At 43.1% G+C, this 113,574-nt stretch carries 121 protein-coding genes, 1 tRNA gene, 1 other RNA gene and 4 pseudogenes (1 of these 127 only partly in view); 75 read left to right on the top strand and 52 right to left on the bottom strand.

Going from position 1 to position 113,574, the window contains the following annotated elements; translation table 11 throughout:
• The 7 genes from otnK to V2H77_RS21960 all read right to left on the bottom strand — a co-directional run.
• Window positions 1–392, bottom strand: the beginning of a protein-coding gene (gene otnK, locus V2H77_RS21990) for a 3-oxo-tetronate kinase (protein ID WP_341500474.1). Its footprint begins 886 nt before the window's first position; only the first 392 of its 1,278 coding nucleotides appear in the window; the start codon lies at window positions 390–392; its stop codon lies off the left edge, out of view.
• A complete protein-coding gene (ltnD, locus tag V2H77_RS21985) occupies window positions 392–1,297 on the bottom strand; it encodes an L-threonate dehydrogenase (RefSeq protein WP_341500473.1) in 906 nt (301 codons plus the stop codon). The genes otnK and ltnD overlap by 1 nt, the downstream gene beginning before the upstream one ends.
• A 619-nt stretch (window positions 1,298–1,916) precedes the next feature.
• A non-coding RNA gene (locus V2H77_RS21980) (RtT sRNA) lies at window positions 1,917–2,064 on the bottom strand.
• A gap of 166 nt (window positions 2,065–2,230) precedes the next feature.
• Window positions 2,231–2,315: transfer RNA gene (locus V2H77_RS21975), tRNA-Tyr, on the bottom strand.
• A gap of 253 nt (window positions 2,316–2,568) precedes the next feature.
• The gene (locus V2H77_RS21970; protein ID WP_341500472.1) at window positions 2,569–3,012 is read right to left on the bottom strand and encodes a cupin domain-containing protein; all 444 of its coding nucleotides are present in this window, start codon (window positions 3,010–3,012) and stop codon (window positions 2,569–2,571) included.
• Between the two features lie 273 nt (window positions 3,013–3,285).
• A complete protein-coding gene (gene purU, locus V2H77_RS21965; RefSeq protein WP_105397377.1) occupies window positions 3,286–4,134 on the bottom strand; it encodes a formyltetrahydrofolate deformylase in 849 nt (282 codons plus the stop codon).
• 45 nt (window positions 4,135–4,179) lie between these two features.
• Window positions 4,180–4,659 carry a YchJ family protein gene (locus tag V2H77_RS21960; RefSeq protein WP_341500471.1) on the bottom strand — a complete coding sequence of 160 codons (480 nt, stop codon included), beginning with the start codon at window positions 4,657–4,659 and terminating at the stop codon, window positions 4,180–4,182.
• A 163-nt stretch (window positions 4,660–4,822) separates the two neighbouring features.
• Here V2H77_RS21960 and rssB point away from each other — a divergent pair, with 163 nt between their 5' ends.
• The 4 genes from rssB to V2H77_RS21940 all read left to right on the top strand — a co-directional run bounded on the left by rssB (window position 4,823) and on the right by V2H77_RS21940 (window position 9,578).
• Window positions 4,823–5,848, top strand: a complete 1,026-nt coding sequence (gene rssB / locus V2H77_RS21955) for a two-component system response regulator RssB (protein ID WP_341500470.1) — start codon at window positions 4,823–4,825, stop codon at window positions 5,846–5,848.
• Between the two features lie 393 nt (window positions 5,849–6,241).
• The gene (galU, locus tag V2H77_RS21950) at window positions 6,242–7,189 is read left to right on the top strand and encodes a UTP--glucose-1-phosphate uridylyltransferase GalU (protein ID WP_341500469.1); all 948 of its coding nucleotides are present in this window, start codon (window positions 6,242–6,244) and stop codon (window positions 7,187–7,189) included.
• Window positions 7,190–7,212: 23 nt separating this feature from the next.
• A complete protein-coding gene (locus tag V2H77_RS21945; protein WP_341500468.1) occupies window positions 7,213–8,556 on the top strand; it encodes a UDP-glucose dehydrogenase family protein in 1,344 nt (447 codons plus the stop codon).
• An 8-nt stretch (window positions 8,557–8,564) separates the two neighbouring features.
• Window positions 8,565–9,578: an NAD-dependent epimerase gene (locus V2H77_RS21940; RefSeq protein ID WP_341500467.1), complete on the top strand. Its 1,014-nt coding sequence runs from the start codon at window positions 8,565–8,567 to the stop codon at window positions 9,576–9,578.
• Window positions 9,579–9,875: 297 nt separating this feature from the next.
• On the opposite strand, the gene hns is transcribed toward V2H77_RS21940, so the two are convergent.
• A complete protein-coding gene (hns, locus tag V2H77_RS21935; RefSeq protein WP_046397237.1) occupies window positions 9,876–10,280 on the bottom strand; it encodes a histone-like nucleoid-structuring protein H-NS in 405 nt (134 codons plus the stop codon).
• A gap of 643 nt (window positions 10,281–10,923) precedes the next feature.
• Here hns and V2H77_RS21930 point away from each other — a divergent pair.
• Complete coding sequence (locus V2H77_RS21930) at window positions 10,924–11,523, top strand: thymidine kinase (protein ID WP_341500466.1); 600 nt, start codon at window positions 10,924–10,926, stop codon at window positions 11,521–11,523.
• Window positions 11,524–11,636: 113 nt separating this feature from the next.
• Here the strand turns inward: V2H77_RS21930 and adhE are convergent, their stop codons facing one another.
• Entirely contained in the window at window positions 11,637–14,270 is a 2,634-nt protein-coding gene (gene adhE, locus V2H77_RS21925) for a bifunctional acetaldehyde-CoA/alcohol dehydrogenase (protein WP_341500465.1), read from the bottom strand.
• Between the two features lie 408 nt (window positions 14,271–14,678).
• On the opposite strand from adhE, the gene V2H77_RS21920 reads away from it, so the two are divergent.
• The 7 genes from V2H77_RS21920 to oppF all read left to right on the top strand — a co-directional run bounded on the left by V2H77_RS21920 (window position 14,679) and on the right by oppF (window position 23,229).
• Window positions 14,679–15,323, top strand: a complete 645-nt coding sequence (locus V2H77_RS21920; RefSeq protein WP_341500464.1) for a YchE family NAAT transporter — start codon at window positions 14,679–14,681, stop codon at window positions 15,321–15,323.
• Between the two features lie 554 nt (window positions 15,324–15,877).
• Window positions 15,878–17,515, top strand: coding sequence for an ABC transporter substrate-binding protein (locus V2H77_RS21915; protein ID WP_341500463.1), 1,638 nt, complete (start codon window positions 15,878–15,880; stop codon window positions 17,513–17,515).
• 138 nt (window positions 17,516–17,653) lie between these two features.
• On the top strand, window positions 17,654–19,294 hold the full coding sequence (gene oppA, locus V2H77_RS21910; RefSeq protein ID WP_341500462.1) for an oligopeptide ABC transporter substrate-binding protein OppA: 1,641 nt from the start codon (window positions 17,654–17,656) through the stop codon (window positions 19,292–19,294).
• A gap of 85 nt (window positions 19,295–19,379) precedes the next feature.
• Window positions 19,380–20,300, top strand: coding sequence for an oligopeptide ABC transporter permease OppB (gene oppB, locus V2H77_RS21905; protein WP_341500461.1), 921 nt, complete (start codon window positions 19,380–19,382; stop codon window positions 20,298–20,300).
• A gap of 14 nt (window positions 20,301–20,314) precedes the next feature.
• Window positions 20,315–21,223 carry an oligopeptide ABC transporter permease OppC gene (gene oppC, locus V2H77_RS21900; protein ID WP_139656039.1) on the top strand — a complete coding sequence of 303 codons (909 nt, stop codon included), beginning with the start codon at window positions 20,315–20,317 and terminating at the stop codon, window positions 21,221–21,223.
• 9 nt (window positions 21,224–21,232) lie between these two features.
• The gene (locus V2H77_RS21895) at window positions 21,233–22,231 is read left to right on the top strand and encodes an ABC transporter ATP-binding protein (protein ID WP_341500460.1); all 999 of its coding nucleotides are present in this window, start codon (window positions 21,233–21,235) and stop codon (window positions 22,229–22,231) included.
• Complete coding sequence (gene oppF / locus V2H77_RS21890) at window positions 22,228–23,229, top strand: murein tripeptide/oligopeptide ABC transporter ATP binding protein OppF (protein ID WP_088374229.1); 1,002 nt, start codon at window positions 22,228–22,230, stop codon at window positions 23,227–23,229. Before V2H77_RS21895 ends, oppF begins: the two co-directional genes overlap by 4 nt.
• A gap of 166 nt (window positions 23,230–23,395) precedes the next feature.
• On the opposite strand, the gene V2H77_RS21885 is transcribed toward oppF, so the two are convergent.
• Window positions 23,396–23,725, bottom strand: coding sequence for an HI1450 family dsDNA-mimic protein (locus V2H77_RS21885; protein ID WP_341500504.1), 330 nt, complete (start codon window positions 23,723–23,725; stop codon window positions 23,396–23,398).
• Between the two features lie 112 nt (window positions 23,726–23,837).
• Entirely contained in the window at window positions 23,838–25,298 is a 1,461-nt protein-coding gene (gene cls / locus V2H77_RS21880) for a cardiolipin synthase (protein WP_341500459.1), read from the bottom strand.
• A 247-nt stretch (window positions 25,299–25,545) separates the two neighbouring features.
• Between cls and V2H77_RS21875 the strand changes: the two genes are divergently transcribed.
• Both V2H77_RS21875 and tonB read left to right on the top strand, forming a co-directional pair.
• Window positions 25,546–25,728 carry a YciY family protein gene (locus V2H77_RS21875; RefSeq protein ID WP_036805691.1) on the top strand — a complete coding sequence of 61 codons (183 nt, stop codon included), beginning with the start codon at window positions 25,546–25,548 and terminating at the stop codon, window positions 25,726–25,728.
• Window positions 25,729–25,829: 101 nt separating this feature from the next.
• Window positions 25,830–26,510, top strand: coding sequence for a TonB system transport protein TonB (gene tonB / locus V2H77_RS21870; RefSeq protein WP_341500458.1), 681 nt, complete (start codon window positions 25,830–25,832; stop codon window positions 26,508–26,510).
• Window positions 26,511–26,706: 196 nt separating this feature from the next.
• Here tonB and yciA read toward each other — a convergent pair whose 3' ends face one another.
• Complete coding sequence (gene yciA, locus V2H77_RS21865; RefSeq protein ID WP_341500457.1) at window positions 26,707–27,138, bottom strand: acyl-CoA thioester hydrolase YciA; 432 nt, start codon at window positions 27,136–27,138, stop codon at window positions 26,707–26,709.
• Between the two features lie 77 nt (window positions 27,139–27,215).
• Window positions 27,216–27,752, bottom strand: a complete 537-nt coding sequence (locus V2H77_RS21860) for a septation protein A (RefSeq protein WP_265377595.1) — start codon at window positions 27,750–27,752, stop codon at window positions 27,216–27,218.
• Between the two features lie 224 nt (window positions 27,753–27,976).
• On the opposite strand from V2H77_RS21860, the gene V2H77_RS21855 reads away from it, so the two are divergent.
• From V2H77_RS21855 to V2H77_RS21840, 4 genes are all read left to right on the top strand, one after another.
• Window positions 27,977–29,707: a SulP family inorganic anion transporter gene (locus V2H77_RS21855; RefSeq protein WP_341500456.1), complete on the top strand. Its 1,731-nt coding sequence runs from the start codon at window positions 27,977–27,979 to the stop codon at window positions 29,705–29,707.
• Between the two features lie 81 nt (window positions 29,708–29,788).
• Window positions 29,789–30,154: a DUF6516 family protein gene (locus V2H77_RS21850; RefSeq protein ID WP_341500455.1), complete on the top strand. Its 366-nt coding sequence runs from the start codon at window positions 29,789–29,791 to the stop codon at window positions 30,152–30,154.
• Between the two features lie 4 nt (window positions 30,155–30,158).
• Window positions 30,159–30,560, top strand: coding sequence for an HVO_A0114 family putative DNA-binding protein (locus V2H77_RS21845; protein ID WP_265377598.1), 402 nt, complete (start codon window positions 30,159–30,161; stop codon window positions 30,558–30,560).
• A gap of 410 nt (window positions 30,561–30,970) precedes the next feature.
• Window positions 30,971–31,528 (top strand): Ail/Lom family outer membrane beta-barrel protein, encoded by a 558-nt coding sequence (locus V2H77_RS21840; RefSeq protein ID WP_341500454.1) that lies wholly within the window; start codon window positions 30,971–30,973, stop codon window positions 31,526–31,528.
• Window positions 31,529–31,795: 267 nt separating this feature from the next.
• Here the strand turns inward: V2H77_RS21840 and V2H77_RS21835 are convergent, their stop codons facing one another.
• From V2H77_RS21835 to cpxR, 16 genes are all read right to left on the bottom strand, one after another.
• Window positions 31,796–33,670 (bottom strand): polysaccharide biosynthesis protein, encoded by a 1,875-nt coding sequence (locus V2H77_RS21835; protein WP_341500453.1) that lies wholly within the window; start codon window positions 33,668–33,670, stop codon window positions 31,796–31,798.
• 9 nt (window positions 33,671–33,679) lie between these two features.
• Window positions 33,680–34,288, bottom strand: coding sequence for a sugar transferase (locus tag V2H77_RS21830; protein WP_341500503.1), 609 nt, complete (start codon window positions 34,286–34,288; stop codon window positions 33,680–33,682).
• A 3-nt stretch (window positions 34,289–34,291) separates the two neighbouring features.
• Window positions 34,292–35,449: a DegT/DnrJ/EryC1/StrS family aminotransferase gene (locus V2H77_RS21825; protein ID WP_112877785.1), complete on the bottom strand. Its 1,158-nt coding sequence runs from the start codon at window positions 35,447–35,449 to the stop codon at window positions 34,292–34,294.
• 10 nt (window positions 35,450–35,459) lie between these two features.
• Complete coding sequence (locus V2H77_RS21820; RefSeq protein ID WP_341500452.1) at window positions 35,460–36,470, bottom strand: glycosyltransferase family 2 protein; 1,011 nt, start codon at window positions 36,468–36,470, stop codon at window positions 35,460–35,462.
• Between the two features lie 175 nt (window positions 36,471–36,645).
• Window positions 36,646–37,836 (bottom strand): glycosyltransferase family 4 protein, encoded by a 1,191-nt coding sequence (locus V2H77_RS21815; RefSeq protein WP_341500451.1) that lies wholly within the window; start codon window positions 37,834–37,836, stop codon window positions 36,646–36,648.
• Between the two features lie 44 nt (window positions 37,837–37,880).
• The gene (gene wecB, locus V2H77_RS21810) at window positions 37,881–38,951 is read right to left on the bottom strand and encodes a non-hydrolyzing UDP-N-acetylglucosamine 2-epimerase (RefSeq protein ID WP_341500450.1); all 1,071 of its coding nucleotides are present in this window, start codon (window positions 38,949–38,951) and stop codon (window positions 37,881–37,883) included.
• A 5-nt stretch (window positions 38,952–38,956) separates the two neighbouring features.
• Window positions 38,957–40,045 (bottom strand): glycosyltransferase family 4 protein, encoded by a 1,089-nt coding sequence (locus V2H77_RS21805; RefSeq protein WP_341500449.1) that lies wholly within the window; start codon window positions 40,043–40,045, stop codon window positions 38,957–38,959.
• Between the two features lie 11 nt (window positions 40,046–40,056).
• Window positions 40,057–40,851 carry a hypothetical protein gene (locus tag V2H77_RS21800; RefSeq protein ID WP_265513512.1) on the bottom strand — a complete coding sequence of 265 codons (795 nt, stop codon included), beginning with the start codon at window positions 40,849–40,851 and terminating at the stop codon, window positions 40,057–40,059.
• A 424-nt stretch (window positions 40,852–41,275) separates the two neighbouring features.
• Window positions 41,276–42,388 (bottom strand): D-glucuronyl C5-epimerase family protein, encoded by a 1,113-nt coding sequence (locus V2H77_RS21795; RefSeq protein WP_341500448.1) that lies wholly within the window; start codon window positions 42,386–42,388, stop codon window positions 41,276–41,278.
• 1 nt (window position 42,389) lies between these two features.
• Window positions 42,390–43,613 (bottom strand): lipopolysaccharide biosynthesis protein, encoded by a 1,224-nt coding sequence (locus tag V2H77_RS21790; RefSeq protein ID WP_341500447.1) that lies wholly within the window; start codon window positions 43,611–43,613, stop codon window positions 42,390–42,392.
• A 5-nt stretch (window positions 43,614–43,618) separates the two neighbouring features.
• The gene (locus V2H77_RS21785) at window positions 43,619–44,689 is read right to left on the bottom strand and encodes a DegT/DnrJ/EryC1/StrS family aminotransferase (protein ID WP_341500446.1); all 1,071 of its coding nucleotides are present in this window, start codon (window positions 44,687–44,689) and stop codon (window positions 43,619–43,621) included.
• A 14-nt stretch (window positions 44,690–44,703) separates the two neighbouring features.
• Window positions 44,704–45,291, bottom strand: a complete 588-nt coding sequence (locus tag V2H77_RS21780) for an acyltransferase (protein ID WP_341500445.1) — start codon at window positions 45,289–45,291, stop codon at window positions 44,704–44,706.
• Between the two features lie 18 nt (window positions 45,292–45,309).
• Complete coding sequence (locus tag V2H77_RS21775) at window positions 45,310–46,359, bottom strand: Gfo/Idh/MocA family protein (protein WP_341500444.1); 1,050 nt, start codon at window positions 46,357–46,359, stop codon at window positions 45,310–45,312.
• A 13-nt stretch (window positions 46,360–46,372) separates the two neighbouring features.
• Window positions 46,373–47,683 (bottom strand): nucleotide sugar dehydrogenase, encoded by a 1,311-nt coding sequence (locus V2H77_RS21770; protein ID WP_341500443.1) that lies wholly within the window; start codon window positions 47,681–47,683, stop codon window positions 46,373–46,375.
• A 402-nt stretch (window positions 47,684–48,085) separates the two neighbouring features.
• Entirely contained in the window at window positions 48,086–49,456 is a 1,371-nt protein-coding gene (gene cpxA / locus V2H77_RS21765) for an envelope stress sensor histidine kinase CpxA (RefSeq protein ID WP_265380075.1), read from the bottom strand.
• Window positions 49,453–50,148, bottom strand: a complete 696-nt coding sequence (gene cpxR / locus V2H77_RS21760) for an envelope stress response regulator transcription factor CpxR (protein ID WP_088372631.1) — start codon at window positions 50,146–50,148, stop codon at window positions 49,453–49,455. The genes cpxA and cpxR overlap by 4 nt, the downstream gene beginning before the upstream one ends.
• 157 nt (window positions 50,149–50,305) lie before the next feature.
• Between cpxR and cpxP the strand changes: the two genes are divergently transcribed.
• Window positions 50,306–50,800 carry a cell-envelope stress modulator CpxP gene (cpxP, locus tag V2H77_RS21755; RefSeq protein WP_341500442.1) on the top strand — a complete coding sequence of 165 codons (495 nt, stop codon included), beginning with the start codon at window positions 50,306–50,308 and terminating at the stop codon, window positions 50,798–50,800.
• Between the two features lie 219 nt (window positions 50,801–51,019).
• On the opposite strand, the gene V2H77_RS21750 is transcribed toward cpxP, so the two are convergent.
• Window positions 51,020–52,003, bottom strand: a complete 984-nt coding sequence (locus tag V2H77_RS21750) for a phage integrase (RefSeq protein WP_341500441.1) — start codon at window positions 52,001–52,003, stop codon at window positions 51,020–51,022.
• 66 nt (window positions 52,004–52,069) lie between these two features.
• A complete protein-coding gene (locus V2H77_RS21745; RefSeq protein ID WP_341500440.1) occupies window positions 52,070–52,363 on the bottom strand; it encodes a helix-turn-helix domain-containing protein in 294 nt (97 codons plus the stop codon).
• Between the two features lie 131 nt (window positions 52,364–52,494).
• Here V2H77_RS21745 and V2H77_RS21740 point away from each other — a divergent pair, with 131 nt between their 5' ends.
• The 9 genes from V2H77_RS21740 to V2H77_RS21700 all read left to right on the top strand — a co-directional run bounded on the left by V2H77_RS21740 (window position 52,495) and on the right by V2H77_RS21700 (window position 59,228).
• Window positions 52,495–52,767: a Cox family DNA-binding protein gene (locus V2H77_RS21740; protein WP_023043965.1), complete on the top strand. Its 273-nt coding sequence runs from the start codon at window positions 52,495–52,497 to the stop codon at window positions 52,765–52,767.
• 10 nt (window positions 52,768–52,777) lie between these two features.
• Entirely contained in the window at window positions 52,778–53,005 is a 228-nt protein-coding gene (locus tag V2H77_RS21735; protein WP_132345215.1) for a hypothetical protein, read from the top strand.
• Window positions 53,006–53,127: 122 nt separating this feature from the next.
• The gene (locus V2H77_RS21730) at window positions 53,128–53,487 is read left to right on the top strand and encodes a DUF5347 family protein (protein WP_341500439.1); all 360 of its coding nucleotides are present in this window, start codon (window positions 53,128–53,130) and stop codon (window positions 53,485–53,487) included.
• Between the two features lie 73 nt (window positions 53,488–53,560).
• Entirely contained in the window at window positions 53,561–53,755 is a 195-nt protein-coding gene (locus tag V2H77_RS21725; protein WP_225814221.1) for a DUF2732 family protein, read from the top strand.
• Complete coding sequence (locus V2H77_RS21720; protein ID WP_341500438.1) at window positions 53,748–53,969, top strand: TraR/DksA C4-type zinc finger protein; 222 nt, start codon at window positions 53,748–53,750, stop codon at window positions 53,967–53,969. The genes V2H77_RS21725 and V2H77_RS21720 overlap by 8 nt, the downstream gene beginning before the upstream one ends.
• Window positions 53,970–53,973: 4 nt before the next feature.
• The gene (locus V2H77_RS21715) at window positions 53,974–54,789 is read left to right on the top strand and encodes a DNA adenine methylase (protein ID WP_341500437.1); all 816 of its coding nucleotides are present in this window, start codon (window positions 53,974–53,976) and stop codon (window positions 54,787–54,789) included.
• Window positions 54,786–56,915, top strand: coding sequence for a replication endonuclease (locus V2H77_RS21710; RefSeq protein ID WP_445935639.1), 2,130 nt, complete (start codon window positions 54,786–54,788; stop codon window positions 56,913–56,915). The genes V2H77_RS21715 and V2H77_RS21710 overlap by 4 nt, the downstream gene beginning before the upstream one ends.
• A 2-nt stretch (window positions 56,916–56,917) precedes the next feature.
• Window positions 56,918–58,042 carry a DNA cytosine methyltransferase gene (locus tag V2H77_RS21705; protein WP_341500501.1) on the top strand — a complete coding sequence of 375 codons (1,125 nt, stop codon included), beginning with the start codon at window positions 56,918–56,920 and terminating at the stop codon, window positions 58,040–58,042.
• 91 nt (window positions 58,043–58,133) lie between these two features.
• Complete coding sequence (locus V2H77_RS21700) at window positions 58,134–59,228, top strand: DUF3800 domain-containing protein (protein ID WP_341500436.1); 1,095 nt, start codon at window positions 58,134–58,136, stop codon at window positions 59,226–59,228.
• A gap of 308 nt (window positions 59,229–59,536) precedes the next feature.
• Here V2H77_RS21700 and V2H77_RS21695 read toward each other — a convergent pair whose 3' ends face one another.
• Both V2H77_RS21695 and V2H77_RS21690 read right to left on the bottom strand, forming a co-directional pair.
• Window positions 59,537–60,583, bottom strand: coding sequence for a phage portal protein (locus tag V2H77_RS21695; protein ID WP_341500435.1), 1,047 nt, complete (start codon window positions 60,581–60,583; stop codon window positions 59,537–59,539).
• Entirely contained in the window at window positions 60,583–62,340 is a 1,758-nt protein-coding gene (locus V2H77_RS21690) for a terminase ATPase subunit family protein (protein WP_341500434.1), read from the bottom strand. The genes V2H77_RS21695 and V2H77_RS21690 overlap by 1 nt, the downstream gene beginning before the upstream one ends.
• Before the next feature lie 142 nt (window positions 62,341–62,482).
• On the opposite strand from V2H77_RS21690, the gene V2H77_RS21685 reads away from it, so the two are divergent.
• The 25 genes from V2H77_RS21685 to V2H77_RS21565 all read left to right on the top strand — a co-directional run bounded on the left by V2H77_RS21685 (window position 62,483) and on the right by V2H77_RS21565 (window position 79,656).
• A complete protein-coding gene (locus V2H77_RS21685; RefSeq protein WP_015836360.1) occupies window positions 62,483–63,319 on the top strand; it encodes a GPO family capsid scaffolding protein in 837 nt (278 codons plus the stop codon).
• A 14-nt stretch (window positions 63,320–63,333) separates the two neighbouring features.
• Window positions 63,334–64,449 (top strand): phage major capsid protein, P2 family, encoded by a 1,116-nt coding sequence (locus tag V2H77_RS21680; RefSeq protein ID WP_015836359.1) that lies wholly within the window; start codon window positions 63,334–63,336, stop codon window positions 64,447–64,449.
• Window positions 64,442–65,107 (top strand): phage terminase small subunit, encoded by a 666-nt coding sequence (gene gpM / locus V2H77_RS21675; RefSeq protein WP_341500433.1) that lies wholly within the window; start codon window positions 64,442–64,444, stop codon window positions 65,105–65,107. The genes V2H77_RS21680 and gpM overlap by 8 nt, the downstream gene beginning before the upstream one ends.
• 84 nt (window positions 65,108–65,191) lie before the next feature.
• Window positions 65,192–65,656, top strand: a complete 465-nt coding sequence (locus V2H77_RS21670) for a head completion/stabilization protein (protein WP_341500432.1) — start codon at window positions 65,192–65,194, stop codon at window positions 65,654–65,656.
• Window positions 65,656–65,859 carry a tail protein X gene (locus V2H77_RS21665; protein WP_132345239.1) on the top strand — a complete coding sequence of 68 codons (204 nt, stop codon included), beginning with the start codon at window positions 65,656–65,658 and terminating at the stop codon, window positions 65,857–65,859. Before V2H77_RS21670 ends, V2H77_RS21665 begins: the two co-directional genes overlap by 1 nt.
• Window positions 65,860–65,862: 3 nt before the next feature.
• Window positions 65,863–66,186, top strand: coding sequence for a phage holin, lambda family (locus V2H77_RS21660; RefSeq protein ID WP_341500431.1), 324 nt, complete (start codon window positions 65,863–65,865; stop codon window positions 66,184–66,186).
• Window positions 66,179–66,574: a structural protein gene (locus V2H77_RS21655; RefSeq protein WP_341500430.1), complete on the top strand. Its 396-nt coding sequence runs from the start codon at window positions 66,179–66,181 to the stop codon at window positions 66,572–66,574. The genes V2H77_RS21660 and V2H77_RS21655 overlap by 8 nt, the downstream gene beginning before the upstream one ends.
• A complete protein-coding gene (locus V2H77_RS21650; RefSeq protein ID WP_015836353.1) occupies window positions 66,571–66,957 on the top strand; it encodes a hypothetical protein in 387 nt (128 codons plus the stop codon). The genes V2H77_RS21655 and V2H77_RS21650 overlap by 4 nt, the downstream gene beginning before the upstream one ends.
• Window positions 66,929–67,105: an Rz1-like lysis system protein LysC gene (gene lysC / locus V2H77_RS21645; RefSeq protein WP_331430136.1), complete on the top strand. Its 177-nt coding sequence runs from the start codon at window positions 66,929–66,931 to the stop codon at window positions 67,103–67,105. The genes V2H77_RS21650 and lysC overlap by 29 nt, the downstream gene beginning before the upstream one ends.
• On the top strand, window positions 67,098–67,514 hold the full coding sequence (locus tag V2H77_RS21640; RefSeq protein ID WP_015836352.1) for a phage tail protein: 417 nt from the start codon (window positions 67,098–67,100) through the stop codon (window positions 67,512–67,514). The genes lysC and V2H77_RS21640 overlap by 8 nt, the downstream gene beginning before the upstream one ends.
• Before the next feature lies 1 nt (window position 67,515).
• Window positions 67,516–68,181, top strand: coding sequence for a phage virion morphogenesis protein (locus tag V2H77_RS21635; protein WP_341500429.1), 666 nt, complete (start codon window positions 67,516–67,518; stop codon window positions 68,179–68,181).
• Window positions 68,182–68,218: 37 nt separating this feature from the next.
• On the top strand, window positions 68,219–68,857 hold the full coding sequence (locus V2H77_RS21630; protein WP_341500428.1) for a phage baseplate assembly protein V: 639 nt from the start codon (window positions 68,219–68,221) through the stop codon (window positions 68,855–68,857).
• Window positions 68,854–69,195: a GPW/gp25 family protein gene (locus tag V2H77_RS21625; RefSeq protein ID WP_341500427.1), complete on the top strand. Its 342-nt coding sequence runs from the start codon at window positions 68,854–68,856 to the stop codon at window positions 69,193–69,195. Before V2H77_RS21630 ends, V2H77_RS21625 begins: the two co-directional genes overlap by 4 nt.
• A gap of 2 nt (window positions 69,196–69,197) precedes the next feature.
• On the top strand, window positions 69,198–70,106 hold the full coding sequence (locus tag V2H77_RS21620) for a baseplate J/gp47 family protein (protein ID WP_341500426.1): 909 nt from the start codon (window positions 69,198–69,200) through the stop codon (window positions 70,104–70,106).
• Complete coding sequence (locus tag V2H77_RS21615) at window positions 70,099–70,707, top strand: phage tail protein I (RefSeq protein ID WP_225814241.1); 609 nt, start codon at window positions 70,099–70,101, stop codon at window positions 70,705–70,707. Before V2H77_RS21620 ends, V2H77_RS21615 begins: the two co-directional genes overlap by 8 nt.
• Window positions 70,704–72,227 carry a phage tail protein gene (locus V2H77_RS21610; protein WP_341500425.1) on the top strand — a complete coding sequence of 508 codons (1,524 nt, stop codon included), beginning with the start codon at window positions 70,704–70,706 and terminating at the stop codon, window positions 72,225–72,227. The genes V2H77_RS21615 and V2H77_RS21610 overlap by 4 nt, the downstream gene beginning before the upstream one ends.
• Complete coding sequence (locus tag V2H77_RS21605; RefSeq protein WP_341500424.1) at window positions 72,228–72,674, top strand: tail fiber assembly protein; 447 nt, start codon at window positions 72,228–72,230, stop codon at window positions 72,672–72,674.
• Between the two features lie 313 nt (window positions 72,675–72,987).
• Window positions 72,988–74,160 carry a phage tail sheath protein gene (locus V2H77_RS21600; RefSeq protein WP_341500423.1) on the top strand — a complete coding sequence of 391 codons (1,173 nt, stop codon included), beginning with the start codon at window positions 72,988–72,990 and terminating at the stop codon, window positions 74,158–74,160.
• Between the two features lie 10 nt (window positions 74,161–74,170).
• On the top strand, window positions 74,171–74,686 hold the full coding sequence (locus V2H77_RS21595; protein WP_341500422.1) for a phage major tail tube protein: 516 nt from the start codon (window positions 74,171–74,173) through the stop codon (window positions 74,684–74,686).
• Between the two features lie 43 nt (window positions 74,687–74,729).
• Window positions 74,730–75,047 (top strand): phage tail assembly protein, encoded by a 318-nt coding sequence (locus V2H77_RS21590; RefSeq protein ID WP_341500421.1) that lies wholly within the window; start codon window positions 74,730–74,732, stop codon window positions 75,045–75,047.
• Between the two features lie 14 nt (window positions 75,048–75,061).
• On the top strand, window positions 75,062–75,181 hold the full coding sequence (locus V2H77_RS21585) for a GpE family phage tail protein (RefSeq protein ID WP_036773160.1): 120 nt from the start codon (window positions 75,062–75,064) through the stop codon (window positions 75,179–75,181).
• Entirely contained in the window at window positions 75,174–77,816 is a 2,643-nt protein-coding gene (locus V2H77_RS21580) for a phage tail tape measure protein (protein ID WP_341500420.1), read from the top strand. The genes V2H77_RS21585 and V2H77_RS21580 overlap by 8 nt, the downstream gene beginning before the upstream one ends.
• A complete protein-coding gene (locus V2H77_RS21575) occupies window positions 77,813–78,277 on the top strand; it encodes a phage tail protein (RefSeq protein ID WP_341500419.1) in 465 nt (154 codons plus the stop codon). Before V2H77_RS21580 ends, V2H77_RS21575 begins: the two co-directional genes overlap by 4 nt.
• The gene (locus V2H77_RS21570; protein ID WP_445935635.1) at window positions 78,274–79,383 is read left to right on the top strand and encodes a phage late control D family protein; all 1,110 of its coding nucleotides are present in this window, start codon (window positions 78,274–78,276) and stop codon (window positions 79,381–79,383) included. The genes V2H77_RS21575 and V2H77_RS21570 overlap by 4 nt, the downstream gene beginning before the upstream one ends.
• Window positions 79,384–79,437: 54 nt before the next feature.
• Entirely contained in the window at window positions 79,438–79,656 is a 219-nt protein-coding gene (locus tag V2H77_RS21565; protein ID WP_341500418.1) for an ogr/Delta-like zinc finger family protein, read from the top strand.
• Between the two features lie 140 nt (window positions 79,657–79,796).
• Here the strand turns inward: V2H77_RS21565 and V2H77_RS21560 are convergent, their stop codons facing one another.
• Entirely contained in the window at window positions 79,797–80,072 is a 276-nt protein-coding gene (locus tag V2H77_RS21560; protein WP_341500417.1) for a helix-turn-helix domain-containing protein, read from the bottom strand.
• Window positions 80,073–80,477: 405 nt separating this feature from the next.
• Here V2H77_RS21560 and V2H77_RS21555 point away from each other — a divergent pair, with 405 nt between their 5' ends.
• On the top strand, window positions 80,478–80,693 hold the full coding sequence (locus V2H77_RS21555) for a helix-turn-helix domain-containing protein (protein ID WP_341500416.1): 216 nt from the start codon (window positions 80,478–80,480) through the stop codon (window positions 80,691–80,693).
• A 77-nt stretch (window positions 80,694–80,770) separates the two neighbouring features.
• Here V2H77_RS21555 and V2H77_RS21550 read toward each other — a convergent pair whose 3' ends face one another.
• Entirely contained in the window at window positions 80,771–81,046 is a 276-nt protein-coding gene (locus V2H77_RS21550) for a helix-turn-helix domain-containing protein (RefSeq protein ID WP_341500415.1), read from the bottom strand.
• A 672-nt stretch (window positions 81,047–81,718) separates the two neighbouring features.
• Window positions 81,719–81,904 (bottom strand): annotated as a pseudogene (locus tag V2H77_RS21545) (helix-turn-helix domain-containing protein); the annotation flags it as partial.
• A 1-nt stretch (window position 81,905) separates the two neighbouring features.
• Between V2H77_RS21545 and V2H77_RS21540 the strand changes: the two are divergent.
• The 3 genes and pseudogenes from V2H77_RS21540 to V2H77_RS21530 all read left to right on the top strand — a co-directional run.
• Window positions 81,906–82,245, top strand: a pseudogene (locus V2H77_RS21540) (group II intron reverse transcriptase/maturase); the annotation flags it as partial.
• A gap of 209 nt (window positions 82,246–82,454) precedes the next feature.
• Complete coding sequence (locus tag V2H77_RS21535; RefSeq protein WP_023045644.1) at window positions 82,455–82,733, top strand: type II toxin-antitoxin system HicA family toxin; 279 nt, start codon at window positions 82,455–82,457, stop codon at window positions 82,731–82,733.
• Window positions 82,726–83,073, top strand: coding sequence for a type II toxin-antitoxin system HicB family antitoxin (locus V2H77_RS21530; protein ID WP_132345290.1), 348 nt, complete (start codon window positions 82,726–82,728; stop codon window positions 83,071–83,073). The genes V2H77_RS21535 and V2H77_RS21530 overlap by 8 nt, the downstream gene beginning before the upstream one ends.
• Before the next feature lie 487 nt (window positions 83,074–83,560).
• Here V2H77_RS21530 and V2H77_RS21525 read toward each other — a convergent pair.
• Window positions 83,561–84,375, bottom strand: a pseudogene (locus tag V2H77_RS21525) (phage integrase); the annotation flags it as partial.
• 6 nt (window positions 84,376–84,381) lie between these two features.
• Here V2H77_RS21525 and V2H77_RS21520 point away from each other — a divergent pair.
• From V2H77_RS21520 to V2H77_RS21495, 6 genes and pseudogenes are all read left to right on the top strand, one after another.
• Window positions 84,382–84,465, top strand: a pseudogene (locus V2H77_RS21520) (Cox family DNA-binding protein); the annotation flags it as partial.
• Between the two features lie 10 nt (window positions 84,466–84,475).
• Window positions 84,476–84,703, top strand: a complete 228-nt coding sequence (locus V2H77_RS21515; RefSeq protein WP_341500414.1) for a hypothetical protein — start codon at window positions 84,476–84,478, stop codon at window positions 84,701–84,703.
• Window positions 84,704–84,825: 122 nt separating this feature from the next.
• The gene (locus V2H77_RS21510; protein WP_341500413.1) at window positions 84,826–85,185 is read left to right on the top strand and encodes a DUF5347 family protein; all 360 of its coding nucleotides are present in this window, start codon (window positions 84,826–84,828) and stop codon (window positions 85,183–85,185) included.
• A 73-nt stretch (window positions 85,186–85,258) separates the two neighbouring features.
• Window positions 85,259–85,453: a DUF2732 family protein gene (locus tag V2H77_RS21505; protein WP_225814221.1), complete on the top strand. Its 195-nt coding sequence runs from the start codon at window positions 85,259–85,261 to the stop codon at window positions 85,451–85,453.
• A complete protein-coding gene (locus V2H77_RS21500) occupies window positions 85,446–85,667 on the top strand; it encodes a TraR/DksA C4-type zinc finger protein (protein WP_341500412.1) in 222 nt (73 codons plus the stop codon). The genes V2H77_RS21505 and V2H77_RS21500 overlap by 8 nt, the downstream gene beginning before the upstream one ends.
• A 4-nt stretch (window positions 85,668–85,671) precedes the next feature.
• Complete coding sequence (locus V2H77_RS21495) at window positions 85,672–85,974, top strand: DNA adenine methylase (protein WP_341500411.1); 303 nt, start codon at window positions 85,672–85,674, stop codon at window positions 85,972–85,974.
• Window positions 85,975–86,105: 131 nt separating this feature from the next.
• Here V2H77_RS21495 and V2H77_RS21490 read toward each other — a convergent pair whose 3' ends face one another.
• Together V2H77_RS21490 and V2H77_RS21485 are read right to left on the bottom strand one after the other, a co-directional pair.
• Complete coding sequence (locus V2H77_RS21490) at window positions 86,106–86,378, bottom strand: type II toxin-antitoxin system RelE/ParE family toxin (RefSeq protein WP_341500410.1); 273 nt, start codon at window positions 86,376–86,378, stop codon at window positions 86,106–86,108.
• On the bottom strand, window positions 86,371–86,613 hold the full coding sequence (locus tag V2H77_RS21485; protein WP_341500409.1) for a type II toxin-antitoxin system ParD family antitoxin: 243 nt from the start codon (window positions 86,611–86,613) through the stop codon (window positions 86,371–86,373). Before V2H77_RS21485 ends, V2H77_RS21490 begins: the two co-directional genes overlap by 8 nt.
• Window positions 86,614–86,912: 299 nt before the next feature.
• Here V2H77_RS21485 and V2H77_RS21480 point away from each other — a divergent pair, with 299 nt between their 5' ends.
• From V2H77_RS21480 to V2H77_RS21460, 5 genes are all read left to right on the top strand, one after another.
• Window positions 86,913–87,587: a CDP-alcohol phosphatidyltransferase family protein gene (locus V2H77_RS21480; protein WP_341500408.1), complete on the top strand. Its 675-nt coding sequence runs from the start codon at window positions 86,913–86,915 to the stop codon at window positions 87,585–87,587.
• Window positions 87,580–88,221, top strand: coding sequence for a lysophospholipid acyltransferase family protein (locus V2H77_RS21475; protein WP_265380065.1), 642 nt, complete (start codon window positions 87,580–87,582; stop codon window positions 88,219–88,221). The genes V2H77_RS21480 and V2H77_RS21475 overlap by 8 nt, the downstream gene beginning before the upstream one ends.
• Window positions 88,218–89,162: a phosphatidate cytidylyltransferase gene (locus tag V2H77_RS21470; protein WP_341500407.1), complete on the top strand. Its 945-nt coding sequence runs from the start codon at window positions 88,218–88,220 to the stop codon at window positions 89,160–89,162. The genes V2H77_RS21475 and V2H77_RS21470 overlap by 4 nt, the downstream gene beginning before the upstream one ends.
• A 498-nt stretch (window positions 89,163–89,660) precedes the next feature.
• Window positions 89,661–90,632, top strand: a complete 972-nt coding sequence (gene pfkA / locus V2H77_RS21465; RefSeq protein ID WP_341500406.1) for a 6-phosphofructokinase — start codon at window positions 89,661–89,663, stop codon at window positions 90,630–90,632.
• A 173-nt stretch (window positions 90,633–90,805) separates the two neighbouring features.
• Window positions 90,806–91,801: a sulfate ABC transporter substrate-binding protein gene (locus tag V2H77_RS21460; RefSeq protein ID WP_341500405.1), complete on the top strand. Its 996-nt coding sequence runs from the start codon at window positions 90,806–90,808 to the stop codon at window positions 91,799–91,801.
• A 50-nt stretch (window positions 91,802–91,851) separates the two neighbouring features.
• Here V2H77_RS21460 and tpiA read toward each other — a convergent pair whose 3' ends face one another.
• Both tpiA and V2H77_RS21450 read right to left on the bottom strand, forming a co-directional pair.
• Window positions 91,852–92,619 (bottom strand): triose-phosphate isomerase, encoded by a 768-nt coding sequence (gene tpiA, locus V2H77_RS21455; protein WP_341500404.1) that lies wholly within the window; start codon window positions 92,617–92,619, stop codon window positions 91,852–91,854.
• A gap of 123 nt (window positions 92,620–92,742) precedes the next feature.
• Window positions 92,743–93,345 carry a YiiQ family protein gene (locus V2H77_RS21450; RefSeq protein WP_445935632.1) on the bottom strand — a complete coding sequence of 201 codons (603 nt, stop codon included), beginning with the start codon at window positions 93,343–93,345 and terminating at the stop codon, window positions 92,743–92,745.
• Window positions 93,346–93,412: 67 nt separating this feature from the next.
• On the opposite strand from V2H77_RS21450, the gene V2H77_RS21445 reads away from it, so the two are divergent.
• The gene (locus V2H77_RS21445; RefSeq protein ID WP_341500402.1) at window positions 93,413–93,847 is read left to right on the top strand and encodes a DUF805 domain-containing protein; all 435 of its coding nucleotides are present in this window, start codon (window positions 93,413–93,415) and stop codon (window positions 93,845–93,847) included.
• A 2-nt stretch (window positions 93,848–93,849) separates the two neighbouring features.
• On the opposite strand, the gene fpr is transcribed toward V2H77_RS21445, so the two are convergent.
• A complete protein-coding gene (gene fpr / locus V2H77_RS21440; RefSeq protein ID WP_049584898.1) occupies window positions 93,850–94,596 on the bottom strand; it encodes a ferredoxin--NADP(+) reductase in 747 nt (248 codons plus the stop codon).
• 331 nt (window positions 94,597–94,927) lie between these two features.
• Between fpr and emrD the strand changes: the two genes are divergently transcribed.
• Window positions 94,928–96,112: a multidrug efflux MFS transporter EmrD gene (emrD, locus tag V2H77_RS21435; RefSeq protein ID WP_341500401.1), complete on the top strand. Its 1,185-nt coding sequence runs from the start codon at window positions 94,928–94,930 to the stop codon at window positions 96,110–96,112.
• A 67-nt stretch (window positions 96,113–96,179) separates the two neighbouring features.
• On the opposite strand, the gene glpK is transcribed toward emrD, so the two are convergent.
• A complete protein-coding gene (gene glpK / locus V2H77_RS21430) occupies window positions 96,180–97,703 on the bottom strand; it encodes a glycerol kinase GlpK (RefSeq protein ID WP_049584896.1) in 1,524 nt (507 codons plus the stop codon).
• Window positions 97,704–97,728: 25 nt separating this feature from the next.
• Window positions 97,729–98,559, bottom strand: coding sequence for an MIP/aquaporin family protein (locus V2H77_RS21425; protein WP_341500400.1), 831 nt, complete (start codon window positions 98,557–98,559; stop codon window positions 97,729–97,731).
• Window positions 98,560–98,863: 304 nt separating this feature from the next.
• On the opposite strand from V2H77_RS21425, the gene zapB reads away from it, so the two are divergent.
• Window positions 98,864–99,106, top strand: coding sequence for a cell division protein ZapB (zapB, locus tag V2H77_RS21420; protein ID WP_214089456.1), 243 nt, complete (start codon window positions 98,864–98,866; stop codon window positions 99,104–99,106).
• A gap of 70 nt (window positions 99,107–99,176) precedes the next feature.
• Here zapB and rraA read toward each other — a convergent pair whose 3' ends face one another.
• The 7 genes from rraA to priA all read right to left on the bottom strand — a co-directional run bounded on the left by rraA (window position 99,177) and on the right by priA (window position 107,376).
• The gene (rraA, locus tag V2H77_RS21415; protein ID WP_341500399.1) at window positions 99,177–99,686 is read right to left on the bottom strand and encodes a ribonuclease E activity regulator RraA; all 510 of its coding nucleotides are present in this window, start codon (window positions 99,684–99,686) and stop codon (window positions 99,177–99,179) included.
• Window positions 99,687–99,794: 108 nt separating this feature from the next.
• Entirely contained in the window at window positions 99,795–100,709 is a 915-nt protein-coding gene (locus V2H77_RS21410) for a 1,4-dihydroxy-2-naphthoate polyprenyltransferase (RefSeq protein ID WP_341500499.1), read from the bottom strand.
• Between the two features lie 95 nt (window positions 100,710–100,804).
• On the bottom strand, window positions 100,805–102,136 hold the full coding sequence (hslU, locus tag V2H77_RS21405) for an HslU--HslV peptidase ATPase subunit (protein WP_088372618.1): 1,332 nt from the start codon (window positions 102,134–102,136) through the stop codon (window positions 100,805–100,807).
• Between the two features lie 11 nt (window positions 102,137–102,147).
• On the bottom strand, window positions 102,148–102,678 hold the full coding sequence (gene hslV / locus V2H77_RS21400; RefSeq protein ID WP_049584891.1) for an ATP-dependent protease subunit HslV: 531 nt from the start codon (window positions 102,676–102,678) through the stop codon (window positions 102,148–102,150).
• Between the two features lie 249 nt (window positions 102,679–102,927).
• A complete protein-coding gene (ftsN, locus tag V2H77_RS21395; protein ID WP_341500398.1) occupies window positions 102,928–103,755 on the bottom strand; it encodes a cell division protein FtsN in 828 nt (275 codons plus the stop codon).
• A 67-nt stretch (window positions 103,756–103,822) separates the two neighbouring features.
• Window positions 103,823–104,851 carry a DNA-binding transcriptional regulator CytR gene (gene cytR / locus V2H77_RS21390; protein ID WP_265380049.1) on the bottom strand — a complete coding sequence of 343 codons (1,029 nt, stop codon included), beginning with the start codon at window positions 104,849–104,851 and terminating at the stop codon, window positions 103,823–103,825.
• A gap of 326 nt (window positions 104,852–105,177) precedes the next feature.
• Window positions 105,178–107,376: a primosomal protein N' gene (gene priA / locus V2H77_RS21385; RefSeq protein ID WP_341500397.1), complete on the bottom strand. Its 2,199-nt coding sequence runs from the start codon at window positions 107,374–107,376 to the stop codon at window positions 105,178–105,180.
• Window positions 107,377–107,585: 209 nt separating this feature from the next.
• Between priA and rpmE the strand changes: the two genes are divergently transcribed.
• Window positions 107,586–107,801 (top strand): 50S ribosomal protein L31, encoded by a 216-nt coding sequence (rpmE, locus tag V2H77_RS21380; protein ID WP_214052729.1) that lies wholly within the window; start codon window positions 107,586–107,588, stop codon window positions 107,799–107,801.
• Window positions 107,802–107,930: 129 nt separating this feature from the next.
• Here the strand turns inward: rpmE and metJ are convergent, their stop codons facing one another.
• Window positions 107,931–108,248, bottom strand: a complete 318-nt coding sequence (gene metJ, locus V2H77_RS21375) for a met regulon transcriptional regulator MetJ (RefSeq protein ID WP_341500396.1) — start codon at window positions 108,246–108,248, stop codon at window positions 107,931–107,933.
• 287 nt (window positions 108,249–108,535) lie between these two features.
• Here metJ and metB point away from each other — a divergent pair, with 287 nt between their 5' ends.
• The 3 genes from metB (at window position 108,536) to metF (ending at window position 113,360) form a co-directional block, all read left to right on the top strand.
• Window positions 108,536–109,696, top strand: coding sequence for a cystathionine gamma-synthase (gene metB, locus V2H77_RS21370; protein WP_341500395.1), 1,161 nt, complete (start codon window positions 108,536–108,538; stop codon window positions 109,694–109,696).
• Window positions 109,697–109,698: 2 nt separating this feature from the next.
• Complete coding sequence (locus V2H77_RS21365) at window positions 109,699–112,134, top strand: bifunctional aspartate kinase/homoserine dehydrogenase II (RefSeq protein ID WP_341500394.1); 2,436 nt, start codon at window positions 109,699–109,701, stop codon at window positions 112,132–112,134.
• Between the two features lie 341 nt (window positions 112,135–112,475).
• A complete protein-coding gene (gene metF / locus V2H77_RS21360) occupies window positions 112,476–113,360 on the top strand; it encodes a methylenetetrahydrofolate reductase (RefSeq protein ID WP_049584885.1) in 885 nt (294 codons plus the stop codon).
• The last annotated feature ends 214 nt before the right edge of the window (window positions 113,361–113,574 follow it).

The following is a 113,574-nucleotide window of genomic DNA, read 5'->3' as shown; positions in this document are numbered from 1 at the left end:
CCATGTACAACGGTTCGCCCGTTAACTGGGAGGGCAGGAGAGATCAGCGTGATGTCTGTTTGTAGTTCATCCATCAGGGCATCAGTGACCGGGCCAATATTGCCTTTGCTGGTAGAGTCAAAAGTTGAGCAGTATTTGAAGAATATTTGTTGACAATCGGCTTTCTGACGTAACCAGCGGCAGGATTTCACCGCGTTATTCACGGCTTCGTCTATCGGGCAGGAGCGGCTTTTCAGGCTGATAACAATAGCATCAATATCCGGTGGAATGGCGGTATTCTCATCAGGTGTATCCAGTAGCTGGACGACTCGCCAGCCGCTTTGCGCCATAAAACCAGCGATATCGGTTGCGCCGGTAAAGTCATCAGCGATAACGCCCAATTTAATGGTCATTATTTTTTCTCCGGTAAAGTGATACCTTTGAATGTTTTGATAACCGCGCTGTCATCCCATTGGCCGAAACCTTCGTTGCTGGCAGCTAGGAACATTTGATGTGCCGTGGCTGATAATGGTAGTGGGAATTTCAGATCCTTACCTGTTTCTAATGCCAATCCCAGATCTTTGACAAAGATATCTACAGAGGATTTGGCGGTGTAATCCCCTGCCAGAATATGGGGAACGCGGTTTTCAAACATCCAAGAGTTACCCGCTGCGTGGGTGACAATATCGTACATCAACTCCAAGGAAATGCCGGCTTTGGCTGCTAATGCCATACTTTCTGCGGCCGCCGCAATATGTATACCGGCAAGTAATTGATGGATTGTTTTGACAGTAGATCCTTGACCAATCTCGTTTCCAACATGGTAAAGTCGTTCGGTGGCGGCATCAAATACAGACTTTAGTTTTTCAAATAATGCTGGTTCGCCAGAAGCCATAACAGTGAGTTGGCCTTGTTCAGCTTTTAGTGCGCCGCCTGAAATAGGCGCATCCAACATGTTGAGGTTGTATTGGCTAAGACGATGGGAAAAATCTTTAGCTTGTTCTGCGGCAACGGTACTGTGAAGCACAATGATCGTACCGGCTTTTAGTCGGCTAACCAGCGGTGTTTCGCCCCCGAACAGTATGCTTTCTATTTGAGCGCCATTGACGACTACGAGCAAAATGGCATCTAGCTCTGATGCCCATTCTGCTGCGTTGGTTGTTGCCGCTTTAGCGCCCGCTTGCAGAAGCTGGTCACAGGCTTTTGGATTTAAATCAAATCCATATGTGGGAATGCCTGCGCGTATTAACGAACAGGCAATTCCCATACCCATAGCCCCCAATCCTATAATCCCTATTTTTTGTGTTGATTGGTTCATGATGGTTCCCTGGTGTTGTTGTTATAATTTGTTATTTTTTATCATTATTTCACACGTAATTTCACAAATACAGGACAGTTATCACATTTGAAAATCCTCTGATTGGCGATGGCTATTCTTGTAATTATTTGATTTATATTGTTTATAATTGATTGTTGTGAAATGTTAAATTTCACGTAAAGGTGTGATAGGGAATATGATTGTGGGGACGTTAAGGTTGGTAAGCGCTTTTTGCTGAATTCTTTTGAAGATGTTAGTTAGTCTCTGGATCTGTTTAAGAATAGGTAATTTAGAGGCATGTGATAGAGGTAGGTTGTTTTCGGAGGAATAAGGATGACTCGTCACTGCGTTCCTCGCCCTACGGGCCAACGCGTCGCAAGCGTCGCATTGTTGTTTCTCGAACCTTCGAAGTCTGTAACGGTAGATTTACAGTCTGCTCCCTTTGGCCGTTTGGGAACTTTACCCGATTTTGAAATGTATCACTGTTGATTACAGCGGGCGGAATCACATCAAATGAGCCGCTGCTGTAAAGCTCGAACTTTGGCGAAGGTTTTCGACCTTCCTCCAAATGAGGAATATGTTTTTATTGAGTTTGTTTGTAAGGCTTGAAGGCAATTTTTGGTGGTGGGGGAAGGATGACTCGTCACTGCGTTCCTCGCCCTACGGGCCAACGCGTCGCAAGCGCCGCATTGTTGTTTCGCTGCGCTCAGCTCGAACCTTCGAAGTCTGTGACGGCAGATTTACAGTCTGCTCCCTTTGGCCGTTTGGGAACTTTACCCGATTTTGAAAAGTATCACTGTTGATTACAGCGGGCGGAATCACATCAAATGAGCCGCTGCTGTAAAGCTCGAACTTTGGCGAAGGTTTTCGACCTTTCTCCAAACGAGGAATATGTTTTTATTGAGTTTGTTTGTAAGGCTCGAAGGCAATTTTTGGTGGTGGGGGAAGGATTCGAACCTTCGAAGTCTGTGACGGCAGATTTACAGTCTGCTCCCTTTGGCCGCTCGGGAACCCCACCAGATTTTGAAATGTATCACTGTTGCTTACAGCGGGCGGAATCATATCAAATGAGGCGCTGCTGTAAAGTATATATTTACAAATACGTTACCGTGTGCTGTTTTTTTATCCTTGTTGATCCTGTTGTGAACAAATAAGTCGTCTGTTTATGACGACTTATTTACCGTCTGCTCCCTTCGGCCGTTCGGAAACTTCACCCGATTTTGAAATGTATCACTGTTGGTTGCAGTGGGCACTTCCCCCTTGAGCGGTTTTTACTTAACAGGTTTAGAAAGAGGGATTCCTTTTTGCCCTGCGTAGAAGACCAGGAGGGTAACACCTTCTTTGCCTGTGTAACCGCGATGAGCGCTGTCAACCATCTCGGATACCGCCTCTCCCGCCTTTAAAAGACGTTTTTCGCCACTGGATTTTTTCTCTGCCGTTAACTCCCCGTCCAGCACATAAGCTGCATTAGGTATCGGGTGTTCATGCCAGTCAAGGCTGGTATTTGGAGCAATAGTAATTTTGAGAACTGAAAGCTGAGGAGTGCCTTTGGGATATTCTTGATAAAACACGCCATCCCAAGACTTTTCAGTCTCAAGCAATTTTTCAACTTTAATACCAGCAGCAGTGTTGCTGTCATGTGCTTGAGTGAAAAATGGAGCAATGAGCAAAGCAAAAGAGGTAAAGACGGATAAAGATTGAATAGATAGCCGCATGCGAGATCCTTGTAATAAATTGAGTAAGTGACCTGTGGCGAACCATATCATCCCCACTATGATCAGGGAAGACCCACACTTAAATACAGTAAGAATTAAAAGATCTTGGTTACTTCAGTTCGTGTTGAGTAACGAGGGGAAAGAAAACGACATTTTTCCTAGCATCACTATTGCTTACAGCGGCCAGAATCACATTAAATGAGTCGCCGCTGTAAAGCGTATGCTTGAAAATAAGTTACCGTGTGCTGTTTTTTGGCCCCAGGTAATTCAGCTTTAAAGGATGACAGTACGGTTGCCGTAAACAAAAACTCGTTGAGCAAGAACCCAATATAAAGCATGACTCAGCGCGTTTTTTTCAACATCCCGGCCCGCTCTCATCATGTCTTCAGCAGTGTATGTATGGTCTATGTTAATGACCTTCTGAGTAATAATTGGACCTTCATCCAGATTGTTATTCACATAATGCGCTGTTGCTCCGATGATTTTTACCCCTCTCTCATAAGCCTGATGATAAGGACGCGCCCCGATAAATGCAGGTAAAAAGGAGTGGTGAATGTTAATAATCTGATTTGGATAATGCTGGACAAATTCCGGTGTCAGTACTCGCATGTATTTAGCTAATACCACGTAGTCAGGTTTGTATTGGTCAATCTGGGCAATCAGTTTTTCATCATGTTGTTCACGGGTTAAACCCTCGTGACTGATTAAATGGAAAGGAATGCCAAATTGCTCAACTAACGATTGTAATGTTGCATGGTTGCCGATAACCGCAGCAATTTCAACATCAAGCCCGTCATAAGCGCTTTTCATGAGCAAATCCCCAAGGCAATGCGCTTCTTTTGTCACCATAATAACAATACGCCGACGACCCGCGCTATTTAATTCCCGTTGCGAACCCACCGGAAGTGCGTCATCTAAATCAGCAAGAAGTGTCTCATCATTGAAAATTCCTTCAAGCTCAGTACGCATGAAAAAGCGGCCTGTGCGATGATCGACGAATTCATTATTCTGAACTATATTCAGTTGGTGTTTGTAGCAAATATTAGTAATTTTGGCGATCAGTCCTTTGGCATCAGGGCAAATAGTGCGTAGAATTTTCTTTTGTATATGTTGATGTTGCATGAATGGGATTATCCTTAAATATTTTGCGTTTTCTGTTTGTGGGCCTTAACCACAACATTTTTTGTATTTTTTACCTGAACCGCATGGGCAGGGGCTATTACGGCCAATTTGAGGTTTTATGCCGTCGATAGGTTTTATACCGTCAATATAGTACCAACGCTGGTCTATACGAAGAAAACGTGAACGCTCATGAATAAGTTGCTTATCTTGGGATTTCTGATCAAGAAAGCAAGCTGAAAATTCAACATAGGCTTCGTTATCATTTTTGCCTTTTGCCGTCGTAATGACATTTAGTCCGAGCCACTGGGTAACAATAAAACTCTGTTCTATATCTAAACGCCATTTTTCAGCCTGGCAGTCAGGATGCCAGCTGGTAATAAGATAATCGGCGTTGTGCTTTACATAGGCGCTGTATCGGGAACGCATCAGTGATTCGGCAGTCGGGGCAATTTTTATGTTTTGAAGATAAGGGGAACAGCAATCCGCAAAATCTATTCCACTACCACAAGGACATAGCTCTGTCAAAATAACTCCAATTGTAAAGGGTGAAATACCATTTTTATGGGTTTTTTATTGCAAAGAAACGTAAGAGAACAAATGATAGTCACTTAATTGAACTAATATGAGTGATAGTACCTAAGAAAAGGTGAAGGTCGCAATATTAAGATTAGGATAAGGGAGCGCATTTATGGAAAAGGCATTGGCAGGCAAAAAAATTCTGATTGTAGAGGACGAACCTGTTTTTTGTTCTTTGCTGGCAGGGTACTTGCGAACATTGGGCGCTAAGGTATTAGTTGCATCTAATGGGGCTGTTGCGCTACAGGTGCTAGGACGCGAAGCTCATATTGAACTTATTTTATGTGATTTAGATATGCCGGTTATGAATGGCATTGAATTTATTGCGAAATTGACGAATGAAGGGATTAGTATTCCAGTTATTATTATTTCAGCGACTAACAAGATGGCCGAAGTTGATGAAGTGCTTCGTTTGGGAGCAAAAGATGTTTTATTAAAACCTGTTTCAGATCTTAATGAGATAAAAAAATCGGTGTTGGCCTATTTACATCCTACGGTCTTTATGTCTGGTGCGATTGAACAGAATAACTTGAATAAAGATTGGTTAACTCTAAAGCATAATTCAGATGAAGCATTAAATATGCTTAAGCAGTTACAACCTCCGGTTTCTCAAGTGATCGCTCACTGTAAAGTTAATTACCGAAAATTAAATATGATTGATAAACCAGGATTGATTCTCGATATGGCGGCGTTATCTGACAATGAATTAGCTTTTTATTGTCTGGATATTAGCCGTTCAAAAGAGTATGGTGTGATTTCAGCATTATTACTTAGAGTCGTATTTAACAGTTTGTTACAGGAGCATATCGTACACCATTCCCGGCGTTTACCCAGTATGGCAGGTATTCTAAATAGAATTAATAACTTGTTGGAAGGTGCAGGGTTACAAGGGCAATTTCCATTGCTGCTTGGGTATTATCATACAATCAATAAAACGGTTCTGCTCACCTCCGCAGGGTTACATGCCAGTATTAAGTCGGGTAATCGCCAAATCCAATTAGATAGTGGTGTTCCTCTTGGGACGTTGAAAACGATTTGTTCGAATCAAGTTTGTTCTCATAGTGCTGAATGGCAATGTCGGATCTGGAATACAAATAGTCAAATAAATCTGATGCTTTCTTCAATGTATTCTGGGTGAATATTACCAAGGTGGAATTTTGTTTAAAATGGATTTTAAACATTAGGTCACGATAATGTAATTAAACAGAATGGTGCTGTTTATCGGAGAGAATTAGCTGATATACTCCGCCTATTATGCTTGAAATCTATCTAATCAGGCTATTTTATTTGCCGCTCTTTACTACAAAGAGCGGATTTAGCGCTGCTCAGGTAAAAGTATAACTTTTTGAGTAGCCAGATAGGTAAACGAAGCAGTGAACTCTGTGTATGCATCGGTTTCTGTGAGCTGTTCGGGCTTGCGGTTTATTGACAAGAAATAGTCAGTAATAATGACGTCTTATTAAAAGAGTTGGCACTGATTTTGAGTTGAAGACGAATTTATTTCAGTCAAAAAACATCGGGAGAAAGATTAATGACAGCAGTAAAAAAATCATCAGTAGAAAAACCATCAGTAGAAAAAATGGTAAAGAAAGCTGTTATTCCGGTAGCGGGCTTGGGAACGAGGATGTTACCTGCTACGAAAGCCATTCCTAAAGAGATGTTGCCCTTAGTGGATAAGCCTCTTATTCAGTATGTCGTTAATGAATGTATTGCCGCTGGCATTAATGAAATTATCTTGGTGACTCATTCATCAAAAAATTCAATTGAAAACCATTTCGATACCAGTTTTGAGTTAGAGGCTATCCTTGAGCAAAGGGTGAAGCGTCAGTTATTGGACGAGGTTCAATCTATTTGTCCAAGTCATGTCACTATTATGCAAACTCGTCAAGGAATTGCTAAAGGATTAGGACATGCGGTGTTATGCGCCAAGCCTTTAATTGGCGATGAGCCTTTTGCTGTGATACTCCCGGATGTTATTCTTGATGAATACAGCACGGATCTGACTAAATATAATCTGAGCGAGATGTTGGTTCGCTATAATGAAACGGGTGCGAGTCAAATATTAGTAGAACCTGTACCTCATGAAGAAGTTTCGAGTTATGGTATTGTCGATTGCCAAGGAGAAAATCTTCAACCCGGTGACAGCAAACCAATTAAGCGAGTGGTTGAAAAACCTAAACCGGAAGAAGCGCCATCAAATCTTTCTATTGTTGGACGTTATGTGTTGTCCGAGAAAATTTGGCCATTATTAGCAAAAACAGCGCCAGGCGCCGGTGATGAAATTCAACTTACTGATGCAATTGCCATGTTAATAGAACAGGAGTCTGTGGAAGCCTATCACTTGCAGGGTGTAAGCCATGATTGCGGTAATAAGCTTGGTTATATGCAGGCATTTGTCCGGTATGGCATGAAACATCATGCTTTGGGCAAAGAGTTTACTGATTGGTTAGTGACTTTGCAGGATCAGGTTAAAGAATAATTTTACGGAAATTTAGGTATTATATGAAAGTTACGGTATTTGGTATTGGTTATGTTGGCTTGGTTCAGGCAGCGGTTTTAGCTGAAGTCGGTCATAATGTTCTTTGCATTGATATAGATGCCAATAAAGTTGAAAATCTGAAAAATGGTCAAATTCCCATTTTTGAACCTGGCTTAGCTCCACTGGTTAAAAAAAATTATGAAGAAGGCCGCCTGAATTTTAGTACGGATGCAAAGGCCGGTGTTGCGCACGGTAAATTACAATTTATTGCTGTCGGCACTCCTCCTGATGAAGATGGTTCAGCAGATTTAAAGTATGTGACAGCGGTTGCCCGTACTATTGCGGAACATATGGATAGCTATAAGGTGATTATCGATAAATCTACGGTTCCTGTTGGTACCGCAGATAAAGTTAATGCCGTTGTTAATGAAACTCTGTGTCAACGTAATGTTGATATTCCATTTGATGTGGTTTCTAATCCTGAATTCCTTAAAGAAGGCGCGGCGGTTGCAGATTGTATGCGTCCTGAGCGGATTATTATTGGGTGTGACAATGAAAGAGTCATTAACCTGATGCATGAATTGTACGAACCATTTAACCGTAATCATGATCGTATGATTGTGATGGATATTCGTAGTGCAGAACTGACGAAGTATGCTGCTAACTGTATGCTGGCAACGAAAATCAGTTTTATGAATGAGATATCGAATTTAGCTGAAATGCTTGGCGCTGATATTGAGCATGTTCGTCAAGGAATTGGTTCTGACTCCCGTATTGGCTATCATTTTATTTATCCAGGCTGTGGCTATGGTGGTTCATGTTTCCCGAAAGATGTGCAAGCATTGATTCGTACCGCAGAGCAAATTGGTTATCAACCTAAAATTCTGCGTGCTGTAGAGCAAGTGAACGAACTGCAAAAGCATAAATTGCCTTCTTTTGTCATGCGCCATTTTGGTGAAGATTTATCCGGTAAGACATTTTCTGTCTGGGGATTATCGTTCAAACCGAATACCGATGATATGCGTGAAGCGTCAAGTCGTGTTTTGATGGAAGCATTATGGCAGGCGGGAGCCAAAATACAGGCTTACGATCCCGAGGCGATGCAGGAAGCTCAGCGTATTTATGGTCAGCGCGATGATTTATTATTGATGGGGACCAAGGAAGCGGCGCTTAAGGGGGCCGATGCTTTGATTATTTGTACTGAATGGCAAAGTTTTCGTGCGCCAGATTTTGATGTCATCAAAGAATCTCTCAAAACGCCGGTTATTTTTGATGGCCGGAATCTCTATGATCCTGAACGCCTGCAATCCCGAGGTTTTACTTATTATGGGATTGGTCGTGGCGCATCCATTAATCCAGTTATCTGAGTAATACAATGAAATTCTTAGTCACAGGCGCTGCTGGTTTTATTGGCTTTCATGTGAGCCAGAGATTATTGCAAATGGGGCATGAGGTTGTGGGTATTGACAACCTTAATGACTATTATGATGTGAGTCTCAAACAAGCGCGGTTAGATCTATTATTTGATAAGTCGGGTTTTAAATTTGAAAAGCTGGATTTGGCCGACAGAATAGCCATTCCCGATCTTTTTTCTCGACACCAATTTCAGCGGGTTATCCACCTGGGGGCTCAGGCGGGTGTTCGCTATTCGTTGCAAAACCCGATGGCTTACATTGATTCGAATATAATAGGGCATATCAATATTCTGGAAGGTTGCCGTCACAATAATGTTGAGCATTTATTATATTCTTCTTCTAGTTCTGTTTATGGATTAAATAGGAAGCAACCGTTTTCTACAAACGATTCAGTTGATCATCCAGTTTCACTATATGCAGCAACAAAAAAATCAGATGAATTAATGTCTCACAGTTACTCTCATCTTTATCAGTTGCCAACGACAGGCTTGCGCTTTTTTACCGTATATGGCCCGTGGGGACGTCCTGATATGGCTTTATTTAAGTTCACCAAGGCTATGTTATCAGGGCAGCCGATTGATGTTTATAACCACGGTAATATGGTTAGAGATTTCACTTATATAGATGATATCGTTGAATCAATAATCAGATTGCAAGACATCATTCCGGTGCCAAATGAGAGCTGGACGGTTGAAGATGGACAAATATCTGCCAGCTCTGCCCCTTACTGTATTTATAATATTGGTAATGGTCAACCAACTAGACTAGGTGATTTTATTGAAGCAATAGAAGAATCATTAGGCATTCAGGCTAAGAAAAATTTGATGCCCATGCAAGATGGTGATGTTCTGTCGACCTGTGCTGATTCAAGTGACATTTTCCAAAAAATAGGGTTTGCCCCAAATACACCTGTGAAGCAGGGTGTGAAGCAGTTTGTAGAGTGGTATTTGAGTTTTTATCATAAGTCTAAATAAGATGAGGAGCCATTGGCTCCTTTTCTATTGAATCAACGATAGTGATCAGAGAGAAGTAAATAGTTGCGTCTGTTTGACTATTAATTTACCTAGGCATTGGCTAAGCGAGTAACTCGCCTGCTTTATCGTAAAGAAGTGATAGAAAAACGGGCAATCCGACTAAATCCTTCCCAAGGCTACTTATACACGCTCATTCGATAGACATTAATTCTTTTGTTATCTAAGCTGCTTAATAATAAAAACACCCTTCTATTTTAAAAGGGTGTTTTTAATTAAATTAACTTCAAAAACAATGAATTAGAGTAAGAAGCTTTCCAGCGTTCTTCCTTCATCTTCAATTGCTTTTTTGATAACAGCAGGTGTACGCCCTTGGCCAGTCCAAGTTTTAGTTTCACCGTTTGTATCAACGTATTGGTATTTAGCTGGACGAGCAGGACGTTTTGTTTTACCAGCAGATTTGCCGGCGCTCATTGTCTGAAGTAATTCGCTTGGATCAATTCCTTGGTCAAGAATCATTTTACGAACTTCTTCCAATTTACGTGTACGTTCTTCTAATTCAGCTTGTACCTGACTTTCTTCTTCACGACGTTCTTCAACAACGACGGTCAGTTTTTCAAGTATTTCATCCAAGAACTCAAGTTGGCATTCTCTTGCTTGAGCTCGTAAAGTACGGATGTTATTTAGGGTTTTTAAATCGCTCATTGTCCTGGTCTCAAATTATTAATGATGATGGCTGATGTGGATATAATAATAGAATGCTATTTTATTTTCTGCAATAGTCAATTTATCATATTCGGATAAAATGGCTCTTTTTTTTAAACGTAATTTCTTTACAAAAGTTATATAGCGCTTTTTATACAGCTATTTCGATTGTCATTCCCCAATAACATGTTCAGGGTACCTTTAACAAAGGGGAACATGATAATCTCTCTAATTTATAAACCAGGTATATACTAAATCGGTAAGTAATTTTAACTGTTTCTTATCATACCTGCTAAAGCAGAATAATACTAAGTTAAAAAAAACTTATGACTAATCCATGAGTTATCGCTGATTTACTGTTACCGTTTTCTGGAAGTAAATCACGCACATTATTAATTTGCATACGATATGCAACAAATCAGTCTGGCTTTCGCTTCTTAATTTAAACATGAACATTTGTCATTCAAATGCGCTTTATTACTCGGTTGGTGTGATGATGATCATGAATCATTAAGACATCACTAAGCTAAATATTTCGGTATATCAACCGGTACAGCTTACTGGGATGGATAATCACGGCTAAAGTTTATGGTAAACTCATCTGACTATATGGCTTTATAAATTTTGTTAAGGGGTAGGGCTAATGGCTCAACTTTATTTTTATTACTCCGCAATGAATGCTGGAAAATCAACATCCCTGTTGCAATCTTCTTATAACTATAATGAAAGAGGGATGAGAACGCTGGTGTTTACCGCAGAAATTGACACCCGGTTTGAAAAGGGAAAAGTCAATTCTCGGATTGGATTATCTTCGGATGCGCTTCTGTTTAGTCAACAGACAGATATTGGCGAGTTGATTAGAGATGAAAATAAGCAGGCAAAAGTGCATTGCGTGCTGATTGATGAGTGCCATTTTCTCACGAAAGCACAGATTGAACAGCTATGTAAGGTGACTGACTATGATGATATTCCGGTGCTTTGTTATGGGTTGAGAACCGATTTCAGAGGCGAGCTTTTCAGCGGTAGCCAGTATCTTCTGGCGTGGGCTGATAAGTTAGTTGAGTTGAAAACTGTCTGCCACTGTGGACGCAAGGCAAACCGTACATTACGTTTGGATAGCGAAGGTGTGGTCATTTATGATGGTGAACAAGTTGATATCGGCGGTAATGAAAAATATGTGTCTGTTTGCCGTAAGCACTATCTGGATGCTGTCAGTGAGGTGAAGAAAATAAGCAATATGTAATGGATAGTCTTTCTGTGAAGCGGTTAGGTGCTCTGTTAATAGGGCGGAGGTGAGTTAAAGGGCGCTGATATTAGCACCCTTAAGTAGTATTTAATCAGTTAATAAATTTGTTCTTACCGGCTTTCTGCTGTTGTAACAGTTTCTGTGAATTCTCGTCCATAGTATGAATCCAACAACAATTGTTTCAGCTCAGAAATCAGCGGGTAGCGAGGGTTAGCGCCGGTACATTGGTCGTCGAAAGCATCTTCAGATAGTTTATTAATTTTTGCCAGGAAGTCAGCCTCTTGAACGCCTGCTTCACGGATAGATGTTGGAATACCTAGCTCAGACTTGAGCTTTTCTAGCCAAGTTAACAGTTTTTCGATTTTTGTGACAGTACGGTCGCCAGTAACGGATAAACCGAGGTGATCGGCAATTTCAGCGTAACGGCGGCGGGCTTGTGGGCGGTCATATTGGCTAAATGCAGTCTGTTTGGTTGGGTTATCGTTAGCGTTATAGCGAATAACATTACAAATTAGCAGTGCGTTAGCTAAACCATGCGGGATATGGAACTCAGAACCTAGTTTATGAGCCATTGAGTGGCATACGCCCAAGAAAGCGTTAGCAAATGCAATCCCTGCGATAGTCGCTGCATTATGAACCCGTTCACGGGCAACTGGATTAGTGGCGCCTTCATGATAGCTGGCAGGAAGGAACTCTTTTAGTAGTTTTAACGCTTGTAGTGCTTGTCCGTCAGAGTATTCGTTTGCTAAGACCGATACGTAAGCTTCCAGAGCGTGGGTGATGGCGTCCAGTCCACCAAAAGCACAGAGTGATTTCGGCATATCCATGACTAGATTGGCATCAACGATAGCTATATTCGGCGTCAATTCATAATCAGCCAGTGGATATTTCTGACCGGTTGCATCATCAGTGACAACCGCAAATGGCGTTACTTCAGAACCTGTACCGGAAGTTGTGGTAATGGCTACCATTTTCGCTTTAACCCCCATTTTCGGGAATCTATAGATGCGTTTACGGATATCCATAAATCGTAGAGCCAGTTCTTCGAAATGCGTTTCTGGGTGTTCATACATCACCCACATAATTTTGGCCGCATCTATTGGGGAACCTCCCCCCAGGGCAATAATGATGTCCGGTTTGAATGAGTGCATTTGTTCCGCACCTTTACGAACTGTGCTTAGGGTAGGATCTGCTTCAACTTCAAAGAAAACTTCCGTTTCTATCCCGTGAGATTTCAGCACATCAGTGACTTGATCAGTATAACCATGATTGAATAAGAAACGGTCTGTTACGATAAAGGCGCGTTTTGCACCGTCAGTGGCGACTTCTTCTAATGCCACAGGCAGGGAACCGCGACGGAAGTAAATTGATTTCGGAAGTTTATGCCACAGCATATTTTCTGCTCTTTTTGCTACGGTTTTGGTATTGATGAGGTGTTTGGGCCCCACATTTTCAGAGATGGAATTTCCTCCCCAAGAACCGCAACCTAGTGTCAGAGATGGAGCAAGTTTGAAGTTGTAGAGATCACCGATACCTCCCTGAGAAGCAGGTGTATTTACTAAAATACGCGCTGTTTTCATTTTATCGCCGAAATATTTGATTCGGGCCGCCTGATTGTCCTGATCGGTATACAAGCAGGCAGTGTGACCAATTCCACCCATTTCAACCAATTTTTCTGCCTTTTCTACAGCATCTTCAAAACTATTACTGCGGTACATAGCGAGCAATGGAGACAGTTTTTCATGAGCAAAAGGCTCTGCTTCGTCAATCAAACTCACTTCTCCAATTAAGATTTTGGTCCTTTCAGGAACATTAATTCCTGCCATTTCGGCAATTTTTGTTGCAGGTTGACCCACAATCTCCGCATTTAGAGAACCGTTTTTTAGAATGATATCTTGAACAGCTTTCAGTTCCTCGCCTTGTAACAGATAACCGCCATGTGTAAAAAACCGTTTACGGACCTGTTCATAAACAGTATCCACCACGATAACGGATTGTTCTGAAGCACAGATGACGCCATTGTCAAAGGTTTTGGACATCAGAATAGACGCAATGGCACGTTTAATATCAGCCGATTCATCAATAACAACTGGGGTGTTACCAGCACCGACGCCGATTGCCGGCTTACCCGAGCTGTACGCCGCTTTTACCATACCTGGCCCGCCGGTCGCCAGGATGAGATTGATGTCCTGGTGGTGCATCAATGCATTGGAAAGTTCAACGGAGGGTTCATCAATCCAGCCAATAATATCTTTTGGCGCACCAGCCGCGACCGCAGCGGATAAAACCAATTCTGCTGCTTTGGTTGTTGCTTTTTTGGCGCGTGGGTGAGGGGAGAGAATAATGCCGTTGCGGGTTTTTAGGCTGATGAGGGCCTTAAAAATAGCGGTAGATGTTGGGTTAGTGGTTGGCACGATGCCGCAAATTAAGCCAATAGGCTCAGCGATAGTGATGGTGCCGAATGTTTTGTTTTCAGACAGAATGCCGCAGGTTTTATCATCTTTATAAGCGTTATAGATATATTCGGAGGCAAAGTGGTTTTTGATTACTTTGTCTTCGACAATTCCCATACCGGATTCTGCTACGGCTAATTTTGCTAAAGGAATGCGTGCATCTGCTGCTGCGAGGGCCGCAGCGCGGAAGATTTTGTCAACTTGCTCCTGAGAAAAGTTAGCAAATTCACGTTGTGCTTTTTTTACCCTGGCAACCAGTTCGTCTAGTTCAGTAACATGAGTTACAGTCATAAAGAAGTACTCCTGGAAAATATTAAAAATCTTTTAATATCAATGAATAAGTATTTTTTAGACTATTTAGCTTGGTGATTTTTTGGTAGCTACAGGTTACCATTTGGTATTAAATATATATTGATCTTAATCACATAAATTCCAAGCTGACTCCTTTCAGCTTAGGTCGGTGATAATTATTGTTGGTTGGGTGTAAATAGGGTTGAAAGGTTGAATTTTTCATCTAATGAAAATATTGAGTTAACAACTTGTTATATAAGATATTTTAAATTGGAAAATGCGTTGTGATCGATGGAAAATGGAGCTTTACCAGTATAAAGTGAAGAAAAAATTAAGTTTTATAGATTTTTTGGTGAGCGATCATGAGAATATTTTTAATAACACAGTGTAACTTTATAGAGGTTATTTGTGGGTGACTTACTGCTGGATCTTTCTGGTTACATTAAGTTTTTTGTTGGACTGTTTGCACTGGTCAATCCTGTTGGTATTTTGCCGGTTTTTATCAGTATGACTCACTATCAACCCCGGCCGGCTCGTAATAGAACCAATTTGGTTGCTAATACTTCTGTCGCCATCATTTTATGGACAGCTTTGCTGTTAGGTGACTCGATCCTGCGTATGTTTGGCATTTCCATTGACTCTTTTCGTATTGCTGGTGGGATTTTGGTTGTGACCATCGCGATGTCGATGATTAACGGTAAGCTTGGAGAGGACAAACAGAATAAGCAGGAAAAGTCAGAAACTGCTGTTAGAGAAAGTGTTGGTGTTGTGCCGCTGGCATTGCCGTTAATGGCAGGTCCCGGCGCAATCAGTTCTTGTATTGTTTGGAGCTCTCGTTATCAAGGATGGCAGAATTTTATTGGGTTGGCGCTTACCAGCGCGTTGTTTGCTTTTTGCTGCTGGTTATTATTTCGATCTGCACCTTTAGTCGTCAAATATCTTGGGCAAACGGGCATTAACGTTATCACCCGGATTATGGGACTGCTATTGATGTCTTTAGGGATTGAACTGATTGTGACAGGGATAAAAGCGCTATTCCCAGGGTTACTTTGATACGATTGACGATAAAAGGCGTCAATTTTCTTTCTATTGAAATTACAAATTATAATATTCTTATCATTTTTATTATAAAGCCTATATCATAGGCTTTTCGCACTTCTTTTACCGGTACTCTCTGAATTTTATACAAATAACCCAATATTTTTCTAAATTATTCTTTCCTGTGAGTTCAATGTGTAACTGGTTGCTTCCACCACTGTTTTGTGATGAATGTAGGTTTTTAATTTGCATTGATTGCAATTTGTTAAAATTATGTTTATTTTCATCTTTGGTCTAGCTTTGTTTGCTATTTTAGTTAAGTTTAAAATTAATAATTGTATATATATCAATTGGTTGTAATGGTTGTTGGCATATTTTATCAATTAATGTAATAGGTCGCACTAAGTTGTTTGTAAGGATGGCTTTTGCAATATAAGAGCGATATTTTAACAGTTGATATGATAAGTCCGCTTTAATATTTAATCCGTTACTTTGGGCTAAATAATGTGAAGATACCGGCCTTGATGTGATATGTGGAATGAACAAGTCCATCAAACTGGAGGTAAAAAATGAAGATCAAACAATTAAAATTATATAAGTTTATTTCCTGTATATTTTTATTATCAGCATTTCCTGTTACAGCTGTGTCTGCCGCTGAACTTCCAGATGGTGTGAAACTTGCGGATAAACAGCAAATTATTATTAATAATGGCACAGAAGTTGCCTCGCTTGATCCACATAAAGTCGAAGGTGTACCGGAAACCAACGTTATTCTTAATTTATTGGAAGGATTGGTGAGTACAGGCCCCGAAGGAGAAACTGTGCCGGGCGTGGCAACTCATTGGGAAAATCAGGATTACAAGGTATGGACCTTTTATCTGCGTGATAATGCTAAATGGAGTGATGGAACGCCTGTCACTGCCCACGATTTTGTCTATAGCTGGCAACGATTAGCTGATCCCAAAGTGGGTTCACCTTATGCCAGCTACCTTCAATATGCTTACGTTGAAAATGTTAGTGATGTTTTGAAAGGTAAAAAATCGCCTGATCAGTTAGGCGTAAAAGCGTTGGATGATCATCGTTTACAGGTGATTCTGACGCATCCTGTACCTTATTTCGTCAGTATGCTCAGCCATACAGCAATGAAACCGGTGAAAAAGGATGTGGTTGAAAAATGGGGCAATAAATGGACGCTGCCAGAAAATTATGTCGGTAATGGGGCGTATTCGTTGAAAGAGTGGGTGGTCAATGAGCGGATAGTGCTCGAACGCAACCCTCGATATTGGAACAATACAAAAACAGTTATTGATCAAGCGACCCTCTTACCTCTTCAATCTGAAACCAGTGATATTAACCGCTATCGTAGTGGAGAGATAAATATCACCCACAGCGCCATTCCGCCGACTCTGTATCAGAAAATGAAAAAAGATATCCCCGATCAGGTTCGCGTCAGCCCTTACCTTTGTACGTTTTATTACGAAATTAACAATAAAAAACCGCCGTTTACTGATGTCAGAGTCCGTGAAGCAGTCAAGTTAGGTCTCGACAGGGATATTATTGCGGGGAAAATTATGGGGCAGGGGCAAATACCGGCTTATAGTTTTACGCCAACATTTATCGGGGGCGGCGATTTTGCTAAACCAGAATGGGCTGGCTGGACACAGGAGCAGCGTAATAAACGCGCCAGAGAATTGTTGGCTCAGGCCGGTTTCAATCAGGCGAATCCATTGAAGTTCACCTTGTTGTACAACACGTCAGAGCAAAATAAACAGCAGGCTATTGCCGCCGCTTCCATGTGGAAAAAGAATCTGGGAGCGGATGTGATTTTGCAGAATCAGGAATGGAAAACTTCTCTTGAAAGCCGCCATCAGGGGAATTATGAGGTGACCAGAGCAACCTGGTGTGCTGATTACAATGAACCTACCGCGTTTTTAAACATGTTGCTGTCAGACAGCAGTAATAACACGGCTTTCTACCAGAATAAAAATTTTGATAGCTATCTAGAACAGGCATTAATAGCTAAGGACGCTATTGAGCGTAAGAAATCATATCAACAAGCCGAGTTTCAACTGGATAAAGACTCGGTGCTGATTCCCGTTTATTACCGGGTGAGTGTACGGCTTATTAGCCCATCAGTGGGAGGGTTTTCAGGGAAAGACCCATTGGATTATATGGATGTTAAGCGACTGTATATGATAAAAAATTAGACAGTAGCTTGGTTCAAAAGAGTTACTGAGACCCTGCAAACAAAATCGTTCCTTTTGTATGCAGGTGGTAATTCATCCCTTATTTCTGGGCCGTCGGCTGATAACAAATCTGACGGTATAAAATTGGAGTAGAAGAAGATGATAAACACAACGAAAAAGAGACTACTTACTGTCAGCATCAGCGCTGCACTGAGTATGATAATCGCAAGTCAGGTCTTTGCTGCAAAAGTGCCTGATGGCGTTCAATTAGCGGATAAACAGGTTTTAGTCCGTAATAACGGCTCTGAACCGCAATCGTTAGATCCGCATAAGATTGAAGGGGTGCCAGAAGCACATTTGGCGCGTGATTTGTTTGAGGGTGTCGTCATCGTTGGTCCGAATGGCGAAATTTTGCCAGGTTCTGCGACCAGTTGGGAAAATAAAGATTTTACCGTCTGGACATTCCATATGCGTAAAGATTCCAAGTGGTCTAATGGTGATCCTGTCACGGCTCATGATTTTGTTTACAGTTGGCAACGTCTGGCCGATCCTAATACTGCTTCTCCCTATGAAAGTTATCTCCAGTATGCCCATATCACCAATATTGATGACATCATCGGTGGTAAAAAGAAACCAGATACGCTGGGAGTAAAGGCGCTGGATGACTATACATTGCAGCTTACATTGAGCGAAGCGGTTCCTTATCTGCCAAGACTTTTAGCTCACTCTTCAATGTCACCGGTTCATAAAGCTACGGTAGAAAAATATGGCGAAAAATGGACTCAGCCACAGAATTTTGTCGGCAATGGTGCCTATAAACTGAAAAACTGGGTGGTTAACGAACGTATTGTGATGGAACGTAGCCCGACATACTGGGATAACAAAAATACCGTTATTGATCAGGTTACTTTCCTGCCAATTTCGTCAGAGGTCACGGATGTAAACCGTTATCGCAGTGGCGAAATTGATATGACTTATACCAATTTGCCGATTGAACTATTCCAGAAACTGAAAAAAGAGATCCCGAACGAGCTGCATATTAACCCGCATTTATGTACTTATTACTACGAAATTAATAACGAAAAACCCCCATTTAATGATCCCCGCGTCCGTACTGCACTGAAATTGTCTATGGATCGCGATATTGTGACCAATAAAGTCAAAGCACAGGGTGATATTCCTGCTTCCGGTTATACACCGCCGTTTACTGATGGCTTTAAAGAAATAAAACCAGTGTGGTTTGCTGGTTGGAGTCAGGAACAACGCAACCAAGAAGCCAAAAAATTACTGGCCGAAGCAGGTTATAATAAAGATAATCCATTGAAATTTAACTTGCTTTATAACACCTCTGATCTGCATAAAAAAATTGCAATCGCTGTATCTTCTGTTTGGAAGAAAAATTTAGGTGCTGATGTTCGTTTGGAAAACCAAGAGTGGAAAACTTTCCTCGATACTCGACATCAGGGTAATTATGACGTGGCCCGTGCTGGCTGGTGTGCCGATTACAACGAACCTTCTTCATTCCTGAATGCAATGCTTTCTTATAGTAGTAATAACACGGCTCATTATAAGAGTGATGAGTTTGATAAGCTGATGAAGGAATCTCTGAAAGTGGCGACAGATGATGAACGTGCTGTTGTTTACCAGAAAGCAGAAGCGCAGTTAGATAAAGATTCGGCTATTGTCCCCCTTTATTACTATGTGAATACCCGGTTAGTGAAGCCCTATGTTGGTGGCTATACAGGGAAAGATCCTTTGGATAATTTACACACCAAAGATTTTTATATTATCAAACACTAATCGTTGTAAAGCAGCCCAGAAAGGGCTGCTTTAGTGTCAAATTATTTTAAGGCCAGGGTTAAGGGCCAACACATAGGAACGGGCGATGCTTAAGTTTATTTTACGCCGTTGTTTAGAGGCGATCCCGACACTTTTTATTCTTATCACTATTTCGTTTTTCATGATGCGGTTGGCGCCAGGCAGCCCATTTACCGGCGAGCGGAAATTGCCGCCAGAAGTGATGGCGAACATTGAAGCGAAATATCATTTGAATGACCCAATTTATAAACAATATTTTGATTACTTAATTCAACTCACTAAAGGAGATTTTGGGCCTTCTTTCAAATATAAGGACTACTCGGTTAACGATCTGGTAGCAACAGCATTCCCAGTGTCGGCTAAATTAGGGGCTTCGGCATTTATCATGGCGGTTGTCTTGGGGGTCAGCGCCGGGGTTATTGCTGCACTTAACCAAAATACCAAATGGGATTATACGGTTATGGGGTTTGCCATGACGGGGGTTGTTATCCCGGGTTTTGTCGTGGCGCCGTTACTGGTGTTGGGGTTCGCTATTCATCTTAAATGGCTGCCGGGAGGAGGCTGGAATGGCGGTGCGCCTAAATATATGATTTTGCCGATGGTAGCGTTGTCTTTGGCCTATATCGCCAGTATTTCCCGTATTACTCGTAGTTCGATGATAGAAGTGCTGCACTCTAATTTTATTCGTACTGCGCGGGCTAAGGGGTTGCCGTTGCGTATCATTATTTTCCGCCATGCTTTAAAGCCCGCATTGTTACCGGTTATCTCTTATATGGGGCCGGCTTTTGTCGGCATCATTACCGGCTCGATGGTGATTGAAACGATCTTCGGGTTGCCGGGAATAGGGCAGTTGTTTGTTAATGGCGCATTGAACCGTGACTATTCGTTAGTGTTAAGTCTGACTATTTTGGTTGGTGGCCTGACTATTCTGTTCAATGCGATTGTTGATGTGTTGTACGCTGTTATCGATCCGAAGATTCGTTATTAAGACTGGAGCGCGCAATGATAGTGAATAAACAAAACAGCGAAGCTCTGGAAAATTTCTCTGAGCAACTGGAAATTGAAGGCCGCAGTTTGTGGCAGGATGCACGACGTCGTTTTATTCACAACCGGGCAGCGATTGCCAGTTTGTGTCTGCTATCTTTGATTACTTTGTTTGTGATCCTGGCACCGATGTTAGCCCAATTTACTTATGATGATACTGACTGGGCCATGATGTCGATGCCGCCCGATTTTGAATCGGGTCACTATTTTGGTACAGATTCTTCCGGTCGTGATTTGTTGGTGCGTGTTGCTATTGGGGGGCGCATTTCATTGATGGTTGGGGTGGCAGCCGCTTTGGTGGCGGTAGTCGTCGGAACCTTATATGGATCATTATCCGGCTATATAGGCGGAAAAATAGATTCAGTTATGATGCGTCTGTTGGAAATTCTAAACTCATTTCCATTCATGTTCTTCGTGATCCTACTGGTGACCTTCTTCGGACAGAATATTTTTCTGATATTTGTCGCCATCGGTATGGTGTCATGGCTGGATATGGCGCGTATTGTCCGTGGCCAGACATTGAGCCTAAAACGTAAGGAGTTTATTGAGGCGGCGTTGGTGTGTGGTGTATCAACCCGTCATATTGTGCTGCGTCATATTGTCCCTAATGTATTGGGAGTGGTGGTGGTTTATGCATCTTTATTGGTGCCAAGCATGATTCTGTTTGAATCATTTCTTAGCTTTCTGGGATTGGGAACTCAAGAGCCATTAAGCAGTTGGGGCGCATTGTTAAGTGATGGTGCGAATTCGATGGAAGTTTCCCCGTGGTTGCTGTTGTTTCCTGCCGGTTTTCTGGTGGTGACACTGTTTTGTTTTAACTTTATCGGCGACGGCTTGCGTGATGCCCTCGATCCGAAAGATCGTTAAGGAGGTAACATGGACAGCGTTAAAAACCAGAAAAGTTCTGAGCCGTTGTTAATTGTTAAAGAATTGGACGTGACTTTTAGCACCCCTGACGGGGATGTTACCGCGGTGAATAAGCTGAATTTTGATTTACGGGCGGGGGAAACTCTGGGAATTGTAGGGGAGTCTGGTTCTGGCAAATCACAAACCGCTTTCGCTTTGATGGGGCTGCTTGCCAGAAACGGCACAATCGGCGGTTCCGCTATTTTTAATGGCAGGGAAATTCTTAACCTTAAAGAGAAAGAGCTTAACCGCATGAGAGCGGAAGAGATATCGATGATATTTCAGGACCCAATGACATCTCTCAATCCCTATATGCGTATTGGCGATCAACTTACAGAAGTATTGATGTTGCATAAGCATATGAGTAAAAATGAAGCACACTTCGAATCGATTCGAATGTTGGATGCGGTCAAAATGCCGGAAGCGCGTAAGCGTATGGGGATGTATCCTCATGAATTTTCTGGTGGCATGCGTCAGCGTGTGATGATCGCTATGGCGTTGTTATGTCGGCCGAAATTGTTGATTGCTGATGAACCGACAACCGCACTTGATGTCACGGTTCAGGCTCAAATTATGACGCTACTGAATGAGCTGAAACGAGAGTTTAACACTGCGATTATTATGATTACTCACGACTTGGGTGTAGTTGCAGGTATTTGTGACAAAGTGTTGGTGATGTACGCGGGGAGAACGATGGAATATGGCTCGGCCCGTGAAGTGTTTTATCAACCAACCCATCCTTACTCTATTGGCTTACTTAATGCTGTTCCGCGTCTTGATGGTGATGAAGAGTCACTGACGACCATTCCCGGAAATCCGCCCAACTTATTACGGTTGCCGAAAGGATGTCCGTTCCAGCCACGCTGCCAGTTTTCAGTAGATCGTTGTGTAAATTGTGAGCCAGGATTGGAGATATTTGGCAACGGACGTTTGCGAGCTTGTTTTAAAGCGCCGGGGGAATTGGTATGAGTCCGATTGAAGAAAGACGTGTGCTGCTAGAAGTAGCAGATTTGAAAGTTCACTTTGATATCAAAGATGGCAAACAGTGGTTTTGGCAACCAACAAAGACCTTGAAAGCGGTTGATGGCGTCACATTAAGGTTATACGAAGGGGAAACGCTTGGTGTGGTTGGCGAATCCGGTTGCGGTAAATCGACTTTTGCTCGTGCAATTATCGGATTGGTCAAATCTTCCGGGGGTTCGGTAACGTGGTTGGGAAAAAGCCTGCTGGATATGAATGATAAGCAGTGGCAGGATATTCGTAGTGATATCCAGATGATATTCCAAGATCCATTAGCATCCTTAAACCCGCGAATGACGATTGGCGATATTATCGCTGAGCCATTGCGCACCTATCATCCAAAGATGAAAGGGCCAGAAATTAAAGAGCGGGTAAAAACCATGATGATGAAGGTTGGATTACTGCCGAATCTGATTAACCGCTACCCGCATGAATTCTCCGGTGGTCAGTGCCAACGTATCGGGATTGCCCGGGCGCTTATTCTTGAACCTAAGTTGGTGATTTGTGATGAACCGGTATCTGCACTTGATGTATCTATTCAGGCTCAGGTAGTGAACCTGTTGCAGGAATTACAGCGGGAAATGGGGCTGTCGCTAATTTTTATCGCCCATGATTTGGCGGTGGTTAAGCACATATCTGACCGTGTATTGGTGATGTATCTCGGGCATGCGGTGGAATTGGGCACTTATGATGAGGTTTATCATAATCCACAACACCCTTATACCAAGGCGTTGATGTCAGCAGTGCCGGTGCCTGATCCAGATAAAGAACAAAATAAACACATTGAATTATTGGAAGGCGAATTACCGTCACCGATCAATCCGCCATCAGGGTGCGTTTTTCGTACACGTTGCCCAATGGCAGATCCTGAATGCGCTAAAACACGACCATTGATGGAAGGAAGTTTTCGCCATGCTGTGTCTTGTTTGAAGGTTGATCCATTGTAGTTAAGGTTATTATAGTTAAGGTTGTAGTTATTGCGGAGTTTTATAAGACATTAAATGTGAGAGTTACTTTTTGGGTTTTGTATCAGGATTCAGACCTGAATCAAAACGGGTAGCTCTCACTCTTTGAAGAGGAAAAGAGCAGATTAAAATCACTGACTTTAATTTTTCAATCTTTCCACAAAATATGGTAAATCGGGTGAGATTTTTCCCGGCAAATAAGAATGCGAGCAAAAACATCGTTGATCTCAGCATCCTCAGCTTCTGCTAGCCCGATAATGACTTCGGCAAAAAAATCGGGGTCTGGATTGAAATCCACGTGTTCAAGCCACTCATCAGAAGGGGGCAGTAATTCTGCGCCGCCACGTATTTCGAATTGTAAGCTAAATAGCAGAATATCAGCGGGATCAAGGTTGGACGAAGCCAGTTCGAGAAAGATGTCATAGGCTTTCTCAAGGGTTTCGTCTTCTGTCATTCGGTTATTGAGGTCTAAATCCATAGCTGGTGAGGATCTGTTGTCCATATTGATTTATTCGTGGGTCATGATGAAGGAATTAAAGCATGTTGAAGCGTTGATTGGTACCCCCGTCTTTACAAGACGAGGGTATTGGTCACAATAGCGGGCTAAAGAAGTAACAAATACGCTCAATAATCCGATGCCACAAAGGGCGTTGTTCCCATTCATTGCTCTCCAGCAATGTGGAATGGGCTATATAATCATATTGCACCAGCGTCAGATCATTACCAAAGTTTTCATCATCAATAACCACGGTAATTTCAAAATTTAGCCACAGGCTACGCATATCGAGATTAACTGAACCCACCATGCTGAGTTGACCATCAACTAAAACGCTTTTGGTATGTAGCAAGCCATCTTCAAACTGATAAATCTTAACACCGGCATTTAACAGTTCAGCAAAAAATGCCCGGCTTGCCCAACGAACTAAGAAGAAATTATTTCTGCGTGGAACGATAATAATAACTTCAACTCCTCGTAGGGCTGCGGTGCAAATAGCATTTATCAGGTCATCACTGGGAACAAAATAAGGGGTAGTTAAAATCAGTTGCTTACGGGCAGAGAAAATAGCCGTCATTAAAGATTGTTGAATCAATTCTTCAGGGAATCCGGGACCAGATGCAATAACCTGAGTTGTGTGCCCACTGGCCTGTTCAAACGGCATGATATTGGTATCTGGCGATGGCGGAAAGATGCGTTGACCTGTTTCCATTTCCCAGTCACAAGCGTAAATAACCCCCATAGTCGTGGTAACCGGCCCTTCCATTCTCACCATGATATCGATCCATTGCCCAACGCCGGCATCTTGTTTAAAGAAGCGTGGATCTACCATGTTCATACTGCCGGCATAAGAAATATAATCATCTATCAAGATAATTTTACGATGTTGCCGCAGATCCATTCGGCGTAGAAATAGACGGAATATATTGACTTGCAAAGCTTCAACAAATTCAATTCCCGCCTGGCGCATGATATCTGGGTATTGGCTACGGCAATATAACCAGCTACCGGCTGAATCCACCATAATACGGCATCTGACTCCTCGGTGCGCTGCGGCCATAAGAGCATCGGTCACTTGCTCAACCAAGCCGCCGGCTTGCCAGATGTAAAACACCATATCAATGCTGTGCTTAGCATTCTCAATATCTTTGATGATGGTTTTTAGTGAATGGTCGTAGGTTGTCAGTAATTGGATCTTGTTACCCTTAACGCCTGCAAGCCCTTGCCGTCGTTCGCAAAGCTGGAATAGAGGTGTTGCGACTTCGCTATTTTCCGTGGCGAAGATATGACGAGATTTACGCAATTCTTCAAGCCATATGGTTGTTGAAGGCCACATGGCTTTTGCTTGTTCAACTCTGCGTTTTCCCAAATGTAGCTCACCAAATGACAGGTAAGCGATGATTCCAACTAAGGGAAGGATATAAATAATCAACAGCCAGGTCATAGCAGAGGTGACAGGCCGGCGTTTTATCAGAATGCGTAAGGTGATACTGGCAACAATCAGCCAATAAAAGAAAATAGCAAGCCAACTTAGGACGGAATAAAAGGTTGTCATATTCGGCAATCAATCCTGTTTTGTTCAGACATCTTTGGTGGCGTTTAACATGGTTTCCTCAAGACACGAGATATAAACGATCTAATTAACCCGATGAATTTACCAAAAAATTAGCAAATATACTGCAAGCATCATACTTGATATTGGTCATTTCGCATTATTGATATAAAAAGTACTATCCAGATACGCCTTGGATATCTTTTTTAAAGGCTTATAATGAGCGTGATGTTTTTATAGGTAGGGTTTTATGAAACGTAGCCGGAACGAAGTAGGACGGTGGCGTATGTTACGCCAGAATTTTAATCGCCGCCGCCGTTGGCTGGAAGGGCAATCAAGACGTAATTTGCGTATCTATTCACTACGTAAATTAAATGGTTATAAACAGCGTCGAGCTTTATTGTTTGTCCAGCATGGCGAATGGATACATTGAAGAAATAATATTTTTGGCCTTATATTCACGCTCACCTACAATCTTTATTGAATATGATTGCTATTTGCATTTAAACTAGCAGTCATTCGAGGATTGATATTATGCTGCTAATCAAGAATTCCCTTATGCGATGGATACATTGGCCAATATTGTTGTCAGTTTGTTTACACATTTCTGTTGCTGCCGCCCTTTTTTGTTCTTCAATATCGGAAAAACAGCCTGATGCTGCGCTTATGTCTGTCGCTATGATTCAATTAGCTGCCGAAGAAGCCCCAGTTTCGGAACCGGCAGCGCCTGAACCTGAGTCAGAGCCAGAAGAGCCGGAACCTGTTCCGGAGCCGGTAATTCCAAAACCAGAGGTGAAGAAGCTGAAACCAGAAGTGAAGAAGAAGGTTGTTAAAAAGCAATCTGAACCCGTTGAAAAGAGAGCTGAACAACCGGAAAAACCGCAGTTTAATCAGAATGCGCTGGCTAACCGTACTGATAATAATCAGAATAAACCGGTGGTTAAACCGCAGAATGGGCCAAGGGCATTAAGTAAAGCGTTACCTATCTACCCATCCAGAGCTTCAGCATTGGGTACCGAGGGCTATGTGAAAGTCAAATATGATATTGATGAAGATGGACGGGTAAAAAATATAGAAGTCGTTGGCGCTAATCCCCCCAATGTTTTTGAAAGGGAGGTGAAAAAAGCGATGAGAAAATGGCGCTTTGAAAAAATACCTGCGGTTGGTTATATCACAACCGTCGAATTCAAAATTACGGGTATATCTCAATCCTGATTGTCGGGGAAATGCAAATAAAAAAGGAGCGTTATTGACATACCCGCTCCTTTTTCCATTAATAATTATACCCGTTATCTTTCAAGTTGCCTCTTTGTTGGCTGCACTCGCTCACCCCGGTCACATAGTTCGCTATGCTCCCGGGGATTCTCTCCCTTGCCGTCGCGATGCATCTTGAAATCCATAGGGTATAGCCTTATTCGCGAGTACTGCTAGCGAGTTGAAACTGAGTTTTGCCTTCTGGCAATCGACGGGAGGTATTATCTTCATTAACGGCAACATAAGTGAATACCGCTTCGGTTGCGCGATAGCGTTGACCGACAGGTTCAGAGGCGACTTTCTTCACCCAGACTTCGATGTTGATGGTAATTGAACTGTTACCAGTTTTGAGACAATGTGCATAGCAGCATACGACATCACCAACGGCGACAGGTTTCAGGAAAGTAATGCCATCTACTCTGACAGTGACAACACGGCCTTCCGCAATTTCTTTTGCCAGAATTGCCCCGCCAATATCCATTTGTGACATTAACCATCCACCAAAAATATCTCCATTGGCGTTGGTATCAGCGGGCATAGCCAGTGTGCGGAGGACTAACTCTCCGTTAGGTAATTGTTGTTGTGTCATTGAAAACTTTACTTTATTTGATGAAAAAACAATACCTGCCTACAGGCGATAGCAGGCAGGTATCCATTTGAATGGGGTTACTTCTGTTCGCGTGGCAGGTGACGGTAAATATATACTACACTGAGCACGGTGAAAACCAGAGTCAGGGCTGTCAGACCAAATACTTTAAAATTAACCCAGACATCTTGTGGTAACCAAAACGCGACATAAATATTAGCCAATGCACAGGCGATAAAAAACAGAGCCCACGCCATATTGAGTTTGTTCCAGACAAAATCGGGTAAAACTAACTCTTTTCCTAGCATTTTCTGAATCAGTGGTTTTTTCATAAACCATTGGCTGCCTAGCAAGGCTAATGCGAATAACCCATAGATTACTGTCACTTTCCATTTGATAAATAGATCACTGTGGAAAGCTAAAGTTAGAGTACCGAAAACAGCCACCATGATAAAAGTAATCAGCGAGGATTTCTCTACTTTCCGGTAAATGAAATAAGTAATAGCGACAGCTAAACCGGTAGCGGCGATCAGCGCTCCAGAAGCGTAGAAAATATCATACATTTTGTATACGACAAAAAAGACGACTAAAGGTAGAAAGTCTAAAAGTTGTTTCATATTTGAACCTATCGTAATTCCGGCATTTGATTATCATCCGATTTTAGTAATTGAACGGACTGGCAGCAACGGCATAGCTTTATCTCTCAATAAAAAAGGTTTTTATCGATCGGTTTCGCATAATTCTATCATAAAGAGCGGCGTAATTAACTTCCGGTTGTCAGTGGACATATAACGCAGCATTATAGCTAAAACCCGTTGAAAAATAAGAGGGCATAAACCAAATGCAGTGGAAAAAACTACAGCGTTGGATGCCAGGGTTAGGCAATTTCTCTCATTATCGCAAAGAGTGGTTGAGTCATGATTTAAGGGCCGGGCTTTCTGTCGCCGCAGTTGCTCTGCCGGTTGCTATTGCTTACGCCGAATTGATGGGAATAAGTGCGATTATCGGTCTTTATGCATGTATTTTACCCATGTTCGCTTATGCATTATTTGGTACCTCAAGGCAGTTGATTGTCGGGCCAGATGCAGCAACGTGTGCCGTTATTGCAGCGGCTGTCGCGCCATTGGTGTTTGATAATGAAGATGTACGCTGGCAGCTTACGATTGTAATGACTTTAATGACCGGGATATGGTGTGTTCTCGCCAGCCACTTCCGATTAGGCGCATTTGCTGATTTTCTTTCCAAACCGATCTTAAAAGGATTAATGAACGGCGTTGCGTTGACAATCATTGTCGATCAGTTGGCTAAAGTCTTTGGCTTTGCTGGTGTCCCAGAGGGATTGATTGAACGAGTGATCGCATTACCTGCCAAACTTATGGATACGCATTTACCGACGTTAGCAATGTCTGTTGCTACGGTGTTGATTTTGCTCGCTGTGCGTTTCTTGCGTCCGACTTGGCCGGGGCCTTTGTTGGCAATGGTATTAGCGACTTACGTAAGCTGGCAATTTGGTCTGGAAAAATATGGCATTCAGATTGTTGGTAGTGTCAGCGGCGGGGGATTGCCTATTGTGCCAATGCCCGATTTCCAGCCAGGCATTATGCGTGAGCTTGTTATCCCATCTCTGAACCTTGCTGTTATCAGTTTTGTCAGTTTTATGATGACGGCCCGTAGCTTTGCCAGTAAAAACGGTTATCAGGTTGATGCAGATTGTGAACTTAGAGCCTTAGGCATTGCGAACATCGCTTCTGCTTTATCCCAAGGATTTGCTGTTAGTGCTGCCAGCAGTCGCACTGCGGTTAATGATGCGATTGGTGGGAAAACGCAATTGGTCTCTGTTATCGCAGCGACCATTATTTTATTGGTTTTGTTATTTATGACCAGTTTCCTGGCCTATATCCCGTTGTCATCACTTGGTGTGGTGTTGATTTATTCGGCATCGTCACTGTTGGATTTACGGCGGATCTGGTCGCTGAGGAAAAGAAATCATCAGGCATTTACTTTATCGCTATTTACATTTATTGCCGTGCTGGTAGTTGGTTTGATTAACGGTGTTGGTCTCGCCGTTCTGCTTGGTTTATTGCAGTTTTTGCGAATTATATTTCGCCCGACAGACCAGTTCTTAGGGGTGAATGACCAAGGAATGATTCATTCAATTAATCATGGCAATGATATTAAACCAATAGATGGTGTGATGATGTATCGATTTAATTCACCATTGACTTATTTCAATGTCAGCTATTTTAAAAAACGGGTGTTACAGCATGTTGACAGAATTCAAAAACTTAACAAAACGCAAAAACGTCCGGGTTGGCTGGTTGTCGATGCGGCTGTGAGCTTTACCCATGATGATGTTAGTGTATTTGCCGCTATTGATGAGTTGATTAGAGAATTAAAAGTAAGAGATGTCACATTGGTGCTTGCCGGTCGCCGGACGGAGCTTACCCGTTGGATAAAACAGAATAAACTACAAAGTAGCGATGACGATCTGATTGTGGCGCCCGATCTCTATTTTGCAGTACGAATGATCCAAAGTAAGCCTGAATGGTACTCTAATTACATTAAAAGATAATAATTTACAGTTGGTTGTTAGCTTGAAGTTCGTTGAATAAAAACATATGATTAGATCATAACAAACAAGGAGGTTTTAGTCATGCAATCTGATTCAGGTTTGGACGTCTTACTTGGGTTGCATGGTCAGAGGGTCTATCGGGATGATGGTTATTGGTGGAAAATTGAAGTATGGACAGTTAAGCCAACGAATTTCATTCCACATGGTATTCGTTATAACTTAACGCTACATGACAAATACAACACGCGAGTATTTGGCATGGATAATGCACACGCAATTACTCCACCAAAGAGAAGTCAGTATCGAGGACGATTGGTGTATGACCATGTTCACAGAAACTCTATAGATAAGGGTGTTCCGTATGAATTTACTTCTGCATATCAGTTAATTGAGGATTTCTTTACTAAAATTGATGAAATTATCGCTGAACGCGAAAAAAGAGGGTAATACGATGAAAGCACTCATTGGCGTGATGAATGAAGAACTTATACGCAAGCGCACATTGGCTATCATTAAAGGTGAGTATGTTGTTCAACCTGATGAGCCTAAAATTTGGTTTACTTCCATGATTGCTCTTGCTCAAGTACTTAGCAGTGATAATATTGCGCTTCTGCGTCTTATAAATGAGCACAAACCAGAGACAATTGCGGAGCTGGCTAATTTATCAGGAAGGAAACCAAGTAACCTGTCAGTCACATTAAAGACGCTTAGCCGCCACGGTTTTGTAACGCTTGAAAAAAGTAATAGAAGTGTAAAACCAAAGGCGCTGTTTACTGATTTTGAAATAAAAATTGAGCAAGAAATCAGTGAAAGGGTTATGTCATCTTGTGGGGCTAAAAATATAGCAGCTTGAAATAGCAAATTTAATACGATGTAAGTTAATACAACGCAAACTTATTTATGACTTTCAGCCTCATAGTTTTATCGCTGTGAGGTCTGATTGGACGATTATTAAGCTATGATTCATTTGTAAGAGAATTATTGGGATTAGCAGATGAATACGATAAATAAAGTAATCATATATGAAATTATATTTGGAAAAATAGTTCTTAATTTTCGTTTGTGTGATTATTGACCGTTACTTTTCTATTAATTTGAGATATCAGATCCTAAATACCTGCTTTATTTTAAGATTTCCTGTTAAAAAACAATGTGATTGAGGCATTAAGTATTTAATACCACGTTACATTTTGTTTTTTGATAAGTATATTTTAACAAAGCAAAATCATTATTACTTGTACAATAACTATTTAGGACGTTCCAATGAAAAAGGCATTGATAGCCTCAGCAGTGGCAGTTGGTTTATCTGTATTCGCATTTGCAGCAAATGCTGGAGAAAGTTCGATTTCGGGTGGTTATGCTCAGAGTCATGTGAAGGCCGATGGTGAAAAGCTTGATGAAAACCCAAAAGGCTTTAACCTGAAATATCGCTATGAGCTGGATAATAATTTTGGTGTTATTGGCTCATTCACCCTGACACATCAGGGTTATGATCTCTACGATTATGGCGGAAAAGTTGGTACTAGTGATTTAGATTATTATTCTCTGATGGTTGGCCCTACATACCGCTTTAATGAGTACGTGAGTGTATACGGTCTGGTTGGTGCTGCACATGGGAAGGTAAAGGGTAAAACTTCTGCGTTTGGCGTTGCCTATGACTATGATTATGATTATAAATGGAGTAAGACATCTGTTGCTTATGGTCTAGGATTGCAGTTTAACCCTATGCCAAATTGGGTTATTGATGCATCGTATGAATATTCAAAACTGGATGATGTCAAAGTAGGCACTTGGGTAATTGGTGCTGGCTATCGATTCTAAATAGTGTTTCCAATGTAGTCGTTCCTTTAAAGGGAATTCAGTCCAACTTTTGTGATTTGAGAAATCCCATTAAATGACTGAAAATAATAAATTAATGTTAGCACCAACTCTCTGTTAGCTTGTTAGATGGTTGATTTATACCCAATAGATTTCGAGTTGCAGCGCGGCGGCAAGTGAACGAATCCCCAGGAGCATAGATAACTATGTGACTGGGGTGAGTGAAAGCAGCCAACAAAGCAGCAGCTTGAAAGATGAAGGGTATAGATATTATTTTAGAAGATCGTAGATGTAATCTTTAGGATGAAAATCAATAGGAGCATTGATGAGGATCTTCCTAATATTCTCAAAATCGTAGTTTTCACAAGATGTTTTTAGATCATTTAATAACGGATTTAATTTATCCCAAGTCAGAAAAACTTCATTAGCTGTCATTATTCTTGGGTGATTGGTGCCAGAAACGTTATCACCAATTAATAACTCTTCATAAAGTTTTTCACCGGGCCTTAATCCGGTAATTTTAATTTCGATATCGCCATGAGGATTGGTTTCATCTTTCGCTGTCAGTCCGGAAAGGTGGATCATTTTTCGGGCAAGATCATAAATTTTTACTGATTCTCCCATATCCAGAACAAAAACATCGCCATTATTGCCCAGTGCTCCTGCCTGGATGACTAATTGGGCGGCTTCTGGGATCGTCATGAAGTAACGGGTAATTTCTTTGTGGGTGAGGGTTATCGGTCCACCACTTTTTATCTGTTTTTCGAACAGGGGAACAACGGAACCGGATGAACCAAGGACGTTGCCAAAGCGAACCATTGAGAATTTTGTGTGGCTGTTCTCTTTAGCAAAGGCTTGTAATATCAGTTCAGCAAATCTTTTTGTCGCGCCCATTGTATTTGTCGGGCGGACGGCTTTGTCGGTAGAGATTAATACAAATTTTTCAACTTTTTGGTTAATTGCTGCTTTGGCAAGTGAGAGGGTGCCAAAGATATTGTTATTAATGCCCTCTATGGTATTCATTTCTACCAATGGAACGTGTTTATATGCCGCCGCGTGGTATATGGTATTAATGTTAAATTTATGGATTATTCTATTTATTTTGTCTGAATCTTTTATGTCGCCTAAAATTGCAGTAATGGTTATATTCAGATCTCTATCTGAATTTATCTTTTGTAACTCTTTTTCTATTGAATAAAGGCAATATTCGGTTAATTCAAATAGGATTATCTGAGAGGGAGATTGAGTGATGATTTGTCGGCATAACTCTGATCCGATTGAACCGCCGGCACCGGTAATAAGAACATTTTTGTTTTTGATGTTTTTATTGAGTAGGCTTTGTAATGGATCAACTTGTTCTCTTCCTAATAGATCATTAATGGAAACGCGTTTCAGTGAGTTTATTTGCGCTTTGCCTTCAACCAGATCATTGAAGCTTGGAATGGTGAGGATTTCACAATGTTCTTTTTGCAGTTTTTCTAGTATTTTTTTTCTATTAGATATTGATGCACTGGGTATGGCTAATAATATTTTCTTTATATGATATTTTTCTACTAAAATCGTTATCTTCTCTGGCGGGAAGACATAAACCCCATGAATCGATAAATGATGTAATTTATGATTATCATCAACAAAAGCAATTGGGTTGAATTCTCTATGTTCTCTTAATATAGGTAAGAGTTGCCGGCCAGATTCTCCTGCTCCATATATGATAACCGGAGCGCCTTTATATTTTATTAAATTACGTAGCGTTCTATAGACAAATCTTGTGCCGCAGAGTGAGATCACTAAGAAAGAAAAATAGATAATGGGTACGGTTCTAGGCAAAAATGCTTGTTGATATAAGGAAATTGCGGTTAATAGTAGAGTAGATAGAAATGAACCAATAATGGCCCATTTCAATATACTCATGTTGACATATTTTAATATCGATCGATAAAAGCCAATTCTTAAGAAAATGAATAGCGTGAACGGTATGGTGAATATAATCGTTAACCAATGTTGTAAGCTGAAAATGGGCACTTCTCTATCAAGGCGTAACCACATGCTTAGCCAGTATGAAATAATGATAATAAATATATCGACAATCAGAAGAACGATGGTCTTTATTAGTCTATCTTGGTAGAAAAATATTCTCTTGTTCATAATAGTTAATTACCTAAAAACTACTTTGTAAATGGTTTTAAAAATAATCTTCAGGTCATAGAAAAATGACTTTTTATCAATATATTCCAGGTAATACTTGGCTTTTATTGGCATAATAATGTCGATATAAGCTTGATGAGGGTCTTTATATTGGCTTAATATCTGGTTTTCATCGATCATTTCAATGGAAGCCAAATCTGTTATGCCGGGTTTTACCGATAATATTTTGTTTCTGATATCATCTGGATATTTGTCCATAAATTGTGGCACTTCAGGTCTTGGCCCGACTAAGCTCATTTTTCCTCGAATAACATCAATTAGTTGAGCTAATTCATCAATTTTATATTTGCGTATAAATTTTCCAGAGTTGGTAATACGGAGATCATGACCAATAGTAAGTTGTCCTTTTTGCTCTGATCCCGTGGTCATGCTCCTAAATTTGTGAATATAAAAATCTTGATTATATTGGCCCACTCGTTTTTGTCGGAAAAAAATGGGTCCTTTCGAATCCATTTTTATCCAGATAGCAATAGTGATTAAAATAGGGAGTAATAGGATGAGTCCAATGAGAGACGAAATAAAATCAAAAAGCCTTTTTATCGCTAAATAATATGTCATCATTTATGCCAAGATCTCTTTAATTGTTTTGATAACGTAGATTTGGTCTTCTTTTGTCATTTTTGTGTATAAAGGAATGGATACAATTCTTTTAAAATTTTCTTCTGCAACTGGGAAGTTGTTTTCATTAAGAGAATAGGTATTTTTCCATATAGGCTGTTTATGTAGTGGAATAAAATGGACAGAGCAGCCGATGTTTTTTTCTGCCATTTTTATAATAAAGTCATCTCTGGATATGTTGACTTCATCATTTAATCTAATGGTATATAAGTGCCACGCGTGTTGGCTATTAGGTTCTTTAGGTTTCGTGGGTAAGGTAATGGGCAGATCTTTTAATTCATTATCATAGAGTTTAGCCATTTCCTCTCTTTTCTTATGAAAAGTATCTATTTTCTGTAGTTGGTGGATGCCAATGGATGCGCAAATATCTGGCATGTTATATTTATAGCCTGGCTCAATCACTTCGTAATACCAGGCAGGTATTTTGGATTGATATCTATCAAAGGCGTCTTTGCTAATGCCGTGGAGACGCATTGTTTTTGCTCTTTTTATGATATTTGGATTTCTGGAGACTAGCATGCCACCTTCCGCTGTCGTCATGGTTTTATTCGCGTAAAAGCTGAATACAGTGACATCAGTGTCTAGCGTGCCAATTTTCTTTCCCTTGTATAAAGTCGGAAATGAGTGGGCGGCATCCTCAACTATTCGTAGATTAAATTTTTTAGCGATTGCAATGATGGCATCCATATCACAGGATAAACCTGCAAAGTGTACTGGTATAATCGCTTTAGTTTTGGTAGTTATTGCTTTTTCTATTGCTGTTGGATCAATATTCAGGCTGTCAGGTAAGGAATCAACAAAAATGGGATGAGCCCCCAGATAACGGACAACTTCTGCGGTAGCCGTAAAGGTATAGGTAGGCACGATAACTTCATCACCCGGCTTAATACCTATGGCTTCCAGCGCTAAATGCAATCCCGCCGTTGCTGAATTTACCGCAATGGCCTCAACATCAGAATCTAAATATTGGGCAAAATCTTGTTCAAATCTTTTGGTTTTAGGTCCGGTGGTTATCCAACCCGTTTTAAGTGAATCAATAACTTCATTAATTTCTTCTTGACCAATTTCTGGGAGTGCGAAAGGGAGAAAAAAAGAGTTCATGTAATAATCCTTATCTTTTGTTTTTTACGTGGAATTTCTTATTGAATATAATTTTCATTATTCCAATGAGATACCCTGATCCATAAGATAAATGTATGCACAGAAATATTAATGGTAAGAAAATATAGTTTTTTTTATTTTTAAAATGGGCTTTTATTGTTACCAATAAAGTTAATAAGAAATAAATAAAAATACAACCTATATATGGATATAAAAATATTGAACTAATGAATGAGAGGATTAATCCTAGGATTAACCCTAAGACAAAAATTGGTGGTATTAATTGCCGAAATGATGTTATTTTTTTCAATTTGAAATTGACTAGTGGTTTAAATAAACCGTATTGGTAAAACATAGAACAGATTTTTTTAATTGAGTCTCTGGGGTAATAATCAATAATAATATCTGGGGAAAGATATATATTACCTCCATGCTTTATAATTCTATTGTTAAATTCATCATCTTGGTTTCTGATTAAATCCTCATCAAATAACCCTATTTTATCGAATATTGTTCTTTTGAAAAACCCAAAAGGTACCGTATCAACTTTTTTTATATTATTAATGCTAATTCGAAAATAGGAGTTACCCATTCCAAAGCGACTACTTAAGGAATATGCAATATTATCGGCAATGGTTGTAGAATTACATGGTTTTGTATTGAAAATTCCACCTATATTATCAGCATCAAGTTTTTTTGATAAACTATATAGTTTGGATAAATAGTTACTGGGATAGCTGGAATGAGCATCGATTCTGGCTATATATTCCCCTGATGAATTTTTTATACCAATATTCAGAGCAGCAGGGACATGTTTCGCAGGGTTGTATAGTAATTTTATGAAGCCATACTTTTTAGTGTAACTCTGAATTATCTTTAAAGTATTATCTGAGCTATAACCATCTATAAAAATAATTTCTAATTGCCCGATAGGGTAATCTTGTTTTAGAAGTGATTCAATACACCCCTTTATATATTTTTCTTCATTTAATATAGGGCAAATAACTGATATGTTTATCATGGTTGAATAATCACTCTATTTGGATAGTAATGATAGCTATTTAAATGTAATTCCTATATTTTGTTCAAATCCTCCGGTTTTAGGTCCGGTGGTTATCTATCCTGTTTTAAGTGAGTCAATGACTTCATCAATTTCAGATTGCCCAATTTCAGGTAATGCAAAAAGGAGGAATTTATTATTCATGATTGATTATGGCCTTTAGGAAATTATCTGCCAGTATGGAATAGGTGTGATTTTCTAAAGCGTAAATTTTGCCTTTTTGCCCCATTTGGTTTAATTTGTCAGTTGATAGCTTACTGAGTTTTAATAAGGCCTGAGCAATGTCTTCTGGCTTGCCTGATTTAACGCTGATACCGCAATTCACGTCAGAAACGGGATCGTTACCGGCATCAATTGCACATAAAATGGGTTTGCCTGCCATCATATAATCAATAAGTTTATTCGGGCTGATGCCAAATCTGAATAATGATTGCTTTTGTAGCCCTATATAAGCAATGTCAATTTTATTGAGTAAGGCGGGTATTTGAGTTTTGGGGATTGGATCAAAGAATATAATGTTATTTGTTCCTAGTGATTGAGATTTCTTTATTAAGTTAGCCTTTTCGAGGCCAGTACCGACTAATAAGAATGTCATCGGTTTATCATGAAGCAATGACGCCGTTTTGAGTAATTTTTCCAGCGCATTTGGGCGTCCGTGAGCTCCGCTATAGCATACAATTTTATGGCCTTTATTTTTTTCAGTTATAATAAGTTCTTCTAGTGAATTGTCTAATGGAGTAAATTCACTTGCCCAATCCTCTACAACCACGCCATTAGGAATAATATGTAATTTGCTGAGGTCTAATCCATGTGCTTTCGTGTGTTCCTGTACATTTGGAAGCATGGAGATAACCACATCAGCATATTTATAAGCCGAGTTTTCAGCGAATTGACATAATTGAATAAATGGATTTTTAGGTGACATTCCACCTAATTCTATGGGTGAAAGAGGCCATAAATCATGAATTTCAAAGACCAGTTTTGCATTAGCTTTCTTAGCAAGACGCTTGGCAATCCATATATCCATCGGATATGTACTTGAAGCAATGACAACATCAGGTCGATATTTTTTGACTAAGTTATGACTATCAATCCAAATTTGTCGCAAAAAAGAGAAAATATTTTTGATTCTGGATAATCCATTTCCGCTATAGCTCGGGGTGGGATACCAGACATATTCTAATCCGTTAATATTTTCGGTGGTTTTTTTATTGTCTATCAGTGTAGGTTGTTTGGTCCGCACATGAGAATAAGAGGCTGCGAGTAGGGTAATATTATGTCCCGATTTAACCCATTCTTGCCCTAAATGATATGGACGAAATTCCATACCCAGGTCCGGCGAACCGGCATAATGGTTTATATAGACAATGTTCATAGTAATCTTTCTAATTCGTCAGCAATGCGTGTCGCGGCGATACCGCCACCATACATGGATTGAACCGAGCCCATATCAATACCCATCATGTCATGAACGGATTGGGTTATTTTGTGACTGTCAGCCTCTGAGAGTTTGTTGACCCCTGCGGTAATTAATTCTATCCATTCAGTTTGATCCCTCACGGTGATACAAGGTTTGCGGAAGAAGAAAGCTTCTTTTTGCAGTCCGCCGCTATCGGTAATAATCAGGGCGGTGTTTTTGAGTAACCAGATCATCTCTAAATATCCCACTGGCTCAATTAAATGGACATCTAAATGCAAGCCGTATTGTGCTAACATTTTTTTAGTTCTTGGGTGAATTGGTATTACAACAGTAGCAATTCTTCTGTGTATATCATTCAATGCGTTCACTATTTCAGTTAAACGTGCCTGATTATCGGTATTTTCAGCACGGTGGAGCGTGGTTAATATGAAGTTTTGTATCGAATCCAGCCCATCCGGTTTTTTGGCTGTTTGGCTGAAATATAAAGCCGCATCTTCCATTACATCACCGACTTTTCTGATATGAACCGGCTTTGAATTGAAGCCTTCTTCTTGTAGATTATTGACGGCGGCGTCTGTTGGGCAGAAGAGAATTGAGCTGACATTATCGGTTAATATTCTATTGATCTCTTCGGGCATCTGCATATTAAAACTGCGTAGACCGGCTTCAACATGGATAATGGGAATATGTAATTTAGATGCGGCTAATGCGCCAGCTAAAGTTGAGTTTGTATCACCATATACCATAACGGCATCCGGCTTTTCTGTGATAAGTACTTTTTCAACTTCGATTAGCATCTTGCCGGTCATTTCACCGTGCGAGCCGCCATGAATATTGAGTGTGTAATCAGGTTTGGGAATGGCTAATTCATTAAAAAATATATCAGACATATTAGTATCAAAATGTTGTCCGGTATGAATGATAATCTCTTTAAATTTATTATGATTTTTTAAAGCGCGAGACACTGGGCTGGCTTTAATGAATTGTGGTCTGGCGCCTAATACGGTAATAATTTTTTTCATATCGATTAACGTCCAATTTGTTGGTAAAAGTTGTTAAGTTTATTTTGTTCAATATCCCAATTGTATTTTTCATTGACTGCGATAAGCCCATTACTACCCATTTCTTCTGCTATATCAGGATTATTTGATAGGTAGTCTATCGCATTTGCTATTTCCTTAGGGTTTAATGGATCGATACAAATGCCACAGTGGTTTTTTACAACAATCTCTTTCCATAATGGGAAATTTGACGCGATAACAGGGATACCTGCACTCATATATTCGAATATTTTATTGGGTTGGGCATCAATATGATTGGGGAGTGGATGATAGAGAACGATACCCGCAATAGATTTAGATAACAGTTCTTTGGTTTCTATGCGATTTAAAAATCCCAATGCATCTATTTTGGGCCAATTTTTCATGCTTTTTATTTTATTCTCTAGAGCGTTATCTGAAAAATTGCCTGCTAATTTCATTTTTGTATTTGTCGTGAGGTGAGAGAGGGATTCAACCATCTCGGCTATACCTCTGATATCGGATATGCCGCCGACATAGCAGACTTGTTTTTCTTTTTCGTGCCAGTTGGCATGTTTATTATGCAACTCACCTAATATGGGATAGTTATTAATGTCTATGGTGTTGTTATTGAGTTTTAAGAATTTATCTCTTATTGACGGTGTAGCCGTAATAATGCCGTCAAATTTAGGCGTCGAATATTTCTCGTAGAGAGCGAATAATTTAGAGATAATAATCTTAGTCAATTTATTCAAATAGGGCTTGCCAAAAATTTGTTTAGGGACATCTTCATGGGAATCAAAAATAACTATTTTACCTTCCCTTTTCAGTTTTAGGCCGATAGGGATGAGTTCTGGATCATGGAAATGATATAAGTCAGAATCTAATTCTAATGCTTTTTTATAAACTTTATCGGTTGTTTTAAAGATTCTATTTAATCGACCAGGTAATATACCGACATCAATGATAGCAATGTTATTCTTGATTTCATTACCTTTATCATCTGCAACAATAAGGGAGACCTCATGTTCTTTTTGTAAGGCAGCACATTCTTTTAGGAAAATACGGGTGTCGAAACGGGGATGTACCGAGGTCATGTGTGTGATTTTCATAAGGATATTTTTTTAGTTTTCGTTGGGAATAAAAATAATAATATGCTTAATGCCAGCAGCCCATAGGTCAGTAGCAGTGCTGTAATCGCTGAGTTTGCTATTGTGTATACAAAGGGTAAATAGAGTGTCGTTGAAAATTCAAATGGCACCTTTTTTGAACTCAGGTTCATGGCAAAGAGCAATATATTAAATATAAAAAAGTTTATGATTAAACCCAGTGTGCCGTATCTGGCGATACCGTCGCCAATAAAGCCGGTATTAGCCGAACCTGAGGTACCATAATAGATTTGAGAAACTATTTGAGGCGCTTCTGTCGTAAATTCACTGTTGTTGTTATAGATATAATCATAAAAGTAATAAGTATTTAATGTCGGTGTGAAGAATACTCTACGTAGCCAATGGATAAGTGGATCATAAAAATCGAAAATAAAATATAATACCCCGGCGGTAAGGAATAAATAGAGAATGATATTTATCACCGAATTACTGATCGATTTTGTTCCTTTTATATAGAAGTAGAGAATGATAACCGCAAGATTCATGAATGCGATGCTTTTTAATCCTGAAGAGCTGTAGATTAAATAGGAAATCAAAATACTTATTGTAATGAGGAGATATTTAATCGGACCTCTTATATAGAGTGAAGCTAATAGTAGTAATGGTGAAATAACATATCCCCCATTGGTGATGATGTACATCGTGAGGAGTGGTGTGTTGTCTTTAAAGTGTTGTCTGATGGAATAAACTTTAAATATATTAGGGGGTATTAAACTTAATCCAGGGTTACTCATGACAAATAAGAGTACAATAATACCACAGCCTATTATCAGTATTTTATATAAGTCCCACGGGATTTTTATTTTCGGTATCGTTATTCTATCTATTATCCGAAAGAATAATATCGATGAGAAAAATAATATATTTATTGTGCATACGAAAATGATTGAATAGACAGAAGCTGAATTAATCAGTGGGAATATAATGGATACGGGTATAATGTAAGTGATATAGATTAACCATAAGAAAACCATCACGGGATTTTTTTGGTTGTTGAGTAAAATGAGCGGTAAAAATGATATCCAGCAGAAAAAAATACTTAAGTAACCTTGTGGGGTAATATTATAGCCTCTTACCTCATGGAATGTGTCTAATATAAGTACAGAATTCAGGTAGATAATAACCTGATAGATAAATATTTTCAGGATTATTTTAATATTATTTTGCATTTTTTCTGATAAAGAAGTAAATGAGTGATAATACTAAGATAGACAGGAAATACATAGTGATGAATTGATAGTATGCCCAACTAATAGGGCCATGTTTTATATAATAATACCCGCTATTAGTCACAGATTTATTCCAATTGTTATATAAGTCTATTATTTCTTTATTTTTAAAATTTTTATTTCTCTCTATCAGATCTTTTAAAAGAAGGGTATGGATTTTATGATATTTAATGTTGCTTGGATTGCCAATTAAATCATAACTGGACCATTCATTTTTTATGTCGAATTTAAATATATTATGGCTGATTGATTGATATAATTTATCGGTTATTCGGGTGTTTTCATCTATATTTAAATGATTCTCAAAGGATTCAATACCATAAGTCGAGTAGATCATGCCGTTTAATACAAAAGCCAATTGGTCTGAGTTGGCTTGGGGATCAACATATTCTTCAATCCAGGGCATATTATCTAAGGTTGTTAAACTGCCGCCTTTATGGATAGGGGCTAGTGATGATTGATAGAGTAATTTCGACGTTAGCAGATATTTATCATCACCAAAATAGTCATAAGCTCTTAATAGCAGAATAATAGCATAGGCATCTGTTAGTCCAGACCACCAAGGGGCAGAGAGTTTATTATTTTTATAGCCTTTATATGACCAATCAAAATCATATAAGTAATGATTTTCACCATGAAATAGTTTTATGTTATTTAATAACCAGTCGGCTGAAAATTTAAAATTAGCAATTAATTCGTTTTGATTGAATGTCGGTGGCGGGACATTCCAGCCGGGTAAGGATGAATCGGTTCGCCATAATATATTGACGTTGTCTTTATTTAAGCCTAAAGAAGAGTATATCAGGCCATAGTGAACAACATAAAATGGGGATAAGAATGGCTCTGAAATATGAGGTGAGTGTGATAAAGGAAAACCATTGCTATTAAATTCGCGCTGTGTGAATTTCCCTTTCATGACCAGGTTTCTCACATTACCGTTGAATTCATCCAGCTCATAAGCATATTTATTAAATGTATAGCTGACAATCATCACGATAATGATATAGGGGATTATTTTTATTATATTTTTGCTTTTCTTCATTTTAACCTTCTTTGCGCATGAAAGATAATTTTAAAATATAAGCTGTACTTGTCATATAAAGAACAAAACTTGTGAGTGAAAATAATAAAAGGGTGAGATAAATATCGCCTAATAGATATCCAGCAAATAGAGCCATTAATCTTAATATAATTGATGTTGTTTGAATAAATAAATTGCTTTTCTGATGTTCATAAATAGATAAATATATCGATAACGATGAATATATTATTTGTCCGCATAAGTGTGGTATTAAACATAATAGATATTTACCTGATTCATGCCATCCTTCACCAAAAATAAAGGTTATGATGGGTATGCCCGCGAAATATGTCACGATAGCAAATAAAATAGCAATGCTCGTTAGGTAATAAAATGTTTTTTTTATCTTGAAGAAAGGTGATATAAATGTGTCTTTTAAATATCCTTGTAATATAGACGAAACGGTTTGGCTTAATAGTGTAATGGGGGCGCCTGATATTCTAGCGGCAATTAAATAAAACCCTGCGGATTTTAACCCATAGGTGGACATGATAAATAATTGGGGTAGCTCATTACTCAATGTGTTAATGAGAGCCGCAGGAAAATCATAAATAGGAAATTTATAATATTTATGAGCAAGCAGTTTTATTTTTCTAAGTTCAGGTTTATTGATAATTAAACGATATTGGGATCTTTTACTTAAAAATAGAACACCTAATGATTGCCCTAATATTTGGCCTAAGATGAGACTGCTTGCTCCTAAATGGGCAATACCGCCAATGATTTGGGTGCTAATCATGGCAACGGTTTGCGTTATTTTAGTGATAGAGAGCGCATGGTATTGTTTTTCTCTTATACTCTTAAAACTCACTGCCCGATAAAATCCATAGGTGATAATACCTAACGGGATATAGTATAGATAGTTTCCTAGAACTATTTTTTCTGGGATATGAGATATTGCAAAAACAGTGATAACTATCAAACTAATGGTTATTGGAATAATGCAAGATAATGTGACCAGTGAATTAATTTCACGTGTTTTTTCTGATGCGCTGATTGAAAATTCATAACGAAGACAAGCACCGACGGCAAAAACACTTAAAAGCGATGAAAATGAAGCGTAAATGCCTAATTCTTCCGGTGAAAATAGTCTGGTTAATACCGGTGTTGATAGTAATAATAATATCTGGCTGAATAATGATGAGAGTAATAAGCCAGATATATTCCTCAATAATTTATAATTCATAGATTTTAAATTGAACGGGCAATTTTATTAATTAAATCTATGGATAAATAGGGGTGCATCGGCAAACTAATAACCTCTTGTGCAACTTCGTCGCCAACAGGCAGAACACTATTGCTGGCCACCGCCGGTTGTTTATTCAGGGGAATCGGGTAATGCACCGCGGTTGGAATGCCTTGTTCTTTTAATTTGTGTTGCAATGCATCGCGGTTTTTAACCCGGATAGTATATTGCGCATAGGCGGAGAGATTGTGTGGCTCAATATATGGCGTGGTCAGGATGCCGATGTTATTCAACGCCTGATGATAGTTTTCTGCCACCGTCTGACGTAGTGCCATTTCTTCCTCAAATATCTCCAGTTTGGGTAACAGAATAGCCGCTTGCAGAGTATCTAAACGGCTGTTCACCCCGACTCTGACATGATGATATCGTCGGTCTTGTCCATGACGGGCAATTTGACGAATGATTTTCGCCAGTTCTTCATCCTGGGTGAAAATGGCGCCGCCATCCCCGTAACACCCCAACGGTTTACTGGGGAAGAAACTGGTACAGGCAATGGTGGTGAGGTTACAGGAGCGTTTTCCCTTATAAGTTGCGCCAAAACTCTGGGCCGCGTCTTCGATGACGGTCAGGCGATGTTTTGCTGCGATGGCATTAATTTCGTCAAAATCGGCACATTGGCCGAATAAGGAAACCGGCATGATCGCTTTGGTTTTCGGGGTGATCGCCGCTTCGAGTTGCGCCGGATCTAAGTTATACGTGGTGGGCTTGACGTCAACATAAACCGGAATTCCGCCCAGTAGCGCAACGGTTTCAGCGGTGGCAATGTAGGTAAAACCGGGAGTAATCACTTCGTCGCCGGGTTTAATGCCAATCGCCATTAAGGCAATTTGTAAGGCGTCGGTGCCATTGGCGCAGGTAATGCAATATGGCGCTCCGGTGTAGGTAATCAGCTTTTCTTCTAATTCGGCGACTTCGGGCCCTAAAATATATTTTCCATGTGTGAGGACTTTCTGAATATTCGCGTCAATTTTATCTTTAATTCTCAGTTGCTGTGCTGCCAGATCGGTAAATTGCATGCCTTTATCCTTGATTATTTAATTCGCACGACACGATTATTTTCTAGCTGATAAATATGGTGAGTGTGAGGACAGGTGGCGGTGGCTTGTCCGTGTAGCGGTAAATCTAATTGTTCACCAAATTCACTCATCCAGCCAATGTGTTTGGCCGGTACACCCACCATCAGGGCATAATCGGGGACATCTTTATTCACTACCGCGCCGGCGCCAATAAAGGCATAAGCGCCAATGGTGGCGCCGCAAATAATGGTACAGTTGGCGCCTAAGGTGGCGCCTTTTTTTACCCGCGTGTTTTGGTATTCACTTTTTCTTTCAATCAATGCGCGGGGATTATAGACATTGGTAAACACCATGCTCGGGCCACAAAATACGCCTTCTTCCAGATGAACATTGTCATAAACAGAAACATTATTTTGTATTTTGCAGTGATTGCCGATAGTGACGTGATTGCCAATAAAGACATTTTGGCCCAGAGAACAGCCTTCGCCAATTTGCGCGCCAGAGCAGACGTGGGTGAAATGCCAGATACGGCTGTTTTTGCCGATTTGGGCCCCATCATCCACGATGGCGCTGGGATGTATCATTACGTGTTCTGCTGACATGAGACGGATTCCAGGGATTTAATAGGTTAAAGGCAAAGAAATGGTTTTGTTATCTCTGGCTGATAAATAGGCGGCGATAAGCAGCTCTAAGGATTTTAAGCCTTCCCGGCCATCGGTTATCGGTTTGGCTTCGCCTTTCATCACCTCAATGACATTTTTATAATAAAGCGGATGACCAAATCCGTACACCGACGTGGTTTCGTAATTGGCGGCTTTGACTTGCTGGTCGTACTCTTTTTCGTCAGCGAAATACCATTCCTGGATTTCATTGACGGCTAAACCCCCCACCCTGACTGTGCCTTTTTCCCCTAAGATAGTGATGGAGCCTTCAAGATTCTGAGGATAAGTACACATGGTGACGGCCATCGATCCTAATGTGCCATCCCGCCAGCGGATATTGAGTACCCCGGTATCTTCCGTTTCGATATCTAAGTGCGTGGATGTCATGGCCTGAACATCTTTGACCGGGCCGATTAACCATTCAATTAAATCCACATAGTGGCTTGCCTGATTCATGAAGGCGCCGCCATCAAATTCCCAGGTACCCCGCCAGGCGGCCTGGTTATAATAGGCTTGGGGACGGGTCCAGAAAACATTGAGGTGGACCAGATGGATTTTGCCAAACCGTTTTTCGCTGACCGCGCGTTTCAGTAATTGCAGGGTGGCATTTAAGCGGTTCTGTTTGACGACAAAGAGGTGTTTGCCGGCTTTATCCGCGGCTTTAACCATGTTTTCCCCATCAGCCAGCCGGGTTGCCATCGGCTTTTCGGTGACGACATGAAAGTCTTTATCAAAGCAGGCCATCGCTTGTGCTGGATGCAGGCCGGATGGGGTGGTCAGGATAATGATATCGGCGGTGATGTTATCCAGCATGGTATTTAAGTCGCTAAAACCCGGGACGCCGGTTTTTTCTACCGCCGCGTTTAATGCGTCTTGATCGTTATCACAGACGGCGACTAATTCGGCCGTTTCTTGATGTATTTCCAGCGAATTGAAATGATTTTTAGCGATCCGCCCACAACCGACTAAAGCAAATCTTATCTTTCTGTCTTTGATGATACTCAGCATATCTTGTCCTAAGTTAAGCTTTGATAATGTTTGTGTGATTGGGTGAATATTTACCCCGGGTATCAACAATTAATGTGGCGTGGTTGATAATTAATTCATAATCAAATTTGTCGTGATCGGTGGCTAAAATAATGCAGTCGAAGTCTTTGAGACTATTTTCAGTGATAGGCTGGCTGATTAAATTAAAATGATGTTCCCGCATTTTTGGAAAGATGGGAACATGCGGATCTGAATATTCAATATTGGCCCCTAATGCGCTTAATTTTTCCATAATATGCACTGAAGGGCTTTCTCGCATGTCATCCACATTCTTTTTATAGGCAATGCCGAGGATTAAGATGCGGCTGCCATTAATGGATTTATTCGCTTTGTTAAGGGCTAATACGGTTTTGGTGACCACATAATCGGGCATGGAAGAATTCACTTCCCCGGAGAGTTCAATAAAGCGGGTATTGATACCATATTCCCGGGCTTTCCAGGTTAAATAGAAGGGATCAATCGGAATACAGTGGCCGCCTAATCCGGGGCCGGGATAATAGGGAACAAAGCCGAAGGGTTTGGTTGCCGCGGCCCGAATCACTTCGTGGATATCAATCCCCATTTTATCGGCAACGAGTTTCATTTCGTTGACTAAGCCGATATTGACCGCCCGATGGATATTCTCCAACAGTTTTGTCATCTCGGCGGCTTTGGTTGAACTGACAGGAACCACCTGGTCAATCGCGTATTGGTAAACGGCGATACCGGCTTTTAAGCAATTTTCTGTGTGGCCGCCGATGACTTTAGGAATGGTGCGGGTTTCGAAATCAGGGTTGCCGGGGTCTTCTCGTTCGGGCGAATAGACCAGGAAGATATCTTCACCGACGGTTAACCCGCTTTCTTCAACCCGGGGAAGTAACTCTTCTTCGGTGGTGCCCGGATATGTGGTGCTTTCTAAGGAGAGGACTTGCCCGGCTCTTAGATACGGTTTTACCCTGTCCGTGGTGTTAATCACGAAACTGATGTCGGGTTCACGGTATTTATTTAACGGCGTGGGGACGCAAAGAATAATGGCATCACATTGCGCGATGTGGGTGAAATCGGTCGTGGCTTCGAAACCGGTCTTTATCGCGTGACTGATTTTGGCTGCGGGAATATGTTCAATGTAACTTTGGCCCTGATTTAATTTATCTGTTTTGTCTTTATCAATATCGAAACCAATGACTTTAAAACCGATATCATTATATCGGAGCATTAACGGTAAGCCAACATAACCCAGGCCGACAATGGCAATGGTGGCGGTTTTATTATCAAATTTCTCGGTGAGAATGTTGAGTGAGGACATATTTTGCCTTTTAAGATGATGACTTAAAAATAAAACTTATGAAAATAAGTTACATTTGGTTTTTAATAGGATGCTATTTATTTTCGTAAGTTTTATTTGGCAGGTGAAACTTTAATAGGTTTTTTAAATAGATTGTGTAAGATATATTGCTGAAATAATAAATAAAGTAATAACAAAGCTACCGCACTAGGTTATTGGCTCCCAGAACTCCATAAAATCCTATAGTTTTATCTACTGTTTTGATTTTTTTAATGCTTTTGTCTGCTGTAATAGAAAAGCAATTAAAAATAATGTTTTTTAATGAATAACAGGGGAGGTTAAACCGTCAGACTTGCGGGGTCAAGCATAAATAAAGCTTATTTAATTAATTATTTTACTGAATGAGGTTAGTAAAAATCTGTATTACCGGCCATGAAGTGGTAGCCAAATAACCAAACGTAAGCCGCCGAGAGGGCTGTCTTCGGCACAGACCCAACCGCGGTGCTGGTTAATCGCGGTTTCAACAATTGCTAAGCCAAGGCCAGTGCCGCCGGATTCCCGATCGCGGGCTTCGTCTGTACGGTAGAAAGGGCGGAATATGTGTTCGCGGTCTTCCGGGTTGACGCCCGGGCCGTCATCATCAACGGTAATGGTGATTCCTTGATTATCGGTATGAAATGCGACCGCGATATGGTGGTGGGAGTAGCGTAAGGCGTTACGCACGATATTTTCGAAAGCACTGCCAAGTGCTAATGGGTTGCAGTAAATTGCCCAAGAGCTCGGTGGTAAGGTGGCTTCAAGGGTTTTATCCATCTGTTCAGCTTCGAAGCGGGCATTGTCAAGGATATCGTTCCATAAATCTGTCATTTTGATGTTTTCTCTCAACAGTTCATTTTTATGCTGACTGCGGGAGAGCACTAACAGATCGTTAATCATGCTGTCTAGCCGTTGGGCTTCTGTTTCAATTCGTTCCAGCTCTTTACTTTCACCATGACGGCGGCGAAGTAATGCTGTTGCAAGTTGTAGACGGGTGAGAGGTGTGCGTAGTTCATGGGAGATATCGGAAATTAGCCGTTGTTGTGCGGTGACCATTCTTTCCAATACACTGATCATCTGGTTGAAGCTGTTACCGGCGGCCAGAAATTCTTGTGGGCCGGCTTCCAATTCTGGATGCTGACGTAAATTGCCTTTAGCAACATCGTCTGCGGCATTTTTTAATTTGCGGGCAGGTTTAGCCAAACTCCATGCCAGCCATAGTAGGAGCGGCGCACTGATTAACATAGTGGCGGTTAATAGTAATAACGGCCGGTCAAACATCAGATTAATAAAATCCGATTGTGGGCTATTCGCTGGACGAACTAAATACAGTTGATAATGATCTTCTCCATCTCGAATGGAAAAGGGCCCTAACATTTCAGAACGGCCATATTTTTTCTTTTTCGGGTGATCGGCATTATCTGATTGCCCGATAAAGTTGCGGACAACTTGCATTTCACTCCTTTGTGCGCCAATAACTCGCCCTTCGCTGGTGACCAATATCAAGCGCTGACCTGGGGGGGCCCATTTTTCAATCGCGCGAAATAAACGGCGCCACCAAAGTAAATCGTTAGCGGGATCTTGAGCTAATTCTGCTTCGATATGTTGTTCCAACATAACTCCCTGCCGGTATTCATTTTCCAGCAGAGAGGTTAGTTGTCTGGAATCCAGTTTCGGCACCATTAATACCAACATTAGGACTAATGCCAGAGTAAACCAGAAAATTGCGAAGATGCGTGCCGTTAAACTGTTTATCATGTCGCAGAAACCATTAAATATCCTCGGCCGCGTAAAGTCTTAAACCAGGGGAGTCCATCTTCCCGTTCAGGCAATTTACGGCGTAGGTTAGAGATATGCATGTCAATTGCTCGGTCAAATGGAGTGAGCCGCTTGCCTAATACTTCCTGGCTCAAATGTTCACGGGAGACAACTTGGCCTAAATGTTGAGCTAATAGATAGAGCAAAGTAAATTCGGTACCGGTTAAATCGAGAATTTGATTAGCAAAGCTGGCTTCCTGTCGGCCAGGGTTTAATTGCAGGTTATCCACCTGAAGTGTAGGTGGGCCATTGTCTGTTTGTTGTTGCTCACTCCAGTTTGAGCGGCGAAGAATAGCACGTATACGCGCCACTAACTCACGATCATTAAAGGGTTTGGCAAGATAGTCATCCGCTCCTAATTCTAGTCCCAGAACACGATCCAAATCACTTCCTCGTGCTGTCAGCATAATGACAGGAGTTTGGTGGTGTAGCCGAAGCTCCTTTAATGTCGTGATGCCATTTTTACGCGGCATCATAATATCGAGTAGTAGTAGGTCGATCGAATCGTCAAGGAATTTTAATGCCTGCTCTCCGTCATGAGCGATCACAACATTAAATCCTTCCATTTCAAGTAATTCTTTTAATAGTGATGTCAGTTCACGGTCATCATCAACTAATAGGATTTTATGCATCGATTACTTCCTCCAAGAGCAAAAATACGATAACAAACTTTGCTATTCCACGACTTTACGTTCTTTTACAAGCTTTTGACGCTAGTTTGCAGCCGCGTAGGTATAGTTGTCCACATTGGATCTAATAGCATCGTTCGGGGAAACGAGGAGTTGTTTAATGCGTAACATAGCAGCGTTAGTTTTAGCGTCAATGTTTGTTCTTGGCTCGACAGCATCTTTAGCTGGAACAGCAAGTACAATGCACGCTGCTACGGTACCCGATAATTGTGCGCCTTGCGATTATAAAAAGGTAGGAAACTATCATTATCGTAACAATAATGATGTTGGTGACAATGACCATATGTTCAGCGGTATCACTTTAACTGAGCAACAGCGTCAACAGATGCGTGATTTGGTAGGGCAGAATCATCAACGGCGTTCATCAATGTCAATGAGTCGCACAGAGCGAGAAGAGATGCGCAAGCTGGTCACTGCGAAAGATTTTGATGAAATGGCAGTAAAGGCTCTGATTGAAAAGATGATCAGATGTAATGTGGAGCGTCAGGTAGAAATGGCACGTATCCATCACCAGATGTACCAACTGTTGACGCCTGAGCAACAAGCGCAATTGGAACAACATTATCGGCAACGTATGTCTCAGTTACCGAACTGATTTGTAATACCCATAGCAGTAGAGTAGTAGCAAACGAGAATTTTTCCTTGCCATAGACACCATCCCTGTCTTTCAGGCCCTTTTGAGGGCCTTTTTTTTCAGTCACTTACAACACATTTCTTTGTAAAACAACAACATAAAAAAGTATTAAAGGGTTAGAAAGTATACGAAAGTTTTTGAGTGTGGACGCTTGTTGGACGTTCGCCACACTCTCCTGCTTTACTCTATTTCAATCCCACCCTTAAGAGGGTTTAATGTAATGGCATGTTGCAGATAATCTGGGGCAAGGTGTGCATAGACCATTGTTTGGATTATGCTGGCATGTCCTAATATCTGTTGTAATGCAATTATATTCCCTCCATTCATCATGAAGTGGCTGGCAAAAGTGTGTCTGAGGACATGAGTTGCTTGCCCTTTAGGTAAGTCGGGTTTTACTACATGTAAGATCTTGCAGAAATTTCTGTAGTCAACATTGAATAGCTTACCCATTTTCTTTTTACCGCGAATTTCTCTCTCCAATTTTTCAGAAATGGGAACGATGCGTTGATCTCCATTTTTGGTATTTAGAAAAATTACACGGCCTTTTAGTACCTGTTGAGCTGCCAGACTTTCGGCTTCTCCCCAGCGCGCACCAGTGCTAATGCAGAGTAAAGCCAGCTTTTTTTCCTCTTTACTTAGAGAATTGAGTAGTAGATCTATCTCTGGTGTTGTGAGATAGGTCATAGCGACATTTTTTTCGTTTAGTGGCTCTAATCCTTGTAGAGGATTTGTGCCAGTAAATTCCTCAATTTTTATTAAGGTAGAGAACATGCCGGATAGTCTGTACATATCTCTATTTACAGTTTTGGCGCTTATGCCATCAGCCAGCCGTTTTCCCCGATGTTCCATGATGACCCTTTTTGTGAGGTGGCCGATTGTGGGATTGTTAAGCTGCCTCATTGTCTTGTTGAGATGTCGTTTCTCTATTGCTCCATTGTCTGTGTTTTGTCCGTAATATAGCCACCAAATATTGATGAAATCACTAAGTTGTGTTTTGTCATTAGTGGTGGATGGTTCACTATTATCTGCCTGTGCGAGCGTGTAACGTTCAAAGGCGACTGCTTCACTTTTTCTATTAAATTTCCTACGGAGTCTTGTTCCTGTGCTGCCATAGGGTCTTACGTCCACTTCGTAGCGTCCATCATTGAGCTTCTTAATTGCCATAAGGAAGCCCTCCGATGAGGCTGACAGATTGTGACCACAACTCGTCAGCATACGCATAACAAATATCTAGCCAATTTTCTGGGTTGAGCGGAATGAGATTCCGTTCTCTGGCCCATTGTGTGCGAGAGCCGGCGAGACTTGACCAGCTTCCGGTGCTGTAGTGTCAGTCATTAGCCACAGAGTATATTTTTTGAACTTAGGGTGTTGAGTTAATTTGGAAAGTGTGTTCCAGCCGGGTTCATTATGCCCTCCCTCTAATTTTTTTAATGTGCTAATGGGTATCTGCATGATTTCACAGAATTGTGATTGACTCAGGTTCTCTGCATTACGCATGGCCTTTATTTTTTCTCCTATGTTCATTGACTTAGTTCCGAGTATTGATCTAGTATTCGCTTGGTGGTGTAAAAGTCGGAACCATCAAGCACGGGCAAAACACCTTGTAAACAGTGTTAGAACGGGTTTAAAGGTGTTTGATCTAACGAGGTTAACAAATGAGTGAAGAAGCGTACAAGGTTGAATATCCAGTTGATGCAGTACCGTATCCAAAATTTGCGGCGTTGATCGGTAAAAAAGAAGCAGCTGTTCAAGAAATGGTAAAGCAGAACAAGTTGCCACTTATTGAATGGCGTGATCCGAGTAAACCAAAAGCTAGGGTAGGGGAGAAGTGGATTTATGTTCCTGAGTTTAATCGTGCTATGCGCGAGGCATTCTACAACCGACCAAAAGAACAGCGTGACGCGTGGCTATTGTGGATTGGGCTATAAGGTGCATGTTATGACTCAGATTCCAACACCAGAGGAATACAAAAAAGGGCGGGTAAAATTTGGAAAATTACTTATTCGGCCTTTACGCAAAAACGCCGTAGTTCATATTACCCAATATCAGGTCAGTGATGGTGAATACTCTTATGGCCGATTCGATTCAAAAAAGCAGGCTATCAGTTTTGCAAGGCAGCTTTACGGGAGAAAAATAAATGAACGAGTTAACGAGAATTCCGCATAAATATAAATTAACGGGTGATAATTTCCAAAAGACGAATCATGATAGATATTTCGTAATTTCGGTAATTGGTTTGGCAACTGTGATATTAACTCCGTTATTAGTTTTTATTTACAGGTGATGAAATGGCGAATACAGAACCGTGCCGTGCGGTTGTCTTAACACTGGATGAGAAAATCGATGGTCTCAATAAAGCATCTGAGGCGCGTAATCGGTATTTTTGTGATAATAAAGAAAATAATAACAAATTAGCAGATTTCATTGAAACTATGCGCGATCGCACAAATAATCGCGTTAGAAATAATGAACGGGTTTTGCATTTAATTTTTCACTTGGCAGGTTTTGATAAAGAACGTTATCACGTTGAGTTTAAGGAGTTAACAATAGAGGAGCGGCGATCATTAATACTGGCAATTAATCAACTTCGGGCTGTGGCGTCTATATTGCCAGATAAATTGGCATTGCCAAAATCAGCCCAATATTAATTTAAAGCATAATTTAAGAAATTAATGCGTAAATTCGTAGGGGTTTTTATTGCCTAAAAATAGGAAATAAAAAATGAATATAGAGCAATTAATTAAAAGAAATAGAGAAGATGAACGTAAGATATTAGCAGAGCGTTCTTCTTCTCGTCTGTTAAAAATCGCAGCGCATATTGTGGCAAATAAATTGGATTATGCTGCTTCATCTGCATTGCTGAACAGTGAAGCTGAGAAAATAGAACACGAAGCACGGGAGTTGGAGAGTGTCTAGGGAAATTGACCATGCTTGCCAACATGCTGAGGAAACGCTAGAGCGCAGAATATCAGAGCATGTAAACCGCTTTGTCGGTGTCTCTGCGTTTGAATGTGAAGAGTGTAACCAAATTATCCCCGTGGAACGCCGGATGAATATCGCTGGAGTCATCCGCTGCGTCGCATGTCAGGAAGTTTTTGAACTGAAACAGAAGCATTATCGGAGTATATGAATTGGTGAATAAAACTATCTTGAAGTGGTTAGGTTCCAAAGTCCGCATTATGGATAAATTGCTGCCCTATTTGCCAGCAGGTCAACGATTGGTTGAACCGTTCGCAGGTTCATGTTCTGTGATGATGAATACTCAATATGATGCGTATTTAATTGCGGATGCCAACAGCGACTTAATTGATATGTATCAGTGCATCAAAGATAATTGTGATGGGTTTATAAATTCTGCGCAAGACTGGTTTTCGTATTTTAATAGCGAACATGGGTTTTATTGTCTGAGAGATTTATTTAATTCTGACGATGTAAAATATAAATCACAAATATGGCACGCATCGGTATTTCTATTTCTAAACCGGCATTGCTTTAATGGCCTGCGTCGTTATAACTCAAAAGGTGAATTCAATGTACCTTTTGGGAACTGTAAAAAGCCTTACTTTCCTGAAGTAGAAATATTGGCGTTTGCTGAGAAATCCAAGATTGCCTCTATCCGTTGTGCCGATTGGCGCGAAATACTGAAAATAGTTGATTTTTGGGATGTGGTTTATTGCGATCCTCCCTATTTCACCAAAGGCGTTAATTTCACTCAGTATTGCAAAAATGGTTTTTCTCATAATGACCATCAGGAGCTTGCTACTTCTCTGAAACAGCTTAATGAATTATTGGGTGTTCCTGTCATCGTTTCCAATTCCATTGAAGCTAAAGAACTTTATGCCGATCTGGGGTTCACTATCCATGAAATAGAAGCACCGCGCACCATTGCCGCTAATGGCGACTGTCAGCCAGCAATAGAGATTATTGCGACATTAGAGGCGGGCGCATGAGTGAATTAATCGACTTGTTGCAGGAACACAACAGCGATTACCAGAAGTCAAAACACCTGCAATATGAGATGTTCAAACCCGGCTTGCCCCGCGAATCAACGTTAGCTGAACAGATTATGTGGCAGGTGAATCCTGACGATCATGACTGGCGCCATAATATTGTCGGCAATCTGCCCGATTTTTTGGCGCTCTATTTTGCCACCCGGTACAAAAAAATATTTACCCAGTCAGGGTGTAATGGTCGCCGCCGTGCTAATACGTTTTTGCGTCAGTTTGGCGAGAATGTATTACCACGGCTGAATAAAGTCACTGAACGTTATCAATTCAAACATCATGTATCAGGTGTTACTCCATTTCCTTTTATTGAGCAGTTGGAAAAACTGGTCACACTGGATCGTAGAGATATCAGGCAGCTTGCGTGGGAAATTGCCCGTTTCATGGCTGAAAGCTATGAAAATGCATCTGCACAGTATGTTGACCAGCAACCTGTAAACGAGGAGGAAGCTAACCAGCGCTTTATCCGTGTTTATAAGCTACTAGCGAAACTGGCTCAACAAGTCGGCACTACAGCACCTTACTGGCAGCAGTTCACCAAAGGCAGGGAAGGCGCCACAGTCGATCAGTTGTGTGCTGGTCTCTTGCGCATGATGTCGGATAAATGGTGGTATGCCCGCTTGAAAAGAATGCGTGACATTCGCGCCGAGCATATGGCTATTGCGGTAGGCCAAGTGCAGAAGTCAGCATCTCCCTATGTTTCCCGTGGTACGCTGCGCGAATGGTTAGAGCAGAAACGCCGCAATTGGGATTTTATCAAACAGTTTGATGTTGAGAATGAACAGGGTGACAGGGTGCCTCTGGAAGATATGGTGCTCGGTAGTGTGGCTAATCCCGCTGTCCGCCGTAGTGAATTGATGGTGAGAATGCGCGGTTTTGAAAATCTGGCTGACGAACTCGGCTATGTCGGTGAGTTTTATACCATCACCGCGCCATCAAAATATCACGCTGTCCATAATGTCGGTGGCTTTGTTTCAAATTGGAACGGGGCCAGTCCCCGTGATACACAAAAATATCTGTGCAACGTCTGGGCGAAAATCAGGGCGGCTTATTCCCGTGCAGGGATCAGCGCCTTCGGTTTTCGTGTAGTTGAACCTCACCATGATGGCACGCCGCATTGGCACATGTTGCTGTTTATGCGTCCTGAACATGTCGATGAAATGCGTGACATCATGTGTTATTACGCCCGGTTGGAAGATTCAGAAGAGTTACAAGGGCAAAAGGCACTTAAAGCACGATTCCATGTGAAGCCTATCGATAAGACAAAAGGCTCGGCCACGGGCTATATCGCCAAGTACATCTCTAAGAATATCGACGGTTACGCACTGGACGGTGAAAAGGATGGGGAAACAGGCCAACTTCTTAAAGATATGTCACGGTCTGTTTCTGCCTGGGCCAGCCGTTGGCGTATCCGGCAGTTTCAGCAGATCGGCGGTGCGCCCGTTTCCGTCTGGCGCGAATTGCGTCGTTTGAGTGGTGATGAGCAAATCTTGTCTGATGCAGATATGGATAATGTCCGATTTGCTGCGGATGTGGGGGACTGGTTCGCCTATACCGAGTTCCAGGGTGGGCCTCTGGTGGCACGGAAAGATTTAACGGTGCGGTTGTCCTATGAAATCACTGAACAGGGCAACGCTTACGGTGAGGATGTACAACGTATTTCAGGTGTCTACTCACCCCGTATCGGGGAATCCTCTTCTTATCTTACTCGTGAGGTCAAATGGCAAATTGTGCCGAAAGTTAACGCTGATGTTAAAGGGAGGGGGTTGGGGGTTTCTGCCCCTTGGAGTTCTGTCAATAACTGTACGGGGAGTTACGGTACAGTCAGCGGGGGTGAGCGGTTAGTCGAAAAAATTATCGATTATGCGGATTCAATCGGGATGGATTTTTGCCGGGCTATGGCGAAATCATTAATCATTGGGGGAAAAATTAACATTGGTGAACAGTCGTTCAAGTTACAGGCGGATGGAGGCTTTATTCCGATAGATACGGAACGGCAGAGGGAGGAACGCCGCGATGTGTTGCGGCAGCAGATTAAGAATATTGGTGAAATGAGGAAAAACCTATCGTGAATATGCGTTTCGGCTCGGTTTGTTCCGGTATTGAAGCCGTCAGTGTGGCATGGGAACCGCTGGGTATGTCTCCGGCATGGTTCAGTGAAATTGAGAAATTCCCCAGCGCGGTACTGCAATATCACTGGCCTTATGTCCGAAATCTGGGGGATATGACTGAAATCCCCGCCATGATTACCGAAAATCAGGCCGATGCGCCGGATATTCTGGTTGGTGGTACACCCTGTCAGGCGTTCAGCATTGCAGGTCTGCGTAATGGGTTGGACGATGAGCGGGGAAAACTAACATTATCATTCGTGGAGTTGGCAAATGTCATTGATTTCGTCAGAGCAGCAAACGGCGAACAGCCTTCAATTATCGTCTGGGAAAATGTCCCCGGAGTTCTATCCAGTAAAGATAATGCCTTTGGTTGTTTTCTTGCGGGGCTTACCGGAGAAGATGAACCATTGCAGCCGTCAAGGAAGAAATGGACGAACTCAGGTTATGTGTCTGGACCACAAAGAGCCGTTGCATGGCGAGTGCTGGATGCTCAATATTTCGGAGTGGCCCAACGACGTCGCCGTGTGTTTGTTGTCGCAAGTGCTAGAACAGACATCTGTCCCGCAAAAATACTTTTTGAGCCAGGCAGCATGCGCTGGGATTCTGAATCGCGCAAAACGGCGAGGGAAACAGTTACCGGAAATGCTGGAAGCCGTGCTGTTATCGGTAATCTCTGGGACTCAGAGTTAAACCCGCATCCGACATTAAACTCAGGTGGTATTGGCATGAGCAATAAGGAGATATTTTCTCAGAGAACCAGCGGATTGGTATCTACGTATCGGTTGCTTTCGTTTGGTGAATACCGGACAGATGATATTTCATCAACACTGCGCTCCAGAGATGATAGAAGCGCTACTGATCTAATAGCAACTCATGGGGCTGTGCGCCGTTTAACACCAGTGGAATGCGAAAGACTACAGGGTTTTCCCGACAGTCATACCCAAATTCCATGGAACGGAAAAGCACCGGCAGATTGTCCCGATTGTCATCGTTATCGGGCAATTGGGAATTCAATGGCTGTGCCTGTGATGGCATGGATTGGTAAGCGAATTTTAATACCAAAAGATAATATTTATCCATTTATATAAATAAATTGTACTTATTGGCAAAATGCAATATTGACTATATTCTAGATACTTTCTTATATACAGTGATTTTATTAAATAAGGGGATATTAGTATGAAAGAAAATAATTTTACTAATATATATTTTGATGAGTCAGGAAATACAGGGCATAACCTTACAGACAGTGAACAGCCAGTATTTGTATTAGCTTCGTGTAATTTTGATGATGAACAATCAAATGAATTAATTAATATTATTCAAAGCAATTCTACTACAGAGGTTCATTTTAAACGACTCAGAAAGAGTACCAATGGAAAAGATAGTATAATTAATCTAATGAGCAATCATTTAATTAACCCTAATAATGTCAAAATTTCTATATTTAACAAACCCTTTATGGTTGTTAGTAAAATTGTAGATATATTAATAGAAAGTCAATGGCATGCAGAGGGTAGAGATCTATACAAAAATGGACTAAACATCTCTTATTCAAACGTATTCTTTATTATCTTTTTAAATTTTTTTGAAAAAGAACATGTAGATGAAATGTATATGTCATTTATCAAAATGATACAGAAAAAAACAGAAGAAGATATAAGTAATTTTTATTCAAACATTCAAGGGTTATATGAGAAATGTTCGAATGTAAAATTGAGAGATATTATATCCGAAATAATTAGAACACGGCATATTGTTAGAGACGTACTTTATACGGTGGATAAAACAGCATTAGATCCTGCTATTCCTGCTTTGTTTTCTCATTCTGTTTTATGGGGAAAAGTATATCAGGATGGATTTAATATAATTCACGATGACTCAAAAGCGATTGAATCTAAAAAAGAAACATTTAGATTGCTTATGGATAAAACCCAGTCAGAGATAGAGCTTGGATATGATAAAAGAAGGTTTGAATTACCTTTAAAAGCAAAAGAATTAATTTTTGCAAAATCAGAAGATCATAAGCAATTACAAATTGCTGATATTATTTCAAGTTCATTTGCTTATTGGCTAAATAGAATTCATTACAATAAAGATAAAGATTCCTTATTTAATAAATTAAATGAATTAAATCTACAACATCTATGTGAAGGAGGGATAGCTATATGGCCAAGTATAGATATTACTCCTCAAGAACTAGGACTTGAATTTGAGGGAGGATTAAACTTGGTCAATCATGTAGCAGATTTTTTAAACAAAGCACGAAAGTAAAATAGTTATATTTAATCTGACATAAAGCTCTGTAAAACTACCTATTCTACGTACCAATCCGCAAGATCAAAAAAGGATCTCATGCCCCACAAAGCGCCAGTATTGGCGCCTTTGGGACGATCTCTTTCAGGTGCATAAAAAGCACTACATTTAGTGGGCAGGCGCGGCGGGGTCACGACTGTGCGCGGTGGCGTCTGGTTGCTGTGCTGGTCTCAAATTTCATAATGTAATAATTATTTATTGAAACTATATTTCTTCCAGACAAAAAAAGACTGCTCAGTAGGCGGCCTCACAATCAATAACGCGGGCTATTCGTCTTCATCCAGATCCAACGAATACCGTTCAAACCGGATCACGTCTTCCCCTATCCAATCATTTAATTGTTTCATCTTACTTTGCAATGGCATTAGTTCATTACGCACGAACACCTTGGCCGCCTTCTCAACATCGCCAAAGCCACCGGTATTCTGTGGAATAATCCCCATCATCTGCGGTGGTACGCGGTGCGCGGCCAGTATGTCGTCGCGGCTGGCATTCTTGATATTTAAAAATTCATCCTTAGCTGCTGCTTCAGACAGTGGAATAGTTTGGATACCGTCTTTTTTGCCACCGGGGGCATACAGAAACAGATTACGGAAATTACCTGGCCCTTTGGAATTTTTCAGCGCATCGCGGATATTGTCGATATCGGATAGGTTTTGCGACGCGTCGCTGATATACAGGATATAACCTGCATGGGAACCGTTCAGGTAATACTTGCGGCGAAAAAGCGTAGCCGATTCATTCAGTAATGCCGACGGCAGTGCGGCTAGATATTCCGGCAGGCCGTAGAGTTCCTGATTAATATCAGGTTCAATCAAATGAAACACTTGCCCTGTTGGGAACGGGTATGGTTGGCTGCTGTAGCCATATTTTACAAACCAGTAGGTGTCCAAGTCGTTACCGCGTCGGGTGAATTTGGCCGGGCAGTGATTCAGCTTTAAAGGCTGGCCGAGGCGATTCTTGCGTTGTTCAAGGTAAGCATTACCAAACAGCATAAAGTCCAGCGCCCATGAGTCGAACGCCTGCCGACTCAGTAAGCGATGCGGAATAAACGTGCTGGTTAAAATATTGCGTTTCACATATACCGCGCTGCTGTGGTGCGGTGCAGAGCGAAACGACAGTGCTAGCCCGTTAAAACTAATCGGGGGTTCATACCAATTATCGACCAGCACACATTCCAGATAATCAAACACCTCGCGCCGGTCAAGGACGGGGATCGGGTCGCCAAAAGTAAATGCTTCAATAGATATGGACGAGCTGGCGGTGGCTGTGGTTTTCACCGCCGGGCTGCGTTTTCTGCTTTTACGGCTCATCAGTAAACCTCAACAATATTTCTATGGTGGGGAGTGTCACCAGTAATTGGTTCATTAAACAGGGCGTGCATGGTGGCCCATGCCAGATCTGCGTGACTGGCTTCCTCGCTGCGGCTGGCTTCATAGGTCGGGCGGTTGCCGCTGGCGGTAGTAGAACGACGGATAGCCATAAAACTTTGTGCAATGTCAGTCTGGCCGGCGTCAAACTCCAGCCGGCGATGGTTGATAATGTCCCATGCCTTAAGTACCAGGGCATTCTTAACTGTGGGGTTATAGACAAACTCCCGCGCGGATGGGAAAAACTCTTTGACGTTTTGGTAAACTCCATGTCCGACGCCAGTCGAGTCAATGCCGATATACTCGACGTTATACTGTTCCGTTAGTCGCTTAATGGCGTCAGATTGGGCGCGAAAGTTCATTCCACGCCACTGATGACGTTCAAGGATGCGGAACTTGCCACTTGGTACTAGCGGTGGAGCGACTACGACACAGCCAGCACTGTCGCCATTCTCGCCACCTTTGGCGGGGTCATAACCTATCCAAACTGGGTGATAACCATAGGGGCGTAGCATCAGGGGTTGCACATCGTCCCAGACTTCCCAGCTATCAACCATGCAACCCTGCATCAGTTGCAGTGAGAAAATGGATTCGATATCGTCCATAAACTTACACAGCAGTAAGTTCTGGTACTCGTCTGGGCTGTATTCCAGCTGTAACTGGTCAATATCAAACAGGTTACAGCCGCTCCTGACTGCATCTTCAACCGTGACAATCTGCCGCCACTGACCATCGGCGCATAGCAGGCCGCTGGCTAATGCTTGATGGCTAATATCAATGTCAATACGATTGGCCTTGGCGCGGCCACGGTTAAACAGTTTGCCTGACCAGTACGGGTAAGCGCTGTGGGTTAGGCTGGATGGGGTAGAGAAATAGGTCTGGCGCCATTTTTTATGCATAGCCATACCAGACGCTACTTTGCGCAGTTCTTGAAATTTAGGTATCCAGAAATATTCATCTAGATAAAGATTACCGTGATAGCTTTGTGCTGTACGGGCATTGGTACCGAGAAAATACAGCGTGGCACCATTGTTTAAGGTGATTGGATCGCCTTTTAGTTCGACGTTTACTTCCCGTGCCATTTCCAGAATGTACTGCTTAAAAACGTGGGCCTGAGCCTTACTGGCAGAGAGAAAAATCTGATTGCGTCCGGTAGTTAACGCATCGATCAGGGCTTCACGGGCAAAAAAGAATGTTGCGCCAATCTGGCGGGATTTCAGGATATTGCGGATACGATGCGCTAATCCTGCGTGATACCAGACGCTTTGATAATCAAACATAGTCGAGCGGAAAATGTCTTCCAGCTTTTTGACTTGTTCTTCGCTGAATACATTCTTTTCCGGTGGCCGACGCTCGCCTTTATTGCGGTTGGCAATTTTGGGGTTCAGATCGGTTTCATTGCCGCCGCTGTTGTACTTCCTGATCCGTGCCTGTCGTTCTAACTGACGGTGCAGTAGGTCAATTTCCTTAAAGTCCTTACCTTCTTTTTGCTCTTTAGCGATGAGCTGACATAGTCGGGCTTCAAGGGACAACTCGACCCGCTCAAACGAGGTCACCTCGTCCCATTTGTCACGGCGTTTCCAGCTATGGATAGTGGCCGCTTTTTCGTTGAGCATTTCCGCAATCCGTGCGATCCGGTACCCGTTAAAATACAGGTGCATTGCGCGCTTACGGGGATCAAAATCAGGTGTTGTTTTCATGCTGCCAGACTACAGACCCGCCTGTTATTTCTCTGTGTCTGCCCTGTGTGCCAGACCAGACACAACCGCATTTTATTGTTTCCTCGACCTGACGATACAAACTAGTAGGCCATGACTGACCCATAGATAACTGGGGCTTACAATGCCGAAAAAATCCAAACCCTTTCGAATTTGTGTGGAAGGCGCCACCACAGACGGGCGCAAGGTCCAGCGCGAATGGCTGACGCAGATTGCCGCCAACTATGACCCGCAGACCTACGGCGCACGTATCAACATGGAACATTACAATTTTTCATGGAGTCCGCGCTTTGGTGACGTGGAATCAGTTTTTACCGAAGAAATCAAGGAAGGTGTGTTGGCGGGTAAGCTGGGGTTGTATGGGGTTCTTTCACCTACTGATGATCTGGTGGAAATGAACCGCCAGCGCCAAAAAGTTTACACTTCCGCCGAAATCAACCTGGATTTTGCTGATTTCGGCGGCGCGTATCTGGTGGGATTGGCCGTTACAGACAGTCCAGCCAGCCTTGGAACGGAAATGTTGCAGTTCAGCGCCAATGCGGCTAATAACCCGCTGAACTCACGCAAGCAGCACCCAAACAATGTTTTTACCGTTGCGGAAGAAACTCAGTTCGAATTTCTTAATTCGCCAGAGGAAACCGAAAAAATATCTCTCTTTTCCCGTGTACAGACGTTCTTCCAGAAAAAGCAGCAGAACGATGATACACGTTTTACCGACATCCATCAGGCCGTTGAACTGTGCGCGCAAGAGCAGCAAAACACGGCTGAACAGGTGACGAAATTGTCTCAACAGATCGGTGAAATCGCGTCATTGAAACAACAACAGGTTGCACTGGAAACCCAACTTAACAACTTGAAAATCCAGTTAAGCCAGCAAGACAGTCAGACAACACAGCGCCCAGTTTCATTGGGAACACAGACTCACGACACCGCAACCGGCGAATACCTGACTAACTGTTAACGGAGCAAAATCCGATGAAGAACGAAACCCGCCTGAAATTTAACGCCTATCTGACCCGACTAGGCGAAATTCACGGTGTAGAAGCCAGCGCCTTTAGTGGCAAAGTGCAAGTTGAACCCTCAGTAGCACAGACACTGGAAGATGAAATCCAGCAAAGTGCAGAATTCTTGCAAAAAATCAACATGGTTCCCGTTAGTGAACAGTCGGGTGAGGCGATTGGGTTGGGTGTGGGTTCGACTATTGCCGGTACCACCGACACCGATGATAAAGAGCGAGAAACTACCGATCCCAGTCGTATGACCGTTATAGAGTACAAGTGCGAACAGACGAACTTTGATACAAGCCTAACTTATAAAAAACTGGACTTGTGGGCGAAGTTCAAGAATTTCCAGCTACGTATCCGTAACGCCATTATCCGACGTCAGGCACTGGATCGAATTATGATCGGCTGGAACGGGGTGAAGCGCGCCAAGACCTCAAACAGGGTGCAGTATCCGATGTTGGAAGATGTGAATATCGGCTGGTTGCAAAAAGTCCGGCAGGATGCCCCCGATCATGTGATGAGCAGTATCACCGACGATAACGGCAAAGTGATTGCCAAAATTATCCGTGTCGGCGATGGCGGCGATTTCAATAATCTTGATGCATTGGTCATGGATGCGGTCAACAATGCCATTGATCCGGAATATCAGGACGACACCGAACTGGTGGTTATCTGTGGTCGTGAATTGCTGGCTGACAAATATTTCCCGCTGGTCAATCAGGTACAGCCTAACACCGAGAGAATGGCGGCGGACGTGATTATCAGCCAGAAACGCATTGGTAACTTGCCTGCGGTGCGGGTGCCGTACTTCCCGCCTAAAGCGCTGTTTATCTCCCGACTGGATAATTTGTCCATTTACTATCAGGAAGGCACTCGCCGACGTTCGATGTTGGATAACCCCAAACGTGATCGCATCGAAAACTACGAATCGGTGAATGAAGCATATGTCGTTGAGGATTATCGCGGCGTGGCCCTGATTGAAAATATCGAAATGCTGGCGGCGAAAAGCCAGACTGGACAGCCGCAATCTATCAATATTGTGACCAAGCAAAACACAGTTTCTGATAATGAGAGCCAGAATGGCTAGCCCGTGGCAACGTCACCGGATGTACTTGCAGGCGAAAGAAGCGGCTCAACTGAATGGCCCCGGCTTGCAGAATAACGGTGGTTATAACCAGATGCTGCTGATGTTGGAGCAAGACCGCCGACAGCTTAAGCGTATTCAGTCGATGGAACGCAAGGCCGAACTGAAACGGCAGTTTCTGCCCCGTTATGCGCCGTGGGTAGCGGGCGTTTTACAGGGTGGCCGTGGTGGGCAGGATGATGTACTGATGTATATCTTGCTGTGGCGTATTGATGCCGGTGATTACGATGGGGCGCTGGACATTGCAGAGTATGCCTTGCGGTATCGGCTCTCCATGCCAGAAACGCATTCACGTACAACAGGTTGTGCTATTGCCGAGGAAATTGCCGATGCAGCCAAGCGTTGCTATACCGCCAAGTCACAGATGCCCCTTGCCACGCTGGAGCGGGCGATATACCTGACTCACGATCAGGATATGCCCGACAAGGTACTCGCCGAGTTGTACAAATGGCTCGGTTACAGTCAGCGGGATAATGACCTGCCACAACCGGCCTATTGTTCACTGAGTCGGGCCTTAGAATTGAACAATCATGTTGGTGTGAAGAAAGATTTGGAGCAACTCGCCAGAGCACTTCGCAATCAAGAGCACGCCAACAGTTAACGGGACGTGCCAACGCGCTGGGGCGGCACGGAGTGGCGATTCATTCAAAACTTCGTCCACCGCCCACCTATTCAGGGGAACTGTATGGATTTTATTTCAACCGAACCCGTAACGGATGCTGACACCACTATGGCCGGCGATGACTTTTTCCCCGCGATCAAGATCAGCCGCTACCGTGACGAGATGCGCACCGATGGCACTGTAACACTAGAGCGCTTAAAGCAGGCCATCACCAACGCTATTGTCGAGGTCAATCGCGAGCTGAACCGTTGGCGATTGCTCAATATTGCAAAGGGATACCACACATTAAACGCCATTCCCTCTGCCTGCATTAATGAAGAAAGCGAGCTGGTTTATCTGTATTACCGCGCCATCTTTAGCCTGACCAAAGCCAATTTGACTGAGCATTACCGCGATATCGACACCACCCAGACTGGCAGTAAAAAGGCTGAGGCGATGGAAACCACTATTGACGACTTGTGGCGAAATGCGCAATGGGCGATGCGCCGGATACAGGGACAGAATCATGTGATTGTGGAGTTGATCTAATGTGGGTAAGGGCACAACAGTATGACACCGTGGATTCATTATGCTGGCGCTACTATGGACGAACACAGGGAGTCACCGAACTGGTATTAGAAGCCAATCCCGGTTTGGCCGATTTTGGGGCCATCCTGCCGCATGGTACCGAGGTTGAATTGCCTGAAATCACTCCTTCCCCTGTAATGCCCATCATTCAATTATGGGATTAGAAAATGGACAAACAACCGGATTTATGGGCCGATTTATTGAATGGCCTGAGAAATTTATGGCCGCAAATATCCGGCTCCTTGCTGGCTGTATTGATCTGTTATGGCCGTCTGATTTATGACGGCGTAGAGCGGAGAAAACGCAGGGTTGAACCGTTGCTATGTGGCGCGTTGTCGTGGGGTGTTTCCAGCGGGTTGGAACTGTTTGGCATTCCTAGCAGTGTTTCACCGGCTTTGGGGGGCGCCATTGGTTTTATTGGTGTTGAAAAACTACGTGAATTTGCCCTTCGTGCAATCAATAAACGTTTGGGAGACAAATCACATGACTAGAGGTGTTCGCAACCATAATCCGGGCAATATCCGCCACGGCGATAAATGGCTGGGATTGCACGACATACAAACAGACCCGTCATTTTGTCAATTTGTATCACCAGAATACGGCATACGGGCCATTATCAAGATTATCCGCAATTATGAACGAAAATACGGATTGAACAGTATCCGGCAGATAATTTCTCGTTGGGCGCCCCCGAATGAAAATGATACCGAAAGTTACATTGCATATATGAGCCGGTCGGTTGGTATTCCCTGTAACGTGGTAATTGATGTTGATAACCAGGTGATCATGACCCGATTAGTTTGCGCCATCATTCAAATAGAGAACGGACAGCAACCATATTCCGATACGATCATTAAACGGGCGTTTGAGCTGTTATGAGGTTCAATCTGCACATACTCACCTTGAGTATGCTTATGCTGGCGGCAGTGTCTGGCCTGCTCTGGTTCTATTACGGTGAGTATCAGCAGAAAAGCGATGAATATCAAAAACTGAGCCAGCGGTATGAACAACAGCAAACCATTACCGATAACGCATTCCAAACCATCAGGATAATCAATGATATCACACGGGTTAATAACGAAAATCGTAAGCGATCAGCGGTGGATTCTGCACAAATTCAGGCGGCTATCAAAACTGTTGTTGTCGGTAATGATTGCGCTAGTCGTGCTGTTCCTGATAGGGCTGTTGTCCGGTTGCAGCAGCACGCGAACCGAATACGTTCAGGTACCGTTGATGCCGATTCCGACGCATCTGCTCGCTGACTGTCTGCCCCCGGTCATATCCGACACAATGACATGGGGTGATAGTTTGTTGCTGAATGCACAGTTACTGGCGGTTATTGAACAGTGCAATCTGGATAAACAGGCCATTCGACAAATAGAACAGACTAGAGAAGTGACACATGAATAAGCCTAACGCCTTGCGAAAAGTTCTGACAGAAAAGATCTCCTACTTGCGTGACAACCCTGAATACCTGCACTTGTTTGTTGAAGATGGCACCGTGCTGGCGACATTGGCACTCTCCTTGTCTTACGAATATGAATACACGCTAAACCTGATTATTGAAGCCTATCCCGATGATCAGGATGTGCTCATGGCGGTTATCGTGTACTGGATACGTGAGCACCAGCCAGATATTTTCGCTAATCCTGACAATCGCCGCAGCGGCTTTACCTTTGACGTGAATATTCTCAATGATGATACCGCTGATATCAGTATTGATCTGAAACTGACCGAGTGTGTACTGGTCACCCAGCAAGGGCAGGTCAGCACAGTGAGCGCCATTCCTGAGCCTGAAAACCCATTTGACAGGTGGTGAGATGAACAGTGACGCATTGCAGCCTTTGGATACCGCACTAACCGCCTTGTTGAATCAACTTTCTCCCATCAGTCGAAAGCAACTGGCCCGTGATATTGCGCGAGACTTGCGACAGAGCCAAATGCAGCGTATCCGATCCCAGCGTAACCCTGACGGTAGCCGCTTTACCCAACGTAAGGCACAAGCCCTCACTATACAGCATGGTATGAAGTTCATCTGGCGCGGTGAACCTCGCACCCTGAAAGGTTGGCAAATCCGCAAGGGCAAGAAGGGTGAAACGATTACCGGCTATGATGCCGAGCGTAAAGGTCAGCGTACTTTTTACAAATGCGATATCCAGCGTTTTCTGGACGTCAAAACCGATCGGATCAGTACCCGGAAATCCAATAAAAAGGCCCGCATGTTTAAGAAACTGGCTACCGCGCGTTACTTACGCTTGTCTGCTAATGACCAGGAAGCCGTGATCTTTTTTGCTCCAAAGGTAGCTGCTATCGCCCGTGTGCATCAGTTTGGGTTAAAGGAACGCATGAAAGGGAAAAACATTGAAGTCAAATATCCATCGCGGCGACTTTTGGGACTGACACAGAGCGACATTCAACATATTGAAGACCAGATACTTTTTCACCTCACCCGTGGGTGTGTGCTAGCTAGCACACAAACCCGATGACGTGCAGGTAGGGGTATTGGGTGACATTGTTGTCTGCATGAACACACAATTAACTGAACTGTTGCGCCGACTGCGCAACCTGATCCGAATCGGCGTCATCACCCAAGTAGATACTACACGGGGCATGTGCCGGGTTATGACCGGCAATCTTGAAACCGATTGGTTGCACTGGTTGACATCCAGAGCGGGAAACTCCCGCACATGGTGGGCGCCCAGTGTTGATGAGCAGGTTTTATTGCTATCTCTTGGTGGTGACTTGACCACAGCCTTTATACTGCCTGCGATTTTTTCTGATGAGTTTCCAGCCCCTTCGGCATCGCCGGAAGCGGTGTGTATCGCTTTTCCTGATGGTGCTGTGATGGAATATGAACCACAGACCAGCGCCTTAACTGTCACAGGCATTAAGACCGCCATGATTACCGCGTTGGCTTCCGTGCATGTTACTGCTCCAGAAATCACTTGTATGGCTGGCAATCAGATTACATTAGATACACCGACCCTCATTTGTACCAACCATCTGATTACGGGCAGTCTGGAAGTGAAAAAAGGCGGTACTATGCGCGGTAATATCACCCATATAAACGGTGAATTCAGTTCTAACGGGGTTGTGGTGGATTCGCACCGACACAATGGTGTACGCTCCGGTGACAGTACATCGGGAGTCCCCATATCATGATGTACCTTGGTATGAATCAACAAACGGGTGAGGCTATCAGCGATATCGCCCATGTTCGCCAGTCAGTCAGCGATATCTTGCTAACGCCGATGGGTAGCCGTATTACTCGCCGCCAATATGGTTCGTTGTTATCTGAACTGATTGATGCGCCCCAAAATCCTGCTTTACGTTTGCAAATTATGGCTGCGTGCTATACCGCCATCCAGCGATGGGAACCCCGCATTACCCTGACCGCTATCACTATCAATCAGGGTGAAGCCAGACACATGACTGTTGATATCAGCGGCCAATATCAGCTATCCAATGTCCCGGTTGCTTTTTCTGTGCCTGTGGGGTGACCATGCCGCCTATCGACCTTAGTCAGTTACCGCCGCCGGAGGTTGTCGAACTACTGGATTTCGAAACCCTACTGGCTGAGCGAAAAGAAAAACTGATTTCACTGTATCCGCCAGAGTATCGCGATGCTATCACCCGCACGTTGGCGCTGGAATCCGAACCTATCACCAAGCTATTGCAGGAAAACGCCTATCGGGAATTGCTCTTGCGTCAGCGCGTCAATGAGGCAGCGCGGGCGGCAATGGTGGCGTATGCCACAGGCCGCGACTTAGACCAACTGGGGATGAATAACAATGTGCGGCGTTTAGTATTGCAGCCCGCTAACAATCTCGCCATACTGCCTATCTCTGCGGTGTTGGAATCTGACGCTGATTTTCGGGTACGCATTCCGCAGGCGTTCGAGGGGTTAAGCGCCGCCGGTCCCGTGGCATCCTATGAATACCATGCGCGCAGTGCTGACGGGCGGGTTGCCGATGCGTCGGTGATCAGCCCGGCGCCTGCCTATGTCACAGTCAGTATTTTGTCACGTGAGGGAAACGGCGCGGCCAGTGATGAATTGATTGCGGTCGTGAATACTGTTCTGAATGATGAGAATGTTCGCCCCGTAGCGGATCGCCTGACCGTACAGTCTGCGGAGATTGTTGATTATCAAATTGATGCCGTGCTGTACCTGTACCCAACCCCAGAATATGAGCCGATATTGCAGGCTGTGTGTGAACGGCTGGCGCGTTACACTGCCGAGCAACACCGGATTGGCCGCGATATCGTGCGCAGTGCCATTTTTGCTGTTTTACATATGCCTGGTGTTCAGCGTGTTCACCTGAAAGCTCCGGCGCGGGATGTGATTCTGGATAAAACTCAAGCGAGTTTTTGCACACGTGCGCAGGTAGTGATTGGGGGAGCGGATGAATAACCGTTTGTTGCCTGTCGGATCATCACTGTTGGAAGTGGCCGCCGCTGAAGCCCTCGCCAGTCTGTCAGATGTGCCGGTTCCCCTTCGTGACCTGTGGAGTCCTGAACGGTGTCCAGTGAAATTGCTCCCCTATCTGGCGTGGTCGTGGTCAGTTGATCGCTGGGATATGGACTGGCCGGAGAGTACTAAACGCGAGTCAATTAAGGCGTCGATGTTTGTTCATAAGCACAAGGGAACAATAGGCGCTATTCGCCGTGTGGTGGAGCCATTCGGTTATCTCATCCGTGTTATCGAATGGTGGCAAACCAATGATGCCCCCGGCACTTTCCGGTTGGATATTGGCGTCATGGAAACGGGTATCACCGAGACCACTTATCAAGAACTAGAGCGATTGATTTTTGATGCCAAACCCGCTTCACGGCATTTGGTTGGAATGTCTATTCAGTTGGAGACCGGAGGCGAAAATTATTGCGCGGTCGCCAGTTACAGCGGTGATGTATTAACCGTTTACCCCTATATCCCGGAATTAATCACCGTCACTGGTTCTGATGTAGTAGGGGTTGGAGTGCATATTATTGATTATGTGAGGATTGAGTCATGAGGACCAAATATTTTGCCCTGTTAACTCGATTGGGCGCGGATAAGCTGGCAAATGCTGCCGCGTTGGGTACCAAGATTGAAATCACCCATATGGCTGTTGGTGATGGTGGCGGAAGTTTGCCGACACCAGATACTACACAGACTAAACTGGTTAATGAACGCCGCCGTGCGGCGATTAATGAACTAAATATTACTCCCAAGAATACTAACCAAATAATTGTTGAGCAAGTAATCCCCGAAAACGAAGGTGGGTGGTGGATTCGGGAAATTGGTCTGTTTGATAAAGATGGCGTGCTGATTGCAGTCGGGAATTGTGCGGAGACTTACAAACCGCAGTTACAGGAAGGCTCTGGGCGTACACAGACTATTCGCATGGTATTGATTGTCAGCAGCACCGACATAGTAACATTGAAAGTTGATCCCTCCGTTGTACTGGCAACACGGGAATATGTGGACGAGTCGATTCAAACTCATGTGAAGAGCCGTAACCATCCTGACGCTACGCTAAAAGATAAAGGTTTCGTTATCTTAAGCAGCGCGGTAGATAGCAGCAGTGAAACCTACGCGGCAACCTCGAAGGCGGTTAAGGCGGCATATGACTTGGCAAATGTCGCGGATAATAACGCTAATAGCCGTGTGCCTGCTAATCGTAAGGTGAACGGGAAGGCGCTTTCCTCTGATATTTCACTGAATGCGGGGGATATTGGAGCGTATACCAAAGGGGAAATCGATTTTCGTGTGAATGAAGTCAACATACTGGCAAGCACGGCAAACCAGAATGCGATTGATGCTAATGACAATGCTAATAGTCGATTGTCCAGGAAGGAGAACGGCGCTGACATTTCTGACAAAAATGCTTTTGTGAAAAACCTCAATTTGTTGGAAACGGTGGTGTTGGCTAAAGGCGCAGTACCGAGCAACCGGAAAATCAACGGTAATGCGTTGACCGGGGATCTTAGTTTGGGTGCTGGAGATGTAGGGGCATATACGCGAGCAGAGAGTGATAATACTTTCTTGCGTATTTTTAGCGATAAAAGCGCCACTGTTGGGAGTTTACTGATTGATAGCAAAACCCCCTTTCCTGAATTGCGTTTCAAATCGAAAGATGGGTATGTGGTAGGAATTAACGGCTCAGAAGGAAAATTGTTGCATATTTATTCTAACGATCCGAGCAATCGGCGGCGTTACAATATATTAATACCTGAGCGAAGCGGTACACTCGCATTGCAAAATGCGGCTATAAAATCTGAAAATGGCTGGTGGCAATGTGGGGATACGGGAATAATTATTCAATGGGTTAAAGTTGCATCAAACCAACAGTCATGGGTAAAAATCAATTATCCAATTTCTTTTAAAAATCAGTTTATTGGCTATGTCGCAAGCATGTCGAGTATAAATACATCAACAGGTCACACATTAGTACGTAATGCAACATTATCGACGTTTGAATATCAGGCTGGCACTCCCAACAACAATGAGAATCCAGGCAAAGTTGTTCATATATTATTTTGGGGGGTATAAATGGTTTATTTCTCCAGAAAAGAAGGCGCTTTTTATAGTGACGCTCATGAAGAATGTGTTGAAATAACGGCAGAGAAACACAATGAATTACTTACAGGGCAGTCACACGGTTTGTCAATTGTCAGTAATAAAGAGGGTTATCCAGTGCTTACTGAACGCGCCCCGTCCGTTTATCATAAATACGATGGTGAAAAATGGATAATATCAGAAAGCAGTGTGATAAAACTCAGGCAGGAACAGCAGCAACAAGCAGAACATAAGAAACAGCAACTTATGTTCACTGTAAGTAAACAGATAGCTCCGTTACAAGATGCTGTAGAGTTGGGAATGGCGAGTGATGAGGAAAAATCGCTGCTAGCAGCTTTGAAAAAATATAGGGTATTACTGAACCGCGTTGATGTTAATTTAGTGCCAGATATTAATTGGCCCGAAAAACCCTCAGCATAATGGAATCAGAGCCGTAGTAGCTTAGTTCTTATTTGAGCGGCTCTGACTATTCAATATCGGGAGTCTGTGAAGTATCTACTTTGTTTCCCATATCTTTCCTGCAACTTATTCTATTTTTAAGTTTCATAGTGTGTAATGTAACGACTGAATCTTTTAATTCGATGATGTCTTATTAATTGCTCAGGGGGTAAATGTCCTTGTGACTTTTTTGATATCCTCCACTTTGTGCTATCCCTGATACTTTCCCAATCAACTGAATTTTATTGTCGCAGAGATCACCATAGCGAAATTACCATCACTGGAGTCTTTCGCTATGGCACAAGATTATCATCATGGCGTCCGCGTGCAGGAAATCAACGAGGGCACGCGCACCATTACCACTGTCAGCACCGCTATTGTCGGGCTAGTCTGCACAGCGGATGATGCTGACACCAAAACTTTTCCCTTAAACACGCCAGTCTTGTTAACCGACGTTCTGACTGCCAGTAGTAAGGCTGGCAAAACGGGCACACTGTCTCATGCTCTGCGAGCGATTGCCGACCAGTCCAAACCCGTGACTGTTGTTGTTCGCGTGGCTCAAGGGGAAACCGAAGCGGAAACCACGTCGAATATCATCGGTGGCGTTACCGACAAGGGTAAAAAAACGGGAATGCAGGCGCTACTTGCGGTACAAGGGCAGCTCGGTGTTAAACCACGCATTCTAGGTATACCCGGTCACGATACCCAACCCGTAGCAACAGCCCTTGCCGACATTGCTCAAAAGCTGCGGGCAATGGCTTATGTTAATGCCTATGGCTGCAAGACCATTGCCGATGCTATCAAATACCGTAACAACTTTAGCCAGCGTGAACTGATGTTGATTTGGCCGGACTTCCTCAGTTGGGATACGGTCAAAAATAGCGAGTCTATCGCATACGCAACTGCTCGTGCGCTGGGTCTGCGTGCCAAAATCGACGAGGAAACCGGCTGGCATAAAACCCTGTCCAACGTTGGTGTCAATGGTGTGACAGGGATTTCTGCCGATGTCTTTTGGGATTTGCAGGATGTTGTCACCGATGCCAACCTGCTTAACCAGAACGCCGTTACGACCTTGATCCGCAAGAGTGGTTTTCGCTTTTGGGGGTCCCGCACCTGTTCTGATGATCCGCTGTTCCAGTTTGAAAGCTACACCCGTACCGCTCAAGTGCTGGCCGATACGATGGCCGATGCGCATATGTGGGCGATTGACAAGCCGCTGATGCCTTCATTGGTACGCGACATTATCGAAGGCATCAATGCCAGGCTGCGCGAACTAAAAGCCAATGGTTACCTGATAGACGGCCAGTGTTGGTATGACGAAAGCGCCAACACCAAGGACACCCTGAAAGCAGGCAAGCTGTTCATCGATTATAACTACACGCCGATCCCGCCATTGGAAAACCTGCTGTTGCGCCAGCGCATCACTGACCAGTACCTGATGAATTTCTCCAACAGCATTAACAGCTAAGGGGCTACTAATGGCATTACCTCGTAAACTTAAGTACCTGAATTTATTCAATGACGGTAACAATTACATCGGTGTTGTGGAAGAAATGACGCTTCCTAAACTGAGTCGTAAGCTTGAAGCCTATCGCGGTGGTGGCATGAATGGTGCCGCCTCGGTGGACTTGGGGCTGGATGATGGCGCACTGGATGCCGAATTTTCTCTCGGTGGTGTTGAGTCCCAACTTTACCGACAGTGGGGCATTGAGAAAGTGGACGGCGTTTCTCTGCGCTTTAATGGCTCCTTTCAGCGTGATGATACCGGGGAAGTGATTGCGGTTGAAGTCGTAATGCGTGGCCGCTTTTCGGAATTTGACCACGGCAGCTATAAACAGGGCGACAACAGCCAGACTAAAGTCAGCGCTAAGAACACCTACTTCAAACTGACGTGGGACGGAGAAGTCCTGATCGAAATCGACACCGTTAATATGGTGGAAATCGTCAGTGGTGTTGACCGTCTGGAAGCCCACCGACGCGCCATCGGTTTGTAACAATTGAACGCTTATCATCTAAATCACTATAGGAACATTCACCATGACTGAACAAACCCCTATTGCCCAGCCGGAACACGCTACAGTGACACTGGAAGAACCTATTACCCGTGGTGCAACCACCATCAGCAACGTCATTGTGCTTAAGCCTAACAGTGGTGCGCTGCGTGGTGCCCGCTTGCAGGCACTGATGGAAATGGACGTCGATTCAATGATGTTGGTTTTGCCTCGTGTCACCGCACCGGCACTGACTAAAAATGATTTATTGCTAATGTCGCCCGGCGATCTGATTAATCTCTGTATTGAGGTAGTTAATTTTTTGTTGCCGAAGTCGGTAAGGTCCGATTTCCAGCATCAATAACCGTTGATGAACTGGTGGCGGACATTGCCACCGTGTTTCATTGGCCGCCTGCTGTGACAGCAGAGATGGGCCTGCCTGAATTATTGGCATGGCGTTACCGGGCCATGAAACGGAGTGGGGCCGACAATGAGTGACCGAAACTTACGCCTGCAAGTTATCCTGAATGCTGTTGATAAAATTACCCGTCCTTTCAAGAATGCACAGGCTTCTAACAAGCGGCTGGCTGGAACCCTTCGCCAGTCGCGCCAGCAACTCCGGGAACTGAACCAGCAGGCCGGACGGATCGATGGTTTTCGCAAGGTAAAGCTCCAATTGCTAGAAACCCAGCAGGTTTACCGCAGCGCTACTGAACGCGTGGCAGCACTGAACCGTGAAATTAACGCCAGTCAGAACCCGACACAGGCCCAAATCAACCAGCTACAGCGGGCAAAAAACGCAGCCAAGCAGTTCGAGGAAAAAAATCAATCCCTGAGCCAGTCTCTGCAACGTCAGCGTGATGCCTTGCGCGCCAGCGGTATCTCAACTAACCAGCTTGGACAGGCGCAGAGACGGATAAACGCGGACATCAACCACACAACTAGTATGCTCCAGCAACAGGAGCAGCAGCTTGGGCGTCTGAGACAGCAGGAACAACGGTTGGCGAATGCCCGCTCTCGTTACCAAAAAATGAAAGATGTGCGTAACCAAATGACGGCAACCGGTGCTGCGGCAACGGCAGCGGGTGTTGGTGCGCTTTATGGTGCTAAACGGGTGATGATGCCGGGTTATGACTTTGACGTGGGGATGTCGAAAGTGCAAGCGCTGACCCGTCTGGATAAGCATTCTCCCGAATTAAAAAAATTGCAGGAGCAGGCTCGGCACTTAGGCGCGACAACGGCATTCACCGCCAATCAGGTCGCGCAGGGACAGAGTTTTTATGCAATGGCCGGCTTTACTCCAGACCAGATACGATCAGCCATGCCTGGTACATTGGCGATGTCATTGGCGGGTGATACCGATTTGGCCGCTACGGCGGATATTGGTTCCAATATCCTGACGGGTTTTAAGCTGAAATCCGAAGAAATGGGGCGGGTGAGTGACGTACTAGTGGGTGCCTTTACTCGTTCTAACACTAATCTGATGATGCTGGGTGACACCATGAAGTATGTCGCCCCTGTAGCGGCAGGCTTAGGGGTTGATATTGAAACCGCCGCTGCGGCGACGGGTAAGCTCGGTGATGCCGGTATTCAGGGTAGTATGGCGGGAACTTCCTTGCGATCTATTTTGGGACGGTTGGCTGAACCGCCAGCCGCCGCCGCGAAAGCGTTGGCAAAACTGAACATTCAGACTAAAGATGCCAAGGGTAATCTCCGCGCATTGCCGGATATCCTGACTGAGCTGGACAAGAAAACGGCCAAGATGGGTAACGCTCAGCGTGCCGGCATTTTCAAAGCCATTGCCGGAGAGGAAGCCTTTTCCGCGCTGTCAGTATTGGCTGAAAGAGCCGGTACGGGGGAATTGCAGAAACTCATCAAAGAATTGAAGAACGCCCAAGGTGAGGCTAAGAAAGTCGCCGATACTATGACTAATAACCTTGACGGTGACCTAAAAAGTCTGTCATCGGCATGGGAAGATATCGGTATTCAAATCTTTGGCGGTGTGGATAGTCCCTTGCGTGGGATCACCCAGCGTATCACCAAAATTATCAGTAAAACGGGTGAGTGGATGAAGGCCAACCCTGAACTGACCAAAACGTTAACGATGGTGAGTATTGGGCTGGGTATTATTTTGACGGTTTTTGGTGCGATTACGCTGGCATTGGTTGCTCTGTTGGGACCACTGGCAATCGTTAAATTTGGTCTGTCAGTGTTGGGTATCAAGGGAGTAGGCTCAATGCTACGTCTTGGTAACGTGTTTTCCTATATTGGGAAAATGGCGATGTGGTTGGGGCATGTTATGTGGACAAACCCCATTTTAGCGGTTATCGGTTTGATTGCTGTGGGCGCTTACCTGATCTGGCGATATTGGGGCAAACTCGGCCCGTGGTTCCAGAACTTATGGAACAACATTTCGAACTATGTTTCCACTACATGGGAAAACATCAAGCAGCGGGCATTAGCCAAATGGAATGAGCTGGTCGCTGATACGAAAAAAATTCCGTCCGAATTTAAGAAGATTGGCGGTGAATTTGTCGAAAATCTTAAGGCAGGCATTGAGGAAAAATGGGAATCCCTGAAAAAGAAATTCTCCGAACTGGGCAAGATGGTTAAAGACGCCTTGACTCCCGACTTTATGCAGGAAGAAAACCAAGATACTAGGCAAAAGGCGGCATTGAATGCTTATAAGGAAGCAACCAGTCCGATTAGCGGCATACTGGCGGGTGGATTCGATAAAGGTGGTTACATCCCGACGGGTAAGATTGGCATCGTGGGGGAATATGGCCCGGAGATCATCAACGGCCCCGCCCGTGTCACCAGTCGCCGTCAAACGGCTGCACTGGCGACAATCGCGGCCCTATCTGTAGGGGCAGTCTTGCCAGTCAGCGCCCAAAATTCTCCGTTGCATCCATACAGTTTGCCTGCGTCACAGTATCAGACATCGGCAGTTTCAGTTGCTAACCAGAGCCAGGACAACAGACGATCTGTTTATGAAATTCATATACACGCCGTTCCTGCGCAATCCGTACAGGATATCGCGCAGGCGGTAGCGCGTGAACTGGATCGCCGTGAGCGACAACAACGCGCCCGTGCCCGTAGCTCATTTTTTGATAGCGAGGACTTTTATTCATGATGGCCGCATTGGGTTTGTTTGTCTTTATGCTGAAAACCACGCCATACCAGAGCCTGCAACATCAACAATCATGGCGCTATGGATTTAACAATCGGGTAGGTGCCCGTCCTGATTTCCAGTTTATGGGGCCAAATAACGATACTATTACACTGTCCGGTGCCCTGTACCCTGAAATCACCGGCGGCCGGTTGTCCTTGCTGGCCCTGCAATTGATGGCTGAGAGTGGCAAGGCATGGTCATTTCTGGATGGTAGCGGCACGATTTACGGCATGTTTATTATTGAAAGTATCGACCAGACCAAAAGTGAATTTTTTACCGACGGTACCGCCCGTAAAATTGACTTTACCGTCACGTTGCGCCGTGTGGATGACAATTTAGGGGAGATGTTCGGCGACCTTCGCACCCAAATGACTGACTTAAAAACCCGTGTCACACACAAATTGGGCGGGCTATTCTCATGATTTCTTTACCTGATATGCTAGAACTCGATTGGGTAACTGGCAAAACTAATACACCTGTGTATGTTCTCAGTGCTGGTGACAAAAATGTCAATGCCCGCATTCAGTCACGGTTGATTTCCCTGAATCTAACCGACAATCGGGGCTTTGAGGCTGACCAGTTGGATATTGAGCTGGATGATAGCGATGGTCTGTTATCTCTGCCCCGTCGTGGAACTGAGCTGTCCTTGCATCTGGGCTGGCAGGGGGAACCGCTGATCCACAAAGGTAAGTTTATTGTGGATGAAATCGAATACAGTGGTGCGCCGGACAAGATAATCATCCGTGCTCGCAGCGCAGATTTTCGGGCGATGCTTAATATCAATCGCGAGGTGTCCTATCACCAGAAAACGATCAGCGATATTGTGCACACTATTGCTGTACGTAACGATTTGACGCCGAAAGTGGACAAAATGCTAGCTAACATCACCCTCAGTCATATTGACCAGACCAACGAATCCGACAGCAATTTTCTAACCCGGTTGGCAAAACAGGAGGGTGCCATTGCCACTATCAAGAGTGGCTATTTGCTTTTTATCCGACAGGGGCAGAACAAAGCCGCCAGCGGGCAGTCCCTGCCTTCGGTTATCATTACCCGGCAATCTGGAGACGATCACCGTTTTTCACTGGCTGACCGGGGCGCTTATACCGGCGTTTCCGCCAATTGGCTTAATACCCGTAATCCGAGGAAAAAAGGGAACGTCACCGTCAAGCGCAAGCGGAATAAGACCAAATCGGAGAAAAAAGAAGAAAAACAGGGTGATTATCTGGTTGGCAGTGAGGGCAATGTTTTTGTGATGAAGCACATCTATGCCAACAAGGCCAATGCTGAACGTGCAGCTAAAGCAGAATGGGAGAAAATTCAGCGCGGTGTGGCGTCATTCTCTATTCAACTGGCGAAGGGAAGGCCAGAGCTGTTCCCTGAAATGAAAGTCAGGGTGAATGGCTTCAAGCCTGAAATTGATATGGCAGACTGGACTCTGGTTACCGTCACTCATACTTTGGATGACAGCGGATTAAGGTCATCTTTGCAATTGGAAGTGAAAATTTCTGATTCAGATATGGTATAGTTGCTTTAGTGCCAGTTTCAGCTATGGCAACCTGTTTGTTGAGGTACTCGCGTTATGATGAGATGCCCCTTATGCGGTCATGCCGCCCACACCCGTAGCAGTTTTGAACATACGACTCAAACTAAGGAACGTTACAACCAGTGCCAGAATATTAATTGTGGCTCAACATTCGTTAGTCATGAAACCTTTGTTCGGTTCGTGACCAAGCCGACATTGATTGAAGCGGTTCCTCCACATCCTGATAACGAACAGCAGACCGTGCTGGTATTTTGATTGAATAGTTTTTGGTGAATAAATGACTAAAAAAGCGTTCCATTATTCATAGGGGCGCTTTTTTATGTGAAAGATATTTTTTCCGAAAGGGGGTTATGTGGTGGAGAGAGGACTTATACCATAACCATTTCAAACTATATTCAATTTTCGGGAGCGTGCTTGTAATTCACTAAAATCTGATGGATAGACAAAACAATATCAGCAAAATCATCATTTACAGTATAAAAATAGCACTCAGGGACGTTTAATACTTTGGAAAATGCACACATTATTTCGAAGGTCGGTTGATGAGTTCCATTTTCGTACTGCGATACTCTCGCTCGTGCTGATTTTTCATCTATGCCTGCCGCAATCCCGAGTTTTTCTTGTGTGATATTTGCACGTAAACGAGCGGCTTTTAAACGTTTGTTAATCATAAAGTTAACCATCAGTTATTAGAAATGTAGCTGACGATATATTTAACATCTCTTAGTGCTTTTTTTGTCAAAACTTACTTAACAATAATCTTAATGTTTAATTTGTTATTTATGAAAATTAAAGATTTAATTGCTATATATTTTATTTAATATGGTTTTTTACAAAGATGGCTTGTGTATAAATTTTTTGGCAAGGTGAAGTGGCATGGATATCAGTTACCAAAAACGAATATTTTTGGTGCTTGAGCACGTTATTTTAGCTATGAATATGTAAAGTTAAATCCTTAACGATAGTCACATTATATTTTCTTTAAGAATGTTGACGGTATGTTTAGTATCTCTTAACATGAACCTTGTTAAGGAATTCTTAGCAGAAAAATTAAATGAATCGAAAGGAAGACTATCATGAATAAAACAATCGCTGATGACTGGCATCCAGCAGACATTATTGCCGCTCTAAGAAAACAAGGAACAAATCTTTCAGCCGTTTCACGTAAAGCGGGGTTAGCATCATCCACATTAAGTAATGCGCTATATCGTCCGTGGCCAAAAGGAGAAACTTTGATTGCCACCGAACTAGGTTTACATCCATCCGATATTTGGCCGTCGCGTAGAAGGTAGAAAAGGGTGAATTTGAGCCAATGGCGCTGGATACGGTTAGCGCCATTATTGGGTGTCAGTGCTATCTCAAACAGTATTCAATTTTTAGAAGTGTGTTTGTAATTCACTAAAATCTGATGAATAGCCAAAATAACATCAGAAAAATCATCATCCACAATATAAAAATAACATTCAGGAACGTTTAATACCTTGGAAAACGCACACATTGTTTCAAAGGTTGGCTGATGAGTTCCATTTTCATACTGTGATACTCTCGCTCGTGCTGACTTTTCATCTATGCCAGCCGCAATCCCTAGTTTTTCTTGCGTGATCTTTGCACGCAAACGAGCGGCTTTTAAACGTTTGTTAATCATAAAATTAACCGTCAGTTATTAAAGATGTAGTTGACGATATATGTAACATTTCTTAATGTTTTTTTTGTCAAAACTTACTTAACAAAAATCATATAGTGTTAACGACACTAACAGTAATTATTTAGCTATTAAAGAGTATTATAGTGTTTAGTAACTTTGCTAAAGAATTTGCTAGGTAAGTACCACATTACGCACATTTAAGGGACATCTCAGAATTCGGAAAATAAAGCACGTTAATCCGGCAATAGTGGTCGTAGTGCTCTATGCTGTTGCGCCAGAGGTAATCCCCAGCTAGGTTGATATACTCCTACCTCAGTGATAACAGATACTGCAATAGTGACTTATCGAAGATACTTTCCTGTTCGGCCTTGATAAATGAAAAAGCCTACAGTATGTGGGATTGATAGCTTTGTTAGGGGGATGGTTAACTTTTAATTAAGTATTTCTTATAAAAGTAATTTGTGGTGAAAGCCCCGTTTAAGGGGCTTTGTCGTCAATGTGGACATTAGGTGGACGATGATAGAAAAAGTATAAGTTTGATGTTGAGAATGAACATGGCGACAGGGTTCCATTCTGACTGGATAGTTGCCAATGAGTAAGTAATTAAAAAAGCGTTCTATTATTCATAGTAGGGTGCTTTTAAGCTTATGTCATGACTGTCTCAAACTATATTCAATTTTCAGGGACGTATCTGTGGTTCACTAAAATCTGATAAATAGCCAAAACAACATCGGAAAAATCATCATCTACAATATAAAAATAGCATTCAGGAACGTTTAACACCTTGGAGAACGCACACATTGTTTCAAAGGTTGGCTGATGAGTTCCATTTTCATACTGTGACACTCTCGCTCGTGCTACGCGAAAAGGACACTGGCGACTGAAGTTAACCAGCCGAAAAGACCGTTTCGCAGCCAAATTGAAGGGACTTCCTTTGGAAGAATCTGAATACGACCGACAAAAGGCTCATTTTGAATACTGTCATTAGAGTAATCAGAGGCTGGATAAATTATCACGGCATATCTGATAACCAGAGACGAGTTGGGCAGTTTATCTACCAAAGTACGCGAATAATCTACAGATGGTTCAACCGTAAAGGTGGTCGTCGCTAACTGACGTGGAAAAAGCTGAATCTGATCCTGAAAATGCTGGATTATCCAACGAAATGGGAAACCCGATCAATACTCAGGACTCGCTGAATATGTGCGAGGACTCTGATCTGTCGGGAGCCGGATGCGTTAGTTCCGCACGTCCGGTTCTAAGGAGGGGTCCGTCCGGGTAACCGGAAGGTCTACTCAACTCAAATCCCAATTAACAAACTTAAGAAGCAAAAAACGACGTCATTGTTTGACATCATAATGGGACAAAAGTAGAATGATGTCATCAAATGACGTCAATGGGATGAAAGATGATTAAGGTTAAAGAGCTGAGCTCAAAGCACCGCAAGACCCTTGCGGATGTGCTGACCATCCCGCCGAAATCCGGCATAAAATGGGATGATGTAGTCAGCCTGATTAACAAACTGGGGGGGAAGATCAAGAACGGCAACGGATCACGCCGGAAGTTTATCCTCATGGGCTCAGTCTATCAGACTCATCAACCTCATCCTGGTAACGTAATGGATAAAGGCGCAGTAAATGGCCTTCGTGAGTGGTTCGAAAATGTAATAGGGGTCGAACATGATTAAAGGCAACAACATTATGACTATCGATGGTCATCCTGCTTCTGTTACCTACGAAGCAGAAATTAGGGCCTTTCGCGGCAAGTTTCTGGATGTCACCGGATATTGTGATTTCGTATCAAACAGTATTGACGGGCTTGAAAAAGAGGGACAAATCTCACTGGCTGAATATATAGAAACGTGCGAGGAAGAGGGAATTAACCCATTCAAGGAAGAGGACAAGCTAAAATCTTTTACTCTTCGTTATCCTGGCTGGCTGGAAGCTCGCTTGACCGCGGCGACAATATCACATGCAGTCTCAAAGAACCAGTTCATAGTTCAGTTGCTTGAGCGGGAACTTCAATAAAATAGATAACGCCGGACAGTGACAAAACTTGTTTTTATTGCTGTTTGGGGTTGTTGGGGTCTACTCAACCACCCCAGCGATAACAGATACTGCAATAGTGACTTATCGAGGATACTTTCCTGTTCGGCCTTGATAAATGAAAAAGTCTACAATATGTGGGATTGATAGATCTGTTAAGGTGATAGTTAAATTTTAATTAATTATTTCTTATGAAAGTAATTTGTGGTGAAAGCCCCGTTTAAGGGGCTTTGTCGTCAATGTGGACATTGGGTGGACGATGATAGAAAAAGTATATTTATTTTCAATATGTTATGGGTTGTATGTAGACACCATCCCTGTTTTTTCCCCGCCTTATGGCGGGATTTTTTTATCTGGCTAAGATTAATTCACTTTAAAATCAACCAGATAAAATTTTTACAAGCAACTGTAAGTAGCGTGGAAATTTCTAAATGTGGACACTTTTGAGTGCTACGGTTGCTTGTTACTGCTAAATTTCCATGCCGCCATTCAGTGGATTTAACGTGATTGCAAATTGCAAATAGTCGGGTGCCAGATGAGCATATGCCATAGTTTGTTGTATATTGGCATGACCGACTATTTGTTGCAGTGCAACAATGTTTCCACCTTTCATCACAAGTGACTCGCGAATGTGTGGCGTAGAACGTGTGTTGCTTGTCCTTCTGGTAAATCAGGTTTTATTGACTTTAGCTTTGTACGAAAACTTTCGTAATCAACGTCAAATAATTCCCCTGACTTCTGTTTGATTTCCTTTTCTAACTCTTTTGATATCGGAATAGTTCTTTGCTTGCCATTTTTGGTTTTTAAAAATGTCACTCGACAACTCTTTACTTGGGCGCTTTTTAGGGTTGATGCTTCTCCCCATCTGGCACCCGTGCTGAGACATAGCAGCGCAATTTTTCTTTCATCCCCTGATAGTGCTGATAACAGCGTTTTGACTTCTTCTTTTGTTAAAAAGGTCATTTCTGGCTGCTTTTCCTTTAACGGGGGTAATCCATTCAGTGGGTTGCTACCGCTAAAAACTTCAAGTTTTTGCAATGTCGTTATCATTCCTGATAGACGATACATATCCCGATTTATCGTTGATGCTTTGATCCCATCAGCTAGGCGATTACTGCGGTGTTCCAGTAAAACATGCTTGTTGAGACGGTTTATAGATGGATCATTTAACTGCCTGATTGTCTTCATCAGTTGTCGTTTTTCTATAGTGCCGTTCTCTGCGGTTTATCCGTGATATAGCCACCATAAGTTCAGTAAATCACTAAGGTCTCGTCTATCAGTTCTTGTACTGAGTTTAATAGAGGAATGCGTGACGTATATTTGAATCGTCCCAAAGAATTACGTGATGCGTGGTTATTGTGGGTTGGATTGTAAGGTGAGTGCTATGACTCAAATCCCAACACCAGAGGAATATAAGAAAGGGCGGGTAAAATTTGGAAAATTACTTATTCGGCCTTTATGCAAGAACGCCGTAGCTCACATTACCCAATATCAGGTCAGTGATGGTGAATACTCTTATGGCCGATTCGATTCAAAAAAGCAGGCTATCAGTTTTGCAAGGCGGCTTTACGGGAGAAAAATAAATGAACGAGTTAACGAGAATTCCGCATAAATATAAATTAACAGGTGATAATTTCCAAAAGACGAATCATGACAGATATTTCATAATTTCGGTAATTGGTTTGGCAACTGTGATATTAACCCCGTTATTAGTTTTTATTTACAGGTGATGAAATGGCAAATACAGAACCGCGCCGTGCGGTTGTCTTAACACTGGATGAGAAAATCGATGGTCTCAATAAAGCATCTGAGGCGCGTAATCGGTATTTTTGTGGTAATAAAGAAAATAATAACCAATTAGCAGATTTCATTGAAACTATGCGCGATCGCACAAATAACCGCGTTAGAAATAATGAACGGGTTTTGCATTTAATTTTTCATTTGGCAGGTTTTGAGAAAGAGCGTTATCACGTCAAGTTTAGAGAATTAACAATAGAGGAACGGCGCTCATTAATACTGGCAATTAATCAACTTCGGGCTGTGGCGTCTATATTGCCAGATAAATTGGTATTGCCAAAACCAACCCAATATTAATTTAAAGCATAATTTAAGAAATTAATGCGTAAATTCGCAGGGGTTTTCATTGCCTAAAAATAGGAAATAAAAGATGAATATAGAGCAATTAATTAAAAGAAATAGAGAAGACGAACGTAAGATATTAGCAGAGCGTTCTTCTTCTCGTCTGTTAAAAATCGCAGCGCATATTGTGGCAAATAAATTGGATTATGCTGCTTCATCTGCATTGCTGAACAGTGAAGCCGAGAAAATAGAACACGAAGCTCGGGAGTTGGAGAGTGTCTAGGGAAATTGACCATGCTTGCCAACATGCTGAGGAAACGCTAGAGCGCAGAATATCAGAGCATGTAAACCGCTTTGTCGGTGTCTCTGCGTTTGAATGTGAAGAGTGTAACCAACTTATCCCCGTGGAACGCCGGATGAATATCGCTGGAGTCATCCGCTGCGTCGCATGTCAGGAAGTTTTTGAACTGAAACAGAAGCATTATCGGAGTATATGAATTGGTGAATAAAACTATCTTGAAGTGGGCAGGTTCCAAAGTCCGCATTATGCATAAATTGCTGCCCTATTTGCCAGCAGGTCAACGGTTGGTTGAACTGTTCGCAGGTTCGTGTTCTGTGATGATGAATACTCAATATGATGCGTATTTAATTGCGGATGCCAACAGCGACTTAATTGATATGTATCAGTGCATCAAAGATAATTGTGATGGGTTTATAAATTCTGCGCAAGACTGGTTTTCGTATTTTAATAGCGAACATGGGTTTTATTGTCTGAGAGATTTATTCTTCCATATGAAAGGTTAAAACCACCGACTTTAGTCGGTCAGATTATTGACAAAGTCCAGCAGATTTTTGATGTTGCATCAGCAATGGCAGCTCGCAGGGTGAGACAGCTACGCTGGCTTGATGCGCAGCACAAAGTAGCCCCTGCCCGCTCAGAGAAGATAACGGGGGTGATTCATCTGTTGATGAAGGATACGCGCAATCAGAATATCGGTATCCCGGATAGTATAGAAAACCGTGTGGCGGTGAAACTCAACCCGCATTACACCTGGGACAGATGGGTATTCCCTCCCTATATGTGGCATCTCTGCTAGCGTGTCAAAAAATGCTTCCAGTGCCTCCGTATAATGGTCAGCTAACTGCAAAAGTGTATAATCATAAATCCCAGCAAAATCTTCAGCAGCCTGATCCGTGAGCTTATACATTATGTCTGCATTTCCGTTGTTCCGCTATATCCCGTAGGGTCAGCGAGCTTTCCCCACTTTCCAAGCCAGCAATAACCGCTTTGCGTACAATCTCATCGTAAGCTTCTTGTTGTTCCAGCAAACGCAGCGCCGAACGCATAACTTCACTGGCATTTCCATAACGGCCACTTTCAATCATATGCTGTACGAACCTGTCAAGCTGTTCGCCCATACTGACAGTAGTAATTTTTCTCATATCTCACCAGTGTATTAATAGTTAATACGTCAAGTGTATAGAAAATCAAGCCGCATTACCAACGTTTTGAAGCCCCGAAAAAATCGGGGCTTATGTCGATGTGGTCAATGTGTGGGCACTTGTTGAAGTAAATTCTGTTATTTCAAATTAATCAACAAGGGAAAATTGGCGCGATCTCCGTTTGCCTCTTCCCACCGGCAGTTTTTTTTATTGTTGTTATTCTAACCAATCCTGTTTATCTTATTTCATTTAACTTAAGTAGATTTGATTGTTCATTTGTGCTCAAAAAGGGAAAGGGTATGTCTGGTAACGAGGTAAAAGATCGGCGTCCGATCAAGACACGCAATGCAGTGTGGGCTAGTAAAATGGCTAGATGGTTGCAATGTAAAGGGGCGACACCAAATGGCATATCTGTTGCCAGCGTTGTTTTTGCTGCATTAGCTGGTGTGTGTTTTGCCGTGTGTTTTTTAGTCGAGTCTTTTTGGTTGACATCAGTTTTATTGATTATTGGAGCCTTACTTATTCAAGGCCGGCTAATGTGTAATTTATTGGATGGCATGGTCGCTGTTGAAGGGGGATTGAAGACGGCTGCCGGTACTGTTTTTAATGATCTTCCTGATCGTATTGCTGATTCTTTTATTCTGATTGGGGTGGGGTATGGTTTAATACTTTTTCCATTTGCGATTTCTCTTGGCTGTATTGCCGCATTATTAGCTGTTTTGACCGCTTATATTCGCTTGTTAGGTGGGACTTGTGGTTTACCTCAGCGTTTCCTCGGGCCGATGGCAAAACAGCATCGAATGGCATTAATTACCGTTAGTTCAATTGTTGCCGCTTTTTTACCTCAGTTATGGGGCCAGTATCTTTTATTGGCGGTATTAGTCGTTATCACATTGGGTTGTCTCTGGACATGTGTTCGGCGAACCAGGGTCATATTGGATGAATTACAAGAGAAGGATGCTTGTAATGAATAGACCACAAGAAGTGACATTGGTAAGTAAAGGTATGGGTTCGTTTCTGTCTGGGCTTTGCCGTTTGTTAACAGGAGTGAGAATTCGTTGGATTGGATGTAAGCCATCGGTAGCTTCCCGAATTTATTATGCTAATCATAGCAGTCATCTGGATGGGTTAGTTATCTGGGCCGGGTTTCCTCGGGTGTTACGTTCTCGGGTGCATCCAGTTGCTGCTCGTGATTATTGGAGTAAAACTTATCTGCGTAGATATTTTATTAATAAAGTTTTTCGGGCTGTGCTTATTGATCGTAAAGGAGAGGATTGTTTAAAGGGAAATACCCTGACGCCAATGGAAGATGTATTAAAACGAGGGGAATCTTTGATTTTATTCCCTGAGGGGACACGAGGAAGTGGGGAACAAATTAATAGGTTTAAAGGCGGTCTATATTATTTAGCGAAGAAATATCCTGATGTTGAGCTTATTCCGGTTTATCTGGAAAATTTAAACAGGGTTTTGCCAAAAGGCTCGGCACTTGTTGTTCCTGTTATTTGTTCTGCAACATTTGGGCAACCTTTGGAAAAATTAGGTGTAAAAGAGGAAAAGGCTGATTTTTTACAGCGGGCTCGTTTGGCATTGGAGGCGTTAATATTATGATCATGCTTAATAAGCAACTGTTGCTATTGATGGGAGGCATGTTCGTACCATTAATTATTGCCAGTATTGTTGGGGCAATATTGGCCTCCAAATATTCAGGGGATAAGAATAATCCAGCAATCGATAACCTAAATGCCCGCATTCGTGGTTGGTGGATGATGTGCATTGTTTGTGTGTTGGCAGTTATTATTGGGCCAGTCGGCTCAGTTTTATTATTTGCAAGCATGTCATTTTTTGCCTTACGGGAATTTTTCACTTTAACACCAACGCGACGAAGTGACCATGAAGCCATGTTTTGGTGTTTCTTTATTTTTATGCCATTACAGTATGTTGCAGTTGGTATTCAGTGGTATGGCGTATTTTCTATTTTCATTCCTGTTTATGTATTTCTATTTTTACCTGCCCGTATCGCATTAGCCGGGGATACGACTAACTTTCTGGAACGGACAGCCAAAATACAGTGGGGTATGTTAGTTGCTGTATTTTGTATTAGCCATGCGCCCGCTTTATTGATGTTGGATATTCCCGGTTATGAGGGGGAAAATGTCGAGTTATTGTTGTTTTTAATGATTGTGGTGCAGATGTCGGATGTTTTGCAGTATGTGTTTGGTAAATTATTTGGTAAACATCCTATTGTGCCTAAATTGAGCCCGAATAAAACAGTTGAAGGTTTTATTGGTGGTATTTTGGTTTCAGTGTTATTAGGAATGTCACTTTATTGGGTAACGCCATTTTCTCCGTGGGAGGCTGGCTTGATGTCGTTAGCCATTACGTTGATGGGCTTTATTGGTGGATTATGTATGTCGGCGATAAAACGTGATAGTGGCATTAAAGATTTCGGCGAAATGATTGAAGGGCATGGCGGTATGTTAGATCGGATCGATTCGTTATGTTTTGCCGCTCCAGTCTTTTTCCACCTGACACGTTATTTTTATACATAGAGCTTAAATAAAAGATCATTTAAAGGCGCTTTTAAATGATCTAATGTCGAATTATATAGTTTATGAGGTGAACGACAATGGGATGATTTTGCTTGTTATTGCTATTGGTGAGCGGGCCGGAGATGTGGTTTATGCCCTCGCCAATGAACGGTAAAACGCACAGCGTATCTTGTTGGCATTAGCAAAAAACGCTGTAAATTCTTATCCAGTGTGGATGGGGGATATGCAAGAACGGGATTTCTCAGAGGTTGATTGATGAACGTAAGAGCTATGGAGGCATTTTAGTCAACTTGATCTCAAAAAAGAGACTCAGTGTTAATGCAGACTTAGTTTTTTACCGTATTATATAAAGAATTGAATCAATTCAGCCTGATTGTTTCAGTACGCTGGGCGATAACAGGTTAAGAAAAAGCGGATTTTAGTTCAGGCAAAGTGATTGCATACGGAGTCCGTCATTAGCGGGTTTGCAATTATTACATCTACAAGTCAGAGGTCATCATGAGCAATGAGATCAAAAGAATCGGTGTCTTAACGAGTGGCGGTGATGCGCCAGGTATGAATGCGGCTATTCGTGGTGTGGTTCGTGCGGGATTAACCGAAGGGTTGGAAGTTTTCGGTATTTATGATGGCTATCTTGGTTTGTATGAAAACCGCATGAAGAAACTTGACCGCTTTAGTGTATCCGACATGATTAACCGTGGCGGAACTTTTCTAGGTTCAGCCCGTTTCCCTGAGTTCAGGGATGAGAAGGTTCGTACTGTCGCTATTGAGAATATGAGAAAAAACGGTATCGATGCTCTGGTCGTTATCGGCGGTGACGGTTCCTATCTTGGTGCGAAAAAACTAACAGAAGCGGGTTTTCCTTGTATCGGTCTACCGGGCACCATCGATAATGATGTGGCGGGTACCGACTACACCATCGGCTATTTCACTGCGCTGGAAACAGTAGTTGAAGCGATTGACCGTTTGCGTGACACCTCGACTTCCCACAAACGTATTTCCATTGTTGAAGTGATGGGGCGCTATTGCGGTGATCTCACGTTATCAGCCGCTATTGCGGGTGGTTGTGAGTTTATCGTTCTACCGGAAGTCTCGTTTAGTTGTGATGAGCTCGTGGCTGAAATTAAAGCGGGTATCGATAAAGGTAAACGCCACGCCATCGTTGCAATTACCGAGCATGTTTGTGATGTCTATGAACTTGCGAAACATATCGAAAAAGAGACGCATCATGAAACCCGCGCCACAGTTTTAGGGCATGTTCAGCGTGGTGGTTCCCCGGTTGCCTATGATCGTATTCTGGCTTCCCGTATGGGGGCATATTCCATTCAATTACTGTTGGAAGGTTATGGTGGTCGCTGTGTTGGTATTCAGAACGAGAAACTTGTTCATCATGACATCATTGATGCAGTGCAGAATATGAAACGCGTGTTTAAACAGGATTGGTTGGAAACCGCGAAAAAGCTATATTGATCACGTCAATACCGGCAAATCTAAATCTGTTGCAGCCTCTTTGGAGGCTGTAATGTCTCCTAAGTATATTCCTATCATATATAAATAAATGCTTTTAATTATTTCTGAGTGATAACGCTTTCTGTCAGCCTTGGATTTCATAACCGTTAAAAACAGTTTGTGGAGAGATTCAAGTGAGAGTCAGATGGCATGTAGCATTGGCGTTACTATTGATTACCAGTAGCAGCGTATGGGCAAGAGATCTTCAACTTCTTAATGTTTCCTATGATCCAACCAGAGAGTTATATCAGCAGTATAATCAGGCTTTTAGTGATTATTGGCAGCAGAAGACAGGGGATAAAGTGGTAATCCGGCAATCTCATGGTGGCTCGGGTAAACAGGCAACTTCTGTTATTAATGGCCTTGAGGCGGATGTGGTGACACTGGCTTTGGCCTATGATGTGGATGCCATTGCGGAACGTGGCCGGATAGCGAAGGCATGGATTAAGCGTTTGCCAGAGAATTCTGCCCCCTATACTTCAACCATTGTTTTTTTAGTGCGGAAAGGTAATCCGAAACAAATTAAAGATTGGTCAGATTTAGTTCGTCCAGGTGTATCTGTTGTGACGCCTAATCCAAAAACATCAGGCGGCGCACGTTGGAATTATCTGGCTGCATGGGGTTATGGGTTGATTCATAACAATCAGGATCAGGACAAAGCGAAAGCGTTTGTTAAAGCCCTTTACCAGAATGTTGAAGTGCTTGATTCTGGCGCAAGAGGAGCGACCAGTACTTTTGTTGAGCGTGGAATCGGTGATGTATTAATTGCCTGGGAGAATGAAGCATTATTAGCAATTAATGCGCTTGATAAAGATAAATTCGAAATTGTGACACCTAGCCTTTCAATCTTGGCTGAGCCGACGGTTTCTGTTGTTGATAAGGTGGTTGATAAACGTCATAGCCGTGAGCTAGCAACAGAATATCTGCAATACCTTTACTCTCCCGTTGGACAGGAGATAGCGGCTAAAAACTATTATCGGCCACGTGATAAAGCGGTTGCCGATATGTACCGTTCCTCTTTTCCTGCATTGGAATTATTTACTGTCGATAACGTATTCGGTGGCTGGGGAAAAGCGCAAAAAGTGCATTTTGCTACGGGCGGTGTGTTTGATGAGATTATTCAACGCTGAAAATGAATAACCGCCGTAGGTATACGGCGGTCAATTATCATTAAAATGAATTATGCTTTTTTCGCAGCGGCTGCGGCTTTTACAATGACAGCGAAAGCATCAGCTTTTAGGGATGCGCCACCAACTAATGCGCCGTCAATGTCTGGTTGGGCAAAGAGTTCTGCGGCATTATCTGCGTTCACAGAGCCACCGTACTGGATAATGACCTGTTTTGCGATTGCTGCATCTTTTTGTGCAATATGATCACGGATAAATTTATGCACAGCCTGAGCTTGCGCTGGCGTCGCTGATTTGCCTGTACCAATTGCCCAAACAGGTTCGTAAGCGATGACCGCGCCTTGGAATGCTTCTGCTCCCAATGTGTTCAGAACTGCATCAATTTGCCTTGCGCATACGGTTTCAGTCTGACCCGCTTCATTTTCCTGTTCAGTTTCGCCGATGCACAAAACAGGGATTAGACCTTGTTGTTTAAGAACAGCAAATTTTTTCGCTATGAATTCGTCACTTTCTTGGTGGTAAGTACGGCGTTCAGAGTGGCCGATGATAATGTATTCTGCGCCAATGTCTTTTAACATTGCGGCGGAAGTTTCACCGGTAAATGCGCCAGATAGGTTAACGTCAGCATCCTGTGCGCCCAGGACAATACGGCTGCCAGCCAGCGCTTGTTTAGCCTGAGAAAGATAAAGTGCTGGTGGCGCGATAGCGACGTCACAGCCGGTAATACTGCTTAATTCTTTACGCAGGCCAGTGATAAGTTCGTTTACCATATGGGTACTGCCATTCAATTTCCAGTTACCCATCACCAATGGATGTCGCATGTTTTTTCCTCCAACCAGAGAAGTTTAAGTAGTGAGCTGAATTTAGGATCGATTCGGTAGATCTAATGCTCCACAGTATAGTGATCATTGCAGACAATAGCTTTTTTTTATTACTAATCTTGATTAGTTATCGGGTTCAGATAACCATAGCTTAATCGGTTCAATCGCGAAAGTAAGTGTTTTTTCGCTACTATTTACCACAATATAGCGAATGGCTCCGATGTTCTGGCTGTAAAATAGCGATTTTTTGCCGTTTCTGAGCAAATTATCAATATTCTCTTTGCTTTGTTCCTGTGAAAGCGTCGGGTTAAAATGGCGCATCAGGGCTATCATGTACTGCTCTGCCAGAATTTGGTTTTGCTGAGTTTCAGCGGTATTTTCCGATGGTAGTAATGTCAGTTGCAGACTTTTTATTTTTTCACTTCCTCGCTCAAGTACGGCGGAAGAATAAAGTTTTTCATTAATTTTGCTGGCGGCTCGTGTCAGTGGCAGATAAATGTTTTTACTTATGATTACCCGATATTCGCGTAGTGGCAATGTCGGGTTGCGGCGATTATATTTTTCGCGAAATCGCGGAATAGTTTCATCGAAGGAAGGGGCATTCGGCAGAAGATAGGTCGCTTGTACTGTGGGTTCTGTGGTTGTGGGTTTATCAGCATTGGCTACCAACGGCAAACCGACAATGCTTGCTGCTAATATTATGGCTAGAAATTTATTAACGTCCATTTTCATGTTGCCGCTCGCTTAGGTTAAACTGCGCTGAGAAACAGAATACACGATTGGAAAAGAATAGATGACATTACAACAATGGGTTTTTTCATTCAAAGGACGAATTGGGCGGCGTGAATTCTGGATTGGTATTGGTGTTTGCCTGGCCTTGATGCTTGTTATCTTGACTATTCAGGGAATGACCCCTTTAACCATGCACTATGCTGTTTTTGCGCTTGTCTTGGTAATGTATCCCGCAGCGGCAATGATGGTTAAGCGTCTGCATGACCGAAATAAGCGGGGAGGTTGGTCGCTGCTTTTATTACTGGCAGGGTTGTTGATCGCTGTTGATTGGGGTGGCATGGCGCCGTTCTGGCAATGGGGGATTGGCCGTTTTATCCCCACATTGATCATTGTAATGATGGTGCTTGATTGCGGTGTATTCCGTGGTACGGATGGGCCAAACCGGTTTGGTGAGACGACAGAGAAAGTGGATTTTATTTCTGCCAAAGATGACTGAAATTACCAATATTGCTCACTGGTGATATGCCCCGGTTTGCGGCGTAAGTGTTTCGTCATTCCACGCTGCTCTTTTAGCAGTTGTTGGGTATCTTTCACCATTTGAGGATTACCGCATAACATAATATGGCTGTTGTCGTTTTTCATCGTAAGCCCGACAGCGGCCTCAAGTTCTCCGTTCTCGATCAGTGCCGGGATACGGCCAGTCAATGAGCCGGGGTTTTGTTCACGGCTGACAATAGTTTGAATTCGTAGCTTGCCATTGAAATGCTCAACTAATTGCTGCATTAAGGGCAGATAGCTTAAATCTTGTGTTAGTCTGACTGCATGCACCAATACAATATTCTCAAATCTTTCCAGGTAGTCCCCTTGTTGAAGAATTGAAAGATAGGGGCCAATGGCTGTTCCCGTTGAAAGCATCCATAATGTTTTGCAATCAGGTATTTCATCAAGAATAAAAAAGCCTGCGGCTTGTTCTGTCACTAATAGATTATCACCAGGTTGCAACGCTGCTAATTGCGGACTGAGTTTGCCTTCAGGAACCGTCACTAAATAAAATTCAAGATTATTATCTGTCGGAGCGTTAACGTAAGAGTAGGCCCGTTGCACCCGTTCATCATCTATTTCTATTGCCAGTTTTGCAAACTGACCTGCGGTGAATTCTTCAACCGGTGCATGCATCCTGATGCTGAATAAGGTATTCGTCCAGTGAATAACTTGTGTGACTTTTCCTGTAACCCAGTTTGCCATTGGAACTTATCTCCTATCCTGAAAGAAATCCCCGAACCGTTTGTTTTTACATCGTTATTTTAGTCCATAGAGATAAATACCATTATCGATTCTGTGTTATAGAAAAATTAACCATTATTTTGTTAATACTTAGTTGATATGTACATATTTATTGCCAGGTATGGCGTAATTAACTGTTATTTTTTCTGCAAAGAAGATTGTGCACTATCTCGCAAAATATTTTAAATTTGTTAAGTTAGTCACATTAGTGGAATAAGAGAATACAGGCCATTTCTTAGTAGCCTGGGGTTTCTTATGACTTTATGAATTGTATAAACTTGTTGTGAATGCGATGAGAAAATTAGAAAACTTTGATTTATTGCTGATATTGATTGCACTGGCTGCTGTAGGGCAGATGACACAAACAATCTATGTGCCTGTTATTGCAGATATTGCTAAAGATTTTAATGCGCCAATAGGTTCTGTACAACGAGTGATGGCTGCATATCTGTTTTCTTATGGGCTTTCACAGCTTTTTTACGGCCCTCTTTCAGACCAGATTGGCCGGCGCCCGGTAATCTTGGCCGGTATGATAATTTTCCTGTTTGCTACTATATGTGCTTTATTCTCTCCTAATTTGGATGTATTGGTTGTCGCCAGTGCTTTGCAGGGGTTAGGGACGGGGGTTGCCGGTGTGATGGCCAGAACGATGCCAAGGGATTTATATACTGGCATTGCGCTGCGTTATGCTAATAGTTTGTTGAATATGGGAATTTTAGTTAGCCCGTTACTTGCGCCGATGATTGGCGGTGTGGTAGCGCATTTCTTTGGTTGGCGTTCCTGTTATCTGTTTTTATTACTTTTGTGTATTGGTGTTGTTTATTACGTGTTTTGTAAGTTGCCGGAAACCCGGCCACAGCAAACCGAAAAACGAAAAATGCTCACTTCTTTCCATCAACTGTTATCAAATAGCGCGTTTACTGCTTATTTGGTGATGTTAATCGGCGGCTTATCAGGGATTGCGGTCTTTGAGGCCAGTAGTGGCGTGCTAATGGGCGGTGTGCTTGGGTTGAACAGTATTACCGTCAGTATTTTGTTCATTTTGCCAATTCCTGCGGCTTTCTTTGGCGCATGGTATGCCGGGCGGGAAGGAAGAACTTTTTATAATCTGATGTGGCATTCGGTGGTTTGCTGTTTATTGGCTGGTGCATTGATGTGGTTACCGGGATGGTTCGGCGTTATGAATATTTGGACGCTGTTGGTGCCTGCCGCGCTTTTTTTCTTTGGTGCAGGAATGTTATTTCCATTAGCGACAACAGGAGCAATGGAACCATTTCCTTATCTGGCCGGTGCAGCCGGGGCGCTGGTTGGTGGTTTGCAGAATATTGGCTCTGGCTTGGCAACTTGGTTATCTGCAATGCTGCCGCAAAATGGTCAGTTTAGTGTGGGTATGTTGATGTTCTTTACGTCAGTTTTGATCTTGCTTTGTTGGTTACCATTGGCGCATAGGATGCAGCGTCAGGGGCATGTTGTTTAATTAAGCAGTTAAAGAAAGGGTGGTCATTCATTTCACCCTTTCTTTATATCTAGATATCTAGGGAATCTTAGCCTTTATCTTCCCAATCCTGCGCACGGGCAACCGCCTTTTTCCAGCCATTGTATTTGTAATTACGTTCAGTGGTTTCAATACCTGGACGGAATTCTTTTTCAATGGTGGCTTTACTTTTCACTTCATCCAAGTCTTTCCAGTAGCCAACCGCCAATCCTGCAAGGAATGCAGCACCCAATGCAGTGCTTTCACGCACTACAGGGCGTTCTACTCGGGTGCCAAGGATATCTGATTGGAATTGCATTAGGAAGTTATTGGCAACAGCACCGCCATCTACCCGCAGTGCTTGTAGTCGGGTGCCTGAATCAGCTTGCATGGCATCCAGTACATCGCGGGTCTGATAGGCGATGGATTCCAGCGTCGCGCGAATGATGTGATTACTGTTGGTGCCGCGGGTTAGTCCAAAAATTGACCCTCGGGCGTAGGGGTCCCAGTAGGGGGCGCCAAGGCCGGTAAAAGCAGGGACCACATACACGCCGTTACTATTTTTAACTTTAGTGGCAAAATATTCGGAATCAGTAGCATCGGCAATGAGTTTCAGCTCATCACGTAGCCATTGAATGGAAGCGCCGCCAACGAAAACCGCGCCTTCAAGCGCATAGTTCACTTCACCGCGAGGACCACAGGCAATGGTTGTCAGTAATCCGTGGTTGGAGCGCACGGCGTCTATACCTGTGTTCATCAGCAGGAAACAGCCTGTCCCGTAGGTGTTTTTCGCCATACCCGGTTGGACGCAAAGTTGACCGTATAGAGCAGCTTGCTGATCGCCTGCGATACCTGCGATAGGAATTCGAGTACCGCCTTTACCGCCGATGTTGGTCTGACCATAAATCTCAGAAGATGAATGAACGGTCGGCAGTAGGGAACGCGGGATTTGTAACTCATCAAGAATATGCTGATCCCATTCCAGATTGTGAATGTTGAACAGCATTGTTCGAGAGGCGTTGGTGAAATCGGTAACGTGGACTCGGCCTTGGGTCATTTTCCAGACTAACCAGGTATCCACAGTACCGAACAGTAGCTCACCTTTTTCAGCCCGTTCACGGGCGCCTGGGACATTATCTAAGATCCATTTGACTTTGGTGCCGGAGAAATAAGGGTCCACTACCAGCCCTGTATTCTGGCGAATATATTCTTCCAATCCCTCTTTCTGTTTTAGTTTAGTACACGCGTCTGCGGTACGGCGACATTGCCAAACGATGGCATTGTAGATAGGTTTACCGGTTTCTTTTTCCCAAATGATCGTTGTTTCACGTTGGTTGGTAATCCCAATACCGGCAATTTGATCGGAACTAATATCTGCTTTTGCTAATACTTCTACCAGAGTTGAGCTTTGGGTTGCCCAGATTTCCATTGGATCGTGTTCGACCCAACCCGGTTTAGGGTAAATTTGCTCAAACTCTCTTTGGGAAATCGAGATAATATTGGCGTCGTGATCAAGAATTATCGCTCGGGAACTGGTGGTTCCTTGATCAAGGGCGACAATATATTTTTTCTCAATCATATTTTCTGTTGTCATGATAATAACCTGTTCTGGTAATGCTCTAGGCTTTCTTTTTCTTCTGGTCTTCAGTTTTATGAATATCAGAGGGTAAATAGCGACCAATAAGTTTGCGGTAACCAAATGCTCCTACAATACCGCCGATAATGGGTGCAGTCAGAGTAACCAGACAGTAAGGGATTTCACGCCCACCTGTCAGGGCAATATCTCCCCAACCCGCTAGATAAGCAATCAATTTGGGACCAAAGTCACGGGCCGGGTTCAGAGCGAAACCGGTTAATGGACCAAATGCGCCGCCGATAACGGCAATCACAATACCAATCAGTAATGGGGCCAGAGGACCGCGGGGAATGCCGTTGCCATCGTCAGTCAGCGACAGAATCAAACAGAGCAGAATGGCGGCAATGATAACTTCTATCATAAAAGCTTGAGAAATGGACAGCTGCGCCATTGGATAAGTAGAGAATACACCTGCGGTAAACAGGCTTTCAGGAGTGCCGCGAACGATATTGTGTACCTGTTCGTAATCAAGGAATACACTGTAGTACATCATGTAAATGAGAGCGGCAGCGATGAAGCCGCCAATCATCTGGGCAATAATAAAAGGAATAACTTTTTTGCCATCAAAGCGGGCAAACAGCCATAAGGCAATCGTCACCGCTGGGTTGAGGTGAGCGCCGGAAACACCTGCGGTGAGATAAACAGCCAACGCAACGCTCATCCCCCAAATGATACTGATTTCCCACAAGCCTAATTGTGCGCCGGCAAGACGTGCAGCGGCGACACAGCCTACGCCAAGGAAAACCAATAGTGCGGTACCAAGAAACTCAGAGATACATTGTCCGGTTAATGTCGTGCTAGTGGTTTGGCTCATATGTTCTATCCTACAAAGAAGATTTTAGAGGCATAATTATTATTGTCACCTTTCAGAAATTGAAAGGGAGGTTTTGTAAATTTATCGTTAATGCGCGGAAACGAGAAATAGCGAAATTGAAATGTGTGTGTTGTGTCAACAAAATGAGCGAATCCGCATTTATCCGCTATTTTGCTAAAAATTAAAGTGTGAGACACTTTGGGGTTTTTATTTGGTAGTTATTTTTCATGTGTTGGGGATGTTGCTAGACAGGGGCGCGTTGGCTACATACAATCAGACAATTGCTTATAAGGGGGAACCGAGAATGTCATTTGAAGTTTTTGAAAAGCTGGAAGCCAAGGTTCAGCAGGCGATTGATACTATTACCCTGCTACAAATGGAAATTGAAGAATTAAAAGAAAAAAATCGATCTTTGTCTCAGGAAATTCAGAATGCCGCCAGCAGTCGTGAGTCTCTGGTTCATGAGAATGAGCAATTAAAACAAGAGCAACAAGTATGGCAAGAACGTCTGCGTGCCTTGTTGGGCAAAATGGAAGATGTTCAGTAATTACAATTTCCGGCAGACAAAAAGGGCGATCTAAAAAATCGCCCTTAATTCTATCTGTTGTACTTTACCATCAGATGATCTCATCTTCTTCGTTATCATCAAGTCCTAGCGGCTCTTCAGACAAAATGATACCGGTGTTGTCGGCATACAAATAATCGCCGGAGAAGAAGGTGACGCCACCGAAATTCACCCGGATATCGCTTGCACCGGTCCCTTCATCACGACAGCCAGCAGGAATAGCGGCTATAGCTTGAATACCGAGGTCGAACTCTGCTAGCTGGTCAACCTGACGTACAGCACCGTAAACAACAATGCCCTCCCATCCATTTTGCACAGCGAGTTGTGCCAGCTCAGCGTCAATTAATGCTTGGCGTACAGAACCACCACCATCTACCAGTAAAATGCGTCCATGACCACTGTCTTCAAGTAGGTCGTAAAGTAACCCATTGTCTTCAAAGCATTTAACCGTGATGATTTGACCACCAAATGAAGTACGCCCGCCAAAATTGGAGAACATAGGTTCTACCACATTTACTTCTTCTTGATAGATGTCACAAAGCTCGGAAGTATCATATTTCATAGGATTTACGTCTGGTTAAGGTATGGAACAGTAAGTATATCCCTTTCAGGTCGATGTTAGCAAAATCATCAATTATTAAATTGATGTTGTTAACAGGTATCCATTTAATTAAAAAGTAAGACCAACTGAAAATAGAATATTAGTCAGTAACGTTACTTTAACCATCTGTCCCAACATTGGACGCATTCCTTCAGGTGTGGGGTCATTAAGTACATACCACATATGTTTGAACAACCAAGGCAGAGCGAGCAGGAACAGCCAGCCTGACCAGCCAGACGGGTTTTGTACGGTGAATAATACCAAGCAGAGTATTGCGGTGATTATTAAACAGCCGTGATAGTAACGGGCTTTTTTAGGGCCGAGACGGACAGCTAGGGTATTTTTTCCATGCTGTTTGTCATCTTCAATATCGCGCAAGTTATTGATATTTAAAACAGCAGTAGAGAGAAGGCCACAGGCTGTAGCCGGGAGTATGACAACCGAGTCAAAAAAACCGGCTTGAAGATAATAAGTACCGGCGACACTTAACCAGCCAAAGAAAATCAGTACTGAAATATCGCCAAGCCCCATATAGCCATAAGGTTTTGCGCCGACTGTATAGGTAATTGCGGCAGTAATTGCTAGCAGGCCAAGTACCAGAAAACCGAATATATCGCTGGGTTCTTCACAGGCAACCGCAATCAAGGCGCTACCAGACAGACAAGCTAGCAGCACAATAATCTTCAGTGCTTTTTTCATCTGTGAGGCGGTAATAATGCCTTTTTGCATACCGCGTAGCGGCCCGATACGCTTTTCAGTATCACTGCCTTTAATAACATCACCGTAATCATTGGCGAGATTGGACAGGATTTGTAGTATGGCTGCTGTTAATAGCGCTAGTAAGGCAACCGGTAACTTGAAATGCCCTGTCCAGGCAGCGAGGGCTGAGCCGGTAATAATGGCTGCAAGGGCGAGTGGCAGCGTTTTAGGACGCAAACTTTCCAGCCATGCTTGAGTTTGACTAATAGAAGTTGATGAGTTCATTTCTGCGTTCACTTACTCCTGTAGGTTTATAAAAAACGAATGGGAGGCAAGCCTCCCATCATTAATTATAGTGGATCAGGAATCGGATACACCGATTATAGGATAAAGCGGCTCAGATCTTCATCTGCAACCAGTTCATCTAGATGCTGTTTAACATAGTCGGCATCAATATTAACTGACTGACCTTGGCGTTCGCTGGCTTCGAAGGAGATATCTTCCATTAGCCGTTCAAGTACCGTATGCAGGCGACGAGCGCCGATATTTTCGGTTGATTCATTTACCTGCCATGCTGATTCAGCAATTTTGCTAATGCCATCAGCCGTGAAACTGATGTTCATGCCTTCTGTTGCCATGAGAGCTTTATATTGTTCTGTCAGAGATGCGCTTGGTTCAGTCAGAATACGCTCAAAATCTTCTGTGGTTAATGCTTGTAGTTCCACTCGGATTGGCAAACGCCCTTGTAGTTCAGGGATCAAATCGGAAGGGCTAGCAACCTGGAATGCACCTGAGGCGATAAACAGGATGTGGTCTGTTTTTACCATGCCGTGTTTGGTAGATACCGTACAGCCTTCCACCAATGGCAACAGGTCACGCTGAACACCTTCACGGGAAACATCAGGGCCTGAAGTTTGACCGCGTTTGCAGATTTTGTCGATTTCATCAATGAAGACAATACCGTGTTGTTCAACAGAATCAATGGCCTGTTGTTTCAATTCTTCCGGATTAACCAGTTTAGAGGCTTCTTCTTCGACCAGCAGCTTGAAAGCATCTTTGATTTTTAGCTTACGAGATTTATGTTTCTGACCAGCAAGGTTCTGGAACATAGATTGCAACTGATTTGTCATCTCTTCCATGCCCGGAGGCGCCATGATCTCGACACCTACAGGTGTGGTAGCAACATCAATCTCAATTTCTTTATCATCAAGTTGACCTTCACGTAGTTTTTTACGGAATGCCTGGCGTGCGGCCGATGGTTCAACTTGGGTTTCCGTTTGTCCCCAGTTATTTTTTGCTGGTGGGATCAGGACATCCAGAATACGCTCTTCTGCCAGTTCTTCTGCCCGATAACGGTTTTGTTCAATGGATTGCAGGCGAACCATTTTAACCGCAGCATCGGTCAGATCACGGATGATAGAGTCGACTTCTTTACCAACATAGCCAACTTCGGTGAATTTGGTCGCTTCGACTTTGATAAACGGCGCATTTGCCAGTTTTGCCAGGCGACGGGCGATTTCAGTTTTACCTACCCCAGTCGGACCAATCATCAGGATATTTTTAGGCGTTACTTCGTAGCGCAGCGTTTCATCTAGCTGCATACGACGCCAGCGGTTACGGAGTGCGATAGCTACAGCGCGTTTCGCTTTGTCCTGACCAATAATGTGTTTGTCAAGTTCGCTGACAATTTCGCGTGGAGTCATTTCAGACATACTATCTACCCTTACGCTTTTGAAGGAAGTTCTTCGAAGTTGTGATTATGGTTGGTGTAAATACAGATATCACCGGCAATGGTTAGCGCTTTCTCTGCAATTTGTCTGGCGCTGAGATCGGTATTTTCCAGCATTGCCCGTGCGGCGGATTGAGCGTATGGGCCACCGGAACCAATGGCGATCAGGTCATTTTCTGGCTGAACGACATCGCCGTTACCTGTGATGATCAGAGAGGTATTTTCATCTGCGACTGCTAGCAGCGCTTCCAGTTTGCGTAGCATGCGATCAGTGCGCCAGTCTTTAGCAAGCTCAACCGCTGCTTTGGTCAGATGCCCTTGGTGCATTTCAAGTTTACGTTCAAACAGTTCAAACAGAGTAAAAGCGTCTGCTGTACCGCCGGCAAAACCCGCGATTACTTTGTCATTATAGAGGCGGCGAACTTTACGGACATTGCCTTTCATGACGGTATTACCCATCGTTGCTTGTCCATCACCACCGATTACGACCTGGCCATTACGGCGAACACTTATGATTGTAGTCACGAGTAAGCCCTTGGTTACAAAAATAGATAAATGTGACGCACGGTACTTTCGACAGTGTGTATACCCGTTATCTTTCAAGTTGCCTCTTTGTTGGCTGCACTTGCTCACCCCGGTCACATAGTTCGCTATGCTCCCGGGGACTCGCTCCCTTGCTGTCGCGATGCATCTTGAAATCCATAGAGTATACTGCTATCGAAAATACCGTGTGCACGGTGTTTAGCAGAATAGATGGGGGAGAATTATAATTTTTCAACCCCCAGTAATACGGAGAATGCAACCTGACACGCCAACGCCTTTCAGACGTTCCTGCATTTTTTCTGCGGTGTTTTTACTATAGGGACCAAGAACAACACGATGCCAGCCGTCTCCCGTTGTGATCTGGCTTTCAATGCCTGCAAATGCCAGGTTGGCACGTACTGATTCAGCTTGGTCCATGTTGCGGAATGAACCACATTGCAAAATCATACGCTGTGCCTTTTCTACGGGCTTAGGTTTACTGATTTCAGCTGGCGGCGGTGTTTGTGGTTGAACTGGCTGAGTCTGTATTGGTTGTTGTGGTAACGTTTGTTGAGGCTGTGGTTGCGGTCTTGTTGCCAGCGATTGTTGTGTTTCCGCTGATGGCTTGATGATCACTTGTGAACGTGGTACCTGAACGCCATTGTATGGCACTTCTGGCAGAGAGGTTGCCGGTTGACGCATATCTGCCTGCATTTGTTCAAGTAACTGTCGTTGCTCTGCGGTCAACTGAGTTTGTGAATTGATTTGCCCCCCCGATGAGGGATCACGTGGTGTTTCAATACCAACAGGGCGATTTTCCAATTCTTTGATATAGCGCCAGCGCTCTTCTGGTTTTGGCGGTAATCCATTATTTTGCTGAACATGTTTTGGTAGGGTGTCTGGTGCGCTTTCCTGTTTATTATGGGTAATAAAGTAAAGGCCGCCAATAAAGATAATGACTAATGCTACCGCGACGGCCAGCGTTGCTTTTGGCAGACCTTGGGTTTGGTATTTTTTCTTATCGGTATTTTTACGGCGGGTGTTTGAACGCCCGCGACTCACATAATCTCGTTGTGCCACTGTCTAATTCGCTGAGTAATAAATAAAAGAAAATAAACGATATGTTACTTAACCTGCGGTTATTTGCCTAGCTTTTAGGCGAACAGGTGCTTTGCCGAATGATTAATTCCGATTCCAGTAACTGAGAACCGCCAGATGTTGTGTGACCTTGGATTTGATTTAACAACAGCATCATTGCCTTGTGCCCAATTTGATAGCGGGGTTGGCCAACGGTTGTCAATGGTGGATCGCTGTACATGGCGAGACTTAAGTTATCAAACCCAATGATTGATAAATCTTCCGGTATTTTTAATCCCATTCTTTTAGCCTGCCACATCACGCCAATCGCCATAACATCGCTGTGGCAGAAGATGGCGGTAGGAGGATCTAACAGAGAGAGTAGCTGTTCGGTCAACTTAGCGCCGCTTTCATGGGTAAAGTTACCTTGGACAATATAATCTTCACGAATTGTCCCGCCAGAGCGACGCAATGCTTGGATATATCCTTGAAGGCGATAGCGGCAAATCGGTATGTTTTCTGGACCGGAGAGGCAGGCAATACGTTTATGCCCCAATGTTTGCAGATAATGAGTCGCATTAAATGCGGCGGTCAGGTTATCAATATGGATCGTCGGCAGTTCCAACTCTGGTGCAAATTCATTTGCCATTACCATAGGCGGTAGGTTTTTTTGTTCTTCTTTGCTGGCATCAAACGGGATATTGGAACCCAGTAACAACAGGCCATCAATTTGTTTGGTGACAATCAGGTTGAGAAACGCGTGTTCCTGTTTTCGCTGATGTTGGCAATCACCGATTAAAACCAGATAGCCATGTTGTGCCGCTGCCTCTTCAATGCCGCAAATTACATCAGTGAAAAAGGGATCGCTGATGTTCGGTACTATCACCAAAATAGTTTTTGACTCACCGCGTTTAAGATTACGGGATAAGTTACTGGGATAATAACCCACTGCCAGTACAGCTTGTTCCACTTTTTGTCGGGTTTGGGAAGAAACTTTTTCTGGATTCATGAGTGTTCTTGATACTGTTGCCGTAGAAACGCCAGCCACTTCAGCGACATCTTTCATCGTTGCGGAGGTGCCATTCTTTTTCTGCTCCAAAACTCACTCCTCATTTCCTGACGGGGTAGTTAAATGATTGTCATTTTCTGGTTGCCGGGAAACCGTCAGTGACTTTAAGAAAAGCAACAACATGCGGTTTAAGGTTATGACAATGTTATTAAGGGATCATTCTAAACAGTTTGGCAAATTCGTTTATTCCTTAGTTTGTAAAAAAGTGTGATATAAATCATTTATTCGATATGGCTCGCAAATTAGTGAATACTTTTTCATTGATTACTGATCTTCAGGTGTGATTTTTTAAATAGTAAATAAGAGTATGTTTAATCTGCTCAGGTTATCTGTTTTAAAATAGAGGTAATTAATCGCTAACTGTCTGTTGGATCAACATCGATATTCCATTTCACTTTTCGGATTTGTGGCAAAGTTGTTATTTGTGGATAAACCATCGCCATGATTTTTTGTAAAAAAGTTCTGGATGGATGTTGAATTAATAGTTGCCAACGATAACGACCACCTCTTTTTGACTGTAATGCGGGAACCGGGCCCATGATCCATAAGTTATTATCCCGTAAAGGATGATGTTCTAAAAGCAGGCGCAATTGCTGTAAAAAAGCAGGTGCTTGCTGATTATCGTGATCTTCTGACCGCAAGATAATATGGCTGGTAAATGGCGGCAAAAACACACTTTTGCGTTCGTCCATAGCTTGAATAGCGAAAGCATCGTAGCCTTTATTGAGCAAAATTTGTAGTAATGGATGGTCAGGATGATGAGTTTGAAGAACCACTTCTCCCTGTTTACCCGCTCGACCAGCCCGACCAGAGACTTGTGTATAAAGTTGTGCGAAACGTTCCGCTGCCCGAAAGTCTGCTGAAAACAGGGCGCCATCAACGTCGAGTAAAGCGACCAATGTGACATCAGGAAAATGGTGACCTTTTGCCAGCATTTGGGTGCCAATCAGTATACGGGCATTTCCGGTGTGAATGTCAGCGAGTTGTTGTTCCAGTGTTCCTTTGCGGCTGGTGGTATCTCTATCAATGCGGGTAATGGGTACATCAGGGAATAGGGCTGAAATACCGTCTTCAAGCTGTTCTGTGCCAAGGCCAACAGGTTGGAGATGTGTCGAGCCGCATTGCGGGCACTGGCGGGGAACGGGGCGCTGGCTGTCACAATAATGGCAACGTAACTGACGATGGTGTTGATGCAGTGTGTAATAATGGTCACAGCGTTGGCATTCTGCAATCCAGCCACATTCATGGCAAAGTAGGGCAGGTGAATAACCGCGACGGTTGAGAAAAAGTATGACCTGATTATTGGCTTGTAGATGTTCTTCAATACGCTTTATCAGTGGTTGAGATAACCCGACTTTGAGTGGTAAACCTTTTAAGTCCAACAGATGTTGAGTCGCTGGTTGAGCATGGCCTGCTCGTTTGGATAAGGTTAGCGTGCGGTATTTGCCTTGTTGCACATTGTAAAGTGTTTCCAGTGCTGGAGTCGCAGAACCCATGATCACCGGGATATTCTCTTTTTTTGCTCTGAATACCGCCAAATCACGGGCATGATAACGCCAGCCCTCCTGTTGCTTATAAGAACTGTCATGTTCTTCATCAATAATGATGATGCCAAGGCAGGAAAAAGGGGTAAATAGGGCTGAGCGTGTACCGATGACAATTGCGTTCTCACCCTGTTGCGCCCGTAGCCATACAGCAAGGCGTTCACTGTCATTCAGGGCTGAATGAAGAACATCAACCGGTGCGTTGAAACGCTCACGGAAGCGACGGATGGTTTGTGGTGTCAGGCCAATTTCTGGTACAAGTATCAGCGCTTGTTTACCTTGCGCCAAAATATTCTCCAGCACACTGAGATAAACTTCTGTTTTACCTGATCCGGTGATGCCCGCCAGTAACCAGGGAGAAAATTGCTGGTCTTCTGCACGGATAGCACCAACGGCTGTGGCTTGTTCAGTATTCAATTTCAGGCGTTCGCCGGTGATTTGGAAATGATTTCGCCAATTCTCAGATTCAGGTTGTACAGGGTATAAATCGATAAGTGATTTCTTCTTGAGTGACTGGAAGGCGCTTTCGCTCAGTTCCAGTTCTGTAATCTGATGGCGATATATTGCTTTACGGCGTAGGGTTGCGAGTACCTGCTGCTGTTTTGGTGAGCGTTTCAGTTGATCCAGTGGTAATTCAGCGCCTGTTGGCGTGACTTGCCATTGCCACAGTGGGGTTGATTCCGCAGGTTTTCCCTGACGAAGTAGTACCGGCAATGCATGGAACAGGACTTCACCGATGGGATAATGGTAATAGCTGGATGCCCAAAGCAATAATTGCCAAAGATTTTCTGAAAATAAGGAGTGAGTATCGAGAATAGATTCTATGGTTTTCAGTTGTTCCGCTGGAATATCACTGTTGTCAACTATCCCGGTAACGATACCAATAGCTTTACGTTTGCCAAAAGGGACGCTTACCCGCATCCCTGCAACGGGTAATTGACTCTCTGTGGGCAACAGATAATCAAAAGAGCGGGTAAGAGGGACAGGCAGAGCAACCTGAACAACAATCATAAAATTATTCCGAACGATCAATAAATAAAGCAAAAATTGGCTATAGGGTATCATAGACAATCAACGGATTTCATTGCGAGATAGGCAGATCTTCTGTATGATCCGCCGCCTTTGGTATGGAATATACCAAACTCATTTTATCAACACGACGTGTGGTGTCTGGCGGCAACAGGGCTGGATAGCGACACGGCCTTAACAGAGGTTATCCCATGAAAAAAGGTATTCATCCTAAATATGAAGAAGTTACTGCAACTTGTTCTTGCGGTAATGTAATACAAATCAGATCTACCGTTGGTCACGCTCTGAACCTAGACGTATGCGGCCAATGCCACCCATTCTATACGGGTAAACAACGTGATGTTGCTACTGGTGGTCGTGTTGATCGCTTCAAGAAACGTTTCAACGTTCCAGGTGTCAGCAAGTAATTGCCGAATTGCGCCTATCCGTAATGACAGGCCAACTGGTATTAACGCCCGGTGTTTTGCATCGGGCGTTTTGCATTTTAGCCATAATAAAAAATCCCTGAATTTTTACAGGAGTTTTTTGCGCTACTATCAATATTCCCAGGTATCAGGATCAATCCCTAATTCCCGCATGATCTTTTTGGCCTCCTCTGGGATTTCATCATTACGCTCTTTGCGTAAATCATCATCATCAGGCAGCGGTTGCCCAGTAAATGCATGCAGGAATGCTTCACACAGCAATTCACTGTTAGTCGCGTGACGCAGGTTATTTACCTGGCGACGGGTGCGTTCGTCGGTGAGGATCCTCAACACTTTCAAAGGAATTGAGACTGTGATTTTCTTCACTTGTTCGCTTTTTTTGCCATGTTCAGCATAAGGGCTGACATATTCACCGTTCCACTCAGCCATGGGGTACCTTAAATAGTCGTAAAATCATAAAATTAAGCCGGATAACAGCACCAGCTTTCGTTGTGACATATTGCCATTTTATCGTAATTTCCTTATCAATTATACAGTTATAGTATATGCGATAAACTAATGACGATTAATAAATAAAGTAACATTAGTTATGATGAATAATTATCCCATTGCTTAATCTAACCGTAAAGAGGTTTAGATGTCTAGATGTGTTGACGTCTATTGTGGTAGCAGATATTCTTCCCTGAATTAATTTATGGCAGACAGTGGTAGCTGATATGACACGCAAACCGGCAACAATAGCAGTTCGCAATGGGTTGAATAATGATGAACAGTACGGCTGTGTTGTTCCGCCTATTTATCTTTCCAGCACATATAATTTTACAGATTTTAATCAGCCAAGGACACATGATTATTCCCGCAGGAGTAATCCAGGCCGTGACATGGTACAACGGGCGTTAGCTGAGTTGGAGGGAGGCGCGGGTGCTATTATGACCAGCAGCGGAATGTCAGCTATTCACCTGTTATGCACGGTTTTCCTTAAGCCCGGCGATCTGTTGGTCGCGCCTCATGACTGTTATGGCGGCAGCTACCGTTTATTTGACAGCCTGAGTCAACGCGGGGCTTATGAAGTGGCTTTTGTTGATCAGAGTGATGAACAGGCATTAAAGCAAGTCTTGTCCAAAAAACCAAAGTTGGTATTGATTGAAACGCCCAGTAATCCTTTATTACGTATTGTCGATATTGCCCATATATGCCAGCTTTCCCATGAAGCTGGGGCGATAGTCGTTGTTGATAATACTTTCCTGAGCCCTGTATTACAGAAACCTTTGGCGTTGGGGGCAGATCTGGTTGTGCATTCCTGTACTAAATATCTTAACGGACACTCTGATGTGATTGCCGGCGCCATTATTGCAAAGGATGAAGAGGTCGCCACGGAGCTCGCTTGGTGGGCGAATAATATTGGTGTAACTGGCGCCGCGTTTGATAGCTACCTGCTATTGCGTGGCATGCGTACTTTATCGCCACGGGTCTTGTTACAGCAAAAGAACGCATTGGAGATTGTCAATTATCTTCAACAGCAACCGTTAGTGAAAAAACTTTTTTATCCTGCTTTAAAAGATCATCCCGGACATGAAATTGCTTGTAAGCAACAATTTGGTTTTGGCGCAATGGTAAGCTTTGAGTTAGATGGTGGTGAACAGGCGATACGTCGTTTTCTATCTGAGTTAACGTTATTTACTTTGGCGGAATCACTGGGTGGGGTAGAAACCTTAATTTCCCATACGGCTACCATGACTCATGCTGGAATGTCAGCGCAGGCAAGGGCGGAAGCGGGGATTACGGATGCACTATTGCGTGTTTCTGTGGGTATTGAAGATAGTCAGGATTTAATCGCTGATTTGGAAAATGCATTTCAGGCAGTAGTAAAGGAGTGACCATGAGTGCACTGGCAATTGCAGCGGCGGAAAATGGCCGCCAATTACATAAGTTTGGTGGAAGTAGTCTCGCGGATGTGAAATGTTATCAACGGGTAGCCAAGATTATGGCTAATTACAGTCAACCTGGTGATTTAATGGTGGTATCTGCGGCGGGCAGCACGACTAACCAGTTAATTAATTGGCTTAAACTTAGCCAGAACGATCGTATCTCTGCTCATCAGGTACAGCAGGTTCTGCGCCGTTATCAGCAGGATCTGATAAGAGGTTTGCTGCCTGAAACTGTTGCTGAAGAGTTGGTGACGCGTTTTATTGCCGATCTTGAAAAGTTAAGTACATTATTGGATAAACCGGTGAGTGATGTGACTTATGCGGAAGTGGTCGGACACGGAGAGATTTGGTCCGCACGTTTGATGTCAGCCGTGCTTGAAGCTCAGGGCATTCCTAGCGCTTGGGTGGATGCTCGCCAGTTTTTACGTGCCGAACGGTCGGCTCAACCGCAAATTGATGTTGCACTTTCTCAACCGCTGCTAAATCAATTAATAACGAAAAACCCAAATAAGCGATTGGTCGTGACCGGTTTTATCTCCAGTAATCATGATGGAGAAACGGTTTTGTTGGGGCGAAACGGCAGCGACTACTCCGCAACTCAGGTCGGGGCTTTGGCAGGGGCGAAACGGGTAACCATCTGGAGTGATGTTGCGGGTGTTTACAGTGCTGATCCGAGAAAAGTCAAAGATGCCTGTTTGTTGCCATTATTACGTCTGGATGAAGCCAGCGAGCTTGCTCGTCTTGCCGCACCGGTGCTGCATGCCCGTACCTTACAGCCTGTTTCCATCAGTGATATTGATTTGCTGTTACGTTGCAGTTACCAGCCGGAGCAAGGCTCAACACGTATTGAAAGGGTTTTGGCCTCTGGAACTGGCGCCAAAATTGTGACCAGCCATGATGATGTTTGCCTGATTGAGTTGCATGTGGCTGCTCATCATGATTTTAAACAGATATACAAAGATATTGATCTGTTGTTAAAACGGGAACAAATTCGTCCATTGGCAACAGGTATCCATCCAGACTGTAATTTGATCCAGCTCTGTTACACTTCCGAAGTGGTGAATAGTGCACTGGGTGTGCTGGAAGATGCTGCGCTTCCGGGCAGACTCTCACTAAGAGAAGGTTTGGCGCTGGTGGCGCTGGTTGGGGCGGGTGTATGCAAGAATCCACTACATTGCCATCGTTTTTATCAGCAACTAAAAGATCAGCCGGTAGAATTTATCTGGCATGCGGAGGATGGCATCAGCCTTGTCGCTGTGCTGCGGACTAATCAGACTGAACATGTGATTCAGGGATTGCACCAGAGTTTGTTCCGTGCTGAAAAGCGGATTGGCCTGATTTTGTTCGGTAAAGGCAATATCGGCTCCCGCTGGTTGGAGTTATTCGCTCGTGAACAGAAAAATATTTCGGCTCGCAGTGATTTTGAATTTATTCTGGCGGGAGTGGTGGATAGTCGCCGGAGTTTGCTCGACTATCAGGGGATTGATGCTAGCCGGGCATTAGCTTTCTTTGATAATGAAGCGACAGAGTATGATGTTGATGCGTTATTTCTGTGGATGCGAGCACACCCTTATGACGATTTGGTGATTCTGGATGTGACGGCCAGTGAAGAACTTGCTCGATGTTACAACGACTTCGCCAGCTACGGTTTCCATGTCATCAGCGCTAATAAAATTGCCGGCGCTTCCAGTAGCAGTGATTATCGCCTCATTCGTGATGCATTTGCTAAAACAGGTCGTCATTGGTTTTATAATGCAACAGTCGGCGCAGGCTTACCGATCAATCATACCGTGAGGGATTTACGGGAGAGTGGCGATACTATTTTGTCCATCAGTGGCATTTTCTCCGGCACGTTATCTTGGTTGTTTCTGCAATTTGATGGCTCAGTACCCTTTAGTGAGTTAGTCGAGCAGGCGTGGCAACAAGGATTGACAGAGCCTGATCCGCGTATTGATCTGTCTGGTCAGGATGTGATGCGTAAATTGATTATCCTTGCTCGTGAAGCAGGGTATGAGATTGAGCCAGAACAAGTGCGGGTTGAGTCATTGGTCCCGAAAGAAGCAGCATCTGGTTCTATTGAGCAATTCTTTGATAACAGCGGTGTTATCAATGAGCAAATGGCGCAGCGATTAGCCGCAGCGCAGGAAATGGGCATGGTGCTGCGTTATGTTGCTCGTTTTAATGCAAATGGTAAGGCAAAAGTGGGTGTTGAGGCGGTATGCCCTGATCACCCATTGGCTTCCTTGCTACCGTGCGACAATGTGTTTGCGATTGAGAGTCGTTGGTATCGTGACAATCCGTTAGTGATTCGTGGGCCGGGGGCGGGTCGTGATGTGACGGCAGGCGCAATTCAGTCGGATCTTAACCGTTTGTCACAACTGCTTTAAGTTTCTAACCTTTACTTATTGATCAAATATGATTTCCTTCGCTTGATATTTGAGGTAACCAGAGGATAGGTGTCCTGCATAGGGCATCTTTCCTCATTGCTGCCTTAGGCATCGATCCGCTAAGCCGATATAAACAAAACCAAAGATCCCTTGATGAAATTTTTTCCGATTCAGGGTGAATATTCCTCACCGATTTAACTCAATTTTGTTGTTGACTAAAAAATACCGATCCTTCATCTTATTTAGACGTCTAAACGTATAGGTGTTTAGAAGTGTAAATAAGAATAACTGGCAAATTATTGATATGGGAAATTATTCCGCTTGTTAACGAGGTGCAGGGTATGAGTTTTTTTCACGCAAATCAGCGAGAGGCGCTGAATCAGAATCTGGCTGAACTGGAAGGACAGATCCGTGTTTCATTTGAATTCTTTCCACCGCGTACAGCCGAGATGGAAAAAACCCTGTGGAAATCCATTAATCGCCTGAGCACCCTTAAGCCTAAATTTGTTTCCGTTACTTATGGCGCTAATTCTGGCGAGCGTGACCGTACTCACAGCATAATCAAGGGAATAAAAGAGAAAACTGGCCTTGATGCGGCTCCGCACCTTACCTGTATTGATGCCAGTCGTGATGAATTGTGCGAAATCGCCCGTGATTATTGGAAAAATGGTATTCGCCATATTGTGGCTTTACGGGGTGATTTACCGGAAAACAGTGAAAAACCTAAAATGTATGGGTCTGATCTGGTCGAATTACTTAAGAAAGAAGCTGATTTTGATATTTCCGTTGCTGCTTACCCTGAAGTTCATCCTGAAGCAAAAAGTTCTCAGGCTGATCTGATTAGCCTGAAAAGAAAAATTGATGCGGGTGCGAACCGTGCTATTACCCAATTCTTCTTTGATGTGGAAAGTTACCTGCGTTTTCGTGACCGCTGTGTGGCTGCCGGGATTGATGTAGAAATCGTACCGGGAATTCTGCCGGTATCCAATTTCCGTCAGCTTAAACGTTTTGCTGTAATGACCAATGTGCGTATTCCTAGCTGGATGACTAGAATGTTTGATGGTCTGGATGATGATCCTGAAAGCGCTAATTTGGTTGGGGCGTCTATTGCAATGGATATGGTGAAGATTTTAAGCCGCGAAGGTGTGAAGGATTTTCATTTTTATACCTTAAACCGCGCGGAACTGAGTTATGCAATTTGTCATACTTTGGGTGTTCGTCCTTAATCTTTGGCTCTTACTAAGGAAACTTCTTAGTAAGAGCATGTTTTTATAAAGTGTAAACTTTTATTATCTGGTTGGATAATTAAGGTTAATCTATTTCCGGTATCTAATTTTATAGAATTGAAAGAATGGAGGAATTAGAATGGTAATAAATAATACTTTGTTATTAATTAAATTATTAAAGATAAGCTATAGTAAATAACGACTCTGGTTATAA

This window comes from Photorhabdus sp. P32 (genome assembly GCF_038085095.1).
Classification (GTDB): Bacteria; Pseudomonadota; Gammaproteobacteria; order Enterobacterales; family Enterobacteriaceae; genus Photorhabdus; species Photorhabdus luminescens.
This window is presented reverse-complemented; position numbering and strand designations above follow the sequence as displayed.

What these genes read in the sequence shown, in the direction of transcription:
- ltnD (WP_341500473.1), bottom strand. Translation starts at nt 1,297, where the DNA reads ATGAACCAATCAACACAAAAAATAGGGATTATAGGATTGGGGGCTATG.
- V2H77_RS21970 (WP_341500472.1), bottom strand. Translation starts at nt 3,012, where the DNA reads ATGCGGCTATCTATTCAATCTTTATCCGTCTTTACCTCTTTTGCTTTG.
- purU (WP_105397377.1), bottom strand. Translation starts at nt 4,134, where the DNA reads ATGCAACATCAACATATACAAAAGAAAATTCTACGCACTATTTGCCCT.
- rssB (WP_341500470.1), top strand. Translation starts at nt 4,823, where the DNA reads ATGGAAAAGGCATTGGCAGGCAAAAAAATTCTGATTGTAGAGGACGAA.
- galU (WP_341500469.1), top strand. Translation starts at nt 6,242, where the DNA reads ATGACAGCAGTAAAAAAATCATCAGTAGAAAAACCATCAGTAGAAAAA.
- V2H77_RS21945 (WP_341500468.1), top strand. Translation starts at nt 7,213, where the DNA reads ATGAAAGTTACGGTATTTGGTATTGGTTATGTTGGCTTGGTTCAGGCA.
- V2H77_RS21940 (WP_341500467.1), top strand. Translation starts at nt 8,565, where the DNA reads ATGAAATTCTTAGTCACAGGCGCTGCTGGTTTTATTGGCTTTCATGTG.
- hns (WP_046397237.1), bottom strand. Translation starts at nt 10,280, where the DNA reads ATGAGCGATTTAAAAACCCTAAATAACATCCGTACTTTACGAGCTCAA.
- V2H77_RS21930 (WP_341500466.1), top strand. Translation starts at nt 10,924, where the DNA reads ATGGCTCAACTTTATTTTTATTACTCCGCAATGAATGCTGGAAAATCA.
- adhE (WP_341500465.1), bottom strand. Translation starts at nt 14,270, where the DNA reads ATGACTGTAACTCATGTTACTGAACTAGACGAACTGGTTGCCAGGGTA.
- V2H77_RS21915 (WP_341500463.1), top strand. Translation starts at nt 15,878, where the DNA reads ATGAAGATCAAACAATTAAAATTATATAAGTTTATTTCCTGTATATTT.
- oppA (WP_341500462.1), top strand. Translation starts at nt 17,654, where the DNA reads ATGATAAACACAACGAAAAAGAGACTACTTACTGTCAGCATCAGCGCT.
- oppB (WP_341500461.1), top strand. Translation starts at nt 19,380, where the DNA reads ATGCTTAAGTTTATTTTACGCCGTTGTTTAGAGGCGATCCCGACACTT.
- oppC (WP_139656039.1), top strand. Translation starts at nt 20,315, where the DNA reads ATGATAGTGAATAAACAAAACAGCGAAGCTCTGGAAAATTTCTCTGAG.
- V2H77_RS21895 (WP_341500460.1), top strand. Translation starts at nt 21,233, where the DNA reads ATGGACAGCGTTAAAAACCAGAAAAGTTCTGAGCCGTTGTTAATTGTT.
- oppF (WP_088374229.1), top strand. Translation starts at nt 22,228, where the DNA reads ATGAGTCCGATTGAAGAAAGACGTGTGCTGCTAGAAGTAGCAGATTTG.
- V2H77_RS21885 (WP_341500504.1), bottom strand. Translation starts at nt 23,725, where the DNA reads ATGGATTTAGACCTCAATAACCGAATGACAGAAGACGAAACCCTTGAG.
- cls (WP_341500459.1), bottom strand. Translation starts at nt 25,298, where the DNA reads ATGACAACCTTTTATTCCGTCCTAAGTTGGCTTGCTATTTTCTTTTAT.
- V2H77_RS21875 (WP_036805691.1), top strand. Translation starts at nt 25,546, where the DNA reads ATGAAACGTAGCCGGAACGAAGTAGGACGGTGGCGTATGTTACGCCAG.
- tonB (WP_341500458.1), top strand. Translation starts at nt 25,830, where the DNA reads ATGCTGCTAATCAAGAATTCCCTTATGCGATGGATACATTGGCCAATA.
- yciA (WP_341500457.1), bottom strand. Translation starts at nt 27,138, where the DNA reads ATGACACAACAACAATTACCTAACGGAGAGTTAGTCCTCCGCACACTG.
- V2H77_RS21860 (WP_265377595.1), bottom strand. Translation starts at nt 27,752, where the DNA reads ATGAAACAACTTTTAGACTTTCTACCTTTAGTCGTCTTTTTTGTCGTA.
- V2H77_RS21855 (WP_341500456.1), top strand. Translation starts at nt 27,977, where the DNA reads ATGCAGTGGAAAAAACTACAGCGTTGGATGCCAGGGTTAGGCAATTTC.
- V2H77_RS21850 (WP_341500455.1), top strand. Translation starts at nt 29,789, where the DNA reads ATGCAATCTGATTCAGGTTTGGACGTCTTACTTGGGTTGCATGGTCAG.
- V2H77_RS21845 (WP_265377598.1), top strand. Translation starts at nt 30,159, where the DNA reads ATGAAAGCACTCATTGGCGTGATGAATGAAGAACTTATACGCAAGCGC.
- V2H77_RS21840 (WP_341500454.1), top strand. Translation starts at nt 30,971, where the DNA reads ATGAAAAAGGCATTGATAGCCTCAGCAGTGGCAGTTGGTTTATCTGTA.
- V2H77_RS21835 (WP_341500453.1), bottom strand. Translation starts at nt 33,670, where the DNA reads ATGAACAAGAGAATATTTTTCTACCAAGATAGACTAATAAAGACCATC.
- V2H77_RS21830 (WP_341500503.1), bottom strand. Translation starts at nt 34,288, where the DNA reads ATGACATATTATTTAGCGATAAAAAGGCTTTTTGATTTTATTTCGTCT.
- V2H77_RS21825 (WP_112877785.1), bottom strand. Translation starts at nt 35,449, where the DNA reads ATGAACTCTTTTTTTCTCCCTTTCGCACTCCCAGAAATTGGTCAAGAA.
- V2H77_RS21820 (WP_341500452.1), bottom strand. Translation starts at nt 36,470, where the DNA reads ATGATAAACATATCAGTTATTTGCCCTATATTAAATGAAGAAAAATAT.
- V2H77_RS21815 (WP_341500451.1), bottom strand. Translation starts at nt 37,836, where the DNA reads ATGGAATTTCGTCCATATCATTTAGGGCAAGAATGGGTTAAATCGGGA.
- wecB (WP_341500450.1), bottom strand. Translation starts at nt 38,951, where the DNA reads ATGAAAAAAATTATTACCGTATTAGGCGCCAGACCACAATTCATTAAA.
- V2H77_RS21805 (WP_341500449.1), bottom strand. Translation starts at nt 40,045, where the DNA reads ATGACCTCGGTACATCCCCGTTTCGACACCCGTATTTTCCTAAAAGAA.
- V2H77_RS21800 (WP_265513512.1), bottom strand. Translation starts at nt 40,851, where the DNA reads ATGAGTAACCCTGGATTAAGTTTAATACCCCCTAATATATTTAAAGTT.
- V2H77_RS21795 (WP_341500448.1), bottom strand. Translation starts at nt 42,388, where the DNA reads ATGAAGAAAAGCAAAAATATAATAAAAATAATCCCCTATATCATTATC.
- V2H77_RS21790 (WP_341500447.1), bottom strand. Translation starts at nt 43,613, where the DNA reads ATGAATTATAAATTATTGAGGAATATATCTGGCTTATTACTCTCATCA.
- V2H77_RS21785 (WP_341500446.1), bottom strand. Translation starts at nt 44,689, where the DNA reads ATGCAATTTACCGATCTGGCAGCACAGCAACTGAGAATTAAAGATAAA.
- V2H77_RS21780 (WP_341500445.1), bottom strand. Translation starts at nt 45,291, where the DNA reads ATGTCAGCAGAACACGTAATGATACATCCCAGCGCCATCGTGGATGAT.
- V2H77_RS21775 (WP_341500444.1), bottom strand. Translation starts at nt 46,359, where the DNA reads ATGCTGAGTATCATCAAAGACAGAAAGATAAGATTTGCTTTAGTCGGT.
- V2H77_RS21770 (WP_341500443.1), bottom strand. Translation starts at nt 47,683, where the DNA reads ATGTCCTCACTCAACATTCTCACCGAGAAATTTGATAATAAAACCGCC.
- cpxA (WP_265380075.1), bottom strand. Translation starts at nt 49,456, where the DNA reads ATGATAAACAGTTTAACGGCACGCATCTTCGCAATTTTCTGGTTTACT.
- cpxR (WP_088372631.1), bottom strand. Translation starts at nt 50,148, where the DNA reads ATGCATAAAATCCTATTAGTTGATGATGACCGTGAACTGACATCACTA.
- cpxP (WP_341500442.1), top strand. Translation starts at nt 50,306, where the DNA reads ATGCGTAACATAGCAGCGTTAGTTTTAGCGTCAATGTTTGTTCTTGGC.
- V2H77_RS21750 (WP_341500441.1), bottom strand. Translation starts at nt 52,003, where the DNA reads ATGGCAATTAAGAAGCTCAATGATGGACGCTACGAAGTGGACGTAAGA.
- V2H77_RS21745 (WP_341500440.1), bottom strand. Translation starts at nt 52,363, where the DNA reads ATGAACATAGGAGAAAAAATAAAGGCCATGCGTAATGCAGAGAACCTG.
- V2H77_RS21740 (WP_023043965.1), top strand. Translation starts at nt 52,495, where the DNA reads ATGAGTGAAGAAGCGTACAAGGTTGAATATCCAGTTGATGCAGTACCG.
- V2H77_RS21735 (WP_132345215.1), top strand. Translation starts at nt 52,778, where the DNA reads ATGACTCAGATTCCAACACCAGAGGAATACAAAAAAGGGCGGGTAAAA.
- V2H77_RS21730 (WP_341500439.1), top strand. Translation starts at nt 53,128, where the DNA reads ATGGCGAATACAGAACCGTGCCGTGCGGTTGTCTTAACACTGGATGAG.
- V2H77_RS21725 (WP_225814221.1), top strand. Translation starts at nt 53,561, where the DNA reads ATGAATATAGAGCAATTAATTAAAAGAAATAGAGAAGATGAACGTAAG.
- V2H77_RS21710 (WP_445935639.1), top strand. Translation starts at nt 54,786, where the DNA reads ATGAGTGAATTAATCGACTTGTTGCAGGAACACAACAGCGATTACCAG.
- V2H77_RS21705 (WP_341500501.1), top strand. Translation starts at nt 56,918, where the DNA reads ATGCGTTTCGGCTCGGTTTGTTCCGGTATTGAAGCCGTCAGTGTGGCA.
- V2H77_RS21700 (WP_341500436.1), top strand. Translation starts at nt 58,134, where the DNA reads ATGAAAGAAAATAATTTTACTAATATATATTTTGATGAGTCAGGAAAT.
- V2H77_RS21695 (WP_341500435.1), bottom strand. Translation starts at nt 60,583, where the DNA reads ATGAGCCGTAAAAGCAGAAAACGCAGCCCGGCGGTGAAAACCACAGCC.
- V2H77_RS21690 (WP_341500434.1), bottom strand. Translation starts at nt 62,340, where the DNA reads ATGAAAACAACACCTGATTTTGATCCCCGTAAGCGCGCAATGCACCTG.
- V2H77_RS21685 (WP_015836360.1), top strand. Translation starts at nt 62,483, where the DNA reads ATGCCGAAAAAATCCAAACCCTTTCGAATTTGTGTGGAAGGCGCCACC.
- V2H77_RS21680 (WP_015836359.1), top strand. Translation starts at nt 63,334, where the DNA reads ATGAAGAACGAAACCCGCCTGAAATTTAACGCCTATCTGACCCGACTA.
- gpM (WP_341500433.1), top strand. Translation starts at nt 64,442, where the DNA reads ATGGCTAGCCCGTGGCAACGTCACCGGATGTACTTGCAGGCGAAAGAA.
- V2H77_RS21670 (WP_341500432.1), top strand. Translation starts at nt 65,192, where the DNA reads ATGGATTTTATTTCAACCGAACCCGTAACGGATGCTGACACCACTATG.
- V2H77_RS21665 (WP_132345239.1), top strand. Translation starts at nt 65,656, where the DNA reads ATGTGGGTAAGGGCACAACAGTATGACACCGTGGATTCATTATGCTGG.
- V2H77_RS21660 (WP_341500431.1), top strand. Translation starts at nt 65,863, where the DNA reads ATGGACAAACAACCGGATTTATGGGCCGATTTATTGAATGGCCTGAGA.
- V2H77_RS21655 (WP_341500430.1), top strand. Translation starts at nt 66,179, where the DNA reads ATGACTAGAGGTGTTCGCAACCATAATCCGGGCAATATCCGCCACGGC.
- V2H77_RS21650 (WP_015836353.1), top strand. Translation starts at nt 66,571, where the DNA reads ATGAGGTTCAATCTGCACATACTCACCTTGAGTATGCTTATGCTGGCG.
- lysC (WP_331430136.1), top strand. Translation starts at nt 66,929, where the DNA reads ATGCCGATTCCGACGCATCTGCTCGCTGACTGTCTGCCCCCGGTCATA.
- V2H77_RS21640 (WP_015836352.1), top strand. Translation starts at nt 67,098, where the DNA reads ATGAATAAGCCTAACGCCTTGCGAAAAGTTCTGACAGAAAAGATCTCC.
- V2H77_RS21635 (WP_341500429.1), top strand. Translation starts at nt 67,516, where the DNA reads ATGAACAGTGACGCATTGCAGCCTTTGGATACCGCACTAACCGCCTTG.
- V2H77_RS21630 (WP_341500428.1), top strand. Translation starts at nt 68,219, where the DNA reads ATGAACACACAATTAACTGAACTGTTGCGCCGACTGCGCAACCTGATC.
- V2H77_RS21625 (WP_341500427.1), top strand. Translation starts at nt 68,854, where the DNA reads ATGATGTACCTTGGTATGAATCAACAAACGGGTGAGGCTATCAGCGAT.
- V2H77_RS21620 (WP_341500426.1), top strand. Translation starts at nt 69,198, where the DNA reads ATGCCGCCTATCGACCTTAGTCAGTTACCGCCGCCGGAGGTTGTCGAA.
- V2H77_RS21615 (WP_225814241.1), top strand. Translation starts at nt 70,099, where the DNA reads ATGAATAACCGTTTGTTGCCTGTCGGATCATCACTGTTGGAAGTGGCC.
- V2H77_RS21610 (WP_341500425.1), top strand. Translation starts at nt 70,704, where the DNA reads ATGAGGACCAAATATTTTGCCCTGTTAACTCGATTGGGCGCGGATAAG.
- V2H77_RS21605 (WP_341500424.1), top strand. Translation starts at nt 72,228, where the DNA reads ATGGTTTATTTCTCCAGAAAAGAAGGCGCTTTTTATAGTGACGCTCAT.
- V2H77_RS21600 (WP_341500423.1), top strand. Translation starts at nt 72,988, where the DNA reads ATGGCACAAGATTATCATCATGGCGTCCGCGTGCAGGAAATCAACGAG.
- V2H77_RS21595 (WP_341500422.1), top strand. Translation starts at nt 74,171, where the DNA reads ATGGCATTACCTCGTAAACTTAAGTACCTGAATTTATTCAATGACGGT.
- V2H77_RS21590 (WP_341500421.1), top strand. Translation starts at nt 74,730, where the DNA reads ATGACTGAACAAACCCCTATTGCCCAGCCGGAACACGCTACAGTGACA.
- V2H77_RS21580 (WP_341500420.1), top strand. Translation starts at nt 75,174, where the DNA reads ATGAGTGACCGAAACTTACGCCTGCAAGTTATCCTGAATGCTGTTGAT.
- V2H77_RS21575 (WP_341500419.1), top strand. Translation starts at nt 77,813, where the DNA reads ATGATGGCCGCATTGGGTTTGTTTGTCTTTATGCTGAAAACCACGCCA.
- V2H77_RS21570 (WP_445935635.1), top strand. Translation starts at nt 78,274, where the DNA reads ATGATTTCTTTACCTGATATGCTAGAACTCGATTGGGTAACTGGCAAA.
- V2H77_RS21565 (WP_341500418.1), top strand. Translation starts at nt 79,438, where the DNA reads ATGATGAGATGCCCCTTATGCGGTCATGCCGCCCACACCCGTAGCAGT.
- V2H77_RS21560 (WP_341500417.1), bottom strand. Translation starts at nt 80,072, where the DNA reads ATGATTAACAAACGTTTAAAAGCCGCTCGTTTACGTGCAAATATCACA.
- V2H77_RS21555 (WP_341500416.1), top strand. Translation starts at nt 80,478, where the DNA reads ATGAATAAAACAATCGCTGATGACTGGCATCCAGCAGACATTATTGCC.
- V2H77_RS21550 (WP_341500415.1), bottom strand. Translation starts at nt 81,046, where the DNA reads ATGATTAACAAACGTTTAAAAGCCGCTCGTTTGCGTGCAAAGATCACG.
- V2H77_RS21535 (WP_023045644.1), top strand. Translation starts at nt 82,455, where the DNA reads ATGATTAAGGTTAAAGAGCTGAGCTCAAAGCACCGCAAGACCCTTGCG.
- V2H77_RS21530 (WP_132345290.1), top strand. Translation starts at nt 82,726, where the DNA reads ATGATTAAAGGCAACAACATTATGACTATCGATGGTCATCCTGCTTCT.
- V2H77_RS21515 (WP_341500414.1), top strand. Translation starts at nt 84,476, where the DNA reads ATGACTCAAATCCCAACACCAGAGGAATATAAGAAAGGGCGGGTAAAA.
- V2H77_RS21510 (WP_341500413.1), top strand. Translation starts at nt 84,826, where the DNA reads ATGGCAAATACAGAACCGCGCCGTGCGGTTGTCTTAACACTGGATGAG.
- V2H77_RS21505 (WP_225814221.1), top strand. Translation starts at nt 85,259, where the DNA reads ATGAATATAGAGCAATTAATTAAAAGAAATAGAGAAGACGAACGTAAG.
- V2H77_RS21490 (WP_341500410.1), bottom strand. Translation starts at nt 86,378, where the DNA reads ATGTATAAGCTCACGGATCAGGCTGCTGAAGATTTTGCTGGGATTTAT.
- V2H77_RS21485 (WP_341500409.1), bottom strand. Translation starts at nt 86,613, where the DNA reads ATGAGAAAAATTACTACTGTCAGTATGGGCGAACAGCTTGACAGGTTC.
- V2H77_RS21480 (WP_341500408.1), top strand. Translation starts at nt 86,913, where the DNA reads ATGTCTGGTAACGAGGTAAAAGATCGGCGTCCGATCAAGACACGCAAT.
- V2H77_RS21475 (WP_265380065.1), top strand. Translation starts at nt 87,580, where the DNA reads ATGAATAGACCACAAGAAGTGACATTGGTAAGTAAAGGTATGGGTTCG.
- V2H77_RS21470 (WP_341500407.1), top strand. Translation starts at nt 88,218, where the DNA reads ATGATCATGCTTAATAAGCAACTGTTGCTATTGATGGGAGGCATGTTC.
- pfkA (WP_341500406.1), top strand. Translation starts at nt 89,661, where the DNA reads ATGAGCAATGAGATCAAAAGAATCGGTGTCTTAACGAGTGGCGGTGAT.
- tpiA (WP_341500404.1), bottom strand. Translation starts at nt 92,619, where the DNA reads ATGCGACATCCATTGGTGATGGGTAACTGGAAATTGAATGGCAGTACC.
- V2H77_RS21450 (WP_445935632.1), bottom strand. Translation starts at nt 93,345, where the DNA reads ATGGACGTTAATAAATTTCTAGCCATAATATTAGCAGCAAGCATTGTC.
- V2H77_RS21445 (WP_341500402.1), top strand. Translation starts at nt 93,413, where the DNA reads ATGACATTACAACAATGGGTTTTTTCATTCAAAGGACGAATTGGGCGG.
- fpr (WP_049584898.1), bottom strand. Translation starts at nt 94,596, where the DNA reads ATGGCAAACTGGGTTACAGGAAAAGTCACACAAGTTATTCACTGGACG.
- emrD (WP_341500401.1), top strand. Translation starts at nt 94,928, where the DNA reads ATGAGAAAATTAGAAAACTTTGATTTATTGCTGATATTGATTGCACTG.
- glpK (WP_049584896.1), bottom strand. Translation starts at nt 97,703, where the DNA reads ATGACAACAGAAAATATGATTGAGAAAAAATATATTGTCGCCCTTGAT.
- V2H77_RS21425 (WP_341500400.1), bottom strand. Translation starts at nt 98,559, where the DNA reads ATGAGCCAAACCACTAGCACGACATTAACCGGACAATGTATCTCTGAG.
- zapB (WP_214089456.1), top strand. Translation starts at nt 98,864, where the DNA reads ATGTCATTTGAAGTTTTTGAAAAGCTGGAAGCCAAGGTTCAGCAGGCG.
- rraA (WP_341500399.1), bottom strand. Translation starts at nt 99,686, where the DNA reads ATGAAATATGATACTTCCGAGCTTTGTGACATCTATCAAGAAGAAGTA.
- V2H77_RS21410 (WP_341500499.1), bottom strand. Translation starts at nt 100,709, where the DNA reads ATGAACTCATCAACTTCTATTAGTCAAACTCAAGCATGGCTGGAAAGT.
- hslU (WP_088372618.1), bottom strand. Translation starts at nt 102,136, where the DNA reads ATGTCTGAAATGACTCCACGCGAAATTGTCAGCGAACTTGACAAACAC.
- priA (WP_341500397.1), bottom strand. Translation starts at nt 107,376, where the DNA reads ATGATTGTTGTTCAGGTTGCTCTGCCTGTCCCTCTTACCCGCTCTTTT.
- rpmE (WP_214052729.1), top strand. Translation starts at nt 107,586, where the DNA reads ATGAAAAAAGGTATTCATCCTAAATATGAAGAAGTTACTGCAACTTGT.
- metJ (WP_341500396.1), bottom strand. Translation starts at nt 108,248, where the DNA reads ATGGCTGAGTGGAACGGTGAATATGTCAGCCCTTATGCTGAACATGGC.
- metB (WP_341500395.1), top strand. Translation starts at nt 108,536, where the DNA reads ATGACACGCAAACCGGCAACAATAGCAGTTCGCAATGGGTTGAATAAT.
- V2H77_RS21365 (WP_341500394.1), top strand. Translation starts at nt 109,699, where the DNA reads ATGAGTGCACTGGCAATTGCAGCGGCGGAAAATGGCCGCCAATTACAT.
- metF (WP_049584885.1), top strand. Translation starts at nt 112,476, where the DNA reads ATGAGTTTTTTTCACGCAAATCAGCGAGAGGCGCTGAATCAGAATCTG.